97 protein-coding genes, 1 tRNA gene and 1 pseudogene (2 of these 99 cut by a window edge) are annotated in these 115,343 nt (G+C 61.8%); 44 read left to right on the top strand and 55 right to left on the bottom strand.

Going from position 1 to position 115,343, the window contains the following annotated elements:
• Positions 1-517 carry the 5' portion of a YjjG family noncanonical pyrimidine nucleotidase gene (locus tag ACP7EG_RS22895; protein WP_426089423.1) on the bottom strand. The gene continues 197 nt to the left of window position 1, outside the view, so the window shows 517 of its 714 coding nt (coding positions 1-517); the start codon lies at positions 515-517; its stop codon lies beyond the left edge, outside the window.
• Positions 518-641: 124 nt separating this feature from the next.
• Here ACP7EG_RS22895 and ACP7EG_RS22890 point away from each other — a divergent pair, with 124 nt between their 5' ends.
• Positions 642-1,367 carry a pyridoxine 5'-phosphate synthase gene (locus ACP7EG_RS22890; protein ID WP_426089422.1) on the top strand — a complete coding sequence of 242 codons (726 nt, stop codon included), beginning with the start codon at positions 642-644 and terminating at the stop codon, positions 1,365-1,367.
• 120 nt (positions 1,368-1,487) lie between these two features.
• Here ACP7EG_RS22890 and ACP7EG_RS22885 read toward each other — a convergent pair whose 3' ends face one another.
• The 3 genes from ACP7EG_RS22885 to ACP7EG_RS22875 all read right to left on the bottom strand — a co-directional run bounded on the left by ACP7EG_RS22885 (position 1,488) and on the right by ACP7EG_RS22875 (position 2,866).
• Complete coding sequence (locus ACP7EG_RS22885; RefSeq protein ID WP_426089421.1) at positions 1,488-1,889, bottom strand: STY0301 family protein; 402 nt, start codon at positions 1,887-1,889, stop codon at positions 1,488-1,490.
• On the bottom strand, positions 1,886-2,254 hold the full coding sequence (locus ACP7EG_RS22880; RefSeq protein ID WP_426089420.1) for a BPSL0067 family protein: 369 nt from the start codon (positions 2,252-2,254) through the stop codon (positions 1,886-1,888). The genes ACP7EG_RS22885 and ACP7EG_RS22880 overlap by 4 nt, the downstream gene beginning before the upstream one ends.
• Before the next feature lie 120 nt (positions 2,255-2,374).
• Positions 2,375-2,866 (bottom strand): DUF4265 domain-containing protein, encoded by a 492-nt coding sequence (locus ACP7EG_RS22875; protein WP_426089419.1) that lies wholly within the window; start codon positions 2,864-2,866, stop codon positions 2,375-2,377.
• 121 nt (positions 2,867-2,987) lie between these two features.
• Between ACP7EG_RS22875 and ACP7EG_RS22870 the strand changes: the two genes are divergently transcribed.
• Entirely contained in the window at positions 2,988-3,419 is a 432-nt protein-coding gene (locus ACP7EG_RS22870) for a GFA family protein (RefSeq protein ID WP_426089418.1), read from the top strand.
• 48 nt (positions 3,420-3,467) lie between these two features.
• Here ACP7EG_RS22870 and ACP7EG_RS22865 read toward each other — a convergent pair whose 3' ends face one another.
• Positions 3,468-4,187, bottom strand: coding sequence for a Crp/Fnr family transcriptional regulator (locus ACP7EG_RS22865; RefSeq protein WP_035828139.1), 720 nt, complete (start codon positions 4,185-4,187; stop codon positions 3,468-3,470).
• 547 nt (positions 4,188-4,734) lie between these two features.
• Here ACP7EG_RS22865 and ACP7EG_RS22860 point away from each other — a divergent pair.
• Positions 4,735-6,414, top strand: coding sequence for a methyl-accepting chemotaxis protein (locus ACP7EG_RS22860; protein WP_426089417.1), 1,680 nt, complete (start codon positions 4,735-4,737; stop codon positions 6,412-6,414).
• Here ACP7EG_RS22860 and ACP7EG_RS22855 read toward each other — a convergent pair whose 3' ends face one another.
• On the bottom strand, positions 6,415-6,678 hold the full coding sequence (locus ACP7EG_RS22855; protein ID WP_426089416.1) for an oxidoreductase-like domain-containing protein: 264 nt from the start codon (positions 6,676-6,678) through the stop codon (positions 6,415-6,417). It lies immediately after the preceding gene.
• A 318-nt stretch (positions 6,679-6,996) separates the two neighbouring features.
• Between ACP7EG_RS22855 and ACP7EG_RS22850 the strand changes: the two genes are divergently transcribed.
• The gene (locus tag ACP7EG_RS22850; RefSeq protein ID WP_426089415.1) at positions 6,997-8,544 is read left to right on the top strand and encodes a DEAD/DEAH box helicase; all 1,548 of its coding nucleotides are present in this window, start codon (positions 6,997-6,999) and stop codon (positions 8,542-8,544) included.
• 326 nt (positions 8,545-8,870) lie between these two features.
• Here the strand turns inward: ACP7EG_RS22850 and ACP7EG_RS22845 are convergent, their stop codons facing one another.
• Together ACP7EG_RS22845 and ACP7EG_RS22840 are read right to left on the bottom strand one after the other, a co-directional pair.
• On the bottom strand, positions 8,871-10,103 hold the full coding sequence (locus tag ACP7EG_RS22845; protein WP_426089414.1) for a lipopolysaccharide biosynthesis protein: 1,233 nt from the start codon (positions 10,101-10,103) through the stop codon (positions 8,871-8,873).
• A 310-nt stretch (positions 10,104-10,413) separates the two neighbouring features.
• A complete protein-coding gene (locus ACP7EG_RS22840; protein ID WP_426089413.1) occupies positions 10,414-11,520 on the bottom strand; it encodes an MraY family glycosyltransferase in 1,107 nt (368 codons plus the stop codon).
• Between the two features lie 1,062 nt (positions 11,521-12,582).
• Between ACP7EG_RS22840 and rfbB the strand changes: the two genes are divergently transcribed.
• From rfbB to ACP7EG_RS22770, 14 genes are all read left to right on the top strand, one after another.
• The gene (gene rfbB, locus ACP7EG_RS22835; protein WP_426089412.1) at positions 12,583-13,656 is read left to right on the top strand and encodes a dTDP-glucose 4,6-dehydratase; all 1,074 of its coding nucleotides are present in this window, start codon (positions 12,583-12,585) and stop codon (positions 13,654-13,656) included.
• Positions 13,653-14,549: a glucose-1-phosphate thymidylyltransferase RfbA gene (gene rfbA / locus ACP7EG_RS22830; protein WP_426089411.1), complete on the top strand. Its 897-nt coding sequence runs from the start codon at positions 13,653-13,655 to the stop codon at positions 14,547-14,549. The genes rfbB and rfbA overlap by 4 nt, the downstream gene beginning before the upstream one ends.
• A gap of 2 nt (positions 14,550-14,551) precedes the next feature.
• A complete protein-coding gene (gene rfbC / locus ACP7EG_RS22825; protein WP_426089410.1) occupies positions 14,552-15,103 on the top strand; it encodes a dTDP-4-dehydrorhamnose 3,5-epimerase in 552 nt (183 codons plus the stop codon).
• Positions 15,100-15,969, top strand: a complete 870-nt coding sequence (gene rfbD, locus ACP7EG_RS22820; protein ID WP_426089409.1) for a dTDP-4-dehydrorhamnose reductase — start codon at positions 15,100-15,102, stop codon at positions 15,967-15,969. Before rfbC ends, rfbD begins: the two co-directional genes overlap by 4 nt.
• 91 nt (positions 15,970-16,060) lie before the next feature.
• The gene (locus ACP7EG_RS22815) at positions 16,061-17,059 is read left to right on the top strand and encodes a WxcM-like domain-containing protein (protein WP_426089408.1); all 999 of its coding nucleotides are present in this window, start codon (positions 16,061-16,063) and stop codon (positions 17,057-17,059) included.
• A gap of 2 nt (positions 17,060-17,061) precedes the next feature.
• Entirely contained in the window at positions 17,062-18,165 is a 1,104-nt protein-coding gene (locus ACP7EG_RS22810; RefSeq protein WP_426089407.1) for a DegT/DnrJ/EryC1/StrS family aminotransferase, read from the top strand.
• Between the two features lie 7 nt (positions 18,166-18,172).
• Positions 18,173-19,423, top strand: coding sequence for an O-antigen translocase (locus ACP7EG_RS22805; RefSeq protein ID WP_426089406.1), 1,251 nt, complete (start codon positions 18,173-18,175; stop codon positions 19,421-19,423).
• Between the two features lie 112 nt (positions 19,424-19,535).
• A complete protein-coding gene (locus tag ACP7EG_RS22800; RefSeq protein ID WP_096237692.1) occupies positions 19,536-20,636 on the top strand; it encodes a glycosyltransferase family 4 protein in 1,101 nt (366 codons plus the stop codon).
• Positions 20,633-21,643, top strand: coding sequence for an EpsG family protein (locus tag ACP7EG_RS22795; protein ID WP_426089405.1), 1,011 nt, complete (start codon positions 20,633-20,635; stop codon positions 21,641-21,643). Before ACP7EG_RS22800 ends, ACP7EG_RS22795 begins: the two co-directional genes overlap by 4 nt.
• 8 nt (positions 21,644-21,651) lie before the next feature.
• Complete coding sequence (locus ACP7EG_RS22790; protein ID WP_426089404.1) at positions 21,652-22,560, top strand: glycosyltransferase family 2 protein; 909 nt, start codon at positions 21,652-21,654, stop codon at positions 22,558-22,560.
• Between the two features lie 17 nt (positions 22,561-22,577).
• Complete coding sequence (locus ACP7EG_RS22785) at positions 22,578-23,285, top strand: glycosyltransferase family 2 protein (RefSeq protein ID WP_426089403.1); 708 nt, start codon at positions 22,578-22,580, stop codon at positions 23,283-23,285.
• A 40-nt stretch (positions 23,286-23,325) separates the two neighbouring features.
• A complete protein-coding gene (locus tag ACP7EG_RS22780; RefSeq protein ID WP_096237688.1) occupies positions 23,326-24,474 on the top strand; it encodes an NAD-dependent epimerase/dehydratase family protein in 1,149 nt (382 codons plus the stop codon).
• The gene (locus ACP7EG_RS22775) at positions 24,471-25,022 is read left to right on the top strand and encodes a serine O-acetyltransferase (protein ID WP_096237687.1); all 552 of its coding nucleotides are present in this window, start codon (positions 24,471-24,473) and stop codon (positions 25,020-25,022) included. The genes ACP7EG_RS22780 and ACP7EG_RS22775 overlap by 4 nt, the downstream gene beginning before the upstream one ends.
• A complete protein-coding gene (locus tag ACP7EG_RS22770; protein WP_426089402.1) occupies positions 25,019-26,026 on the top strand; it encodes a hypothetical protein in 1,008 nt (335 codons plus the stop codon). Before ACP7EG_RS22775 ends, ACP7EG_RS22770 begins: the two co-directional genes overlap by 4 nt.
• A gap of 42 nt (positions 26,027-26,068) precedes the next feature.
• On the opposite strand, the gene ACP7EG_RS22765 is transcribed toward ACP7EG_RS22770, so the two are convergent.
• Entirely contained in the window at positions 26,069-26,965 is an 897-nt protein-coding gene (locus tag ACP7EG_RS22765) for a sulfurtransferase (protein WP_426089401.1), read from the bottom strand.
• A 138-nt stretch (positions 26,966-27,103) separates the two neighbouring features.
• Here ACP7EG_RS22765 and dnaE point away from each other — a divergent pair, with 138 nt between their 5' ends.
• The gene (gene dnaE, locus ACP7EG_RS22760; RefSeq protein WP_426089400.1) at positions 27,104-30,643 is read left to right on the top strand and encodes a DNA polymerase III subunit alpha; all 3,540 of its coding nucleotides are present in this window, start codon (positions 27,104-27,106) and stop codon (positions 30,641-30,643) included.
• Between the two features lie 63 nt (positions 30,644-30,706).
• Here the strand turns inward: dnaE and ACP7EG_RS22755 are convergent, their stop codons facing one another.
• The 4 genes from ACP7EG_RS22755 to ACP7EG_RS22740 form a co-directional block, all read right to left on the bottom strand.
• A complete protein-coding gene (locus ACP7EG_RS22755; protein WP_071075660.1) occupies positions 30,707-30,937 on the bottom strand; it encodes a DUF6139 family protein in 231 nt (76 codons plus the stop codon).
• 111 nt (positions 30,938-31,048) lie between these two features.
• Positions 31,049-32,041 carry a VirK/YbjX family protein gene (locus tag ACP7EG_RS22750; protein WP_426089399.1) on the bottom strand — a complete coding sequence of 331 codons (993 nt, stop codon included), beginning with the start codon at positions 32,039-32,041 and terminating at the stop codon, positions 31,049-31,051.
• Between the two features lie 44 nt (positions 32,042-32,085).
• Entirely contained in the window at positions 32,086-32,640 is a 555-nt protein-coding gene (locus ACP7EG_RS22745) for a universal stress protein (RefSeq protein WP_426089398.1), read from the bottom strand.
• 88 nt (positions 32,641-32,728) lie between these two features.
• Positions 32,729-33,550 (bottom strand): MipA/OmpV family protein, encoded by an 822-nt coding sequence (locus ACP7EG_RS22740; RefSeq protein ID WP_426089397.1) that lies wholly within the window; start codon positions 33,548-33,550, stop codon positions 32,729-32,731.
• Between the two features lie 157 nt (positions 33,551-33,707).
• On the opposite strand from ACP7EG_RS22740, the gene ACP7EG_RS22735 reads away from it, so the two are divergent.
• From ACP7EG_RS22735 to ACP7EG_RS22720, 4 genes are all read left to right on the top strand, one after another.
• Complete coding sequence (locus tag ACP7EG_RS22735; RefSeq protein ID WP_077409269.1) at positions 33,708-34,394, top strand: response regulator; 687 nt, start codon at positions 33,708-33,710, stop codon at positions 34,392-34,394.
• Positions 34,391-35,779, top strand: coding sequence for an ATP-binding protein (locus tag ACP7EG_RS22730; RefSeq protein WP_426089396.1), 1,389 nt, complete (start codon positions 34,391-34,393; stop codon positions 35,777-35,779). The genes ACP7EG_RS22735 and ACP7EG_RS22730 overlap by 4 nt, the downstream gene beginning before the upstream one ends.
• A 119-nt stretch (positions 35,780-35,898) precedes the next feature.
• The gene (locus tag ACP7EG_RS22725) at positions 35,899-37,500 is read left to right on the top strand and encodes an ATP-binding protein (RefSeq protein ID WP_426089395.1); all 1,602 of its coding nucleotides are present in this window, start codon (positions 35,899-35,901) and stop codon (positions 37,498-37,500) included.
• The gene (locus tag ACP7EG_RS22720; RefSeq protein ID WP_207781041.1) at positions 37,490-38,098 is read left to right on the top strand and encodes a response regulator transcription factor; all 609 of its coding nucleotides are present in this window, start codon (positions 37,490-37,492) and stop codon (positions 38,096-38,098) included. The genes ACP7EG_RS22725 and ACP7EG_RS22720 overlap by 11 nt, the downstream gene beginning before the upstream one ends.
• A gap of 15 nt (positions 38,099-38,113) precedes the next feature.
• On the opposite strand, the gene ACP7EG_RS22715 is transcribed toward ACP7EG_RS22720, so the two are convergent.
• From ACP7EG_RS22715 to ACP7EG_RS22700, 4 genes and pseudogenes are all read right to left on the bottom strand, one after another.
• Positions 38,114-39,214 carry a glycosyltransferase family 9 protein gene (locus tag ACP7EG_RS22715; RefSeq protein ID WP_096237680.1) on the bottom strand — a complete coding sequence of 367 codons (1,101 nt, stop codon included), beginning with the start codon at positions 39,212-39,214 and terminating at the stop codon, positions 38,114-38,116.
• Between the two features lie 35 nt (positions 39,215-39,249).
• Positions 39,250-40,983 (bottom strand): lipid A export permease/ATP-binding protein MsbA, encoded by a 1,734-nt coding sequence (msbA, locus tag ACP7EG_RS22710; RefSeq protein ID WP_071075669.1) that lies wholly within the window; start codon positions 40,981-40,983, stop codon positions 39,250-39,252.
• Between the two features lie 51 nt (positions 40,984-41,034).
• Positions 41,035-42,249 carry an O-antigen ligase family protein gene (locus tag ACP7EG_RS22705; protein ID WP_426089394.1) on the bottom strand — a complete coding sequence of 405 codons (1,215 nt, stop codon included), beginning with the start codon at positions 42,247-42,249 and terminating at the stop codon, positions 41,035-41,037.
• 253 nt (positions 42,250-42,502) lie between these two features.
• Positions 42,503-43,741 (bottom strand): annotated as a pseudogene (locus ACP7EG_RS22700) (malic enzyme-like NAD(P)-binding protein); the annotation flags it as partial.
• Between the two features lie 206 nt (positions 43,742-43,947).
• On the opposite strand from ACP7EG_RS22700, the gene ACP7EG_RS22695 reads away from it, so the two are divergent.
• Positions 43,948-44,973 carry a LacI family DNA-binding transcriptional regulator gene (locus ACP7EG_RS22695; RefSeq protein ID WP_426089393.1) on the top strand — a complete coding sequence of 342 codons (1,026 nt, stop codon included), beginning with the start codon at positions 43,948-43,950 and terminating at the stop codon, positions 44,971-44,973.
• Positions 44,974-45,045: 72 nt separating this feature from the next.
• Positions 45,046-45,585, top strand: coding sequence for a hypothetical protein (locus ACP7EG_RS22690; RefSeq protein ID WP_243136047.1), 540 nt, complete (start codon positions 45,046-45,048; stop codon positions 45,583-45,585).
• Here the strand turns inward: ACP7EG_RS22690 and ACP7EG_RS22685 are convergent.
• The 14 genes from ACP7EG_RS22685 to ACP7EG_RS22620 all read right to left on the bottom strand — a co-directional run bounded on the left by ACP7EG_RS22685 (position 45,561) and on the right by ACP7EG_RS22620 (position 57,772).
• Entirely contained in the window at positions 45,561-46,187 is a 627-nt protein-coding gene (locus ACP7EG_RS22685; protein ID WP_426089392.1) for a LysE family translocator, read from the bottom strand. The two genes, ACP7EG_RS22690 and ACP7EG_RS22685, sit on opposite strands and share 25 nt — an antisense overlap.
• 79 nt (positions 46,188-46,266) lie before the next feature.
• Positions 46,267-47,055 carry an AraC family transcriptional regulator gene (locus ACP7EG_RS22680; protein ID WP_426089391.1) on the bottom strand — a complete coding sequence of 263 codons (789 nt, stop codon included), beginning with the start codon at positions 47,053-47,055 and terminating at the stop codon, positions 46,267-46,269.
• Between the two features lie 2 nt (positions 47,056-47,057).
• The gene (rng, locus tag ACP7EG_RS22675) at positions 47,058-48,521 is read right to left on the bottom strand and encodes a ribonuclease G (protein ID WP_034747098.1); all 1,464 of its coding nucleotides are present in this window, start codon (positions 48,519-48,521) and stop codon (positions 47,058-47,060) included.
• A 43-nt stretch (positions 48,522-48,564) separates the two neighbouring features.
• Positions 48,565-49,185, bottom strand: coding sequence for a Maf family protein (locus ACP7EG_RS22670; protein WP_426089390.1), 621 nt, complete (start codon positions 49,183-49,185; stop codon positions 48,565-48,567).
• An 8-nt stretch (positions 49,186-49,193) separates the two neighbouring features.
• The gene (gene rlmH / locus ACP7EG_RS22665) at positions 49,194-49,664 is read right to left on the bottom strand and encodes a 23S rRNA (pseudouridine(1915)-N(3))-methyltransferase RlmH (protein WP_034747108.1); all 471 of its coding nucleotides are present in this window, start codon (positions 49,662-49,664) and stop codon (positions 49,194-49,196) included.
• A gap of 6 nt (positions 49,665-49,670) precedes the next feature.
• On the bottom strand, positions 49,671-50,357 hold the full coding sequence (rsfS, locus tag ACP7EG_RS22660) for a ribosome silencing factor (protein WP_071075674.1): 687 nt from the start codon (positions 50,355-50,357) through the stop codon (positions 49,671-49,673).
• The gene (gene nadD, locus ACP7EG_RS22655; RefSeq protein ID WP_277922121.1) at positions 50,358-51,029 is read right to left on the bottom strand and encodes a nicotinate (nicotinamide) nucleotide adenylyltransferase; all 672 of its coding nucleotides are present in this window, start codon (positions 51,027-51,029) and stop codon (positions 50,358-50,360) included.
• Positions 51,026-51,940 (bottom strand): oxygen-dependent coproporphyrinogen oxidase, encoded by a 915-nt coding sequence (gene hemF / locus ACP7EG_RS22650; RefSeq protein ID WP_426089389.1) that lies wholly within the window; start codon positions 51,938-51,940, stop codon positions 51,026-51,028. Before hemF ends, nadD begins: the two co-directional genes overlap by 4 nt.
• 101 nt (positions 51,941-52,041) lie before the next feature.
• On the bottom strand, positions 52,042-52,854 hold the full coding sequence (locus ACP7EG_RS22645; protein WP_426089388.1) for a hypothetical protein: 813 nt from the start codon (positions 52,852-52,854) through the stop codon (positions 52,042-52,044).
• Complete coding sequence (locus ACP7EG_RS22640; RefSeq protein ID WP_426089387.1) at positions 52,851-53,498, bottom strand: hypothetical protein; 648 nt, start codon at positions 53,496-53,498, stop codon at positions 52,851-52,853. Before ACP7EG_RS22640 ends, ACP7EG_RS22645 begins: the two co-directional genes overlap by 4 nt.
• A 16-nt stretch (positions 53,499-53,514) precedes the next feature.
• Positions 53,515-54,789: a hypothetical protein gene (locus ACP7EG_RS22635; protein ID WP_426089386.1), complete on the bottom strand. Its 1,275-nt coding sequence runs from the start codon at positions 54,787-54,789 to the stop codon at positions 53,515-53,517.
• Positions 54,790-54,872: 83 nt separating this feature from the next.
• Positions 54,873-55,574: a hypothetical protein gene (locus ACP7EG_RS22630; protein ID WP_426089385.1), complete on the bottom strand. Its 702-nt coding sequence runs from the start codon at positions 55,572-55,574 to the stop codon at positions 54,873-54,875.
• Positions 55,575-55,704: 130 nt separating this feature from the next.
• Entirely contained in the window at positions 55,705-56,973 is a 1,269-nt protein-coding gene (gene purD, locus ACP7EG_RS22625; protein ID WP_099762331.1) for a phosphoribosylamine--glycine ligase, read from the bottom strand.
• A 73-nt stretch (positions 56,974-57,046) separates the two neighbouring features.
• Positions 57,047-57,772, bottom strand: coding sequence for a YebC/PmpR family DNA-binding transcriptional regulator (locus ACP7EG_RS22620; protein WP_010401062.1), 726 nt, complete (start codon positions 57,770-57,772; stop codon positions 57,047-57,049).
• 144 nt (positions 57,773-57,916) lie between these two features.
• On the opposite strand from ACP7EG_RS22620, the gene ACP7EG_RS22615 reads away from it, so the two are divergent.
• The 4 genes from ACP7EG_RS22615 (at position 57,917) to ACP7EG_RS22600 (ending at position 62,929) form a co-directional block, all read left to right on the top strand.
• Positions 57,917-60,400, top strand: a complete 2,484-nt coding sequence (locus ACP7EG_RS22615) for an alkaline phosphatase D family protein (RefSeq protein ID WP_426089384.1) — start codon at positions 57,917-57,919, stop codon at positions 60,398-60,400.
• A 176-nt stretch (positions 60,401-60,576) separates the two neighbouring features.
• Positions 60,577-61,497, top strand: a complete 921-nt coding sequence (locus ACP7EG_RS22610; RefSeq protein ID WP_426089383.1) for a DMT family transporter — start codon at positions 60,577-60,579, stop codon at positions 61,495-61,497.
• 29 nt (positions 61,498-61,526) lie between these two features.
• A complete protein-coding gene (locus ACP7EG_RS22605; protein WP_426053396.1) occupies positions 61,527-61,916 on the top strand; it encodes a methylglyoxal synthase in 390 nt (129 codons plus the stop codon).
• 23 nt (positions 61,917-61,939) lie between these two features.
• On the top strand, positions 61,940-62,929 hold the full coding sequence (locus ACP7EG_RS22600) for a quinone oxidoreductase family protein (RefSeq protein ID WP_426089382.1): 990 nt from the start codon (positions 61,940-61,942) through the stop codon (positions 62,927-62,929).
• A gap of 305 nt (positions 62,930-63,234) precedes the next feature.
• Here ACP7EG_RS22600 and ACP7EG_RS22595 read toward each other — a convergent pair whose 3' ends face one another.
• On the bottom strand, positions 63,235-63,864 hold the full coding sequence (locus tag ACP7EG_RS22595; RefSeq protein WP_096237660.1) for a DUF4136 domain-containing protein: 630 nt from the start codon (positions 63,862-63,864) through the stop codon (positions 63,235-63,237).
• A gap of 197 nt (positions 63,865-64,061) precedes the next feature.
• On the opposite strand from ACP7EG_RS22595, the gene pepN reads away from it, so the two are divergent.
• From pepN to ACP7EG_RS22580, 3 genes are all read left to right on the top strand, one after another.
• The gene (pepN, locus tag ACP7EG_RS22590) at positions 64,062-66,716 is read left to right on the top strand and encodes an aminopeptidase N (RefSeq protein WP_426089381.1); all 2,655 of its coding nucleotides are present in this window, start codon (positions 64,062-64,064) and stop codon (positions 66,714-66,716) included.
• Positions 66,717-66,852: 136 nt separating this feature from the next.
• Positions 66,853-67,854: a class 1 fructose-bisphosphatase gene (locus tag ACP7EG_RS22585; RefSeq protein ID WP_426089380.1), complete on the top strand. Its 1,002-nt coding sequence runs from the start codon at positions 66,853-66,855 to the stop codon at positions 67,852-67,854.
• Positions 67,855-67,970: 116 nt separating this feature from the next.
• A tRNA-Thr gene (locus tag ACP7EG_RS22580) sits at positions 67,971-68,046 on the top strand.
• A 98-nt stretch (positions 68,047-68,144) separates the two neighbouring features.
• Here the strand turns inward: ACP7EG_RS22580 and ACP7EG_RS22575 are convergent.
• Positions 68,145-69,545: a PLP-dependent aminotransferase family protein gene (locus ACP7EG_RS22575; RefSeq protein ID WP_426089379.1), complete on the bottom strand. Its 1,401-nt coding sequence runs from the start codon at positions 69,543-69,545 to the stop codon at positions 68,145-68,147.
• A 332-nt stretch (positions 69,546-69,877) separates the two neighbouring features.
• On the opposite strand from ACP7EG_RS22575, the gene ACP7EG_RS22570 reads away from it, so the two are divergent.
• The 6 genes from ACP7EG_RS22570 (at position 69,878) to ACP7EG_RS22545 (ending at position 78,188) form a co-directional block, all read left to right on the top strand.
• Entirely contained in the window at positions 69,878-70,231 is a 354-nt protein-coding gene (locus ACP7EG_RS22570; RefSeq protein ID WP_426089378.1) for a DUF883 family protein, read from the top strand.
• 238 nt (positions 70,232-70,469) lie between these two features.
• A complete protein-coding gene (locus ACP7EG_RS22565; RefSeq protein WP_426089377.1) occupies positions 70,470-72,881 on the top strand; it encodes a catalase in 2,412 nt (803 codons plus the stop codon).
• Between the two features lie 207 nt (positions 72,882-73,088).
• Complete coding sequence (locus tag ACP7EG_RS22560) at positions 73,089-74,783, top strand: MFS transporter (RefSeq protein ID WP_426089376.1); 1,695 nt, start codon at positions 73,089-73,091, stop codon at positions 74,781-74,783.
• Positions 74,770-75,945: an HlyD family secretion protein gene (locus tag ACP7EG_RS22555; RefSeq protein ID WP_426089375.1), complete on the top strand. Its 1,176-nt coding sequence runs from the start codon at positions 74,770-74,772 to the stop codon at positions 75,943-75,945. Before ACP7EG_RS22560 ends, ACP7EG_RS22555 begins: the two co-directional genes overlap by 14 nt.
• Entirely contained in the window at positions 75,942-77,339 is a 1,398-nt protein-coding gene (locus ACP7EG_RS22550; protein WP_426089374.1) for an efflux transporter outer membrane subunit, read from the top strand. Before ACP7EG_RS22555 ends, ACP7EG_RS22550 begins: the two co-directional genes overlap by 4 nt.
• Positions 77,340-77,447: 108 nt before the next feature.
• Positions 77,448-78,188: a tetratricopeptide repeat protein gene (locus ACP7EG_RS22545; protein WP_426089373.1), complete on the top strand. Its 741-nt coding sequence runs from the start codon at positions 77,448-77,450 to the stop codon at positions 78,186-78,188.
• Between the two features lie 51 nt (positions 78,189-78,239).
• Here ACP7EG_RS22545 and ACP7EG_RS22540 read toward each other — a convergent pair whose 3' ends face one another.
• The 13 genes from ACP7EG_RS22540 to ACP7EG_RS22480 all read right to left on the bottom strand — a co-directional run bounded on the left by ACP7EG_RS22540 (position 78,240) and on the right by ACP7EG_RS22480 (position 95,625).
• Positions 78,240-79,211 carry a hypothetical protein gene (locus ACP7EG_RS22540; protein WP_426089372.1) on the bottom strand — a complete coding sequence of 324 codons (972 nt, stop codon included), beginning with the start codon at positions 79,209-79,211 and terminating at the stop codon, positions 78,240-78,242.
• 131 nt (positions 79,212-79,342) lie between these two features.
• Positions 79,343-82,459 (bottom strand): efflux RND transporter permease subunit, encoded by a 3,117-nt coding sequence (locus ACP7EG_RS22535; RefSeq protein WP_116745397.1) that lies wholly within the window; start codon positions 82,457-82,459, stop codon positions 79,343-79,345.
• A gap of 9 nt (positions 82,460-82,468) precedes the next feature.
• Positions 82,469-83,632: an efflux RND transporter periplasmic adaptor subunit gene (locus tag ACP7EG_RS22530; RefSeq protein ID WP_426089371.1), complete on the bottom strand. Its 1,164-nt coding sequence runs from the start codon at positions 83,630-83,632 to the stop codon at positions 82,469-82,471.
• Between the two features lie 13 nt (positions 83,633-83,645).
• On the bottom strand, positions 83,646-85,061 hold the full coding sequence (locus tag ACP7EG_RS22525) for an efflux transporter outer membrane subunit (protein WP_426089370.1): 1,416 nt from the start codon (positions 85,059-85,061) through the stop codon (positions 83,646-83,648).
• Positions 85,058-85,786, bottom strand: a complete 729-nt coding sequence (locus tag ACP7EG_RS22520) for a CerR family C-terminal domain-containing protein (RefSeq protein WP_426089369.1) — start codon at positions 85,784-85,786, stop codon at positions 85,058-85,060. Before ACP7EG_RS22520 ends, ACP7EG_RS22525 begins: the two co-directional genes overlap by 4 nt.
• A gap of 261 nt (positions 85,787-86,047) precedes the next feature.
• Positions 86,048-87,409 carry a hybrid sensor histidine kinase/response regulator gene (locus tag ACP7EG_RS22515; protein WP_071076027.1) on the bottom strand — a complete coding sequence of 454 codons (1,362 nt, stop codon included), beginning with the start codon at positions 87,407-87,409 and terminating at the stop codon, positions 86,048-86,050.
• 142 nt (positions 87,410-87,551) lie between these two features.
• Positions 87,552-88,286 carry a 2OG-Fe dioxygenase family protein gene (locus tag ACP7EG_RS22510; protein WP_099762349.1) on the bottom strand — a complete coding sequence of 245 codons (735 nt, stop codon included), beginning with the start codon at positions 88,284-88,286 and terminating at the stop codon, positions 87,552-87,554.
• 105 nt (positions 88,287-88,391) lie between these two features.
• Positions 88,392-90,428 (bottom strand): TonB-dependent receptor, encoded by a 2,037-nt coding sequence (locus tag ACP7EG_RS22505; RefSeq protein ID WP_426089368.1) that lies wholly within the window; start codon positions 90,426-90,428, stop codon positions 88,392-88,394.
• 6 nt (positions 90,429-90,434) lie between these two features.
• On the bottom strand, positions 90,435-90,923 hold the full coding sequence (locus ACP7EG_RS22500; RefSeq protein WP_426089367.1) for a DUF6702 family protein: 489 nt from the start codon (positions 90,921-90,923) through the stop codon (positions 90,435-90,437).
• On the bottom strand, positions 90,920-93,295 hold the full coding sequence (locus ACP7EG_RS22495; protein ID WP_426089366.1) for a M1 family metallopeptidase: 2,376 nt from the start codon (positions 93,293-93,295) through the stop codon (positions 90,920-90,922). The genes ACP7EG_RS22500 and ACP7EG_RS22495 overlap by 4 nt, the downstream gene beginning before the upstream one ends.
• A gap of 165 nt (positions 93,296-93,460) precedes the next feature.
• Entirely contained in the window at positions 93,461-93,922 is a 462-nt protein-coding gene (locus ACP7EG_RS22490) for a MarR family winged helix-turn-helix transcriptional regulator (protein WP_426089365.1), read from the bottom strand.
• 45 nt (positions 93,923-93,967) lie between these two features.
• Positions 93,968-94,786 (bottom strand): sugar phosphate isomerase/epimerase family protein, encoded by an 819-nt coding sequence (locus ACP7EG_RS22485; RefSeq protein WP_426089364.1) that lies wholly within the window; start codon positions 94,784-94,786, stop codon positions 93,968-93,970.
• Positions 94,786-95,625 carry a phytanoyl-CoA dioxygenase family protein gene (locus ACP7EG_RS22480; protein ID WP_426089363.1) on the bottom strand — a complete coding sequence of 280 codons (840 nt, stop codon included), beginning with the start codon at positions 95,623-95,625 and terminating at the stop codon, positions 94,786-94,788. The genes ACP7EG_RS22485 and ACP7EG_RS22480 overlap by 1 nt, the downstream gene beginning before the upstream one ends.
• A gap of 109 nt (positions 95,626-95,734) precedes the next feature.
• Between ACP7EG_RS22480 and ACP7EG_RS22475 the strand changes: the two genes are divergently transcribed.
• Complete coding sequence (locus tag ACP7EG_RS22475; RefSeq protein WP_426089362.1) at positions 95,735-96,694, top strand: LysR family transcriptional regulator; 960 nt, start codon at positions 95,735-95,737, stop codon at positions 96,692-96,694.
• On the opposite strand, the gene ACP7EG_RS22470 is transcribed toward ACP7EG_RS22475, so the two are convergent.
• Positions 96,687-97,757, bottom strand: coding sequence for a hypothetical protein (locus ACP7EG_RS22470; protein ID WP_426089361.1), 1,071 nt, complete (start codon positions 97,755-97,757; stop codon positions 96,687-96,689). The genes ACP7EG_RS22475 and ACP7EG_RS22470 overlap by 8 nt on opposite strands.
• A 342-nt stretch (positions 97,758-98,099) precedes the next feature.
• Here ACP7EG_RS22470 and ACP7EG_RS22465 point away from each other — a divergent pair, with 342 nt between their 5' ends.
• A complete protein-coding gene (locus ACP7EG_RS22465) occupies positions 98,100-98,519 on the top strand; it encodes a hypothetical protein (RefSeq protein ID WP_289945647.1) in 420 nt (139 codons plus the stop codon).
• An 86-nt stretch (positions 98,520-98,605) separates the two neighbouring features.
• Here the strand turns inward: ACP7EG_RS22465 and ACP7EG_RS22460 are convergent, their stop codons facing one another.
• Together ACP7EG_RS22460 and ACP7EG_RS22455 are read right to left on the bottom strand one after the other, a co-directional pair.
• Complete coding sequence (locus ACP7EG_RS22460; protein WP_426089360.1) at positions 98,606-100,108, bottom strand: hypothetical protein; 1,503 nt, start codon at positions 100,106-100,108, stop codon at positions 98,606-98,608.
• Positions 100,105-100,992 carry a hypothetical protein gene (locus ACP7EG_RS22455; protein ID WP_426089359.1) on the bottom strand — a complete coding sequence of 296 codons (888 nt, stop codon included), beginning with the start codon at positions 100,990-100,992 and terminating at the stop codon, positions 100,105-100,107. Before ACP7EG_RS22455 ends, ACP7EG_RS22460 begins: the two co-directional genes overlap by 4 nt.
• 168 nt (positions 100,993-101,160) lie before the next feature.
• Here ACP7EG_RS22455 and ACP7EG_RS22450 point away from each other — a divergent pair, with 168 nt between their 5' ends.
• Positions 101,161-102,090, top strand: coding sequence for a hypothetical protein (locus ACP7EG_RS22450; RefSeq protein ID WP_426089358.1), 930 nt, complete (start codon positions 101,161-101,163; stop codon positions 102,088-102,090).
• Between the two features lie 67 nt (positions 102,091-102,157).
• Here the strand turns inward: ACP7EG_RS22450 and acpA are convergent, their stop codons facing one another.
• Positions 102,158-104,278: an acid phosphatase gene (gene acpA / locus ACP7EG_RS22445; protein WP_426089357.1), complete on the bottom strand. Its 2,121-nt coding sequence runs from the start codon at positions 104,276-104,278 to the stop codon at positions 102,158-102,160.
• Between the two features lie 163 nt (positions 104,279-104,441).
• Here acpA and ACP7EG_RS22440 point away from each other — a divergent pair, with 163 nt between their 5' ends.
• Both ACP7EG_RS22440 and ACP7EG_RS22435 read left to right on the top strand, forming a co-directional pair.
• Positions 104,442-105,677 (top strand): cytochrome-c peroxidase, encoded by a 1,236-nt coding sequence (locus ACP7EG_RS22440; RefSeq protein WP_426089356.1) that lies wholly within the window; start codon positions 104,442-104,444, stop codon positions 105,675-105,677.
• Positions 105,678-105,826: 149 nt separating this feature from the next.
• Positions 105,827-106,156 carry a hypothetical protein gene (locus tag ACP7EG_RS22435; RefSeq protein WP_426089355.1) on the top strand — a complete coding sequence of 110 codons (330 nt, stop codon included), beginning with the start codon at positions 105,827-105,829 and terminating at the stop codon, positions 106,154-106,156.
• A gap of 34 nt (positions 106,157-106,190) precedes the next feature.
• Here the strand turns inward: ACP7EG_RS22435 and ACP7EG_RS22430 are convergent, their stop codons facing one another.
• The 5 genes from ACP7EG_RS22430 to ACP7EG_RS22410 form a co-directional block, all read right to left on the bottom strand.
• On the bottom strand, positions 106,191-108,323 hold the full coding sequence (locus ACP7EG_RS22430; RefSeq protein ID WP_426089354.1) for a diguanylate cyclase: 2,133 nt from the start codon (positions 108,321-108,323) through the stop codon (positions 106,191-106,193).
• 111 nt (positions 108,324-108,434) lie between these two features.
• The gene (locus ACP7EG_RS22425) at positions 108,435-110,135 is read right to left on the bottom strand and encodes a methyl-accepting chemotaxis protein (RefSeq protein WP_426089353.1); all 1,701 of its coding nucleotides are present in this window, start codon (positions 110,133-110,135) and stop codon (positions 108,435-108,437) included.
• A gap of 124 nt (positions 110,136-110,259) precedes the next feature.
• Positions 110,260-112,068 carry an ABC transporter ATP-binding protein gene (locus ACP7EG_RS22420; RefSeq protein WP_426089352.1) on the bottom strand — a complete coding sequence of 603 codons (1,809 nt, stop codon included), beginning with the start codon at positions 112,066-112,068 and terminating at the stop codon, positions 110,260-110,262.
• Entirely contained in the window at positions 112,058-113,809 is a 1,752-nt protein-coding gene (locus ACP7EG_RS22415; protein ID WP_426089351.1) for an ABC transporter ATP-binding protein, read from the bottom strand. Before ACP7EG_RS22415 ends, ACP7EG_RS22420 begins: the two co-directional genes overlap by 11 nt.
• Before the next feature lie 165 nt (positions 113,810-113,974).
• Positions 113,975-114,889, bottom strand: coding sequence for a phasin family protein (locus ACP7EG_RS22410; RefSeq protein ID WP_426089350.1), 915 nt, complete (start codon positions 114,887-114,889; stop codon positions 113,975-113,977).
• A 380-nt stretch (positions 114,890-115,269) separates the two neighbouring features.
• On the opposite strand from ACP7EG_RS22410, the gene ACP7EG_RS22405 reads away from it, so the two are divergent.
• A protein-coding gene (locus ACP7EG_RS22405) for an amidohydrolase family protein (protein ID WP_426089349.1) crosses the window boundary here: on the top strand, positions 115,270-115,343 show its 5' portion. 1,201 nt of this gene lie beyond the right edge of the window; the window shows 74 of its 1,275 coding nt (coding positions 1-74); it begins with the start codon at positions 115,270-115,272; its stop codon lies beyond the right edge, outside the window.

Here is a 115,343-nt window from a genome sequence, read left to right as displayed (position 1 = left end):
TGCGGAATGCGCGCGCCATGTTGGCGGCGTATTCGAAGAAGCGCACGTCCGGCTTGGCGTGGCCGCATGCTTCGGAGGTGGCGACGAAGGAAATGTAGTCGCTCAGGCCGGAGGCGGCGATGCGGCGGTTCTGGATGGATTCGACGCCGTTGGTGATGATGCCCACTTCGCCGATGCGCGACAGCGTTTCGCACACTTGTTTGGCGCCATCAATGAGCACGACCGTGTCCGGCAGCGATTCCAGATACAGGCGGCTGGCCAGTTCCGGGTCGATGGCGATGCTGTTCAGCGCAAACGTCTTGCGGAAACGCTCCACCTTCAGGAAATCCTTGCTGACGGTGCCCATTTCGAAACGTTTCCACAGGTCGACGTTGATCGCCTGGTACTGGGTGAACAGCGCGTCGATGCTGTCGCGCAAGCCCAGTTCGTGCATGGTGTGCAGGAACGAGCGTTTTTCGGACGCCCGGAAATCGAGCAGGGTATCGTCCAGGTCAAACAGGAATAGCTGGTAGGTCATGGTATGTATTGAAAGGAACTTGTCTTGCATCGTAGCACGTAGCGCTGAGTTCGGTTGGCGGTGCCCCGAGCGGGCGATCCGCTACAATCGCTGCCAGACTCGTCACTTTCACTCCATTCCTGCCATGACCCAGCTCTCCGTCAACGTCAACAAAATCGCCCTGCTGCGCAATGCGCGCGGCCGTAATTTCCCGGATCTGCTCGCGTTTTCCGCGCGCTTTCTCGATCTGGGCGCCGCCGGCATCACCTTGCACCCGCGCCCGGACCAGCGCCATGCGCGCTACGACGATGTTGCGCCATTGCAGCGCCTGTGCGCGGAGCGCGGACGCGAGCTGAATGTAGAGGGCTATCCGGCGGCGGAATTTCTGCAGGTCGTGAAAGATGCGCGACCCGCGCAATGCACGCTGGTGCCCGACATGCCGGGGCAATTGACGTCCGATCACGGTTGGAGTATTGAACAGCACGCGGCGCTGTTGCGTGCCGCCATTGCGCAATTGAACGACTTGGGCATCCGCGTCAGCCTGTTTGTCGATGCCGATTACCCGGCGCTGGAATGGGCGCGCGAGGTGGGTGCCGCGCGCGTTGAACTGTACACGGAGCGGTTTGCGGAAAGCCATGGCAGCGAGCAAGGCGATGCCGTGTTTGAGACGTATCTGCAGGCGGCGCGGCGGGCACAGGCGCTGGGCTTGGGCGTGAATGCCGGGCACGACCTCGATTTGCACAATCTGGCGCGTTTCCTGGACATTCCCGGCATCCTGGAAGTGTCGATCGGCCATGCGCTGGTGGTCGAATGTCTTGAGCTGGGCATGGACAAGGTGCTGGGCCGCTACCTTGAAATATGTCAATCGTAGGGCCGCCGCACATCGAACGCGCTTGCCGCTTGCTGACCTTGCTTACCAGTCATTTCTGAATGGATTTTTGCCTGTTTGACGCAACTGCGGGGAGTGGCTTGATGAGTGATACTGAGCGCACTATTTGCACTGGAAGCTGACTGTTTTCGTTCGCTGTGTAACGGCTGCGACGCACTGTTTGACGCCTGGCAAAGCCATGCGCAGGTAGCGCTCGGTACCGGCATACAGGCAGTCCACCTGAAACAGATATTGGGGCGCATCAAAATTGATATCCCAGCGTTGATACAAGGTGCTGGCGCGTGTCCATTCTCTAACTGGAGCCAGGATAGGCAAGGCTTCACCGTCTGTCGGCGGCTGATCCGCCGGATAGGACAGCACGCGCACGCTGTCGAGCCTGGCGGCTGGCAGGTTCCAGGTCGATGGAGCTGCTTGCGGGCAAGAAACGGACGCAACGGGGGCTGCGGCAGCTGGCCGCATCGCTGCGGCAGCGATGAGCAATGCCAGCAGTGCGAGCGGCTTCATTCCACCACCGAATAGAGTTCGGGGCGATTCGATGCCCCGGCCGCCGAACGGCCAAAGTGAATCACGCGGGCGCTGGGTTTGTGGTTACGCCATTGGTCGAAAATTTCAATGCCGCCAGGCACCTGGCGGATGAATAGCGCCGCATGGTTACCTTGCCGCAGATTCTGATAGCGGCCGTTGATGAAGGTGGCAATCACCGTGCCTTTCGACATGCCGCCTTTTTCCAGCAGGTCCGGCACTTTGTCTCCTTCGCGCCAAAGCGATGAGGCGCGGGCGCCAGCGAGGTGTCTGACCAGGGTAACGCACTCGCCATTTCCCACGATTTCTTTTTGCTTCGCATAGTCGGCGCGCGCAATGTAGGGCATAGCGTTTCTCTCTGTGGCTGACGATAGAGAGAGCGTACGCAAGGCGCGGGTAAGCAGCTTGATGTGTGCCAGAGCGGAGCATTGACATGTGTCATGGCCCTGCCTGGCACACTGACATGCTTACATATCCACCCACCAGTTGAGCAAGGTTTCATCATCGTCGTCATCGAGGTTGACGTAGATGTTGGCGAAGTACCATTCCACGCCCGTCGCCGTGCGGAAGGCATCGAAGGGGCCGTTGATGCTGTAGATGCCGTGGTGTCCCGGCACGCTGAAGGTGAGATTGCCCTTGTATTGGCCATCCATGGTGCCGCCCAGTTGCTCCTGCACGTCGCGCTCGAGCTGGTCGACTGCTTCTTGCGGCACGTCGTCGGCATAGATCTGGATGCAGAAGTTGCCGCCGCGCTTTAAGACTTCGGCGGGGGCGAGCGGGTCGACGATGCTGACGATGTCGCCGCGCGCCAGGTTCAGGGTCAGGCCGGGCGAGGCCAGCAGTTCGTAGACGTGTTCGTCGATCTGGCGCGCTGGCAGGGTTTCATACACGGGGCCGTCGCTGTTTTCGCCTGCCAGTACGCGGATGTGCGGCAAGCCTTCGCAATTGATGTCTTCCATTTATTCTTTCGTAATGCCGGCGCGCTGCGTTGCGGGTCGCGCCAGCGAGGGGGTTATGGCAATATTGTACCGGGACCGTGCCAGCTGGCGGGGTACGCAACGGTGCAAACGAGGAGACGCAATGGAGAATGCGGTGCAGGCAGGCGGTTGTTTATGTGGCGCCGTGCGCTTCGAAGTAACAGGCGAGGGCAGCAATCCGCACAGCTGCTCGTGCCGCAATTGCCAGCAGCACACGGGCGCGCCGACGGTGGCGTGGGTGGAATTTGCGCGCGATCAAGTGCGCTGGACGAGCACGGCCGGTGCACCGGCCACTTACCGTTCTTCCGCGTATTCCAGCCGGGCCTTTTGCGCCGCTTGCGGCAGTTCCATCGGTGCCATCGACGATGCGCCCACGGTGGCCTTGCTGGTGGGCAGTTTTGATGATCTTGGTCAAGCCGCGTTTGCGCCCGAATACCACTCGTTTGAAGATCGCAAGCCGCACTGGTGGTTGGTCGCCACTGCCGCTGCTGATGAGGGGCATCTGGTTTGCAGCAGAGTTAACGCCCCGGAATGAAAAAAGCACGCCGAAGCGTGTTCGCGCTGATTAAATAGCGCTGATTACTTAGTTGTGTGCGCTGATGCCGCTACGGAATTGTTCGAAACCGGCGCGCGCTGCCTTGTAGCAATTACCGGCGGCCGCTTCCAGGCCTTCGCGGTCGAGCACTTCGACCGTGCCGCGGCGGTACTGGATCAAGCCTTCGTCTTGCAGCTTGCGCGCCGTGACGGTGACGCTTTCGCGGCGCACGCCCAGCATGTTGGCCATGGTGTCTTGCGTCACCTTCAGCTCGTTCGACAGCGAACGGTCGAGGCGGTCCAGCAGCCAGCGGCACAGTTTTTGTTCGATGCTGCAATGACGGCCGCCCACCACATTCTGTGCCATTTGCGCAAACATGGCGCTGGTGTAGCGCATCAGCAATTGCGCCAGCGCGCCGCCTTCGTTGAACACTTCACGCAGGAAGGCGGTTTTCAGGCGGTAGCCGTAGCCAGCCGTTTGCACGATGGCGGTGCAGGTGGCGCGTTCGGCTTCGTACAGCACCACGCCAGCGACGCCTTCGCGGCCGATGACGGCGATCTCGGTGGTGGCGCCGTCTTCCATCACATACAGCAGGGAAACGATGGCGTTGGTAGGGAAATACGTGTATTCAATCTTGCCGCCGCAATCGAACAGGTGCTTGCCGGCAGGCAGAGCCACCAGTTCCAACTGGCAAAACAGGCGCTCCAGATCGGCGCGCGACAAGGCGCGCAGCAATTCGTTCTGTTGCGCGCCCGTGATGCTGATCATGGGCGTTGTTGGCGCGGCTTGCCAGTTGTGCTGGGCGGCGGCGTGGCTATTCGTTGCTGGGGTCAGGTTGCTATAAGCTTTGTACATGGTAGGGCCTCGTCTTCTGATTTTGTTGGATGGCGCTGCTTTTCTGGCTTGCTAGCGTTGTGCTGAATCTTGTATCCACTATAGGACTAGGGGACGCGGGTGGGCATCGGATGAGCCGACGCGCTTATGTAGGCTAGGAACATTGCCTCGTGTCATCCGACTCCTACGCCTGCTTGTGTACTTTCCCTGCGGAAACAACGGTGTCTGGGAAAATGCGACACGCTGCCCGCTACACGCGAACTTTGGCTGCACGCAGCGGTCAAACCACTCTGCGTGGTAGTACAACGGTGATAAAATGTTGCCTTGTGGAAATTGATGCGCGTTTCGATAGGAGCTGCTGCGCTTCCTCTTCAACCCTGCTCACTTCCGCTTCATCCTGCCCTCACTGCCCGCGCCGTGCATGTGCCGGTGCGCGCGCCTGTCTTGTCCCGTTTACCCGTTTAATGAAGGAAAGCAACGCATGAAATGGTTTTTTGATTTGAAAATTGCCACCAAGCTGATCTTGTCGTTTGGCGCCGTGCTGTTGTTGACGGCGGCGCTGGGCGTGTCAGCGATCTTTTCCATGGCGCGTATCAATACCGCGTCGACGGACCTGTCCACCAACTGGATGCCCAGCGTGCTGGCAGCCATGTCCATGCGCAGCGATGTCAGCGATTTCCGCCGCTGGGAACTGGCGCACATGCTGGCCGCGCAGGATGCCGACATGGCGCAGAACGAAACGCGCATGACGGAAACGCAGACCAAGCTGAAGGCCGATGGCGACAACTACCGGCGCCTGATTTCCGAACCGGGCGAGCAAGAAGTCTTCGAGCGCTTCCTGGCGCTCAACGATGAATTCATGCGCCTGCACGCAACCATGCTGAGCCTGTCGCGCGAGATGAAGAAGGAAGAGGCGCGCGCGCTGGCCGTGGGACCGTCGGCCAAGGTCATGGCGGACATGATGGTGGTCCTGGATAAACTGGTGTCGATTAACACGGACGGTGGCGTGCGCTCGAGTGCCAGCGCCGATGCAACGTATGCGGCCTCGCGCGCCAGCCTGATCGGCTTGCTGGTGGGCATCGTCGTCATCGGCATGCTGCTGGCGCTGTGGGTGGCGCGCAGCGTGGCGCGTCCGCTGATCGCGGCCGTTGGCGTGGCGCGCCAGGTGGCGGCCGGCGACTTGACGGCGCATATCGTTGTGCAATCGCAAGACGAAACAGGACAATTGATGCAGGCCCTGAAAGACATGAATGCCAGCCTGCAGAGCCTGGTGGGCCAGGTGCGCAGTGGCACCGATACCATCGCCACGGCGTCGAGCCAGATTGCCGCCGGTAACCAGGATTTGTCGTCGCGCACGGAGGAACAGGCCAGTTCGCTGGAAGAAACGGCTTCCTCGATGGAAGAGCTGACCTCGACCGTCAAACAGAATGCGGACAATGCGCGCCAGGCCAACACCATGGCGCTGACCTCGTCGAGCATCGCCATCGAGGGCGGCAAGGTCGTCAGCGAAGTGGTGGGCACGATGGCGTCGATCAATGCCTCGTCGCGCAAGATTGTCGACATCATTGCCGTCATCGACGGCATTGCTTTCCAGACCAATATCCTGGCCCTGAATGCCGCCGTCGAGGCAGCACGTGCGGGCGAGCAGGGACGCGGCTTTGCCGTCGTGGCCACCGAAGTGCGCAACCTGGCGCAACGCTCGGCCGCGGCGGCCAAGGATATCAAGGTTCTGATCGGCGATTCCGTCGAGAAAGTCGAGGCGGGATCGAAACTGGTGGATCAGGCGGGCCGCACGATGGATGACATCGTTGCCAGCATCACCCGCGTGACGGACATCATGAGCGAGATCACCGCCGCCAGCAGCGAGCAGAGCGCCGGTATCGAGCAAGTCAACCAGGCCATCGCCCAGATGGACCAGGTGACGCAGCAAAATGCGGCCCTGGTGGAAGAGGCCGCCGCGGCGGCTGAATCGATGCAGGAGCAGGCCGCCAGCCTGAGCGAAGTGGTCAGCATCTTCAAGCTCGATGTGGCCAGCGCCGCCGTGAGCCGGCCGCGCGCGCCAGTCAAGGCGCAGGCAGTCGTCGCGCCCGTACCGGTGTCGCGTCAACTGGCCAGCACGGCGCGTCGCACGGCACCAGTGGATGAGTGGGAAAGCTTCTAGTCAAGCGCGCTTGCGCGGTTTCTTGATCCCCTGGGTGGCGGGCGCGGCAGCGGCTTGCTGGCGTTGTTGCCATGCCCTCAGGGCCTCTTCGTAGGCGGCCAGGTCTTCCTGGTACATTTCCAGCACGCAAAAGGTGCAACCGCTGTGGCAGCACTCGTCATTGCCCGGCTTGCTGGGCGCTTGCGGTTGCGGATCGTGGGGTAAGGGCGGGGTGGGCATGGTGAGGGCAGGCGACGGCGGAGCTGGCATCGAAGTTGGCATCATACGGCATCCCGACGTGCCGTTGCTGGAACGCTTTTTGCTCAAAAATCACGGTTTCCGTGTACAGTTGCGGTGAATTAGGGTATCGTTTACAGCACTGATATTGTATCTTCTGCGCGCGATGTTCCGCCGGCGCGATCTCCGCCGCCATCGCAGCACATCTCTTCGACGCTCCCGCATACGCCATACAGCATGTCCCGGAGCACGGAGGTGCCGCAAGAACAATGATCCATGGCTTGCAAGACGGAGCTGCCTGTGCCCCGAAATGTTGTTTATTGAGAAAGCATGGCTTCCGCAGTGCGGAGGCACACCAGAAAATTTATGTCTGAAATCGAATCGACTCCTACGCCCAGCCCGGCGATTGCCCCTGAAGCGGCGCCCGCCGCTGCACCTGCACCTGCAGCATCCGCTGCTCCCACCCTGACTTTCGCCGACTTTGGCCTCGCGCCTGAAATCCAGCGCGCACTGACCGATCAGGGCTACACCTGTCCGACACCGATCCAGGAGCAAGCCATTCCCGTGGTGCTGCAAGGGCGCGATGTGATGGGCGCCGCGCAAACGGGCACAGGCAAGACGGCCGGTTTTTCCTTGCCGATCATCCAACTGCTGCTGGCGCATGCCAGCAGCAGCATGTCGCCGGCGCGCCATCCGGTGCGCGCGCTGATCCTGACGCCGACCCGCGAACTGGCGGTGCAGGTGGCGGAAAACGTCAAGGCCTACGCCAAGCACACGCCGCTGCGTTCGACGGTCGTTTTCGGCGGCATGGACATGAAGCCGCAAACGGTCATCCTGCGCGGCGGCGTGGAAATTGTCATCGCCACGCCGGGCCGCTTGCTCGACCATATCGAGCAAAAGAACATCAGCCTGAGCCAGGTGCAGATGCTGGTCATGGATGAAGCCGACCGCATGCTGGATATGGGCTTCCTACCGGACTTGCAGCGCATCATCAACTTGCTGCCGAAGCAGCGCCAGAACCTGATGTTCTCGGCCACGTTCTCGCCAGAAATCAAGAAGTTGGCCGCAACCTTCCTCAACGATCCGCTGACGATCGAAGTAGCGCGTAGCAACCAGACGGCCGACAAGGTCACGCAGGTGGTCTACAAGGTGACAGAAGACCAGAAACATGCCGTGGTGGCCCATTTGCTGCGCCAGCGCGACCTGAAGCAGGTCATCATCTTTTCGAATACCAAGATCGGTGCTTCGCGCCTGGCCCGCGTGCTGGAGCAGGAGGGCATGAGCGCCACGGCGATCCACGGCGACAAGAGCCAGCAGGAACGCATGGCGGCGCTGGAATCGTTCAAGAAGGGCGAGATCGACGTGCTGGTCGCCACCGACGTGGCGGCGCGCGGCCTCGACATTTCCGACCTGCCCTGCGTGATCAACTTCGACTTGCCGTACAACGCGGAAGACTATGTGCACCGCATCGGCCGTACGGGCCGCGCCGGCGCCTCGGGCGACGCCATTTCGATCTATTCGGATAAAGACGAGCGCTTGCTGGTCGATATCGAGAAACTCATCAAGCAAAGCATCAAGCGTGGCGAATTGACGGGCTTCAATCCGGCTCCTGCCCGCAGCAGCGACAGCGAACGCCGTCCGCCGCGCCGCACCGAAGGTAGCGAGGCGCGTCCCGCGCGCGCACCCGAGAGCCGCCATGCTGGCGACAGCAGCCGCGACAGCCGCTCTGCCGAGCGCAGCAGTACGCGTCCCGCCTTTGGTCCCGGCGCCCGCCGCGAAAAGGCCGATCCCTGGTTCCTGAAGCCGTATGAACCTGCCAAGGCAGCGGCTCCCGCTGCCGCCAGCATGGCGCCTGCCGTGGCCAAGCCGAAGCAGAAGGTGGCAGCGTTGTTGGGTGGGCTAGTCAAACATTAAACGTGGATGGCATGGAGTTAAGTAACCCCCAATAAATTATTGTGATTTCTGACTTCCATACCCGGCGCTCTGCGGTGTTGCCCGCTGCTAGCAGTGCTCGCACTGCGTCGCAGCGGGCGCCTTGCATAGCATTCGGTTCTGTTCGTCATAAATTCACAATAATTTCCTGAGGATTACTTAGACAAGTACCAATGTTTTGCGAAGGAATGATAAACAGCCAGGCTTGTACCTGGCTGTTTTTTTGCTGGCGAGGAAGCGGCACGTACCGGCGGCCTACGCAGTGCCCCGGCATGAGCGTGGCACTGTCTGCATTTGTCGCGAATGTCTTACTTGAGCAGACTGAGGTTGTTTTCGCGCCACCAGTTGCGGCCAATAACAAATATCAGCGATAAGAGCAGGCCGAAAAGTGCTGCCTTGCCGACAACCTGAGAGAGTCGGTCGGCACGATTTTCTGGCAGGCTTGGACCGGCAATGAAACGGCTCTTTTCCAGGTAAATATTCAGCGCATTTTGATTGTCGATCGTGATCGAGTTGTAAACTTGCTTGATAACCTCATCATCCATATTTTTGTTCTTGAATACTTCGATTTTCAGTGGTTCCAGTCCCCGCAGCACTTCTTCTCCCGAGCTGGTACTGTTGATCAGGTCTTTTGCCTTTTTGTAGTATTCGAGGAGCAAGGTATTTTTACTTTGTTCCGTTTTCGCCTGCAGAATGGCTTCGGTGGCCTCTGAGATTTCCACTTCGCTGGTCATCAATTGCGTGACTGGCGAAAGATAGCGGGCATTGTCGTCATTGATCGTGACGATCTGGCGTGATGCCTGACTGGCTGGCTCTGGGTAGCGATTGACGATCTGTTTCAGGTCACTACCCTTGCGCTTGAATTTTTCCAGTCCTTCCTTTTCCTTGATGATGTCGTTATCGAGCTTGGTGATTTTTGTGGTGATTTCAGTTTGTTTGAAGCGCAAATTATCTGAATAAATCAGGTAAATGATCGTATCGATCGCATAGCGTCCCATCAGCGCGACCATGCGCTGGGCTCCCTCAGGAGTATCGTTGACTGCGCTGATCCGCAGGCCGATGACATTGTTATTTCCGTCTTTTACCTCGCCGGCTAATTCTTTGGCATCAAGTTTGGTAAACGGAAAAACAGGTTCGATCATTTGGCTGATGCCTTCTCGTGCAGAGAATGCGCGGCGCATTTTTTCGAAATCTTTCGCATCGAGTGTCTTGTTCTTTTCCGAAAATTCGACAAAGCGTCCGCTCGTATTGAACGCGGCAGCATAGCGTTTATAGTTCGCCAGGCTGATGCCAGGATTCGGTTCAGGATCTTTTATGTTCTTTTGTACGGTAACGGGGATTGGACCGCCGAATTGAAAGAATCCCTCGCTGCGATACTTCGGGAATGCATACACAGTGGCAGCGCCAATGGCCGCGCTTAAAATGGTGACGCCAAGAATGACACGGCGGGAATGCCATAGAGAAGTCAGGAAATCATTGAAATTAATGCTTTCGTCTCCAGGATTATTCCCTTTTTCCCTTAATTGCGAAGATTGGTCCATGAAATTTTCTTTAATAAAAAGCGTTTGAGGTGAGCGGGGTGGCGCAGAGGCCCAATGCTGCTGGAAAATATTTATTCAGAGACATAGCTGACTTGCGGGCCTTCCCCGCCGGAGCCAACAATGGTAGCCAGACGACTGCGCTGTGCGGCCCTGGTATGGCAATGAGGGCGCCGTATGCGCTTGCTATCCACGGATACCGCAAGCGCACATTATAAATGTCGCTGGCAACGACAGGAGGCCAAATTGTGAGGATTTGTCAGGCCGCCGGGTGAGCTCGGCGGCGCAGTGCGCCATGTCCCGCTGATGGGGCCTATTTTTTCTTGCGCAAACGCTGCCTTAGAATCATCCATTGCGGCGATTTAAAACGCACGATTTGAGTATACAGCCACACATAGGTGACGATAAACAGCAGTGAAAAGGCGACGAGTACCCATTGATAGTGCCAGAAAAGCGTAGCAGGGATGACTGCAGTCAGTGACAGTAGCCACAGATATGGAGCGGTCAGCGAGTTGCGGCGCGTCAATGCATGGGCGTCGCGCTTGCCTATCGTCCAGCGCACCAGGCGCTTGAATACTAGCATGTGCAGGTGGATACCATCAGGTAATCCCGGAGAGACGCCGCGAATGAATTTTCGGCGGTAGATGGAAAAGATGGTCTCAAAGACGGGATAAATCATCAGCAGGACCGCATACCAGGCAGAAACATCTTTGTTGCGCACAACCAGCAATACCGCCAGTTCGCCGAGCATGAAGCCGATGAAATACGCTCCCCCATCGCCCAGGAATATCAGCCCGTTCGGATAGTTCCATACAAAGAAGCCGGCAATCGCACCAATCAGTATCAGGCAGGCTGCCATAACATGAAAGTCCCCGACCAGAAATGCCACATAAGCCATGGAAAGTAGCATGAAAATCGACACGACACTTGCCAGGCCATTAAAGCCATCGATGATATTGATGGCATTCGCGATGCCTGACACCGCAAGCACGGTCAACGGCAATGCGATCCAGGCATATTTGAGCCAGGCATCCACCAGGGGAATGTCGATACGGACGATCTTCGCATCCATCACATAATAACCAATGACGACGGAGATCATGGTCAGCAGCAATCGGCGGAATGCACTGACTTGCTTGGTGAAGTCTTCAACAATGCCGCAGCCAAATGCCAGGCTAGCGCACAGGACCAATAGAAACACCCATGCGCCCACCTCTGGTGTTCTCCAGAAAGTGATCGCAGTGCCGGTGAATGTCGCCGCATAAATTGCCAGTCCGCCAATACGGGGCACGGGTCGGGCATGAATTTTTTGCACACTGGCCAGGTCATGATCCAGCATGTTCTTCATGTTTCTGGATAGCTTGATAATAAAGAGTGTTGCAAAGAATGCGGTGATGAAGCTGACTACAACTGAAAGCATAATATCCAATTAAAAAATGACTAAGAACCCCGACTGGGAGCGCCTATTGAAGAAACTTGCTGCGTACCGTGGGTCGCGGTTCGATACTTGCTTTTTGTTTCATTACGCTGTTTTTACCGTAACTTCTTTGCATGTTACGGTTTTGTCAGGCGTTATAAATTTTATGGAGCAGGGTAATCCATCAATGAGTCTGGTTGCCGTACTTGTCACGCGGCGCGGTTTGTGGCTGTGCCGGCGCTGACTCAAGGCCGGCAAGACCTGCGCTGTGCGAGAGCTATCTAACGTAGCATCGGTTTGCCTCGTTCTCCATCGCTTCCAAGGCCTGCATGATCCACCTCGGTCCGAGCGTTGAGCCTGCCTACTGCATGGCGTCGACTGCTTGTCCGGGCGTGTGCGGCAGATTGATCTGTTCCTGGGCGTCGCCGAACGGCAGTCACGCCAGGCTTGCTATCCAAAGTTCGGGATTCGCAAAACACCATTTCCCAGTCATGCCTGATCATAGCCGATTCTGCGGCTGAGCAAAAGAACTGTAAAACAGATAGTGGGTAATTTATTTTATTTCTTCATTTTTGAAAATATTTAATTGGATACATTTGTTACCGGACGTAACTAAGCTTTTATTTTATTTAAAAATGTTGTAAATTTCGTAAAATTTTTTTTGAATTATCAGATGATGGGTTTTTTTTGATGCGAAAAAAGCAACTAATTGAATTAGTTAAATATATATTTTACTCTATGCGAAGTGTCCTGCTGCGGATGATTCCGCAGTACATCGGACTGAACGTGCTTTTGACGGGTAAGTATATTTTCTTTTTGGAATTATTGCTTTGGAAGTAGCGTTTTCTTCGGCCATGTGTGCGCAAGTATTTGCCCCAACTCCATGTGACTGCGTAAAATATGGGGCAGTCCCGAGAGGGCGTGATGAGTATTGAAAATATTGCAGTCGTCAGGGTCTAAGGTGCAGGTAACTCCAGCAGATTTTATGATGCGTCAGTATTTTGCTTGAAAAAGCACTTCCATGTATTAAAATTGTTGTATTTTTTTGACGTATGAGGTATTGAAATGATTGTAGTGACCGGCGGTGCTGGCTTTATAGGATCAAATTTCGTAAATGACTGGCTTGCCTCCAGCGACGAGCCGATTCTTAATCTGGATAAGCTAACTTATGCAGGAAATTTGAATAACTTGAAGGCGGTGAGCGAGGATGCCCGGCACATGTTTGTGCAAGGCGATATTTGTGATCGTGCTCAGCTCGATGCGTTGTTTTTTGACAACAAGCCGCGTGCGATTGTTCATTTCGCTGCCGAAAGCCATGTGGATCGGTCTATTCTCGGCCCTGGTGAGTTTGTCAATACAAATATTAACGGCACATTCAGTTTGCTCGAGGCCGCCCGCACGTATTGGTCTGGCCTGCCTGACGAGGAGCGGGCCGCTTTCCGCTTCCTGCACGTATCAACCGATGAGGTGTACGGTACGCTGGGGCCAGATGATGCGCCTTTCAGCGAAACGACCCCGTATGCGCCCAACAGCCCCTATTCCGCCTCCAAGGCCGCTTCGGATCATCTCGTCCGCGCCTATCATCATACGTATGGCTTGCCGACGCTGACGACAAATTGTTCGAATAATTATGGGCCGTATCACTTCCCCGAGAAGTTGGTTCCGTTGATTATCGCCAACGCGCGGGCTGGCAAACCGCTGCCCATTTATGGCGATGGACAACAGGTTCGCGACTGGCTGTATGTCAGTGACCATTGTGCCGCCATTCGCCGCGTACTTGAGGATGGGCGTTTGGGCGAGACCTACAACATTGGCGGATGGAATGAGAAAGCTAACCTGGATGTCGTGTATACCCTGTGCGACATACTCGACGAGCTGTCGCCGAAGGCGTCTGGCGGATCGTACCGGGAGCAGATCACGTATGTGGCGGATCGTCCAGGTCATGACCGTCGCTATGCCATTGATGCCCGTAAAATCGAGCGGGAGTTGGGCTGGCGGCCTGCGGAAACCTTCGAGAGTGGCATCAAAAAAACGGTGCAGTGGTATCTGGCTAACCAGGAATGGGTGGCCGATGTGCAATCGGGCGCCTATCTGAACTGGATGGAAAAGAATTACGCGGCGCGCAAGGAGGCGCCATGAGCGCGCCAGTGCTGGCGCGCAAAGGCATCATCCTTGCCGGCGGTTCTGGCACCCGCCTGTACCCAGTGACGATGGCCGTGTCCAAGCAGTTATTGCCTGTCTATGACAAGCCGATGATTTATTATCCGCTGACCACTTTGATGTTAGCGGGCATTAAAGAAATATTGATCATTTCGACGCCGCAGGATACGCCGCGCTTCCAAGAGCTGCTGGGAGATGGCAGTCAATGGGGCATCAGCTTGAGCTATGCGGTGCAGCCCACGCCTGATGGCCTGGCGCAGGCATTCATCATCGGCCGCGACTTCATCGGCGATGCGCCTTCGGCACTCATACTGGGCGATAATATTTACTATGGCCATGATTTCGAGGCGCAACTGTGCGCCGCGAGCAACCGTCATGAAGGTGCCACGGTGTTTGCCTACCATGTACATGATCCGGAGCGTTACGGCGTAGTGGAATTTGATGCGCAGCGCCGGGCGATCAGCATCGTGGAAAAGCCCACAGCACCGAAGTCTTCCTATGCGGTAACCGGCTTATATTTTTATGACAAGCAGATTTGTGATATCGCTGCTGAGATCAAGCCGTCGGAGCGGGGCGAACTGGAAATTACCGATGTCAATCGGGTCTATCTGGAACGCGCCCAGCTCAATGTCGAGCGCATGGGACGTGGCATGGCCTGGCTCGATACCGGTACGCATGAATCCCTGCTGGAAGCGGGACAATTCATTGCCACCATCGAAAATCGCCAAGGTTTGAAAGTGGCTTGTCCTGAAGAAATCGCGTATCGCAAAGGGTATATCAATGCGGAGCAGTTGCTTCAGCTTGCCCAGCCCTTGAAGAAAAATGCATATGGGCAGTATCTCTTGCGTTTATTGAATGAAAAGATCTTCTGATTATGCAAATCCATGCGACTGCAATACCCGATGTACTGATTATTGAACCCAAGGTGTTTGGCGACGACCGGGGATTCTTCTTCGAGAGTTACAATGCCGCGCAGTTTGAAAAGCTGGCGGGAACTGCGCCCGACTTTGTGCAAGACAATCATTCCAGGTCCGCAAAAAACGTACTGCGCGGTTTGCATTATCAAATCCGCCAGCCACAAGGTAAACTGGTTCGCGTGACTGCGGGCAGCGTCTACGATGTTGCCGTTGACCTGCGCAAGAACTCGCCCACTTTCGGTCAGTCTGTTGGCGTAGTCTTGTCTGCGGAGAACAAGCGGCAGTTGTGGATACCGACTGGCTTTGCACATGGTTTCATGGTGACCAGCGACAACGCGGAATTTCTCTACAAGACGACAGATTACTGGGCGCCTGAATTTGAGCGCTGTATTTTATGGAACGATCCTGCACTGAACATCGTATGGCCACTCCATGAGGGAGAAGCTCCTCTCTTGTCCGCCAAGGATCAACTTGGCAAGTTGTTGGCTGATGCCGAGGTATTTGAGTGAAGATTTTGCTTACGGGAAATACAGGCCAGTTGGGTTATGAGCTTGAGCGCAGCTTGCAGGGGCTCGGCGAGATCGTGGCCTTGGGGCGCGGCGAACTTGATTTGTCGAATCTTGACCAGATACGCGATGTCATTCGCATGGTAAAACCTGGGTTGATCGTCAATCCTGCCGCATATACGGCAGTCGACAAGGCGGAAACCGAGGTTGAACTGGCCATGCGCATCAATGCGGAAGCTCCCGCCGTCATGGCGCATGAGGCGAAGACGCTTGGGGCTGCAATGATTCATTACTCGACCGATTATGTCTTTGACGGCACTAAAGGCAGCCCGTACGTGGAAGATGACCCGACCTGTCCGATCAATGTGTACGGCCGCAGCAAGCTTGCTGGTGAGCAAGCTATCCAGGCGGCTGGCATCCCCCATCTGATTTTCCGCACGAGTTGGGTCTATGGCATGCGTGGAAAGAATTTTCTGCTGACCGTGCTGCGCCTTGCCCAGGAACGCGATGAATTGCGTATTGTTGGCGACCAGCATGGATCGCCAACATGGTGCCGTTCCATTGCCGATACGACAGCGCATATTCTCGCGCAAACACAGGCGAGTGGCGATCTGCAGTCCTGGTGGCAACGGCATTCCGGCGTTTATCATCTGACGGCACAGGGGCAAACAACGTGGGCCGGTTTCACACAGGCAATCTTGGACAATGCCGCATTGGCCAAGTCGCCGGTTGTCACGGCAATCACGACCGATGCGTACCCATTGCCTGCGCCCCGCCCAGCTTACTCTGTCTTGTCTTGCGAGCGCCTGAAGCAGGCATTTTGTGATTTGCCTGCATGGGACGATGCACTAAGATTGTGCATGCATTGATGCCCACAGAGCCGTCCCTGCGAGTGACGGCTATTGGGGGGGGGTACGAAGTGAAGTGGTATTTTTGATAATCGCGATTGCAAGGCCTTTAATGACTGAAAAAAAACATATCCATTCCCACGCCATTGTCGAACCAGGAGCTTCGATTGGCGCCGCGACCAATGTGTGGGCGTTTGCGCATGTCTTGGGTGGTGCGCGCATTGGTGCCGAGTGCAATATCTGCGATCATGTGTTCATTGAAAATGACGTGGTGCTGGGCGATCGGGTCACCGTCAAATGTGGCGTGCAATTATGGGATGGGATCACCATTGGCGACGATGTCTTCATCGGTCCGAACGCGACCTTTGCCAATGACAAATTCCCCAGGAGCAAACAGTATCTGGCGCAAGTCGCGCGGACAAGCATACGCCGCGGCGCCTCTATCGGCGCCGGCGCTGTCATCCTGCCAGGTATCGTCATTGCCGAAAATGCGATGGTGGGTGCCGGTGCGGTCGTGACCAAGAACGTCCCGGCTCATGCCATCGTCGTCGGCAACCCGGCGCGCGTGGTCGGCTATACGAACGCCAGTCCGAGTACAGAGCATGGGCCACTGCTTGGCACCGCCGCTTCGTCGGAATTTACCAAGGACGGAGCGCTTTCGCATGTCAATGGCGTGCGTCTTTACAAGTTTCCCTTGATTAAGGACATTCGTGGCTCCTTGTCTGTGGGTGAATTCCAGAAGGAAATCCCCTTTGATGCAGCACGCTATTTCCTCGTATTTGACGTTCCCAGCAAGGAGCTGCGCGGCGAACATGCACACCATGCATGCCATCAATTCCTGATCTGCGTTCATGGTTCTTGCGCTGTCGTAGCGGATGATGGCAATGTGCGCCAGGAATATATGCTGGACGCTCCCAACCTGGGTATTTATTTGCCGCCGCTCACCTGGGGTGTGCAATACAAATACTCTCCAGACGCCGTGTTACTGGTTTTTGCATCCCATGTGTATGATGCGGACGACTATATTCGCGATTACAGTGATTTCCTTCGCATTACCGCATCCTTATCCGGTGCGGATCCGGTATCTTCACCGATTGAGCAGAAAAAATAATTATGGCTATCCCTTTCCTTGATTTAAAAGCAATTAATCTTGAGCATGCAGCAGCACTTGAAAGCGCGTTTCACCGTGTGCTGCATTCCGGCTGGTATGTGCTGGGCAAAGAAGTCGAGGCTTTCGAGCAAGAGTTTGCTCGTTATTGCCAAGCGGACCACACGGTTGGCGTGGCCAATGGACTTGATGCCATCTTTCTGATCCTCAAGGCCTATGGCATCGGACCTGGCGACGAGGTGATCGTTCCCAGCAATACCTATGTGGCCACCTGGCTGGCGGCGACACATTGTGGCGCAGTGCCTGTGCCCGTCGAGCCGGACGCACGTACCTACAACATCGATCCGACGAAAATTGAAGCTGCTATCACCGCGAATACCAAGGCCATCATTGCCGTCCACCTGTACGGACAGCCTGCCGACATGGATGCCATCAATGCCATTGCGCAGAAGCATGGCTTGAAAGTGATCGAGGACGCGGCCCAGGCGCATGGCGCTTTGTACAAGGGCCGCCGTGTCGGTAGCCTGGGCGATGCCGCGGCGTTCAGTTTTTATCCCGGGAAAAATCTCGGCGCGCTGGGCGATGCGGGTGCGGTGACGACAAATGATGCCGTCCTCGCGGACAATCTGCGCGTGTACCGTAACTACGGCTCGCGTATCAAATACCACAATGAAGTGGCGGGCTTCAATTCGCGTCTTGACGAGTTGCAGGCGGCATTGTTGCGCGTCAAATTGCCAGATCTTGACTCTTCGAACAGCAGGCGTGGCGAGATTTCCCGCATGTACAATGAAAAATTGAAGGATGTCCCTGGCATCGTCTTGCCCCATGTGCCTGAGTGGTGCGACCCTGTCTGGCATTTGTATGTCATTTGCACGCCAGGACGGGGCGCCCTGCAAGCGGCATTGGGCGATGAGTCCATCGGCACCATGATCCATTACCCGATACCGCCACATCTGCAGCCCGCCTATGTCGAGCTGGGTTACAAGACGGGCGATTTTCCCATCGCGGAACAGGTGCACCAGCAGATTATCAGCTTGCCCATGGGGCCAACCATGTCGGAATCGGACGTTGAGCAAGTCGTCAATGCCGTGCTCAGCAGTCTGATATGATCCGATAGTGAAGAAATTACTGACGGTCACTTTGTTCAGTGGCTTGCTGACGTTGCTGCGCATGGCCAGCGGTTTTGTCATTGCCAAGGTTGTTGCGGTGTACACAGGACCGAGCGGCATCGCCATGCTCGGGCAAGTTCAAAGCCTCATCACCGCTCTCAACGGCGTGGTGGCGGCGCCTGCCGGCAATGGTGTCGTGCGCTATACGGCCCAGCACCATGAAGCTGGCCCGCAGGCATGCGCACCGTGGTGGAAGGCGGCGCTGAACTGGATCTGCTTGTTGATGGCAGTCATGATTCCTGTGATTTGCCTGTGCGCGCAGCCGTTGGCCATCCTGGTATTCGGCGAGGCGCGCTATTTCTGGCTGGTTATCATGGCGGCCCTGGCTTTGCCATTTTCTGCTGCGAATATCTTGATCGCGTCGATTCTCAACGGCCAGCAGCAATATCGTCGTTACGTGGGCTTGGGCATTGTTTCCGTGCTGATTGCCACGGTGATCATGGTTGTGCTCGTGGTGCGCGAGAACCTGAATGGCGCCCTGATCGCGGCAGTGCTATTCTCCGGCATCTCCGGCCTTGTCATGTTGCTTGGTGTCGTACGGCAGCCATGGTGCCGCCTGCGCTTCTGGTGGGGCAGGGCCAGCAAGGCTGAGTTGCGCGGTATTGGCGCCTATGTGGTAATGGCGGTGACAACGGCATTGACCATGCCCATGGCCTTGCTCGTGGTACGTAACATTCTGGTCAGTAAAACGGGATGGGAGCAGGCCGGCCAATGGCAGGCGGTGTGGAAGATCTCCGAAGTGTATCTTGGGGTGATCACAATGGCGCTGAGCACGTATTTCTTGCCTAAACTGGTTTCACTGACCGGGAGTGATGCGATCTTGAAAGAGATCCGCAGCACCGCAAAGATCGTCATGCCGATCGTGGCTCTGCTTGCCGTGGGCGTCTATGTGTTGCGCGATGTCGCGCTCACCTTGTTGTTTACCGAAGCATTCCGTGCCGCGCGTGATCTTTTCGCCATGCAGCTTGTCGGCGACGTGCTAAAAATACTGTCTTTTCTGTATGCCTATCCGATGGTATCCAGAGGCGCCACACGCTGGTTCATGGCTGCCGAAGTGATTTTTGCCCTGCTGTTTATCGTATTGTCCTATTTTTTGATTGGCCAATATGGCGCGCATGGTGCAAACGCGGCCTATGCGGTCAGCTATTTTTGTTACCTGATATTTGCCTGGGCAAACGTCCGGAATTTTTCCCGCTGAGAGGCAGTGCGCCGCTCGCTTGAAAGCGGACAGTTGCGAAGACCGCGCCGCTTGGGCGCAATGCCAGGTAATGCATTTCCATTCGATCGTATATATACCCTGAGAAAGTTACATGAAGATTCTGATTCCCATTTTGATTTTTGCCCGTTCAGGCGGTAGCAGGGTATTGTCCGAGCTGGCGAATGAATGGGTCAAATCAGGAAACGACGTGGCCTTCTTGTGTCCTGACAGTAGCGACGCTCCCTACTTTCCCACTATTGCCCGGATCCTGTGGGTGAATGACAAAGGACAGATTGCGGCCGAGCGCAATCCACTGGCCAAGCCCAGTGGCCGCTATCATTTGCAATCGCTGTATGCGGGCCTGAAGGCCGTGGGGGCCGAGTACGAGCTGATTCTGGCCAATCAGTCGCTGACAGCATGGCCCGTGGCCCTGGCATCGTGCGGCAACGCCAGGAAGGCCTACTACGTGCAGGCGTATGAGGCGGAATACTATGTCAACATGAAGACGGCCAAGGACCTGGTCCTGGCAGCGATTTCCGCCCTGTCATACCAGTTGCCGCTCAAGAGAATCGTGAATGCGCCGGTATATTTCCGTTATAAAAATCTGCGGGCCAGCGATTTTGTTCCACCTGGAATGGATCTTGACATCTTTAAACCATTGGCAGTGCCCCGTGATATCGATAGCAACGAGACCATCATCATTGGCTGCATTGGGCGCCATGAACCTGAAAAAGGCACCATCTACGTGTTGCAGGCGTTTGAGCAACTGGCGAAACTCGATCCGCGTTTCCGCTTGCGCGTAGCGTATGGAAATTTGCCGCAAGGATGGCAGCACGAAAAATGTGAAGTCGTCGTGCCCAAAAGCGATGCCGAACTGGCCGATTATTACCGCAGCGTCGATATTCTTGTTTCTCCTGGTACGGTTCAGCATGGCGCACCGCATTATCCCGTGCTGGAGGCACTGGCAACGGGTGCGGCCGTGGTGACAACCGGCTATATGGGCGCGACGGAAGATACTGCCTGGCTTGTGAAAAACAAGGATGTGCAAACTATTGTCGAGCGCATACAGGAATTGGTCCGGGATGGAGCCGCGCGCCGGGCGAAGATCGCCGCGGGATTGCTGACTGCACAGGCGTTTTCGTGGAAAACCGTATCGGCCAAGATGATGGCGATCTTCGTGCGTACCCTGTTTGGTGACAACGCGAAAAAATGAAGCCGATACGTTTGACGGACACATCGCAAACCCGCCTGCTGTTGGGACTTGCTTTTTTGCTGGTATGCATCGCCGGTTTTCGGCAAGTGGGATTTGACCGTGACTCCCTGCAATATCTGGAGAGCTATCAGCAATTTTCAGGGCTGTTGGGCGCCGACTTCAAAACGCGGGAGCCGACGTTCTGGCTGATCACGGCGATAGCCAAGATGTTGCCCGGCGATGGATTCCGCTGGGTCCTGTTGGCGTATGCTGCTTTGGGAATGGCGATCAACGTCAAGGCCATCCAGAAAATCTCGCCATATCCCATCATGGCGCTGATTTGCTTTGTCTTTTTGTACTTCCCATTGCACACCATGACACAAATTCGGGCCAGCATCGCTTGTGGCCTGTTGTTGCTGGCAATCCCCGATATTGCGGATCGCCGCCTCAAGGATTTTCTCATCAAGGTGGGGATGGCAACCTTGTTCCATTACTCGGCGATTATTCTGGTTCCCCTTTACCTGATCCGCTTGAACAGGCTCGACTTCAAGCTGTATGCGATTCTGCCGCTGGCAACGCTCGCATTTTCACTGGTGAATGGCTTGCTGTTGCAGGCAATGGCTTTTCTCGCGCTGGCGTTGCCGGAAGTGCTGGGTTACAAGATTTCGATCTATCTGACATTGTTGGAGAGCGAGGAAAAGGCGCCCATTAACCTTTTCAGCCTGTACTATCTGAGCGTGCTTTTTGTTTATTATTTATGCATATTTAACATACATAAATTCAGTTCGAAATATGAAGTGCTTTGCATAAAAATCCTCGGCTGGTCGCTGGGGATTTATTATGCGATGTCTTTCCTGCCGGTGGTCGCCGTGCGTATCTCTGAAATGCTGGGAGTGGTGATTGTCATTGTCATCCCGGCGCTGGTGCACAAGATCAGGGGACGCAACGAAGTGTTGTTGATCGCGTATGCATGGCTTTTTGTCATATTTTTCAATAATGTCATCTTGCATGAATTATTCAATTTTTAGGAAAATCGATGGTTTATGATATTGATGCCGTTTTCGTAACGTACAGGCCGGATTTTTCTGTTTTTGAACAGGCATTGAATAGTATAAAAAACCAGGTCCGCACGATTTATATTGTCGATAATTCAGCCAGTGCTGAAGTGGCCAATAAATTGCGGGCGCTGGAAGCGAACGTGCCGAACACGCGGCTGTTGCTGTTGGAGAGTAATGTCGGCATTGCCAAGGCGCAGAACATGGGCATGGTCAAGGCCATGGCGCAGGGCGCCCACCTGTCCTTGCTGAGCGACCAGGACACCATCTATCCGCATGACTATGTGACAAACATGCTCGAGAACTACCGCAGTCTTGGCGATGCTGGCCGCTTGGCGGCGATTGCCCCAGATTTTCAGGAGGAAAACAAGGCCAGCGGCGAGGGAGAAGGTTTTTTCGAACTTCAGGGGGTCAACTCGGTCAAGGTGGCGTCCAGCCAATCCCTGGTCGAGGTTGCACAAGTGATTGCCTCGGGGATGATCATCAATAATGCGGCCCTGGCCCACGTGGGCATGATGGACGAGGCGCTGTTTATCGATTGGGTCGATTTCGAGTGGTGCTGGCGCGCGCGCGCCCATGGCTATCGTATCGTCGGCTGCCGCAACGTGGTTATCCGCCATACCCTGGGTGATGGCGCCGTGAAGGTGGGCGCGAAAACGTATTCGCTGCACACGCCGCAGCGCAATTATTATATTGTCAGGAATGGCATTGCCATTGCATTGGGCAAGAAATATCTGGGAGCGGGTGTGCGCCTGGGTATTTTCCTCAAATCGTTACGCTATATGGTGGCGTTCAGTCTGTTTGGCGATCAGCATCTGAAAAACATTGTGTATTGTTGCCGCGGCTTTGTGCATGGTGTCATTGGCCGCCTGGGACCGCTTGAAAACTAGAATAAGATGATAGCCGTATGCCTAAAATAAGCGTTTGCATGGCCGTATATAACGGCGAAAAATATATTCTGGAGCAAATTGAATCGATACTCGGACAACTGTCCGTTGACGACGAGTTGATCGTGTCGGATGACGGGTCGACGGACCGGACGCTGGAGAAGATCCGGACATGTGGCGATGCACGCATCCGTATCATCGCCAATGAGCTCGACAACGGGTATAGCGGCAATTTTGAAAATGCCATCCGGCACGCGACAGGCGAGGTGATTTTCCTGTCCGACCAGGATGATGTCTGGCTCGCCGGCCGGGTGCAGAAAATGTTGGCCGCCCTGGAGCGTTGCGACATGGTGGTGTGCAATGCGCAGTTCACGGACCATGTCCTGACGCCACTGGACACGACCTTGTTTTCCCTGCGTGGCGGCGGCCAGGGGTTCTGGAAAAACCTGCTTAAATCACGCTATCTGGGCGCTTGCATGGCCTTCAAGCGCAGCATTCTGCGCAAGGCGCTGCCCTTTCCCGGCAATCGCAAGCTGTGCCCGCACGACTTGTGGCTGACCTTGGTCGCCGAGCTTTATTATCGGGTAGAACTTATCGCGGAGCCGCTGATCCTGTATCGCCGTCACGGTGCCAACGTTTCGAGTGGCGGTAGTGCCAGCACTAATAGTTTTCTTAAAAAAATGCAGTTCCGGGCCTATTGCCTGTTGAAAGTGCTCGGCAGGGCATAACACCAACCATCAGATTCATTACGTAAGAAAGAAGAATGGCATGAACCAAACAGTACTCATTACCGGCGGCGCGGGTTTTATCGGACAACGCTTGTGTCGCGCCTTCCTTGGCCAGGGCATGCAGGTGCGCGTGCTGGACAATTTCAGCCCGCAGATTCATGCAAGCGATGTCCTGCCTGACGATCTGGCCGGGAAGGTTGAACTGATCAAGGCCGATGTGCGTGACCGGGATGCGATGAAGCAGGCACTGACAGGTGTGCATGCCATCGTGCACTTGGCTGCGGAAACGGGCACCGGTCAGTCCATGTATGAAATCGACCGCTATTTCAGCGTCAACGTGCAGGGGACCGCCACGATGCTCGATTTGCTGCAGAACGAAGATTGCGCCAAGGACTTGCGCTCCATCGTCGTGGCCTCGAGCCGCGCCGTATATGGTGAAGGTGCTTACCAGTGCGCATCGCATGGCACCGTGTTCCCGCATCAGCGTACGCGCGAACACCTGTCCGCCGGTATGTTTGAACCCGTCTGTCCTGTCTGCATCAAGCCGGTGGCGCTGTTGCCGACGGCGGAGACGGCGCCTTTCCTGCCGATGTCGATGTATGGCCTGACCAAACAGGTGCAGGAACAGGCCGTGCTGTTGTTTGCGCGTACCCGCGGCATCAACGGTTTTGGCCTGCGCTATCAGAATGTGTATGGTCCGGGCCAGTCGCTGAAGAACCCGTATACCGGAATCCTGGCAGTGTTTTCGAATCTGGCGCGGCAGAATCAACTGATCGAAATCTATGAAGATGGCGAAGAGTCGCGCGACTTTGTGTATATCGACGATGTTGTTGAAGCAACGGTGCGCAGTGTCAACCACGCCGGCCCTTTCGTCGGTGCGCTCAATGTCGGTTCCGGCCAAGCCACCAGCGTGATGACCGTCGCGCAAGAGATCAAGCAATTCTTTAACAGCGATAGCGAGATTACCGTCACCGGCGCATTCCGCGTCGGCGACATTCGCCATAATATCGCCGATGTTTCGGTTGCCGCTGACGTCCTGGGCTTTACGCCAGGCGTACAGTTCAAGGACGGCTTGAAGCATTTCCTGACCTGGGCTTCGCAGCAGCCGGCAGAAGACAAGGCCGCCTATGCGCGCTCGGTCAGTGAACTTGCCGACAAGGGGCTGATGGGCTCCAGCCGTCAACCATGACGTTAAAAAAAACCTTGCTGGCCGATTTGGCGCGGCAATATGCGGCCAATGGCCAGCCTGGCCGCATGCCGGGCATCATGGGCGTGATACTGGGAACCCTGTCGCCCCGCTTCGCGCCGGTGGTAATTTTTCGGCTGTCCCATTGGTTTTACCGGCACAAGCTGTCACCGCTGGCCAAGTTGTTTTCATTGCTCAATTTTGTCGTGTTCGGTCTCGAAATCGCCATCCGCTGTGATATAGGCAAAGGCTTGTATCTTCCGCACACTCAGGGCACGGTGATTGGCGTAAACAGCATTGGTGAAAACGCCACGATTTACCATAATGTCACCTTTGGCGCGCGTGAAATCGATGTGAATTTCTCCGAGCAGTCGCGTCCCACTGTGGGCGATAACGTGATCGTCGGTTCCGGCGCCAAGATCCTTGGTGGCGTCATGATCGGCAATGGTGCCCGCGTGGGCGCCAATGCCGTGGTGCTTGCCGATGTCCCCGCAGGCGCTACCGTCGGCGGTATTCCAGCAAAAATTCTCAAGCAAGGCGAAGTCACATGATTCAAAAGGGAGCGCGCGTTTTATTTATTTCTCCGCGGACGTTCGATTACGAGAAAGAAATCAAGGCGGAATTGGAACTGGCGGGCTGTCAAGTCGACTGGCATGATGACCGCCCGGCGTCGACGCCGCTGGTAAAGGCATTGATACGTTTTCGGCCCGAGCTGGTGGCCACCATGTGCGACCGTTATTTCGACCGCATCATTCATGACGCGCGTGCCATTGCCTACGATGCCGTGTTTGTCATCAAGGGCGAAGCCATTTCGGCGGAGCGGCTCAGGATGCTGCGCGAAAGCCAGCCAACGGCACGTTTCCTTTACTATTCGTGGGATTCCTTAAAAAATTTCAAGAATGGCGAAGTCAAGCTATCGTACTTTGACAAGGCATACAGTTTCGACCGGCTAGACACCGTCAATATCCCGCACGTGCGGCACCTGCCGCTGTTTTATATCAGTGTGTATGAAGCGATGGCGGCCAGGCAGGCGGAAAAAAACACCAACGATATTGGCATGCTGTTTCTCGGCACAGTGCATTCTGACCGCTACGCAGTAGTCCGGCGCATTGTGGCGGCAGCGCGGCGCGCGGGCATGACGCTGCCCGTCTACACGCATTTTTATTATCAAAGCAAATGGGTGATGGCAGTTCGAAAATTGTTTGATCGTGATTTTCGCGCCATACCGTGGAAGGATGTCCAATGGCACTCGCTGAACAAGCAACAGATTCTCGACTTGTTTTCGCGTAGCGAGATCGTGCTCGACATTCATCACCCTGGGCAGACGGGCTTGACGATGCGTACCATCGAGTGCCTGGGGGCCGGTAAAAAAATGATCACGACGAATGCCGATGTCATCAGCTATGATTTTTACCGTCCCGAGAATATCCTGGTGGTGGACCGCCAGACGACTGACTTGCCCGCGGATTTCTTGCGCACCGCCTACGTCAGTTTGCCTGAGGATATGTACTGCCGCTATAGCTTGAGAAGTTGGTTAGCTGAAATTTTTGCCTAGTCAGGCTGAGGGCACTACGGCCAACTGGTGGCCGTAGTGCTCTCAGCTCGTCTTTTTCCCGTGGCAATGCGGACAAGACACCTCATACACATATTCCGGCGCCAGTTGCAGGCGCGGGGTGACGACGGCGCGGCAGACGAAACATTGCACGGTTTCCGTCGGTTCCAGTTTCGGGTTCAGGGCCGTGCGGTAATCGAACACGAAACAGTCGCCCGTATAGTGCTCGCCGCCCACTTCCTCGAAATATTTCAGGATGCCGCCGTCGAGCTGGTACACGCTGTCGTAGCCGATTTCCTTCATGTGGATGGCGGCCTTTTCGCAGCGGATGCCGCCCGTGCAGAAGGTGACGACGGTCTTGCCTTCCAGTTCTTCCTTGTGCGCGGCGGCAACGGCAGGGAATTCCGTAAACTTGTCGATACGGTAATCGAGCGTGTTGTTGAACGTGCCCACGTCCACTTCGAAGGCGTTGCGCGTTTCCATCATGACCACGGGTTTGCCCGCGTCGTCCACGCCGGCGTCGAGCCAGCGCTTGAGCGTGTGCGCATCGACGGACGGGGCGCGACCCAGTTCCGGCTTGATCAGCGGCATGCGCATGGTGATGATTTCTTTTTTTAGCTTGACCAGCATGCGCTTGTGTGATTGCTCATTCGACAAGCTTTCCTTCCATTCCAGATCGGCCAGACGCTCGTCGCTGCGGACCCACGCGAGGAAGCTGTCGATATGCTCGCGCGTGCCCGACAGGAACATATTGATGCCTTCCGGCGTCAGCAGGATCGTTCCCTTCAGTTCCAGTGCCAGGCATTGCTCCTGATACAAGGGACGCATGGCTTCCGTATCGTCGAGCGTGATGAATTTATACGCGGCGATATTGACAAACGTGGCGGCCAGCGGGCTGACGGCGGCGGAAACGGCGGGTGTTGCTGGGGTGATGGCTTGCATGATGGCGATCGGCTTAGACTGAACAGCCGATATTATAAGCCCGACGGGCCAGCCAGGATACCCGGTCCGTAGCCGCGACGCGGTAGAATAGACCCCATTGAATTTTGCACGAAACGGTACACACAGATGGAAATGGTAATGCAAGAGGCCGGCGCTCCGGCAGGTTCACAGCAAGCGGTGCAGCCCGGTCCCGCCTTCGTCCACTTGCGCGTGCACTCGGAGTACTCGATCGTCGATGGCCTGGTGCGCATCGACGACGTGGTCAAGGCGGCGGCGAAGGACAAGCAGGTGGCGCTGGCCGTCACCGACTTGTCGAACCTGTTTGGCATGGTCAAGTTCTACAAGGAAGCGCGCGGCAAGGGCATCAAGCCCATCGTCGGTGTCGACGTGTGGATCACGAATGACGACAACCGCGAGAAGCCGTCGCGTTTGCTGTTGCTGGCGAAGAATCGCATGGGCTATTTGCAACTGTGCGAACTGCTGTCGATGGCCTGGCTGACGAACCAGTACAAGGGCCGTGCGGAACTGCGCGTCGAGTGGCTGCAGGCGCTGGCGACGAATACCTACGACCTGTACCCGGGCGAAAGCGCGGCGAATGGCTTGATCGCCCTGTCCGGCGCGCATTTCGGCGATGTTGGCATTGCTATCGAGAATGGCAACCTGGCCCTGGCCGAACGCAATGCCCAGCGTTGGGCCGAGATCTTTCCTGGCCACTTCTATGTCGAGATTCAGCGCGGCGGCCAGGCCAACCAGGAAGCGCAGGTGCGCCATGCGGTGGCGCTGGCGGCCAAGCTCGGTTTACCCGTGGTGGCCACGCATCCCGTGCAATTTATTTCCCCAGAGGAATTTATTGCCCACGAAGCCCGCACCTGTATCGCCGAAGGCGAAATGCTGGCCAACGCCAAGCGCGTGAAGCGCTTCAACGACAGCCAGCGCTTCCTGTCGCAGGCCGACATGGCGGAATTGTTCGCCGACTTGCCGGCCGCGCTGGCCAATTCCGTGGAAATCGCCAAGCGCTGCAATTTGACCTTGACCCTGGGCAAGCCGCAACTGCCGAACTTCCCCACGCCGCCCGGCATGACGATCGACGAGTTCCTCGTCGCCGAATCGCAGGCGGGCCTGGAAAAGCGACTATTGCAGCTGTATCCCGATCCCGAGCGCCGTGAAAAGGAACGTCCGCGCTACGAGTCGCGCTTGAAATTCGAGACGGACACGATTTGCAACATGAAATTCCCCGGCTACTTCCTCATCGTGGCCGAGTTTATCCAGTGGGCCAAGGAAAACGGCGTGCCAGTCGGCCCGGGCCGCGGTTCGGGTGCCGGTTCGCTGGTGGCGTATTCGCTGCTCATTACCGATCTGGACCCACTGCAATACAACCTGCTGTTCGAGCGTTTTCTGAATCCCGAACGCGTCTCGATGCCCGACTTCGATATCGACTTTTGCCAGGAAGGGCGTGACCGCGTCATCCAGCACGTCAAGGATTTGTATGGCAAGGAGGCCGTCTCGCAGATCGCCACCTTCGGTACCATGGCGGCCAAGGGTGCGATCCGCGACGTGGGCCGCGTGATGGACTTCGGCTACAACTTCTGCGATGGTATTTCCAAGCTGATCCCGTTCAAGCCGGGTAAACCCGTGTCGATTGCCGACGCCATTGAGGAAGAGCCGTTGCTCAAGGAGCGCCTGGAAAACGAGGAAGAGGTCAAGCAGTTGCTGGAGCTGGCGCAGCAAGTCGAAGGCATCACGCGCAATATCGGCATGCACGCGGGGGGCGTGCTGATCGCCCCCGGCAAGCTGACGGATTTCTGCCCGCTGTACACGCAGGGTGGCGACTCGGGCGTCGTGTCGCAGTACGACAAGGATGACGTGGAGGCCGTTGGCCTGGTGAAGTTCGACTTTTTGGGTCTGACCACGCTCACCATCCTTGACCGCGCCGTCCGCTACATCAAGCAGCTCGATCCCGCGCAAGCCGATTTCGACCTGGCCACCTTGCCGCTGAACGACAAGCCGTCCTACGACCTGCTGACCAAGGCCAAGACCGTGGCCGTGTTCCAGCTTGAGTCGCGCGGCATGCAGGGCATGCTGAAAGACGCGCGTCCCGACCGTTTCGAAGACATTATCGCGCTCGTGGCCCTGTACCGTCCGGGCCCGATGGACCTGATTCCCGATTTTTGCAAGCGCAAGCACGGCGAGCGTTTTGATTACCCCGATCCGCGCACGGAAGCGATTCTGTCCGAAACCTACGGCATCATGGTGTATCAGGAGCAGGTGATGCAGATGGCGCAGATCGTCGGCGGCTACTCGCTGGGCGGCGCCGACATGCTGCGCCGCGCCATGGGCAAGAAGAAGGCCGAAGAGATGGCCGAGCACCGCGAGATCTTCCGTGCCGGTGCGGCCAAGGATGGCTTGACGGCCGCTAAGGCCGACGAGATCTTCGACTTGATGGAAAAGTTTGCCGGTTACGGTTTCAACAAATCGCACGCCGCCGCCTACGCCCTGCTGTCCTACCACACGGCGTATTTGAAGGCGCACCACACGGCCGCCTTCATGGCCGCCAACTTGTCGCTGGCCATGGACGACACGGACAAGATCAAGATCCTGGTGGAAGACTCGCTGGAAATCTGCAAGCTGACCTTGTTGCCGCCGGATATCAACGAATCGGACTACCGCTTCACGCCGAGCGGCGCGGCGCCGTCCGTGAGCGGCAAGAAAGTCACGCAGATCCGCTATGGCCTGGGCGCCGTGAAAGGCTCGGGCCAGAACGCCATCGAAGCCATCATCGCCGCGCGCGAGGCGGGCGGACCCTTCACCAGCCTGTTCGATTTCTGCAAGCGCGTGGATAAAAAGCAAATTAACCGCCGCACCATCGAGTCCCTGATACGCAGCGGTGCCTTCGACTGCCTGAAGGTCGACCGCGCCATCCTGCTCGCATCCGTGGCGTTCGCCATGGAATGCGCCGACCAGGCCGCCAAGGCGGCGAATCAGGTGAGCCTGTTCGGCGGCGACGACAGCGACATGGTGGCGCCGCCCGAGTACGTCAAAGTGCCCGTGTGGAGTGACAAGCAGCGCCTGACGGAAGAAAAGATCGCCCTGGGTTTCTATCTTTCCGGCCATCTGTTCGACTCGTATGCGCCCGAGGCGCGCCGTTTTGCGCGCACGAAACTGTCTGAATTGTCGCCGTCGCGCGAACCGCGCATGATGGCCGGCGTCATCACGGGCTTGCGCACGCAGATGACGCAGCGCGGCAAGATTCTCATCGTCACCCTGGATGACAAGAGCGGCACGGTGGAAGTGACCGTGTATGGCGAATTGTTCGATGCCAACCGGAAAATCTTCAAGGAAGATGAATTTCTGGCCGTGGTGGGCAAGGTGTCGGAAGACCGTTTCTCGGGCGGCTTGCGTATCACGGCCGAGAGCGCCTTCGACATCATCGCCGCGCGCGTGCAGTATGGCCGCCAGCTGGGCCTGACTTTGCCGGCCACGCTGGACGCCAAGCGTATCCGTGACGTGATCATGCCGCACCGGGCCGAGACGGGCTTGCCGATCGCTGCGCGGGTCAGCCCGCAAGGCGTCAGCTGCGTGCTGCAGTTCGGGGACGAGTGGAAAGTGGCGCCATCGGATGAATTGCAGATGGCACTCGAGCAGATGCTGGGCGCGCAAGAGGTGGCCGTCGAATACTGACCGGCACCGCCCCGCGCATACAACAAAGCCAAACCGCAGGCATGCTGGTTTGGCTTTTTTTGTTTACATGTCCTTCAGGCCCGTGATCGCGTAACCCTTGGCGGCGATCTGCTGGTGCGGCTGTTCGATATGATAGTCGGGCAAGATCTCGGCATCGTCGGCCACTTCGCTGGCACGCACTTCGAGTTGCCAGTCGGTATTGGTCACCTCTTCAGGAATGATCTTTCCTTCCGGCACGGCGAGGTAGGAAAAAATGCCGTCGTGCTCGGCCCGGCGGTAGATGTCTACGCGCATGAATGCCTCCTAGTAAACGTTGGGGGAACCGGTGCACCGCAGTGCGTGCCGATAGTGCTAGCGTAACAGGATTGGGCCGCGCATGGGTTGAAGCGTGTGCCGCAGGGGGGCTCAGGCGGCAGCGTAATCGTTGTCTTCCAGGTCGGTCGCTTGCCGTGCCTCGTTGGCGGCTGCCACAGCGCCTGCCGTGGCGACCTGCACCGGGCTGCGATGGGCGTCGAGGCCGCTACGCAGGCTGCCGATCATGGCCAGCGTCAGTTCGTGGCGTTTGCGTGCTTCCGAGCGTTTTTTTGACGGAATGTCTTCCAGGGCAGGCAGGGGCAGGTTTTCGCATGGCAGCTCAAAATCACCATCCTTGCGTGCCTGGGCGCCAAGTTCTTGCCAAAGGGAATTGTAGTCGGCGAACAGCCGGCCCTTTTTGGCGGAATGGTGGACGGCCCGGTTGGCGTTGCCTACAAGCACCATGTTGCGGCAGCCATGTTCATGTCCCAGCTGACGCACCAGGCGCACCATCAGGGCCTTGGGGCGCATGCCATGCAGGTCGCGCGTGGCTTCGCGCACCCGGCGCAAGCCTTCCGCGCCGCGCGGACCCTGGAGGCAGCCGATGCCCACGCCCATGCTGGCGCGTGCGCGGGAACCGAAAAAGGAAAACGCGACCGAGTAGATCACATCATCGCCATGCGCCAGTTGCAGCACCATTTCGCCTTCGCGGTCCATCGGTTGTAGCGAACACAGCTGCAGGTGGTAGGGCGCACCCGATTTTCCCGGTACGGTACCCAGGCGCACGGGCGCGCGTGCCGCCTGCGTCATCAACTTGCCCCAGCCTTGTTGCAGGATGAAATGATAGTGCTCGACCAGCAAGGCGACGCGCTGGCGGCACGACAGGTTCGTGCTCAGGTAAGGGCGGTACACCTTGTGCATCAGGCGCGGATAGGCTTGCAGCAAGTCCTGGAACACGGGGTGAGAATTGAGCAACTGCAGCCAGATGCGCGTCTGCCTATGCTGTAAATGTGCCCGCAATTGCAGCTTGAGCATCTCGCGCACGCGGGACATGCCTGGTGGCATATTGCTCAGGCCCGCATGCAGGGTAATAGTTTGTGTCATCAAGGAGTTTCCATGTGTGTGTATGGCGGGCAGCCGGCTGCGCTTCAGGCAGGCGGCGGCCCGCTCATGCCGTCCGTATCGGCCAGCAAGACCGTGGCGCTGCGCGTGGCGCGCGCCAGCTTGCGTGCCAGCGCGCCGGCAAAGCGGCGCTGCCAGGGACCGTGCCGCAGGGCCGGCAGGACGATTTCGTGGCAACCGAGCAATTCAGCCGTATCGAGGATCGTAAACAGCAGCTCGCCGGCGACAATATGCGTGCTGAAGGCGAGCTGAGAACGGCTCAGATACAGTCCCGCCTCGTGCATCATCTGCTGCGTGGCCAGGTCCAGCGCATGGCATGCGCCAGCGCTGTGCCGGGGCATGCCATCGGCCTGGTGCGGTGGCGCCGCTGTCACGTGCAGCAGGCTGACGCTGACCGGGATGCCCCATTCCTGCAAGCGCCTGGCGTAGCGCGCGCCGTAGATGATGTCGCTGGCGCGCTTGACGGGCAAGAGCAGCAGCAAGGTATCCTGGCCCGTCTTGCCGCCCGCGCCCGCGGCGCTGTCTGGGGCGCGGTGACGTTGCGGGGCAAGGCGCGATGCATGCATGGAAGGGATGGCCATAGTCGGAAAACCATGTCATCTTATCCATGCCATTCCCTTCTGTAAATTAGCGAAACAGCGTACGGGTTCCCCTTATGTCGCCCCGTTTTTAATAGCGGTAGGTGACATATACGGCGCCGATCGGGGATGTTTTGCGCTGCACGATGGGGCTCTTGGCCGCGTCGCCCATGCGGTGTTCGACGCCGACCAGGGTATTGATGCCCCAGCGCGCATCGAAGCGGTGCTCCCAGTTGACCGTGGCCTGTGCTTCATAGAAACCGCCCTTGGGCGTGTATTGCTTGAACGAAGTATTTGCGGCCTGGGTGGCCGTTACGCCATACATGGTCTGCACGTACTTGCGTTCGCCCCAGCCCAGCTGGCCGCCGATGCTGACGCTGTCCTGCTGCACGCCTTTGGCATCGTTGCGGCCGTAGATCTGGCCTGTTGCGCCGAAATGCACGTTCGCGCCATTTTCGCGATTCGACAGGGGAATGTCGCTCGACACGCTCAGCGACAGGCCCGGCAATGGCGAATAGCCTGCGCTGAGCAAGGCGCTGGCGTTGCCCTTGACTTCACCCATGCCTTTCAGGTAATCGCTGCCGCCGAAACCGTTGATGCCCGTGCGCTTGTGGTCTTCGCGCTTGCCGCGGTAGCCCAGCGCGGCGCTATAACTGAAGGACCCAGCCTGGCCGCCATAGCCGATGCCGCGCGAGGTGCTGATGAACAGGCCATTGGCCATGGCATAGTCGAGGATGATCAGCGGCGAAGCCGACAGTTTGTCGGAGCCGGAATAGCTGGACACGGCAGCGACGCCGCCGCCGATGGTGAAAACATTTTCCGCGGCCGGTTCGGCCGCCGCAGCGGCCAGGGGGTTCAGGCTCAGGCCGCAGGCCAGTGCCAGCGAGGTCAACAGGGTTGTAGGTGCGTGCATGGAGTTATCCGTCAGGTGGAGAACCGAGTCCGGAGTGGCTCGATTGACTGCGGCTAGTATCGGCCTGTGCCATGAAGGAAAAATGAGCCTTTTATTAAGATTGCATGAAGAGCGCTTCTTTACCCATTCTTCAGCTTGCGGTGGTTTAATACGCCACATGAAGATATTGCTGATAGAAGACGACATGGACCTGGGCAATGGCGTGCGGATTGCCTTGCGCGACCAGGGCATGCAAGTGGTGTGGGTGCGCAGCCTGGAGGATGCGGCGCGCAGCATCGAGCACGACAGTTGCGAGCTGGTGCTGCTGGACCTGGGCTTGCCGGACGGCGATGGCCTCGATTTGCTGGCCCGGCTGCGCGCAGCCCGCCTGCCGGTGCTGATCCTCAGCGCCCGCGATACGCTGGAACAGCGCTTGCGCGGCCTCGATGGCGGCGCCGATGATTACCTGGTCAAGCCTTTCGTGCTGGCCGAACTGCTGTCGCGCGTGCGCGCCCTGGCACGCCGCAGCTATGGCTTCGATGGCGACACCATCGAACTGCGCGGCTTGCTGCTGCAGGTGCCCACGCGCCGTGTCAGCGTGCATGGGCGGCCGGTGGAACTGACCGCCAGTGAATATGCCTTGCTGAAGACCTTGCTGATGCGCGCCAACCGCGTCATCACGCGCCGCGTGCTGGAGGAGCATATCCTGCCCGGTGGCCTGGCCAACGCCAGCAATACCCTCGATGTGCATATGGGCAACCTGCGCCGCAAGATAGGCGAGGGCTATATCCGCACCGTGCGCGGCGTCGGCTATGTCATCGACCAGCAAGGAGAGACATCTGCCCCGCCGGGTGCCGGCGCATGATGGGGCGTGTCTGGGCCATGCTGCGCCGGCCTACGCTGCTGCGTCGTTTGATGCTGGCGCAAATGCTGATGCTGACCGTGCTGTGGAGTCTGGCGGTCGCGTATGTGCTGATCGATGGTACGGGCGAAGCGAGCAATGTGGGCCGTGGCGTCTTGCACGCCATTATCAGCGTGGCCGATAACCTGGCCGAGCAGCCGCAGCGACAGGAGCAAAGCTTGCGCGCCATCGACGAAGCCTTGCGCGAAGAGTTTGAAATGGGGAAAGTGCCGGAACTGGCGCCGCGTATCCTGGTCTGGCGCGGCGGCGAGCTGGTCTACAAGTCCCCCGCAGCGCCCAGCGGTATTCGCAGCGCCGGTCCTGATCAGATGGAAGTGATCTACATCAAGGGACAGGCCTGGCGCAGCCGTAGCCTGACTGAGGGGGCCACGCGCGTGACGGTGCTGGAGGTGGGCGGCCCCTGGCAGTTTTTTATCACGATCAATTCACACGGTTATTACCTGCTGCCGCTGCTGATCAGCCTGCCGTTCTTGCTGGTGCCGGCCTGGCTGTCGATCCGCCTTGCCATGCGCCCGTGGCGCAAGGTGGCGCAAGAGGTAGCGGCGCGCGGGCCGCAGGATTTGCGTCCGCTGGCGTTCAAGCCGCCGCATGGCGAACTGGCGGCATTGGTCGACAATATCAACGCCCTGCTGCAACGGGTCGATGCCAGTGCCGCGCGTGAACGCAGCTTCATCGCCGACGCTACGCATGAGCTGCGCACGCCGCTGGCGGCCATGCGCGTGAATGTCGAGGCCTTGCAGGGCCAGGCACATGACGCACGCCAGCAAGAGTTGCTGGACGGCATCTTGAACAGTGGCAACCGTGCCGCGCGCCTGGTGGGGCAGTTGCTGCAGCTGACGCGCAGCGAAGTGCAGGCTGGTGCTGGCGAGCTGCCGCGGCGGCAGGCGCTCGATACCTTGCTGCAAGATCGGCTGGCGGCCCTGTCCGGCCTGGCCCAGGCGGGGGATATCGAGCTCGAGTTGCAGGCCAGCGTTTCGCTCAGCGTGCCCGGGCAGCGCGAGAGCCTGGTCTCGCTGATCGATAATCTGGTGGAAAACGCCATCAAGTACAGCCCGCGCGGCAGCAGCGTGACGGTGTCGCTGCATGCGGAGCGGGGCCAGGCCGTGTTGCATGTGGCCGATCAGGGGCCTGGCATCGCGCCGGCGCTGTATGAACGCGTGTTCGACCGTTTTTTCCGTGCGCCGCAGCAGGTGCAGCCGGGCAGCGGCCTGGGCTTGTCCATCGTCGCCTCCGTCGTGCGCCAGCACGGCGGCACGATTCAGTTGCACAGAGGTAATGGCGGCCTGGGCTTGCTGGTGGAGGTGCGCTTGCCGCTGGCCGAGGCCTGACTGCGCTGGCGCGCCTTGCGACATTGCATGAAGATTATTGCATGTGCTTATAACGCAAGATGACATGGCGCGGCGCACGCTTGCGATGCATAATGCGGGACAGTTAAAAAAACACCGTTATGCGCCCATTCCTGTCCCGCTACCTGCCGTATCCCGCCTTTGTCGGCCTGTATCTGCTGTTTGACTGGGCCACCTACATCGACCCGATGTACGGGCTGAACATCACCCCCTGGAATCCCGATCCCGCGCTGGGCCTGGTGTTTTGGCTGATCCACGGCCGCAAGGCGGCACTGCCGTGGTTTATTGCCTTGCTGGCTGGCGAGGTGCTGGTGCGCGGCATGCCGGCAGGTCTGCCCCTGACCTTGCTCTGTTCGGCGTGGCTGGTGCTCGGCTATGGCGGTATCGGCGCCGCTTTGCGGCGCAGTTTCAGCAGCGGCGATATCTTCGACAACCGACGCCGCCTGGGTACCTGGGTCGCCATCGTGCTGTTGGGCACCGTGCTCAATGCGCTCGGCTATATTTCATTGCTGTCGCTCACGGGACGCATACCGGCCGGCGAGTGGGGCACGGCCGTATGGCGTTTCGGCATCGGCGACACGGTCGGGATGCTGGTGTCGATGCCGCTGATCTGGGTACTGTTCAGCGAGCGCGGGCGGGAGCGCCTGCATGCCGCCGTCTGGCGCTGGGAAACCCTGGCGTATCTGGCCCTGGCCAGCTTCGTGCTGTGGAGTGTCTTCGGTTCCATCGTGCGTTCCGAATACAAGCATTTCTATTTCCTGTTTCTTCCCGTGATCTGGGCCGCCTCGCGCCAGGGCCTGCATGGCGCCGTGCTGGCCGTGTTTGTATTGCAACTATGCATCATCACCCTGGTGAAATGGACGCATGCGGTCGATATTCAGTTTTATGAATTGCAACTGCTCGATGCTGTGCTGGCGCTGGTGGGATTTTTTATCGGCATCGTCGTCGATGAAATGCGCCAGGTGGCTGACGAACTGAAACACACGATGCGCCTGGCGGCCGCCGGCGAAATGGCAGCCGCCCTGGCGCACGAGCTGAACCAGCCGCTGACGGCCCTGTCGACCTATGGCAAGGCGTGTGAATACTTGCTGGAGCGGGGCGAGACCGGGGCCTTGCTGCAGGGCGCAGTGGGGCATATGATCGTGGAATCGGGACGCGCCGCAGACGTGGTGCGCCGCCTGCGCGACTTTTTCCGTACCGGCGCGATGCAGCTCGAGGCGGTGGAGGCAAGCGCCTTGATCGAAGGCTTGGCGCGCCAGTTCACGCCGCTGTTCCATGAACATGGCATCGAGCTGCTGCTGGTGCCGCCGTCGCCGTCGCCGCTGGCCGTCAATGCGGACCGCCTGCAAATCGAGCTGGTACTGCGTAACTTGCTGGCCAATGCACAGGATGCGGTGATGGGCCAGCCGCGCGGCCAGCGCCGCATCACGGTCTCGGCCGAGCCGCTCGAGGGCGGCCGGCTGCGCCTGTCCGTGGAAGATAGCGGGCCCGGCATTTCCAACAGTCTGGCCGCACGTCTGTTCGAACCGTTTGTCTCGACCAAGGCCAGCGGCCTGGGGCTGGGGCTGGTGCTCAGCCGCAGCATCGTCGAAGCGCATGGCGGCCAGTTATGGGCCGAAGTGGGCAAGCATGGGATTTTTCGTTTTATCCTGCCCCTGGCGCACGCCAGGGCAGCCGTGACGGGAGAGTGTGGTGACAAGTAATTTGACGGTGTTTATCGTGGACGACGATCCCGCCGTGCGCGATGCGCTGGGTTTGCTGTTGGGCATACGCGGCTACCGCACGGCCCTGTTTTCCTGTGGCGAGGATTTCCTGCACAGCTGGCGGCCCGAGTGGGCCGGTTGCCTGCTGATCGATATCCGCATGTCGGGCATGGATGGCCTGAGTCTGCAGCGCCGCCTGCTGGAGCTCAACTGCATGCTGCCCGTCATTATCATCACGGGGCATGGCGACGTGGCGCTGGCACGCCAGGCATTCAAGGCGCAGGCCAGCGATTTCCTGGAAAAACCATTTGACCACGACAAGCTGCTGGCCGCCATCGATGAAGCGTTTTCGCGGGAGGCGCACGCACGCGGCCAGTTGCAGCGTCAGGTGGAGGGGCAAGCCTTGCTGCGCGCCTTGACGCCGCGCGAGCGGGAGGTGATGCAGTTGGTGGTGACGGGCCAGCACAACCGCGATATCGCCCCGGCACTGGGCATTTCCGTGCGCACGGTGGAAGTGCACAAGGCGCGCCTGATGGACAAGCTCGGTGTCGATAATGTGGCCGACCTGGTGCGCATCAGCATGCTGGGCACCGGTTAGCCGCTGCAGCGTTGTCTAGGCGATGGTCTGCAATACCTGATCGACCGAGATCGCCTTGACCCAGTCGCTGCGTCGCGCCACCGTGATGACGGTGCTGTTGGCGCTGTCGAATGGCGCCCATTCCGGATTTTTCTTGCGCATCAGCGCTACTACGGGCACATGCACGGCGTTCGCCAGATGCATGATCGACGTTTCCACCGAAATAATCAGGTCGCATTGCGCCAGCATGGCTGGCAGCTGGAAAAAGTTGTCGACGGCACTGAATGCCTGCGTGCGCGGCAAGCCATGCGCTTGTACCACGGCAGTTACCTTGGCCAGTTCCTGCGGCATGGCATTAATCAGGAAGCAGGCATTTGCCCACTTCGGCATGGCCTGCATGCGCGCGATCAGCTCGACGATGCGCTCCAGCGGCCAGCCGCGCTTGTGCGACTTGGCAAACGGGTTCAGGAGTACGAGCGGACCCTGGCGCGGGGCGAAGCCCCAGGCGTTCAACTGTTCCTGTGCCTGTTGCAACGCGAGTTCGGGAATGTGCACGAAGGGATAGCGTTCTGCCACGGGAATGTCGAGTCCCGTCAATTGATGGAACCAGTCCGCATACACGCTGCTGATATGGTGCTCGCCGGCATCCTGGCCCGCATACGAGGCCAGTACGGCATCGATCTTGCGGTAGGCCAGGTAATGCCAGGGGCGTAGCGGGCTGAACGGTTTGCGCGTGCCGATCACCAGCCCACGCGGGCTGATCGCGCGGGCAAGATCCGCGTACTGCTGCGGCCGTACGTGGGCCAGCGACACGACGACGGGATAGTGCTCCGCCTGCGCTTCGCGCAGTGACTCTTCGTAGAGCGCGGGGCTGTAGGTCTTGCGGTACACCTTGGAGAACAGGCCCGACTGCTCTACCCAGTCATACAGCGAATAGGTGCGCAAGCCTTCCCATTGTCTGGCGTCGGACGTGCGGCGCACTTCGTCGACCCACAGGTGGATCTGCATATGGGGATAGGCCGCGGCGAAGGCGCGGAAACCATTTTGCAGGTAGGTAAAGTCTCCCAGCGCCAGATGGGCGATGAAAAGAATTTTGTCCGACTTTTGTAGAAGTTCGGCGGGAATCAAAGGCGTCATGTATCAGTACGATTTCAGGTATTCATTCGATGGTGTCAAACTACTTGCTGGGAAAATTGCAGGCGATGCAGATTGGCATACGCGCCGTTGGCATCCAATAATTGCTGGTGACTGCCGGTTTCCATTATTTTCCCATGTGACAATACCACGATACGGTCCGCACGTTCAATTGTTGATAGCCTATGAGCAATAACTAAGGTGGTTTTACCTTGCATCAGGTGCTCCAGTGCCGCTTGCACGGCCCGTTCCGCCTCCGTATCCAGTGCCGAGGTGGCTTCATCGAGGATCAGGATGGGCGCATCCTTGTAGATGGCGCGGGCGATGGCCACGCGCTGGCGCTGGCCGCCGGACAGGCGCGAGCCGTTGTCGCCCAAGCGTGTTTCCAGGCCATCGGGCAAGCCGTCGATGACGTCCGACAGGAAGGCGGCCGCGGCGGCCGCTTCGATGCGCTGCCGGTCCGGCGCCGCATCGCCATACGCGATATTCGCGGCCAGGGTATCGTCGAACAGCACCACTTGCTGGCTGACCATGGCGATCTGGCTGCGCAGGCTGGTCAGGGCGATGGCATCGATATTCTGTCCATCGAGCAAGATCTCGCCACTGCTGGCCGAGTAAAAGCCGGGCAGCAGGCTGACCAGGGTCGATTTACCACCGCCTGACATGCCGACAAAGGCGACCGTTTGTCCTGGCGCGATGCTCAGGTCGATATGTCGCAGGGCCGGCTCCTGATGTCCAGGGTAGGCAAAGCTCACGTCCTTGAATTCGATGCGGCCTTTGCTGCGGCCAGCGAGCGGCTTGCCACCCGTGCGTTCCGGCGTCTTGTCGATCAGCTGGAAGACTTCCTCGGCGGCGGCCATGCCACGCTGCAGGGGGCCATTGACTTCGGCCAGCTGTTTTAACGGTGTCAGCAGCATCAGCATGGCCGTGATGAAGGAGACGAAGCCGCCGACCGTGATTTGCCCCTGCTCCGACTGGAACAGGGCCATCACGATGACCAGGGCCACGGCGGCAGCAGTGATCACCTGAGTGATGGGCACGGTGGCGGAAAAGGTCGTCGTCATGCGCATGCTGTAGCGGCGCAATTGCTCGGCACGCTCTTCGAAGCGCGATTTTTCGTATTCCTGGCCGCCAAAGATCTTGATCACTTGCTGGGCGCGCGTGGTTTCCTCGATGACCTGGGTCAGCTCGGCATTGACGGCCAGCGAGTCGCGGTTGAGTTTTTTCAGGCGCTTGCCCGTGGTGCGCACGACGATGGTCAGCAGGGGCAGCAGCACCAGGGTGACCAGGGTCAGCACCCAGTTCAGGTACAGCAGCCACGCCAGCAGGCCCAGCACGGTCAGCGAGGAGCGCACGATCGAAGTAAACACCTTGGTCACCATTTCGATGATCTGCTGCACTTCAAACATGATGGAGTTGATGACTTTGCCCACCGTGTGCGTGTTGTAGAAGTCGATGGGCAAGTTCAGCATGCTGGCAAACATTCTGCGCCGCAGTTCGTTGAGGATGCGTGTGGAGACATAGCTCATCAGGTAACTGCTGGCAAACGTCGATGCGCCGCGCATGGCAAAGATACCGATGACGATCAGCGGCACCAGCCAGAAGGAAAAATTGACCTTGCCACCAAAGCCATTGTCGAGCAGTAACTTGAGCGCATACGGCAACAGCGGCTCCGTGGCCGCCGTGACGACCATCGCCAGCAAGGCCAGGGCCAGGTGTTTCTTATAGGGCGCATGCAGCGCGGTGAGGCGCTTCAGGTCGGGCGTGAGCATCGGTATGGTTCCTTGCAGGGGACAGCAAAAACGGTCAGGCGGAAAACGAACTCAGGAAGTGCGTTCTTGCTGGCGCAGCATGGACCACAATATCACCATCGGGAAAACCAGCATGATGATGCCGATATTTAAGGTGAGCGAGCTCGTTGTCAGGCCAAAAATCATGTAGCAAGTGCATAGCACCACGCCGGCCAGCGCATAGGGCTGGGCCGCGGCGCTGCCGCGCCGCAAGGCGCGCGCGAAGAGAGCCAGCGGTACAAGGAACAGGGCCAGCAGGGCCATTACGCCGGTGATGCCGCGTTTAACCAAGGTGTCGAGATAGTCGTTATGCGCATTCGTGTAGTCGCTGATGACATTGCTCATCTTACCTTCCGCCACCAGCACGCGCTTCGCTTCCAGGTAACCGGTACGGCCCATGCCCACCACCAAATGGTCACGCGATATCAGCAAGGCCGTGCGCCACATTTCCAGGCGCTGTCCGACAGACGACCATTTGAGATCGGCGCCATGTTCAAAATTCTGCGTCTCCTCCACAGCGGCATGCATGCGCTTGCGTATCTGGGAATTAGGCATGGAGTAAGTGACCGCACCCAGCGCGACGATCGCGATGGCCGCGCTGGCGATATAGCGTTTGCCATCCTTTTTCGCGTAATGCAGGGCAATGATGCCAGCGCAAACGGGCAAGGCCAGCCAGCCGCTGCGGCTGCCGCTGACGACAGAGCCGAGTATCCCGGCCAGGCCGCCGACCAGCAAGAGTGCAGACCATGCCGCACGGTGGCGTTGTTCGCGGGCCCAGACCAGGCCACTCAGCGATAGCATGCCTAGCAACATGCTCACATTGCCGTAATGGATAGCGTTGCTTGTTGCCGCCTGGGGGCGTTCCACGTTCAGTATGATGAGTTGCCAAAAAGCCAGTGCGGCTCCGCCGATGGCTCCGATGGGGACACCGCTCCACCAAGCCTCTGGCCGCGGCGGATAGGCTAGCAGCAGCAGCAGCACCGGCACGGCCAGCAGCGCCCGTAGGGGCATGTCGAGTTCGCGCGCCGGATCGCCGTGATAGAGCATGTTGGCCGTAAAAATGAAGAAGTACAGCAACAGCGTACCGAGCATCAGATAATCGCGGCGTTGCAGATGCAGGCGGGGGCGTTTCCATAGCAGCCAGCTGCTGGCCAGCAGGAGCGCCAGTGCACCAAGGGAATATCCGCTGGTGACAGCCAGCGCCAATGCCGAAAAGAGAAAAACACAAACAGAAGTCAGGCCGAACATGAATATCCTTGGTAACGCACGACGTCGCCATTATGGCAACTGTAGCAACATAAAGTAGGCGTCATTGTAATCGAAGGTGGCAGCAAAAACGCTTAGCGGGAATTTGCTCTTCGATAACTATATGGGTGGTCTCAAGGGCGAAATGAAAAAAAACCATGGTTTTTAGCCATGGTTTTTTTGTAAGCAATGGTAACTTGCTGTTATTTTGACAAGGCCGCGAGGCCTGTCATGCGTATCAGACGCTGGCCGGCACGCGCGTGGCCACGCCGGTGGCGATGGCCGCTTGCGATACGGCAGGCGCGACCCAGCTGCGCAGGCGCTCGTCGAACGGCGACGGTATCAGTTGCAGCGGCGTCAGCGCGCTGGTGGTGTGGCCCGGCAATGGTTCTTTTGCCAGCGCGGCGATGGCGCGCACGCAGGCCAGCTTCATTTCTTCATTGATGGTGGTGGCGCCCACGTCGAGTGCACCGCGGAAGATGTACGGGAAGCACAGCACGTTGTTGATCTGGTTCGGGTAATCGGAGCGGCCCGTGGCCACGATGGCGTCGTCGCGCACGGCATGCACCTTTTCCGGGGCGATTTCCGGATGCGGATTGGCCAGGGCGAAGATCAACGGCTTGGCGGCCATCGATTCGACCATCTGTGCGCTCACCACGCCGCCCTTCGAGACGCCGATGAAGATGTCGGCGCCGACCATGGCGTCGGCCAGGTCGCGGTCGCTCGTGTCGTTCGCGTAGCGCGCCTTGTTCTCTTCCATGCTGGCATCGCGGCCCGGGTAGATCACGCCCTGGCTGTCGCACACTTTCAGCAGCGACTTGTTCAGGCCCAGCGAGACGAGCAGGTCGAGGCAGGCGATCGAGGCCGCGCCGGCGCCTGAGACGGCCACTTTCACCTTGCCGATATCCTTGCCTACCAGTTCCAGGCCATTCAGGATGCCGGCTGCGACGATGATGGCCGTGCCGTGCTGGTCGTCGTGGAAGACGGGAATGTTCATGCGCTTGCGCAATTGCTGCTCGATATAGAAGCAATCGGGCGCCTTGATGTCTTCCAGGTTGATGCCGCCGAAGGTCGGCTCCATGCGCACCACGGTGTCGATGAACAGGTCGGGATCGTTCTCGGCCAGTTCGATGTCGAACACATCGACGTCGGCAAATTGCTTGAACAGGCAAGCCTTGCCTTCCATCACCGGTTTGCTGGCCAGCGGGCCGATATCGCCCAGGCCCAGCACCGCCGTGCCGTTCGTGATCACGGCCACCAGGTTGCTGCGCGAGGTGTAGATGCCGGCCGTGCGCGGATCTTCCACGATGGCTTCGCAGGCAAAGGCGACGCCTGGCGAGTACGCCAGGGTCAGGGCGCGGGCGTCGCCCAGCGGTTTGGTTGGCGTCACGGAAATCTTGCCTGCGCGGGGTTCCGCGTGATAGGCGAGGGCGGCTTCTTTCAGGTTGAAGGTTTCGCCGTTCTGTTCGGCGTGCTTGCTGTGGGAAGTAGACATAAGAATTCTGGGAAGGGCAACCAGGCCCGAGTGGTCAATCCGGGCCATGTTATGCAAGCGTTTGCACGCTGTCAAGGCTGGATTGTACTTAAAAGTCTCAAAACTGCTTTGGGCAACGGCATTATTTCAATGCAAGCGTTTGCTCGGTTTTTGACGGTATGGGCATTTTTTGCGATAAAATCAGCGTATTGCGATCCGGGAAGCCCATGACAAACAAGAACCCCACCTTAAGCGACGTCGCGCGGGCCAGCGGCGTGCACTTTTCCACCGTCTCGCGCGTGATGAACCCGGCAACGCGGCAAATGGTCAGCGCCGAGGTGGCCACGCGTGTGCTGGCCGAAGCGGGCCGGCTCGGCTACCGGCCCAATCGCGCCGCCTCCACCCTGGTCACGCGCAAGTCGCGCATCATCGGCGTGGTCTTGCCCGACATTACCAATGCGGTATTTCCACCGATTCTGCTGGGCATCGAGGAAGGCTTGCGCAAGCATGGCTACCTGGCCATCGTCGCCAACGTGGGTGCCGACGAGCAAGAGCAGCTGTTTGTCATCAACCGCCTGCTGGGGCAGCAGGTCGACGGCTTGATTTTGGCTACCGCACGGCGCCACGATCCCGTCATCAAGATGTGCATCGACCAGAATGTGCCGGTGGTCACCGTCAACCGCAGCGACGAGACGGGCGTCGCTTCCTGCGTCGTCAGCGACGACGTGGTCGGCATGCGCCTGGCCGTCGAGCACTTGCTGGCGCTGGGCCACCGCCATATCGCGCACATTGCCGGCCCGGAAAACCTGTCCACGGGGCATGTGCGCCGCCTCGGTTTCCTGGCCGCCATCCAGGCCAGCGAACTCGATCCCTCGCAAGCGTTCGTGTTTGAAAGCAGCGGCTACTCGCGCGAATGCGGCAAGGCGGCCCTGTTGGAACTGCTGCGCCAGTCGCCGCAGACGACGGCCGTGGTGACGGGCAGCGACCTGGTGGCCATCGGCTGCTACGATGCCATCCGCGAACTGGGCTTGAGCTGCCCGGAAGATATTTCCGTGGTGGGCCACAACGACATGCCGTACATGGACATGATCCGTCCGCCGCTCACCACCATCCGCATCCGCCACCACGGCATCGGCACGGAAGCGGCGCGGCTGATCCTGCAAACCATCGCCTCGCCCGATTCCGCGGTGCTCGACGTGCGCCTGAAACCCGAACTGGTGGTGCGCGAATCGACGGCCGCTCCCAGGGGCTGATGCAACACCAGTGGCCGCGCCGCTGCAAGGTGGTACACTGGCGCCCCTCAACGTATTTTGCCCTCCACCGCCATGACCAAAACCACCACGCCTTCCCCGAAACGCCGCGAAGAGGGCGTCGCCAAGCTGACCGTCAATCCTTTCCTCGATGCCGAGTTTTACGCACGCATGCGCGACTACACGGAGCGCGATGCCGCCATCATCAAGGAATTGAAGGCGATCGCCGAAATTCGCGCCGGTAACAAGCAGCCCGATCCACGCCTGGCGCCGTCGTTGCAAGCCTTGCGCGATACCGTCAAGAAAGGCTTGAGCTTTGGCGAAATGCTGGACCGCATGGCCGCCGGCAAGGAAAAAGGCTTGTGGGAACCGTGGATGACGACCTTCGGCATCGAGATCCGCGCCGTCAACTATGGCGCCGGCCCGCGCAACGCCTGCCTGGTGCTGGACCTGGCCGCGAATGCCCCCGCGCACGCGATGTTCGCCAAGGCGGGCATCCAGAACTGGCGCAGCCTGGCCGCCGACGACTGCTCCGTCGTGCGCTCGGAAAAAGCCACTGAAACGTCGCCACTGAAAGTGTACGCCGTGTTTTACCTGGATCCATTGCCAGCCTGATCCGCCAACAGCACCACCGCCAGCACGATCAGCATCACGCCCGACAGCCGCTCCAGCAGCGGCAGCGCGCGCGCAAAGCGCTGCCGCAGGGCGCTGCTGCCGATGGCCAGCGCCACCGCCATATCCCACGCCAGCACGGCAAAAATCATCCACGCGCCATACGCCACCATCGCCACGGGACGCGTCTGCCTGGCGGCCAGCACGGTGGCCAGGCTGACGTAGAACAGCGCATTCTTCGGGTTCAGGATGGCGGAGACAAATCCCATCGCGACACCGCCGTGCCAGCGCGCCTTGCCGGTGGCGGGCTTGGCATCCAGGCTGCTCTTGCCCGCATGGCGCAGGAACAGCCAGCCCAGGTACAGCAGATAGGCGCATCCGGCCAGCCGCACCAGCATGAATGGCGTACTGCCCGCCTTGAGCACCGATAGTCCCGCAAACGCCGCCACGATAAACACCGCATTGGCCAGCGTAATGCCCACGCACGTGCCGGCGGCGCCGCGCCAGCCGTGGGCCAGCGAGGTGCGTGCGATCAGGAAAAAATCGGGACCGGGCGACAGCAGGGAAAGAAAGTGGGCGGCGGCGATGAAGAGGAAATCCTGCATGGAGTTTGGCTCCGGCAATGGCGATGCGCGAGTATGCCGGGGCTGACGACAGCCTGTATTGAAGAAAATTGCGGGCGCCTCAGCTGCCTTGGCTGCGATAGCGCCCCGGCGTGATGCCCGCATGCGCCTTGAAGACGCGTTGCAGATGGCTCTGGTCGGCAAAACCCAGCTCATGCGCCAGTTGCGCCAGCCCCGTCCCTGCCTGCAAGCGGCTGCGCGCGCGGTTGACGTGCATATTTAGCTGGTAGGCATGCGGCGTCATGCCCGTGGCGGCGCGAAAAGCGCGGATCAATTGATAAGGGCTCAGGCCCGCCGCTTGCGCCAGCTGCCGCAGGCTGGCCGAAGGCCGCGCCTGCAGCGTTTCGAGCACGGGCGCCAGTTGCAGCGGCAGCGGCTTGCGCTCCGAGGGCAGCAGGTCTGCACGGGTATCGGCGCAAGCGCCCAGGAACGCCAGCAGCGCCGCATTTTTTTCACCTGCGCTCGCTGTTGAGAACAGCAGCGCATGCATGGCGCAAAACTGTGTGTACAGCCGCGGGCAGTGCAACACCGTCGCCGTGTCGCCATCGAGCGCCGGCGCGTGTGCTTGCAGCCACCGCGCATCGAGATGCAGCATCTGGTAGCTCCAGAAGGCGTCAGGCAGGGGATTGCAGGCGTGCACGCAGCCGGCCGGTACCAGCACCAGGCTGCCATTGCCGAGGCCGACCTTGCCGTTTTTGCTGCCCGTAAAGATGCTGCCGCCAGCGTCGACGGCGCCGATCGAAAACGTGGGATGGCTGTGCGGCTTGTAGCACGCCCGGCTGTGACAGGCGCGCCGGCTTTCCACGTGGGGCAGCGCCGGGTCGCGCCAGAAGGCGGTGGTGCCGGGCATGGCTACATCAGAATGACGTCGTACTGCTCCTGGTGGTAGGCATTTTCCACCTGCAGCGAGATTTTCTTGCCGATGAAATCACCGAGCATGGCCAGGTGCTGCGATTCTTCTTCGAGGAACAGATCCACGACTTCCTGCGAGGCGAGGATGCGGAACTCGCGCGGGTTGAACTGTTTCGCTTCGCGCAGCAGTTCGCGCAGGATTTCATAGCAGATGGTGCGCGAGGTCTTGACTTGTCCCTTGCCGGCGCAGGCGGGGCACGGTTCGCACAGGATGTGGGCGAGCGATTCGCGCGTGCGCTTGCGCGTCATTTCCACCAGGCCCAGCGGCGAGAAATTGCTCACCGACACCTTGGTGCGGTCGCGCGACAAGGTGCGTTTCAGTTCGGCCAGCACGGCGTTGCGGTGCTCGGCATTGTCCATGTCGATGAAGTCGAGGATGATGATGCCGCCCAGGTTGCGCAAGCGCAGCTGGCGCGCGATGGCGTGCGCCGCTTCCAGGTTGGTCTTGAAAATCGTGTCGGCGAAATTGCGCCCACCCACAAAACCGCCCGTGTTGACGTCGATGGTGGTCATCGCTTCCGTCTGGTCGACGATCAGGTAGCCGCCCGATTTCAGGTCGACCCGGCGGCCCAGTGCGCGCAGGATTTCTTCTTCCACGCCGTACAGGTCGAACAGGGGGCGCTCGCCCGTGTAGTGCTGCAGGCGCGTCAGTTCGCTGGGCGTGTAGATTTCCGCGAATTCGCGCAATTTCACATAATTTTCGCGCGAGTCGACCTGGATGGTGGCAGTTTCATCGCCGACGAAGTCGCGCAGCACGCGCTGCGCCAGGCTCAAGTCCTGGTGCAGCAGGCTGGTGGCGGGACGCGTGCGCGCGCCGTGCGTGATGGTGCTCCAGGTCTTGCGCAGGTAGTCGACGTCCGCCTTCAGGTCCGCGTCGGAAGCGTCCTCGGCCATGGTGCGCACGATGTAGCCGCCCTTTTCATCGGGCGGCAGCAGGCTTTGCAGGCGCACGCGCAATTGCTCGCGTTCCGCTTCCTTTTCGATTTTCTGCGAGATACCGATGTGCTTGTCTTGCGGCAGGTACACCAGCATGCGCCCGGCGATGGAAATCTGCGTCGACAGGCGCGCACCCTTGGTGCCGATCGGATCCTTGATCACCTGCACCGTCAGCACCTGGCCGTCAAAGAGGATTTTTTCGATGGGAGCGGGCGTGGCGTTCTGGCCATCGTGGCCGCGCGCTTCCCAGATGTCGGCCACGTGCAAAAACGCGGCGCGCTCCAGGCCGATGTCGATGAAGGCCGATTGCATGCCCGGCAACACCCGCACCACTTTGCCGGAATACACATTGCCGGCCAGGCCGCGCGTGAGCGTGCGCTCGATGTGCAATTCCTGCACGGCGCCCTGGAGTATGAGGGCGACGCGCGTTTCTTGCGGCGTGATATTGATCAGGATGTCTTCGTTCATGGAGGCGGGGAAGTGGAGGCAACGAATGACATCATACCCGGGATCAGGGCAGGGGCAAACCAGCTAGCCTTAGCAACTGTGCAGTTTCGTACAGGGGCAGGCCCATGATGCCGGAATGGCTGCCTTCGATATGCTCGACGAACAGCGCGGCGCTGCCCTGGATGCCGTAGCCGCCGGCCTTGTCGTACGGCTCCGGCGTGGCGCAATACGCGGCGATGGACGCGGGCGAGAGCACGCCGAAGCGCACTTGCGACACCTGCGTGTGCTGCTCGGCGAAGTCCTTGTAGTGCACGGCGATCGAGGTGAGTACCTGATGCGTGCGGCCCGACAGCTGCTGCAGCATCGCCACAGCTTCCGCCCGGTCGGCCGGCTTGCCGAGGATGACGCCGTCGATGGTGACGGTGGTGTCGGCCGCCAGCACGGGGCGCGCTGTCAGGTGGCGGCGGCGTACCAGGTCCCAGGCGAAGGCGGCTTTTTCATTCGCCACGCGGGCGACATAGTCGAGCGCCGATTCGCCGGGAAGGACTTCCTCGGTGACGTCGGCGCCGCGCGGGCCATCGCTGCGCAGCAGCAGCAATTCGAAATCGATGCCGATCTGGCGCAGCAGTTCGCGCCGGCGCGGGCTTTTGGAAGCGAGGTAGATCTTGTGATCAGCCGTTTTCATGGGGGAGTTCAGACGCGGTGGTAGGGGTGGTTTTGCGTGATCGACCAGGCACGATACAGCTGCTCGGCGAGGATCACGCGCACCACGCCGTGCGGCAGTGTCATGCTGGAAATACGCAGCATGCCTTCGGCACGCGCCTTGAGCTGCGGATCTAGGCCGTCGGCGCCGCCGATCAAAAAGGCGGTGTCGCGGCCATCCTGCTGCCACGCCATCAACTGCTGCGACAGGCCGACGCTGGTCAGATCCTTGCCGCGTTCGTCGAGGGCGATGATGCGCACGCCCTTGGGCAGGACGGCTTCGATGCGTTCGCGTTCCAGCGCCATCGCCGTAGCGGCGGTCTTGCTGCCGGAACGCTCCACCGGCTTGATTTCTTTCAGCACGATGCGCAATTCCGGCGGCATGCGCTTCGCGTATTCCGCGAAGCCCGTCTCTATCCAGGCCGGCATTTTATGGCCGACCGCAGCGATGATGAGCTGCATCGAGGCTTACGCTTCGACTTTTTTGATACGCTTGATCACGGTTTTTGCCGGTGCAGCATCGGCTGCCGGTTTGGCCGCGCGCGGGGTGCGCACTTTTTTCTCTGGCAGCGCTTTCAAGGCTTTCACGGCAGCCGCTTCGGTCTTGGTCGGCGCGATTTTCACGGTCTTGCCGACAGCTTTCGAGGCGGCTTTTTTCGCCGGGGCTTTCTTGGCGGCGGTGGCTGCCGTGGCTTTCTTCGCTGGTGTTTTCTTTTCGATCACGGGCGAAACTTCGACCTTGGCTTTGCTCGCTGCCAGATGGCCGCTGATTTTCTTCGGCTCGTCGTCGCCGGCTTTTTTCGGCGCACGCTTGGCGGCACCGAGCTTGATCGGGGTATCGCCCCAGATTTCTTCCAGGCGGTAGTAGGCGCGGATAGGCGCTTGCATGATGTGGACGATCATGTCGCCCAGATCGACCAGCACCCATTCACCCGTTTCCTCGCCTTCCATGCCGATGATTTGGCCGCCGGCGTCCTTGACCTTGTCGCGCACTGAGGCGGCCAGCGCCTTGGTTTGACGGTTCGAGGTACCGGAGACGATCGCGATGCGGTCGAACAGGCTGGTCAGATGACTCGTTTCGAAGACGGCGATGTCTTGGCCTTTGACGTCTTCAAGGGCGTCAACGACGAGGGTTTGCAGTTTTTTGATGTCCATTTAGCTTTTGTATAAATTATGTTGTTCAATATAGTCTAGCACTAGCGGGGAAACAAGCGAGTTTGCCCGATTCCCCCGTTGTAATGCCGCACGTATTTCGGTGGCGGAGATATCCACCGCGAAGTCCTGTGCCAGATAAGTCAGACCGTGCGGCGTGTTGCGGATGCTGTCCAGCGACCCCAGGCGGCGCGAAAATTCGTCGGCGACCACTTGCGGTACTGCTGTGTCATTCAGCGCGAAGCCGGGGCGGGCCGCGACGCAGATATGCGCGTATTCAAATAATTGCTGCCATTCGCGCCATGTCGCGAGCCGCTGCAGCTGGTCGGCGCCCATCAGAAAAACGATGGAAGCGCGCGCTCCCAACTCGGCGCGTACCTGGCGCAAGGTATCGATGGTGTAGCTGGCCTGGCCATGTTCGCTGCGCTCGATTTCCTGGCGGTCGATCACCACGGGCAGGGGCAGGCCGGCAAAAGCCAGGCCGGCCATCTCGGCGCGCTGCTGACCGGTGGCGCCCAGCTTGCTCTTTTGCCAGGGCGCGCCCGCCGGAATCACGCGCAGCTCATCGGCGTGCAGCAGGCTGGAAAAATGCGTGCCCAGCGCGACATGGCCCATGTGCACCGGATCGTAGCTGCCGCCCAGCAGCGTCACGCATGCCGTACTACCTTCGGTCACGCCTGCAGCCAGTCGCGATGCACGAGGAAGTCAGTATACAACGCCGCTTCGGGACTGCCCGCTTCCGGGTGCCAGTCGTAGCGCCACTTGACCACGGGCGGCATCGACATCAGGATCGCCTCGGTGCGTCCGCCCGATTGCAACCCGAACAGGGTGCCGCGGTCAAACACCAGGTTGAACTCGACATAGCGTCCGCGCCGGTAGCACTGGAAATCGCGTTCGCGTTCGCCGTAGGGCGTGTCCTTGCGCCGCGCCAGGATCGGCACATACGCGTCGATGAAGGCGTCGCCGGCGCTGCGCATCATCGCGAAACTGTCGTCAAAGCCCAGGGCATTGAAGTCGTCGAAGAAGATGCCACCGGCGCCGCGCGCTTCGCGCCGGTGCTTCAGGTAGAAATAATCATCGCACCACTGCTTGAACTTCGGATGCAGCTGCGCGCCAAACGGCGCCAGCGCAGCATGGCACACCTGGTGAAAGTGCTTCACGTCGCCCGCGTCGCCGTAGTACGGCGTCAAATCCATGCCGCCGCCGAACCACCATACGGGAGCGCCATCGGCATTCACGGTGCTGAAAAAACGCACGTTCATGTGCACCGTCGGCGCGTAGGGATTGCGCGGATGCAGCACCAGCGACACGCCCATCGCTTCCCACGCCTTGCCACCCAGTTCAGGGCGCGCGGCTGCGGCCGATGGCGGCAGTGCGGCGCCGGTGACGTGCGAAAAATTCACGCCGCCACGCTCGAACACATTGCCTTCCTCGATCAGCCGCGAAATGCCGCCACCGCCCTCGGGGCGCTGCCAGGCATCGGTCAGGAACGGCTTGCCGTCCTGCGCTTCGAGCGCCTGCACGATACGGCTTTGCAAATCGAGCAAATAGGCTTTGACGGCCGAAGGAGAGGGAGTTGACGACATCGCGTGGGCCGACGAGGCCGAAATAAAAAAGTAAGGACGGATTGTACCCTGTAACGGATTTTTGTGATAGCAAAACCGGCGATGCTGTTGCCGTCCCTGCTTTACTGAGGCGGCTTGTCCTGTATTACCTGCACCTCGAATTGGGGCGCATCGGCGCCTGGCTGGCGGGCGCCCTCCACCATGCTTGCCGCGCGCTGTTGCAGGTCCGTGCGTTCGATCGTGTCGGCCGGCTGCGCCAGCGGTGCCACAGGCACTGCTTGCTCGCGCTTGAACCATGCGCGTCCTGCATACGTCAGCATCGTCAGTATCGTCAGTATCGCCAGCAGCAGTGCCGCAGCCATGATGGTGGAAGGGCGCGGGCGGGGCCGGCCATATTGAGTCGGCGGTTTGCCGGCGGCGTCGACGATCAAGCGCTCCAGTTGCGAGCCGTTCGCGCGCGTGCGCGCTTGCAGCTCCTTGTATTGCAGCGGCGATAGCGTGCCCTGTTTCAGCATGTGGCGCAAGGCCGTGACGGGCGTGGCGGCAAGGTGATCGGCCGGCAGGCTGTCGTGGGCGGCGTCGCGCTGCCAGGCGTTGATCAGGTTCTGCTGGTACAGCGCATCGACCGCTTGCCGGTTCACCTGCCGCAGCGCGGCGCTGGCCAGTTGCCGGCGTGGTTCATCGGCGGGCAGCTTGCGCAGCATCCTGAAAAAACGCTCCTCGGGCACCAGTTCGGCGCTCAGCAGCCAGGCCAGCGTCTTGATCTGGTCGGCATTCATCGCCAGTTCGGGCACATCGATGTCTTCGGCGGCGTTGTGCGCGCGCTGGATCTCAATGATCTGCAGCTCGGCCAGCGTATCGTCGTATTCGTCGCTGGTGATCAGGTCCAGTTGCCGCAGTTCGCCGAGCGGTTTGAGGCGCGGATCGGTGCTCATGGCCGCAGGCCTCCGGTCACAACACCGTAAAGCACGGACATCACCAGGATCATGCCCAGCACGATCAAGGCGCTTTTCCAGGCCGGTGGCCGCTTGTACGGGATGCGGTCGTGACCATGACGCAGCCTGGACGCTTCCATGATTTCGCGCGCCAGTGCGCTGCCATGTTCACGCACGCGCACTGCCAGCGCTTCGAACTGCTGCGTCGATAGTACGCCGTTGACCACCAGCCAGCGCATGGCGATCCAGGGCGTGTAGAACATGCGGTCGGCAGGCACCGCCGCGTGTGCGGCATCGCGCTGGAACTGGTTCAGCAAATCGAGCTCGTACAAGGCGTCGACCTCGCGGCGGTTGTAGTACCGCACCCCCTCTGCTGCCAGCGCCTGTTGCCGGGGTGGCAGTGTGGCCGCGCGCTTGTCGAAGTCGTTCTTGGGCAGCAGATCGGTCAGCAGCAGCCAGCCCAGGGTGGTGACCAGGTCGGCATCCTGCGCCAGTTCCGGCATGTCGACCGGCTCCTCGGGCGGGTGCAGGCGCTCATGGGCGGCGACATCGCGTTCCGAGTTGGCCTCGTCGAGTTCCTGCGCGGTGATCAGGCCCAGCTGGTGCAGCTGGTCCAGCGATGCGTGGGGTGGTTCGGTATGCATGAATTTACTCTTTTATTTACTCTTTTATTTTGGCCTGGCGCAGCTCCAGGGCAAATTGTGGCGTTACCGACCAGCCATTGCCGGCAGCGTCGCGTTGGAAGGTAAACTCGCCTTCCTGCATCACTGCCGTGCCGCCGTTGAGCATGCCCAGCAAGGCGTCATTGCGTTCGATCAGCAGGCGGCAGGAATAGATGCCCGGCGAGATTTCCTTGCATGGCGCCAGCGGTTCGATTTCGGCGATTTCGCGCGTGCGCTCCATCGATTGCGTCAGCGAAAACGCTTGCCGTGGCCGGGGCATGATGCGCGCACCATCCATGCCGTCGCGGAAAGCCTTTTCCAGCGCCTCGCGCCCCAGGGGCTTGGCTTGCTGGGCAAAGTCGCCATCGCGGATGGTGCCAAAGCGCGCTTGGACCAGCAACGGTTGCGCACCCGTATAGCTGATGCGGCTCTTGCTGCCGCTGTCGTCGCGCGCGACGGTATAGGCATAGCCCATCTTCTTGCCATCGAGTGCTATCGTGGCCAGGCAGCCACGGATATGTTGTGACGAGGCGTAACCGGCTTCTTTCACGTCGTGCAGGCTTGCTTTGCCCGTGCCTTCCGGCGCCGCCTTGTTGAGCATGCGTGTCATGGTGGTGAGCGTGTCGGTGGAGTCGCACTCGGGCACGGAATTGCCGCTCATCACATACCAGACCATGCCGGCCAGCGCCAGCGGCGCGCCGATCAGCCAGGCCAGGCGCGAGCCGGGAAACAAACCGTCGAGGACCACGCCGCGTACCGCCTTTTTATGTTCATCCTGGCGCGCTTGCGCATGCCGGACCACGCGCTTTGCATCGTCGCTGCCGCCGGCCTCGATGCGCTGCACCGTGGTCTTGAACTGCGCGCGCGGCAGCAGCCCCACATGGAGCATCCAGTTCAGCGCTTCGCCCGGCGTGGGCAGCAGAACGTCGCCGGGCAGGTGCGGCAGCGCCTGTTGATAAAGCTCTGGCGTAATGATTGCTTCGTCGCGCAGATGATCGAGCGATTCGTGATTGAGCACCTCCACCACCTGCTGCAAGATCGACAAGCGCAGTGCCAGCTCGTCGCCGCTGAAGTGGCGCGCCACGCTCGACGACAGGCTCGTCACATCCTCGGACGTAACGATCTGGCGCCGGTACAACCACAGCAAGGTGTCGGGTAGCGGCGTACCGATGGCAAGCTGCGGCAAGTCGGGATGCGCCAGCGCCTGCTCACGCTGGCGGCGCGTGAGCAGCTTCAGCACATGCAGCGCCTCGACGGAAGTATGCGTGGACACGGGGAGATTGCTTGTCATCGGGAATGGGTTTATCAAAATTTAAGATGATAAATTTTACAATGCAATCTCGTTTCCCTAGCGTACTATTGAAGTGGCGCCTGATCCAGTTCTGTCCTGAACTGCGGTGTTACTGACCAGTTCTTGCCATCTTTGCTGCGCTGGAAAGTAAAGTCGCCTTGCTGCAGCACCGAGACTGCCAGCACCTTTGTCGCGGCAGCGGGCGCAAGGTCGTTGCGGATCAGCAGCAGGCGGCAGGAAACCACGCCGGGCAATACTTCCTTGCATGGTGCCAGCGCTTCAATATCGCCAATTTCACGGTAGTGCTGCGGCGACACCACTGCGTTGAGGTTGACATGGTAGAGCGGCTTGCCGCGCAGTGCATCCATGCCGGCCAGTACTGCATTCTTCAGCCCATCGCGCCCGATGGGCTGGCCCTGCTGCGCAAAGCCGCCATGCCAGGCGATGTCGGCAAAGCGCGTTTGCACGATGCCCGGATGCGCGTGGTCATACTCCAGGCGGCTTTTGCGGCGGCCTTCCACACGCGAAATGGTCCAGGCGTATTGCAGCGGCTTGCCGTCCTGCATGATGGTGGCCAGGCAGCCACGGGTTTTTTGCGACCAGGCATAGCCGGCCTGCTTGACATCGTGCAGGCTGAATTTGCCATCCGTGACCGCGGCCACGGTTTGTCTGGTGTCACAGCGCGGTACGGCATAGCTGCTGAACCAGTACCAAGCCAGGCCGGCAACGAGCAGCGAGGCAAGCGTCAGCCAGGTCAGGGGGCTCACCGGGGCATCGTTGTCTGATGCGGCAAGGCCGGTTGGTATGGTCATGGCGAGGAATGGGGGGCAATCAAAATGAAAACGGGCCGGGCGGATGAATTCCGCGCCGGCCCGTCGTGTGATCGCTATGGAGCGATCAATGCTTCAAACCGCGCCAGCCGATGTCGCGGCGGTACTGCGCGCCGTCGAAATGGATTTTTTCCACCGTTTCATACGCCTGCTTCTGCGCCATCTTGATGCTGTCGCCCAGACCGACCACGCACAGCACGCGCCCGCCGTTGGTGACCAGGCGCTCGCCCTCGATGCGGGTGCCCGCATGGAAGGTGACGGAGTCGACGGTTTCGGCCGGGATGTCGCCAATCGGCGTACCCTTGACGGGATCGTCCGGGTAGCCGGCGGCGGCCATGACGACGCCGACAGCCGTGCGGCGGTCCCATTCCAGTTCCACCGCGTCGAGCGTGCCGTTGACGGCGTGCTCCATGACGGTGACCAGGTCGGTCTTCAGGCGCGCCATGATCGGTTGCGTTTCCGGGTCGCCCATGCGGCAGTTGAATTCCAGCGTCTTCGGCGTGCCCTTGTCGTCGATCATCAGGCCGGCATACAGGAAGCCCGTAAACGTGATGCCATCCTTGGCCATGCCCTGGATGGTTGGCACGATGATCTCGCGCATGACGCGCGCATGCATGGCCGGCGTGACGATGGGTGCCGGCGAGTACGCGCCCATGCCGCCCGTGTTCGGGCCCTGGTCGTGATCCTTCAGGCGTTTATGGTCCTGGCTGGTGGCCAGCGGCAGGATGTTCTTGCCATCGCACATGACGATGAAGCTCGCTTCTTCGCCGGCGAGGAATTCCTCGATGACGATGCGCGCGCCGGCGTCGCCGAACTGGTTATCGGACAGCATCATGTCGACCGCCTGATGCGCTTCTTCCAGGGTCATGGCAACGACCACGCCCTTGCCGGCGGCCAGGCCGTCGGCCTTGATGACGATCGGCGCGCCCATGGCATCGATGTAGGCATGCGCGGGGGCGACGTCGGAGAACGTCTGGTAAGCGGCCGTCGGGATGCCGTGGCGCTGCATGAAGGCCTTGGCGAAGTCTTTCGACGATTCCAGCTGCGCCGCTTCTTTCGTCGGGCCGAAGATTTTCAGGCCGCGCGAGCGGAACAGGTTGACGATGCCCGCCGCCAATGGCACTTCCGGGCCGACGACCGTGAGGCTGATGTGTTCCTGCTGAACGAAGTCGGCCAGCAATTGCGGGTCGCTGATGTCGAGATTGACCAGGCGCGCATCGCGCGCGGTGCCGCCGTTGCCCGGCGCGACATACACCATCTGTATGCGTTCGGACTGTGCCAGTTTCCAGGCCAGGGCGTGTTCGCGGCCGCCAGAGCCGACTACCAGAATTTTCATAGGGACCGTTCGTTCAAGGTGGGTTGCAGGGCGGCGGTGCCGCCCTTGTGTGCAGAGTGATTAATTCTCTAGATTAATTCTCTATTAATGCGTTGGTGAAGACTTCCTGGACATCGTCCAGCAGCTCCAGCGCATCGATCAGCTTTTGCATCTTGATGGCGTCGTCGCCCGCGTACACGGTTTCCGTCGCCGGCTTCATGATGACTTCGGCCACTTCGGCCTTGAAGCCGGCCGCTTCCAGCGCTTCCTTGACGGTGGCGAAATCGTGCACGGGGGTCAGCACTTCGAAGCCGCCTTCTTCATCGGCGATGACGTCGTCGGCGCCCGCTTCCAGGGCCGCTTCCATCAGCTTGTCTTCGTCGGTGCCCGGCGCGAACAGCAATTGGCCGCAGTGCTGGAACATGAAGGCGACGGAGCCTTCATTGCCCATGTTGCCGCCATTCTTGTTGAAGGCGTTACGCACTTCGGCTACCGTGCGCACCTTGTTGTCGGTCATGCATTCGACGATGACGGCCGCGCCGCCCACGCCGTAGCCTTCGTAGCGCACTTCTTCATAGTTGGCGCCATCGACGCCGCCGCTGCCGCGGTTGATCGCGCGCTGGACGTTGTCTTTCGGCATATTGGCGTCAGCCGCCTTGTCGACCGCCAGGCGCAGGCGCGGATTGGTGATCGCGTCGGCGCCGCCCATGCGGGCTGCGACCGTGATTTCCTTGATCAGGCGCGTCCAGATTTTGCCGCGCTTGGCATCGGTGGCAGCCTTTTTATGCTTGATATTGGCCCATTTGCTATGTCCTGCCATGTCGAATCTTCCTTAGACTAGGTGTTCAATTGTGGCCGACATTTTAGCATATCGGCCCCCGGCCAAGCGGCATGGCCCCGTCATCAGGATGACACAATCTGTTGCTAAAGTGACGCGCTTTCACCATATCGAGGGCGCTACATCATGGCAAGTCAAATGGACAGGCGGCAATTTCTGAAATTGGGTGGCTTTATCACGGTTTCCGTGGCCACTGTCGGCCTCGCCGCCTGCGGCAGCACCGATTACAGCGATCCTGGCGTGCCGCTGGCCTCGGGCAGCGACTGGAAATTCCCGCAAAGCGTGGCCTCGGGCGATCCGCGCGCCGACAGCGCCATGCTGTGGACGCGCGTCGTGCCCGCCAGTTTTGACGCCGTCGCGCCCGCCGTGGCCGGCAAGTCCGACGTGGCCGTGCGGTTGATCGTCAGCGCCAGCGACAATACGGCTGCCCTGGGCAGCAACACGGCCCTGGCCGGCACGCCCATCGTCGATGCCAAGTTGCCATTGAAGGCCGATTTCGACAACACTTTGCGCCACAAGGTCACGGGCTTGCAGCCTGGCCAGGTGTATTTTTACCAGTTCATCGCCGGCGACGTGCGCTCGAACGTGGGCCGCTTCAAGACGGCGCCCGCCGCGACTAGCGACGTAGCGCAGTTGCAGTTCGCCTACCTGACGTGCCAGGACTGGAGCATCAACCACTGGGGCGCGCTGTCGCACATCGCCGCCAACGAAGCGCTCGACTTCATCGTTCACCTGGGCGATTACATCTATGAAACGGTGGGCGAGGCCTTCCAGAGCGGCGCCGTGGAAAGCCGCCACGACCAGCTGAAATTGCCCGATGGCACGTTCAAGAGCGGCAGCGCGGGCGCCAAGTACGCGACCACGGTGGCCGATTACCGCTACCTGTACAAGAAATACCGCACCGATACGCGCCTGCAAGCCGTGCACGAGCGCTTCGCCTTCATCGCCATCTGGGACGACCATGAGTTCACGGACGACGCCTGGCAGGACGCGTCCACCTATGAAGGCATCGTGGCCGCCGACGGCAGCGATTTGCACCAGCCGGCGCGCCGGCGCAGCGCCAACCAGGCCTGGTTCGAATACATGCCGGCCGACGTCACCTTCGATGCCGCCGCGACAACGTTCCAGAATATCCAGATTTACCGCGATTTCCAGTTCGGCAAACTGATGCAGCTGGTGATGACGGACGAGCGCCTGTACCGCGCCGACCACGCGATCGCCGAATCGACCATCAATCCGGCCACGGGCAAGCCGCTGGGCAGCATCGGCAGCCGCTACCTGGTGCCGCAAGCGCTGTTCGACAGCGTGGAAGGGCAGAAAATGGCGGCCGCCACGAAAGCCGGCACGGACCCGCTGGCCGCCGTCGGCATGCTGGGCACGACCCAGCGTGACTGGTGGAAAAGCAAGATGAAGGCGGCCACGTCCACCTGGAAGCTGTGGGGCAATGAAGTGTCCTTGCTGCGTATGGGCCTGAATGGCACGGATGCGATTGCCACCTTGCTGGCCTTGAGCGCCATGGCTAACGTGGGCAAGGCCATCGCCAGCACCTTGCCACTGGTGGGCGGCAGCGTGCCGCTGGCGTCCGCCATCGTGGCTGCCTCGACGGCGGGCGCCTCGACGACCGTGGCGCAAGCGGCGGCCATGGCGATTGCCGGCGCCGCAGCCAATGCCGGTGCGCAAGGCGCCGCCGCCGTGAGCGCCGGTTTGAGCGCGGCCCAGGCCGGCATCACGGTGGCCGCCTACAACAGCGGCTCGCCGGCCGCCGCGGCGCAAGTGATCGCCTTCGGCTGGATCAAGCCCGACGTGCAGGCCAAGGGCGCCGCCTCAAGCTTTGTCGCCGCTTCCGGCCAGCAAGCGGCGCTGGCGCCGTTCTTTACGCGTTTCTTGCTCAATTGCGACCAGTGGGATGGCTACAACAGCGAGCGCAAGAACCTGATGGCGCACCTGAAAAACAATGTCATCGGCAACGTGGTGGCGCTGACCGGCGATATCCACTCGTTTTTTGCCGGCACCGTCAGCGATGATTTCGACGCCGCTGGCGGCGGCACGCCCGTGATGGTCGACCTGGTGTCGGCCGGCGTCAGCTCGGATTCCTTCTTCAGCTATCTGAAGTCGGCCGCCGGCGCCATGGGTGATATCGGCACCCTCGTCAGCTACCCGCTGGCCATTCCCGTCACGGGCCTGGGTACGGTCAATCTCGACGTCAACCTGCTCGACTACACCATGGGCAAGGCGGCGCCCACCGTCGACAGCCTGCTGGAGCAATTGCGCGTGCAGCTGCGCGGCGCGCTGGCCGCCAAGGGCGTGCCGGAAGCGCAACTCGACGCGACGGTCGTTGCCGTGCAGGCGGGCTTGAAAGCAAGCACTGACTTCAGCACGACCCTGCTGGGCCTGGCGCAGCAATTGTCCGGCCTGGGCAACAATCCGTGGATCAAGCACCTGAATACGGATGCGCAGGGTTACACGGTGGTGACCTTGACGCCGGGCAAGCTGGTGGCGCAGTTCAAGCAGGTGAATAAACTGATCGGCACGGCGGCGCCGTCGAACGTGATTGCGCGGGTGACGACGGCGACGGTCAATGCTGGGACGGTGGCGGTGGTGGTGGCGTAAAGGGTAGGTCGGATTAGCGCGGCCATGCCGCGCGTAATCCGACAACATGGTTGGCGGGGATGGGGGGCGTTGGTGGTGTCGGGTTACGTTGCGGTGGTGTCGGGTTACGCCCTTTGGGCTAACCCGACCTACGCCCCACCTACGCCGCCTTTCGCTTTTGCCATTACAATCTGGGCATGAGCTCCAGTTCCCCGCAAGCATCCCCATCTTCGCTTCCCCGTTCCGTCTACCTGGGTGGCCTGGCCATCGCCGTGGGCGGGGCGGTGCTGTTTTCCACCAAGGCCATCGTCGCCAAGCTGCTGTACCGCTACCAGATCGACGCCGTCACCCTGATCGCCTTCAGGATGATTTTCTCTCTGCCCGTGTTCGCCGTCATCGCCTGGTGGAAGATGCGCACGGAGCCGCCACTGTCGACCAGCGACCGCTGGCGCCTGGTCGGGCTGGGTCTCGTCGGCTACTACCTGTCCAGCTATCTGGACTTCCTGGGCCTGCAATATATTTCCGTGGGGCTGGAGCGGCTGATCCTGTTTCTTACGCCCACCTTCGTACTCCTGATTACCACCGTGTACTTCAAGCAGCGCATCAGCCGCCTGCAATGGATGGCCTTGCTCACCTCGTATTGCGGCATCGTGCTGGTGTTCGTGCACGACTTGCAGGGCGGCGCCAGCAATGTGGCGCTGGGGTCTACCCTGGTGCTGGGCTCGGCCTGTTCGTATGCCGTGTATCTGCTCGGTTCCGGTGAGCTGGTGAAACGCATCGGCTCCATGCGCCTGGTCAGCTACGCGATGTGCGTGGCCAGCTTTGCCTGCATCGCCCAATTTTTCATCCTGCGCCCCGTCGAACTGCTGATCCAGCCCATGCCCGTGTATGGCCTGTCTTTGCTGAACGGCATCTTTTGCACGGTCATGCCCGTCTTCATGACGATGATCGCCGTCGAACGCATCGGCGCGCCCGTCGCCTCGCAAGCGGGCATGATCGGCCCCGTGTCGACCCTGTTCCTGGGCGCCATGATTCTCGATGAACCGATCACCAACTGGCAACTGGCTGGCACCAGCCTGGTATTGGCCGGTATTTACTTGCTGTCGAAAAAGAAATAATTCCCCCACTCACTGAAAATGCTCCCAACATGAAAACACGCATCGCCCTGATTGCCCACGACAAGAAAAAAGATGACATGATTACCCTGGCGGGCGAATACCTGGACTTTTTGAAGGGTTGCGACCTGTCGGCCACGGGCACCACGGGCGGCCGCTTGATCAACGAGCTGGGCTTGCAAGTGGAGCGCAAGCATTCCGGCCCGTTCGGCGGCGACTTGCAGATCGGCTCGCTGCTGGTGGAAGGCATGATCGATTGTGTGATCTTCCTGCGCGACCCGATGACGCCGCAGCCGCACGAGCCGGACATCAATGCCCTGGTGCGCGCCTGCGACGTGCACAACGTGGCGTGCGCGACGAATCTGTCGTCGGCGCACCTGGTGCTGTCGCAGCTGCAGGCGCGGGCCGTTGCTGCCGCCTGATTCACCCAGACAAGGAGATGAGCATGAGCGCAACAATTACCACCAAGGCCATCCGCGTACAGCGCGTGGGCGGCCCGGAAGTCATGGAGTACGTGGACGTGGAACTGCCGCCGCCCGGTCCCGGCGAAGCGCGCGTGAAACACGAGGCGATCGGCCTCAATTTCATCGACGTGTATTTCCGCACGGGCCTGTATCCGCAGCCGCTGCCCAATGGCCTGGGCGTGGAGGGCGCGGGTATCGTCGAGGCGGTGGGCGAGGGCGTCACGGAAGTCAAGGTGGGCGACCGGGTGGCGTATGCGGCGCGCATCAATGGCGCGTATGCGCAGCAGCGCAACTTGCCGGCGGCCCTGCTGCTGGCGCTGCCCGAGCGCATCGGCTTCGATACGGCCGCCGCCATGATGCTGCAAGGCTTGACGGTGCAATACCTGTTCCACCGCACGGTGGCCCTGAAGGCGGGCGATACCATCCTGTTTCACGCGGCGGCGGGCGGCGTGGGCCTGATCGCCTGCCAGTGGGCCAAGGTGCTGGGCGTGAACCTGATCGGCACGGCCGGTTCCGATGAAAAGGCGGCGCTGGCCAAGGCGCATGGCGCGGCCCACGTCATCAACTACAACACGGAAAACTTCGTCGAGCGCGTGCGCGAGATCACGGGTGGCAAAGGCGTCTCCGTGGTCTACGATTCCATCGGCAAGGATACGTTTACGGGCTCGCTCGACTGCCTGGCGCCGCTGGGCATGATGGTCAGCTTCGGCAACGCCTCCGGCCCCGTGCCGGCGTTCACCCTCAGTGAACTGGCGTCGCGCGGTTCGCTCTTCATCACGCGCCCCGCCTTGTTCAGTTATGCGTCGAACCGCGCGAACCTGGAGGAGATGGCTGCCTCGCTGTTCGGCGTCGTCAGCAGCGGCGAAGTCAAAATCGAGATCAACCAGCGTTACAATCTGGCCCATATCGCCCAGGCGCACACGGACCTGGAAGGGCGCAAGACGACCGGCTCGACCATCATCGTGCCATGAGCGGCGGCAGCGGAAACGACGGCACGCCGAAATTCGGCCGCCTGCTGATCGTGCTGGTGTTGGCCGTGGCCCTGATCGGCGTGCTCACCTTTGCCGCCGAAGCGTATTATTCGTAGGTGAAAAAAAACCGGCTGGCGCATTGCTGCACCAGCCGGTTTTTTTAAAGTACTCCAGACTTCTCGCGCCTGACAAAACCGTAGCGAGCGGCAGTGATTTGTGGCCGAGAAGCGCAACCGTACTTTAGTACGGTGAGCATCGCCGGCCGCAAAGCGCGACGCGCAGTAGGTTTTGGCTGGCGCTCTCAGTTACTCTATTTTGACTTCCACCTTGCGCGGCACGCCGCTCTGGCCCGGGAAGTCGGCAAAGGCGCTCGCTACCATGGCCGGCATCACTTGCGACGTTGCGCGCTTGTTGCTGGTCGATTGCACGGTCACGTCATACAGTTTCTTGCCGCTGCGGTCATTGATCGTTACGCGCAGTTCGCGTTCGTATTTATGGCGCACACTTTCTTCGACATCCATCGGACCATACCAGTAGGGGTTATAGCCAAAGCGGCCATAGCCTGGCCATGCGCCGTAGCGATAGCCGTAGCGGCCAGGCCAGTAGCCGGGGCCATACCAGAATGGATCGGTGGCTTGCAGCACGCGCTCAGGATAGTCGACGGTGGAAAACTGCATCGCCACGCGCAAATTGGCTGCCGCAGGGCCGGAAGCTTCGCCGAAGCCGTGTTTGGCCAGTTCTGCGCGCACCAGATTCTGGTAGCTGCGGTATTCCAGCGTATCGTTTTCCGCCGCTGGCGCTTCAAACGCATACGATTTGTCTTGCAATTGCGCAGGCCACTCATGGAAGACGGTCACATCGCTGCGTATGGTGGTGGCGCATCCGGTCAGCAACACGGTCAATGCGGCCATCATGATGGTGAGATATCGTTTCATTGCATGATCTCCTGTTAGTAGACGCAATTCATCGCTTAGTATTATAAGAATAGTTTTATTTGTTTCCATGCATTATTACAGAATGTTACCTGGTATGTCGGCGTGTAAGGGAATCCAACATTCCTGAGCCGAATCGCGACTATCGGGGGGCTGGTGTTGGTAAAATAGGCTTTTGCCTCCGCTCCCACCCATTCCCTATGCGCACAGACAGCCCTCAGACGATTTACCGCAAAGATTACACGCCGCCCAGCTTCCTGGTTGACAGCGTCGAACTTGGTTTCGATCTTGATCCCGCCCGCACAGTGGTGGCGAGCCGGATCCACATGTGCCACAACCCCGCCAGTACCAGTCGCAGCATCGAATTGCACGGCGAACACATCGAACTGGTGCTGGTGCGCCTGAATGGCAAAGTGCTGAAGCCGTCGCAGTACAAGCTGACGGCCAGCATGCTGACCATTCCCAAGGCGCCGGACGAGGTGCTGCTCGAGATCGAGACCGTACTGGCGCCGCAAGACAACACCTCGCTGTCCGGCCTGTATGTGTCGAACCATAATTTCTTCACGCAGTGCGAAGCGGAAGGTTTCCGCCGCATCACCTTCTTCCCGGACCGCCCGGACGTGATGGCCAGGTACACCGTCATGCTGCGCGCCGACAAGGACAAGTATCCGGTGCTGTTATCGAACGGCAACCTGATCGAGGAGGGCGACCTCGGTGATGGCCGCCATTACGCCAAGTGGGAAGACCCGTTCAAGAAGCCGTCGTACCTGTTCGCCCTGGTGGCTGCGCGCCTGGTGTGTCAGGAAGAGCATTACAGGCTCAAGTCCGGCCGCGAAGTGCTGCTGCAGGTATGGGTGGAAGAGGGTAACCTCGATAAAACCGACTACGCCATGAAGTCGCTGAAAAACTCGATCCGCTGGGACGAGGAGCGCTTCGGCCTGGAGCTGGACCTGGACCGCTTCATGATCGTCGCCGTGGGCGATTTCAACATGGGCGCCATGGAAAACAAGGGTTTGAATATTTTCAATACCAAGTATGTGCTGGCCAATTCGCGCGTGGCGACCGACGTCGATTACGCGGGCATCGAGGCGGTGGTGGGCCACGAGTACTTCCATAACTGGACGGGCAACCGCGTGACCTGCCGCGACTGGTTCCAGCTGTCGCTGAAGGAAGGCTTGACGGTATTTCGCGACCAGGAATTCTCGGCCGACATGATCGGCACCGACACGGGCCGCGCCGTCACGCGCATCGACCAGGTGCGCACCCTGCGCCAGGCGCAGTTCCCCGAAGACGCGGGCCCGATGGCGCATCCTGTGCGTCCCGATTCCTTCGTCGAGATCAATAACTTTTACACGGTCACCATCTACGAAAAAGGCGCCGAAGTGGTGCGCATGTATCAGACCCTGGTGGGCCGCGACGGTTTCCGCAAGGGCATGGACCTGTACTTTGAACGTCACGATGGCCAGGCGGTGCAGTGCGACGACTTCCGCGCCGCCATGGCGGACGCGAATGGCCGCGATTTTACCCAGTTCGAGCGCTGGTACAGCCAGGCCGGCACCCCCATCGTGAAAGCATCCACGCGCTACGACGCTGCCAGCCAGACGTTTGAACTGACGCTGGCGCAAAGCTGCCCCGCCACGCCGGGCCAGCCGAAAAAACTGCCATTCCACATTCCCGTCACCGTCGGCTTGCTGGCTGCCGATGGCAGCGACCTGCCGCTGCACGTGGACGGCGTGGCATCGCATGGCGCCACCAGCGTCGTGCTGGAATTGACCGAGGCGTCGCAAACCTTCCGCTTCACCCAGGTGGCAGAGGCGCCCGTGCCATCGCTGCTGCGCGACTTTTCCGCGCCCGTGGTGCTGGAGTACGACTATACCGATGCACAACTGCTGCACCTGTTCCGTCACGACAGCGATCCCGTCAACCGCTGGGAAGCGGGCCAGCGCCTGGCCATGGAACGTCTGCTGAAACTCACGGGCGCCGTCGCCGCCGGCGAGCCCCTGGTGCTGGACGAGACCTTCATCGCCGCGCAGCGCGCCTTGCTGGCTGACGCAACGCTCGATCCTGCCTTCCGCGAGCTGGCCCTGATCCTGCCGTCGGAAACCATCATCGCCGAGCGCATGGCGCAAGTCGATCCGCAAGCGATCCACGCGGCGCGCCAGTTCATGCGCACGACCATCGCGGCAGCCTTGAAGCCCGAATTGCTGGCGCAATACCACGCCAACCAGACGCCGGGCGAGTACAGCCCTGACGCCCTGTCGGCCGGCAAGCGGGCGCTGAAAAACCTGGCCCTGTCGTATCTGTTGATCGCGCCCGGGGCGGCGGAGCTGGACCTGGCGCGGCTGCAGTTCGACAATGCCGGCAACATGACCGACCGCGCTGCGGCGCTGGCGGCGCTGATTCATTCCGGCTCGCAGTCGCATGCGCAGGCGGCGCTGACCAGCTTCTATACCGATTTCGAGAACGAAGCGCTGGTGGTCGACAAGTGGTTCGCCATGCAGGCGGCCGCGCCAACGACCGATGTGCAAGCCGTGCGCCAGTTGATGTCGCACCCGGCCTTCACCTTGAAAAATCCGAACCGCGCACGCAGCCTGATCTTCAATTTCACCAACGGCAATCCATCGCAGTTCCATGCGGCGGATGGCAGCGGCTACGCTTTCTGGGCCGAGCAAGTCATCGCGCTCGACGCCCTGAACCCGCAGGTGGCCGCCCGCCTGGCGCGCTCGATGGACCGCTGGCGCCGTTACGTTCCCGCACTGCAAAGCCACATGCGCGACGCGCTGGAACAAGTCGCCGGCCAGGCCAGCCTGTCGAACGATGTGATGGAAGTGGTCAGTAAGGCATTGGCCAATTGACGGTGTGTCGGATTACGCCCTGCGGGCTAATCCGACCTACACGGCGTCATGATTTCGTAGGTCGGCTTGGCGCCAACGGCGCGTAAGCCGACAATCACCGCACGAGACGTATTTAAAACACTAACTAAGGGGTTTCATGAAACGCATCAGTCTTACGCAATACCTGGTTGAAGAGCAGCGCTCGAACAACAGCATCCCGGCCGAACTGCGCCTGCTGATCGAAGTCGTCGCACGCGCTTGTAAAACCATCAGCCACGCTGTCGGCAAGGGCGCGCTCGGTGAAGTGCTGGGCACGGCCGAGACGGAAAACGTGCAGGGCGAAGTACAGAAAAAGCTCGACATCATCTCCAACGAGATCCTGCTCGAAGCGAACGAATGGGGCGGCCATCTGGCGGCCATGGCGTCGGAAGAGATGGAATCGATCCACCCGATCCCGAATCGCTATCCGAAGGGCGAATACATGCTGCTGTTCGACCCACTCGATGGCTCGTCGAACATCGACGTCAACGTCTCGATCGGTACCATTTTCTCGGTACTTAAGGCGCCGGAGGGCATGGGGCAGCCGAGCGAGCAGGACTTTATGCAGGCGGGCACCAAGCAGGTCGCCGCCGGCTACGCTGTGTACGGTCCGCAAACCATGCTGGTGCTGACCTTCGGCAATGGCGTGAACTGCTTTACCCTGGACCGGGAAATGGGTTCGTGGGTCCTCACGCAAAGCAATATGCAGATTCCGCCAACGACGAAGGAGTTCGCCATCAACATGTCGAACGCGCGCCACTGGCATCCGCCCGTGAAACGCTATGTCGACGAACTGCTGGCCGGCGACACGGGCCCGCGCGGCACCAACTTCAACATGCGCTGGATCGCTTCGATGGTGGCCGACGTGCACCGCATCCTGAACCGCGGCGGCATCTTCATGTACCCGGCCGACCTGCGCGACACGTCGATGCCGGGCAAGTTGCGCCTGATGTACGAAGCGAACCCGATGGCCTTCATCGTCGAGCAAGCCGGCGGCGCGGCCACCGACGGCCAGCAGCGCATCATGGACATCGCCCCGCACAAGCTGCACCAGCGCGTGCCCGTGTTCCTTGGCTCGAAAGATGAAGTGGCCCGCGTCACGGCCTACCACGCGGAATAAAAAGCCGCACTTTTCCGCGATTTTCAGCGGCCCGCAGCCGGGCCGCTAAAAAAATGCAAAAAAGTTCGCGTTGACACTAGCAAATTTTGTGCATTGTTTGTAGAATGTGGGTCTTCGCCGTTGTAGCTCAGTTGGTAGAGCAGCACATTCGTAATGTGAAGGTCGCCAGTTCGATTCCGGCCAACGGCACCAAGTATTCGCAGTAGAAAAAAACCACCGCTCAAACGGTGGTTTTTTTTCGTCTGAAGCTTTGTTCCCCACCAGCCTGCGCCGAGGCGCTCATCTACCGCCTAAATGACGAACTCCTGGTGCACCACCGGCTTGTGCGCCAGCAGCAGCGACAGCTTTTTCAAGGCGCTGGCCAGGCGCGCGCGGTCGCGGATGCTGCCCAGGGAGATGCGGATGGCGTTTGGTGGTTTGCTGGCGTGGAAGGCGTCCGAGGCCGTGACGGCCACGCCCTGGGCGCGGGCGGTGGCGGCCAGTTCGCGCGAGGTCCAGTAGCTGGGCAGTGAAAACCAGACATGGATGCCGTCGCTGCGCGGGTGGCTGGTGCCCGTCAGAATCGTGCGGATGACGTCCTGGCGCGCGTCCGCTTCGCTGCGCACGCCGGCCAGCAGTGCGTGCGCGGAGCCGTCGTGTATCCATTGCGTCGCCAGTGCCGTCGTCAGCGGCGTGGCCATCAGTGAAAACGAGCGCAGGGCTTGCACGAAGCGTTCGCGCAGCTGCGCGTCGGGAACCAGCGCGTAGGCCATGCGCAAGCCCGGCGCCAGGCATTTCGACAGTGTGGCGATATACGACACGTTGCCCGGTGCGTAATGGGCCAGCGGCGGCGGCGCATCGGAGGCCAGCAGCCAGTACGGGTCGTCCTCGATGATGTGCATGCCGCAGCGTATGGCCACCTGCGTGATGGCCAGGCGCCGCGCGGCCGGCATGGTGTGTGCGGTGGGGTTTTGCAGCGTGGGATTCAGGTAGACCAGGCGCGCACAGTGCTTGCGGCTGGCTTTTTCCAGCGCATCGGGCAGCATGCCGTCCGCGTCCGTTTCCACGACGATGGTCTTGCGATTGAGTTGTCCCGCTGCCGAGCGCAAGCCCGGATACACGGCTGGCTCCGTCAATATGCTGTCGCCGGGCCGGCTCAGGGTCAATATCAGCGCTGCCAGCGCCGCCTGTGCGCCGGGGCAGGCCACCACCTGCTCCGCCTCGACGTGGCCGAACATGGGCGCGAGCCAGACGGCGCCCGCCGCACGGTCGGCCTTGCCGCCGCCGCCCAGGTGATAACTCATCAACAGATCGCTATCCGTGCGCATCAGCACCTGTGCCACGCCCTGTTTCAGTAGGTCGTCGAAATCCACGCCTGCGGGCGGCGGCGGGATGTTCATGCTCAGGTCCATCATCTGCGTCAATTCCACCTTCGGCGCGGCCACGTAGGTGCCGCGCGCGCCGTGCCCCTCCAGCAGATTGCGGCGCTTGGCCTCGTCGTAGGCGCGCGTCACCGTCGTCAGGTCGATCTGGAACAGGGCGGCCAGGCGGCGCTGTGGCGGCAGGCGGTCACCAGGGCGCAGGCTGCCGTCCGACAGCGCGCGCTCGAGCATGTCGGCGATCTGCAGGTAGCGCGGGCCGCCGTGCTGCACGAATGGCGTGATCCACGCACTGGCCCGGCTATCTTCTTGTATGGCTTTTGATATGGACATTTTATCTATATGTATGGATATTGCTTCTGGCAATTATGCGGAAAATCCCGTTAAAAATCCATACATATTTAGCTTTCCCGCTCGCCCCGCCAGGCCGGCGGAGATTGTTATTTCCATCAGGCATTTAAGTCTGGGCCACAAGGTGTGGCAGCGCACGGTAGCGCACGGCGGGCGCGGTTAAGGTAGTGCCAACAGCTTGCTGCTGATCCCGTATTTGATATGGCTCAGCCCGGCAGCTTTTAGCCGCTTCTTTTTCCCCGAAGCGAGGAGAATCATGATTCGGTCACGGCATCGAGCATGGTTGAAATTATTCACTGTTAAAGGAAACCACCATGAACGCGATTGAAAAAACCAGCTCCGATATGAACGGCACCGTGCAGGATACCCGCCAGGACCTGCACCGCACCATCGACAAGGTGGCTAGCCAGGCCCAGCCCTTGGCCGACAAGGTCGCCACGCGCGCCCATGACGGCGTGGACCAGGTGGGCGACCGCATCGGCCAGGTCAGCGATACCGTCAGCAAGGCTTCCGAAACCCTGATGGCGCGCGGCAAGCAATTGAGCGCCGCCTGCCAGCGCGCCGGCGAGACGGGGCGCGGCTATGTGCGCGAACGCCCGGCCATGTCGCTGCTGATTGCGGCGGCGGCCGGTTATGGCCTGTCGAAATTGCTGGGTTCGCGTAAATAAGTTTTACGCAGACCGGCCAGGTAGTTTGTCGTGGGCGCTGTTCCCTTCGCCATCATGGCGGGGTGGGCCAGCGCCCACGCGCACAGTAGCAAGCAGTAAAGGAGAGTGATGATGCGCTCCGTTTTGTTGTGGTTGATCGGCATACCTATTCCCATCATTATTTTGATTGCCCTGTTCGTGCGCTGAATGAGGGAGTTGTAGCGTTACTTCCCGGGGCAAACTACTCACAGGAGATGTAATGGCTACCACCAAGAAAACGCCGTCCACGGACGGTGCGGGTTCCATCTTGAGCAGCATGTGCGGCCCATCCGACAGCAATGCGCCGCACAGCCTGGGCGCGGACAATGACGTGACTCGTGCGCTGCTGCAAAAAACGGCCGCCAGCCAGCAGCTGGCCGCCGCCATGGCCGTCAATCCCAAGGAGGACGGCCAGTACGGCGAGGCGGCGCGCACGCCGGCCGAAGGCGTGCATGTGGCAGCGGGCGAACCGCTGGCCACGGCCAGCACTGCGGGCGAAACGATACCTTCTGCGAAGACGGGCGATGGCCAGCCCGTGCTGGGCGAGAACGCGCGTAACGCTTCCCTCGATGGCGCCCGCAGCGACGACAGCGGCTGCGTACTGACGACCAACCAGGGCGTGCCCGTGGGCGACAACCAGAATTCGCTGAAGGCGGGCTTGCGCGGTCCCACCCTGATGGAAGATTTTATTTTGCGTGAAAAGCTCACGCATTTCGACCATGAGCGCATCCCCGAGCGCGTCGTGCATGCGCGCGGTTCGGCCGCCCACGGTTACTTCGAATGCTACAAGGAGCAAAGCAAGCATACGCGCGCGGCGCTGTTCGCCAAGGCGGGCAAGCGCACGCCCGTCTTCGTCCGCTTTTCCACCGTGGCCGGTGAACGCGGTTCCACCGACACGGCGCGCGACGTGCGCGGCTTTGCCGTGAAGTTTTATACGGACGAGGGCAACTGGGATTTGGTGGGCAATAACATCCCCGTCTTCTTCATCCAGGATGCGATGAAATTCCCCGACCTGATCCACGCCGTCAAGCCCGAGCCGCACAATGGCATGCCGCAGGCGGCCAGTGCGCACGACACCTTCTGGGATTTCGCTTCGCTGTCGCCGGAAATCACGCACATGCTGATGTGGGCCATGTCCGACCGTGCCATCCCGCGCAGTTATAGGATGATGCAGGGCTTCGGCGTGCACACCTTCCGTCTGGTGAATGCCAAGGGCCAATCCGTGTTCTGCAAATTCCACTGGTCGCCCATGGCCGGCACGCATTCGCTCGTATGGGACGAAGCCGTCAAGATCAGCGGCGCCGATTCCGATTTCCACCGGCGCGACCTGTGGGAAGCCATCGAGTGCGGCGAGTATCCCGAATACGAACTGGCCTTCCAGGTCTTCACGGAAGCGCAGGCCGAAGCGTTCCCCTTCGACGTGCTCGATCCCACCAAACTGATCCCCGAAGAGCTGGTGCCTTTGGTTCCCGTCGGCAAGATGGTCTTGAACCGTAACCCGGACAATTTTTTTGCCGAGACGGAGCAGGTGGCCTTTTGCACGGCGCACATCGTGCCCGGTATCGATTTCAGTAACGACCCGCTGCTGCAGGGGCGCATCCACTCGTATGTGGACACGCAGATCACGCGCCTGGGCGGCGCCAATTTTCATGAAATTCCCATCAATGCGCCGCTGGCGCCCCTGCACAACAACCAGCGCGACGGCATCCACCGCCAGGCCATCAACCGTGGCCGGGTGGCGTACGAGCCCAATTCGCTGGCGGGAGGCTGCCCGTTTCAGGCAGGCGCGAAGGGTTTCAACAGTTTTCCCGCCTCCGCCGAAGGCGACAAGGTTCGCGGCAAGCCCGAGAAATTCGCCGAGCATTATGGCCAGGCGCGCCTGTTCTGGATCAGCCAGACGCCTATCGAACAAGAGCACATTGTGCACGCGTTCCGCTTTGAACTGAGCAAGGTGCAGACGGTGGTGATCCGCCAGCGCATCGTCGCCATGCTGTGCAATGTCGACGAAACCCTGGCGCAGGACCTGGCCGATGCCTTGGGCCTGGCGCTGCCGCCGGCCATGCCGCGCGCCTCCCTGCAGCCGCTGCCCGCGTATGCGCCGTCGCCAGCGCTGTCGCTCTTTTTCCGGCCCGGCAAGACGGGCATCCATACCCTGCGCGTGGCCATCCTGGTGGGGCCGGGCAGTGATGGCGCACAGGTGCGCAATATCTATGCCGCGTTGCTGGCCGATGGCGCCGTGCCGCGTCTGGTGGGCAGCCAGCTTGGCCGGGTCGACACCAGCGGCGGTGCGCCGCTCGACGTGGAAATCTCGCTCGAAGCGGGACCGTCCGTGCTGTTCGACGCCGTCGTGCTTGCCGACGGCCAGGGCGCCGTGCAGCAACTGGGCGAAGACGCCAACGCGCTCGACTTCCTGCGCCTGCAGTACCGCCACTGCAAGCCGCTGCTGGCCATCGGCGCGGGCAAGGGCTTGCTGGACAAGGCTGGCGTGCCGGCGACCCTGCCCGATGGCAAGCCGGATCCCGCCGTCATCGTCGCACCGTCCAGCGACGTGGTGAAAGCGGTGGCGGCCTTTAAAAAGGCGCTGGCGGCGCACCGGGCATTCGCGCGCGAAACGGACCCGCCCCGGGTGTAAGTGGCTGCATCAGGGCAGGGGCGGGATCGGCCGGCCCCTGCCGGTCCCGTTGCTTACCCTGTTTGCGCAGCATGCGCAACGCCATGCAACAATGTAAACAATAAAAACGTCCTGCGGTGATATGCTGCTGACTAGAACTGTTCATTTGCAACTATTTCTATAACACCAGCAAAGAACGGCTTCAGCAAACCGGATCGCGATTACCGCATGGACAAGTACACACCTCGCACCTGGGGGCCGGGCGAACGCCCGACCTTGCCCGGGTCGCCATCGATGCCCGAACATTCGACGCCCAAGCGTGTCGCGTATTTCATCGTCGGCCTGATCGTCGCGCTGACGGGGGGGCTGGGCAACGGCCTGGTGACGGCCAATTTGCTGAACCTGCAAGGTTCGCTGGCCGCCTATGCCTACCAGATGCAATGGCTGCCGGCCGCCTACGTGATGACCATCGTCTCCATGAATCTGCTGCTGGTGAAGTTCCGCCAGCAGTTCGGCCTGCGCCTGTTTACGGAAGCATTCCTGGTGCTGTATGCGCTGGTGACGTTCGCCCACTTGTATGCGAATACCTTGCCGTCGGCGATCGCCGTGCGCGCCGCGCATGGCATGGTGGGCGGCGCGCTGGGCGTGCTTGGCCTTTACTACACCTTGCAGGCGTTTCCCGCGCGGCACCGCCTGAAGGGCGTGGTTCTGGGCCTGGGCTTTGCCCAGCTGGCCTTGCCGCTGGCGCGCATCTTCACTTCCGAACTGCTGCAGATAGGCGAATGGCATGGCCTGTACCTGTTCGAACTGGGACTGGCCCTGCTGGCGCTGGGCTGCGTGCTGGCCCTGAAACTGCCACCCGGCGACCGCGTGCAGACGTTCGAGCCGCTCGACTTCCTCACCTTTATTTTGTTCGCGCCCGGCGTGGCCCTGCTGTGCGCCGTGCTGGCGCAGGGGCGCACGGCGTGGTGGATGGAGTCCGAGTGGGTGGGTGTGTGCCTGGCGTGTTCCATCGTGCTGATCGCCGCCTCGCTGGCCATCGAGCATAATCGCGCGCGCCCGCTGCTCAATACGCGCTGGCTCACCACGGGCAAGATCGCCAAGCTGTTTTTATCGGTGCTGCTGTTTCGCATCGTGCTGTCCGAGTCGACGGGGGCCGTCGGCTTCCTGCAGGCGCTGGGCTTGAACACGGACCAGATGCAGCACCTGTTCATCGTGGTCCTGCTGGGTAGCGTGGCAGGCCTGGTGGTCAGCGCGCTGACGATCCATCCGGCGACCCTGAATCGTTCGCTGATGTTCGCGCTGCTGCTGATCGCTGCCGGCGCCCTGATCGACGCGCACGCCACCAGCCAGACGCGCCCCGTCAACATGTATGTCAGCCAGTTCCTGCTGGCCTTTGGCGGCACGTATTTTCTCGGCCCCACCATGGTGGCCGGCATGGGTGCCGTGATCGCCGAACCGCGCAACCTGGTGAGTTTTTCCGTGATGTTCACCATGACGCAGAACCTGGGTGGCCTTCTTGGTTCGGCCATCGTCGGCACCATCCAGACGGCGCGCGAAAAATACCATTCCAGTTACCTGGTCGAGCACCTGACCATGCTCGATCCGCAGGTGGCCGCGCGCGTGCAGTCGGGCGCCGCAAGCTACGGCGATGTCTTGATGGACCCGGCCCTGCGCAGCGCCCAGGGCGTGGCGCGCCTGGGCGCCATCGCCACGCGCGAAGCCAATGTGCTCGCTTACAACGACGTCTTTCTGATGATCGCCGGCGTCGCCATCGCCACCCTGATCTGGATGCTGGTCAGCCAGTCCTGGACCCGCATCACCACCGGCGCACGTCGCCTGGTCGGCCCCGTGCGCGATGCGCAGACGGCCATGGCCATCGTCCCCATTACCAATTCGGAACCGAGCAATGACAGAAAATAACACTACACCGCCAGCACCTCCCACCGCACTCGCACCCGCACCCGCCGCCCCTTCCATGGCGCAGCCGGACCGGCGCCACCAGTGGCTGTCCGCGCTGGCCTTTGCCGCCGTGGCCCTGGTGGGCGTGCTGATCGTGCTGTATGCGTGGCGTTTGCCGCCGTTCACCAGCCCCATCGTGACGACGGAAAACGCCACCGTGCGCGGGCAGGTGACCATCATCGGCACGCAGCTGTCCGGCTATGTGGTGGAAGTGACGGTGCAGGATTTCATGGATGTGAAGGAAGGGCAACTGCTGGTGCGCATCGATGACCGTATCTACCAGCAGCGCTACGAGCAGGCACAGGCCCAGCTGGCGGCGCAGCAGGCGGCGCTGTCGAACTGGGCACAGCAGAAGGCCAGCGCGCAGGCGGGTATTTCCGTCAGCGAGGCGGCACTGGCCAACGCGGAAGCGCAGGCGCGCAAGGCCAGCGCCGATTTGAATCGCGTGGAGCAGCTGGTGGCTGACGGTTCGCTGTCGCAGCGCGAACACGACCAGTCGCGCGCCACGCAGGCGCAGATGGCGGCGGCGCTAGCGCAGGCGCGCGCCAATCTCGACATCGCCCAGCAAAGCGTGCATAGCGTGGTGGTCAACAGGCAGGCCTTGGAAGCGGCCGTGGCGAACGCGCAGGCGGCCGTCAAGGCGGCGAAGATCGACCTCGATAACACGCGCATCGTGGCGCCATCCGATGGACAATTGGGCCAGGTGACGGTGCGTCAGGGCGCGTACGTGAATTCGGGCGCGCAATTGATGGCGCTGGTGCCGCGCCAGATGTGGGTGATCGCCAATTTCAAGGAAACGCAGATGAACGGCGTGCAGGAAGGGCAGAGCGCCACCTTCCACGTCGACGCGCTTGACGGTGCCGTGCTGACGGGCCAGGTGGAGCGCATCTCGCCGGCCACCGGTTCCGAATTTTCCGTGCTGCCGGCCGATAACGCGACGGGCAACTACCTCAAAATTGCCCAGCGCATTCCCGTGCGTATCCGCATCGATGCGGGGCAGGCGAATGCGCGCCGGCTCGTGCCGGGCATGTCGGTGGTGGTCAGCGTCGACACGTCCGCCGTGCTGAATGACTCGGCGGACAATCCCGCGCCTCCGCCTGCGCCAAAGAAAGCCAAGCCATGAAGCGCCGCGTATGGCTGATGGCCGGCGCGCTGGCGCTGGCGGGCTGCGCCGCCAACGCGCCACCGCAGCCCGCATCGGCCCTGCAACTGCCGGCCGGCTGGCGCGCGCCAGGCGAGGGCGGCGCAGTGTCCGCGCCTGGTACACAGGTGGAACAGCTGTGGTGGCAAGCCTTCGGCGATCCCGTTTTAAGTGATCTGGTGGGCGAAGCGCTGGCGCGCAATGGCGACTTGCGCGTGGCGCGCGCCCGCGTGCAGGAATACCGCGCCCGCCTGGCGCAGGCCGATGCGAACCGCGCGCCCAACCTGGCGTTCGACGGTTCGCCCACGCGTACGCGCACCCTGGCGTCGAGCGGCGTGCCGTATGTGACGAATGTCTTCCAGGCCGAACTGCAGGCCAGCTATGAAATCGACGTGTGGGGCCGGCTGGGCAATCTGAGCGACGCAGCCGGCGAGAGTTACCGCGCCGAACAGGCCAGTCTCGATGCGGCGGCCCTGTCGATCGCCGCCAGCGTGGCGACGAGTTACCTGAATCTGCGGGGACTCGACGCGCAGCTGGCGCTGACGCAATCGACCCTGCAGCTGCGCGAACAATCGCGCGAGCTGGCGCGCAAGCAGTTCGAGGTGGGCTACAGCTCCCGCCTGGAATGGCTGCAGGCGCAATCGGAATACCATGCGGCGGCCGAGCAGGTGCCGCAGCTGCAGCGGCAGATCTTTGAACAGGAAAACGCGCTGGCGATCCTCGTCGGCGGCAATCCTGGCGCCATCGCGCGCGGCTTGCCGCTGGCCGAGCTGGCGGCGCCGGGCGTGCCTGCCGGCCTGCCGTCCGAACTGTTGCGCCGGCGGCCCGACATCGCGCGCGCGGAACACAATCTGGCGGCCGCCAACGCCAGCCTGGCGGCCACGCGCGACCAGCTGCTGCCCTCGTTCAAGCTGACGGCGGCGGGCGGCGGGCAAGCAACAACGCTCACCGATTTCCTGCATGCGCCGACGGCCCTGTGGCGCCTGACGGCGCTGGCGGCCGGCCCCCTGTTCGACGGCGGGCGCGTGCAGGCGCAGACGGATGCGGCCGGCGCACAGCGCGACCAGCTCGTGTACACGTATGAAAACGTGGTGCGCAATGCTTTCGCCGAAACGGAGAACAGCCTGGGCGCCATCTACCGGCTGCAGCAGCAAGCCGTGGAAAACGACGCGCGCCGCGCCACGGCGGCGGACACCCTGCGCATCGCGCACAACCGCTACCGCAATGGCTACGCCTCGTACCTGGAAGAACTCGATGCCCAGCGCACCCTGTACAGCGCCGACGTGGGGCTGCTGCAGCTGAAGACGCGCATCCTCGTCGCTTCGGTAGACCTGTACCGGGCCATGGGTGGCGGCTGGTCGGCCAAGGTGCAATAGGCCAGCGTGCCTGGCGCGGCCGTTTGACGCGGCCAGTGTAATATTCTGACCAGGGAAAGCGGCGGCATGGTGCCAGCGGCTCCCATCACGAACGAACGAGGTCGCAGCATGACGATTTTTGGCATAGGCATCCATATCCTGATCGCGGTATTTTTTGCGATTCACGTGGTGCGCAACGGGCAGCAGCTGTACTGGCTGCTCATTTTATTCATGTTCCCGCTGCTGGGCAGCGTGGTGTATTTCTTCGCCATTTACCTGCCCAATTCGCGCCTGCCGCAAGGTGCGCGCAAGGTCGCTTCGGTAGCCGTGCAGGTGCTCGATCCGAATCGGGAATTGCGTGAGGCGAAGGCCGCCTTCGAGTACACGCCGACGGCGCAAAACCAGATGCGCCTGGCCAGCGCGCTGCTCGAAGCGGGCGATGCGCAGGAAGCGGCATCGACGTATGAAGCCTGCCTGCGGGGAGCGTTTTCATCTGACCTGGAAATTCGCCTGGGCGCGGCACGCGCCTACCTGGAATGCGCGCGTGGCGCCGAGGCCTTGACGCACCTGGAATTCATTCGCCGCACGGATATGCATTTCCGTCCCGAGATGGTGTCGCTGCTGACGGCGCGTGCGCTGGCGCAAAGCGGGCGCCAGGTGGAAGCGAAGGCGGAATTCGACGACGCGCTGACGCGCTACAACAGCTTCGACTGCCGCGCCGAGTACGCGATCTGGGCGCTGCAGCAGGGCGACAAGGTGTTGTCGGAACGCCTGCTGCTCGATATCGACAGCGCCATGGCCCGCTGGAGCAGCCATACGCGCTCGATGTATGCGCCGCTGCTGGCGCGCCTGGAAGCGGCACGCAAATAGCTGGCTTGCGTGGGGTCAGACCCGGCGGGTCTGACCCCGGTGCTGGCCCCATTACACGCCAGGCACCGTATTTTTCCCTTCAATTAATTTATATCCCTTGCCATCGAAGGCATAACGCGCATGGCCATTCAAGGGCGTGGCGATGCGCGGCGGGTCCTGGTCCGGTTTGACCGTAACGCCGGGCTTGATCTTTTCGGATGCGCCCGTGAAGTCGATCAGCAAGTCGTCGTAGGCGCCACCGTTGCGCGCCGTGGCGAAGCGCCACTTGCCATCGACCATCCAGCACTCGTCCATGTCCGGCGTGCAGGCGCCCATATTGTCCGAGTACAGGTCGATGCCGCCATCGAGCGCGGTCACCTTGCCGTCGCCGATTTCAAACAGGGCCAGTTGCGTGATGGTGTAACCCTGGCCCGTATAGCCGTGGCGGATCGCCAGTCCCGGCTTGTTCGCACCCAGCATGACCCAGTGCACTTCACCGAGTTGTCCCGACGAGCCCAGGGCGGCGATGTTTTCCAGCCGTTTCACGACTTGCCACTGGCCGTCTTCCGGCTGGCCCTTGGGGGCCAGGAAAAAGACGTTCAACAGTCCCGACGAGGCGTGCGCCGATTCTGCCGTGCCTTCCGTGTTGGCCGTTTCCGCATTCGCCACCAGGATGGCGCGGCCATCGGGCAGCAGCCTGTGGCTGACGGCACTGACGACATAACTGAGTTTGTCGACATGGTTGTCCGGATCGGACAGGTCGGCCAGCGCATCGTCGCTGTCGCCGCGGTAGTCCTTGCCAAAGACGGCACGCATCATGCCCGCCTCGCGCTTGCGCGCCTGCGGCGTGTTCATCTCTTCCGTCTTGGGCGCGGTGGCGGCCGGTGGCGGCACGTGTTCGGCCGATGCCGTATCGGCAGCGGCGGCGGGGACATCGGCTACCATGTCAGCTGCCAGGTCGGCGCTGGCGGGGGTGGTCTTGTCCGAACAGGCGCCGAGCAGTGCGGATACCATTAGCAGGACGAGCGGAGTGCGGTAATTCATAGGCAGGGCAGATTGCGTTCATGGAGAATGGGCGCAGTATGCCAGATAGATGGAAGCGAGGGAGCGCGGCCTGGCGGCCGGTCCCTCGCTTCCTTGCCCGCAGGGGGCGATTTTGCAAACAATGGCGGTGCTTATTTTTCCAGCGCCGCCCTGTCATCGCGCCGCAGCGGGGCCTTCTGGCGGCGCAGTTTCGCCATGCCGCGCTTGAGCAGGTGCTCGAGGTCGTCGATATAGGTGAAGACGGCCGGCACCACCAGCAGGCTCAATAAAGTCGAGGTGATCAGGCCGCCGATGACGGTGATGGCCATCGGCGAACGGAAGCTCGGATCGGCACCCCAGCCCAGCGCCAGCGGCATCATGCCGGCGCCCATGGCAATCGTCGTCATCAGGATGGGCCGGCTGCGCTTGTGGCAGGCGTCGACCAGTGCATCGAAGCGGTTCATGCCGGCCTGACGCGCCAGGATCGCATAGTCGACCAGCAGGATGGAGTTCTTGGTGACGATCCCCATCAGCATGATCAGGCCGATCATCGACGGCATCGACAGCGCGCTGCCGGTGATCAGCAGCGCCACGAAGGCGCCGCCGATCGACAGCGGCAGCGCCGCCAGGATGGTCACCGGCTGCATGAAGTCCTTGAACAGCAGCACCAGCACGCAGTAGATGCACAGCACGCCGATCAGCATGGCCAGGCCGAAGCTGGCAAACAGCGAAGCCATTTCCTGCGCGTCGCCCAGTTCGGCGATCTTCACGGAAGGCGGCAAATTCTTCATCGATGGCAGCGCGCGCGCTTCTTCATTCAATTCGCCGAGGGTGCGCGAACCGAGTTCCACGTCGAGTGTCACGTTGCGGCTGCGGTTCAAACGGTCGATCTGTGCCGGGCCGCTTTCCATCGTCACGCTGGCCACGTTCGCCAGGCGCACGGGACCATTCTTGCCGGGTACGCTCAGGCGCTCAATGGCGGCCAGGTCGGCGCGCACGCTGTTGGGCAGCTTGACGCGGATCGGCACTTGCCGTTCGGGCAGGTTCATTTTCGTCAGGTCCGTATCGTAGTCGCCGGCCGTGGCCACGCGCACCGTCTCGCCGATGGCTGCCGCCGTCACGCCCAGGTCTGCCGCCTTGGCAAAATCGGGACGCACGATGATTTCAGGGCGCACCAGCGAGGCGCTGGAATTGACGTTGCCGATGCCTTTCAGGCCGCGCAGCTCGCGCTCGACCTTTTGCGCCGCCGCCATCAGCGCCACGGGGTCTTCCGAACGCAGCACCAGCTGCATCTTGACGCCAGTGTCGGGCGGCCCCACCGTGAAGCGGGCGCCAGGTATCGTATCGAGCTTGTGGCGCAGCTGCGTTTCCAGGCCCGCCATCGATTCCTTGCGTTCGGTGCGGTGCACGGTGGTCAGGGTCAGCACGGCGCGGCGCGCCTCGGCCGCCGCGCCGGGGGCGAAGGCATCGCCGCTGGAGCCGCCGCCTATCGAACTGAAGACGCCCTTGATGCCAGGCGTCTGCATGGCCGCGTCGCGCGCCATGGCTGCCACGGCCTGCGTTTCGGCCAGGGTGGAACCGGGCGGCAGTTCCAGATTGATCTGCGTTTGCGCGCGGTCGGCGGCCGGCACGAAGCCCGTCGGCAGCAGCGGCACCAGCAGGATGGCGCCGACAAAGAACAGGGCCGCAGCGATGGCCGTGACGCCGCGGTGGTTCAGGCACCAGCGCATCACGTGCAGGTAGCGCGTCATCAGCCAGCCATCCTGTTCTTCCTTGTGCGGCAGCGGTTTCAATATGTAGGCGGCCATCATCGGCGTGAGCAGGCGCGCCACCACCAGGGAAGCCAGCACGGCCAGCACGGCCGTCCAGCCGAACTGCTTGAAGAACAGACCGGGAATACCGCTCATGAAGGCCGTCGGCAGGAACACGGCCACCAGCGCGAAGGTGGTGGCGATCACCGCCATGCCGATTTCGTCGGCCGCTTCCATGGCCGCTTGCATGGGCGACTTGCCCATGCGCAGATGGCGCTCGATGTTTTCGATTTCCACGATGGCGTCGTCGACCAGCACGCCGACGACCAGCGCCAGCGACAGCAGGGTGACGGTATTGAGCGTGTAGCCGAACCAGTAGATGCCGAGGAAAGCCGGCATCACCGACAGGGGCAGGGCGGCTGCGGCCACCAGGGTGGCGCGCCAGTCGCGCAGGAACCACCACACCACCAGCACCGCCAGCAGCGCGCCTTCGTACAGCAGCTCCATCGAGCCTTCGAAGTTTTCCTCGACGGGGAAGGCATTGTCGATCGACTGCTGCAGCACCACGTTGGGGTTTTCCTTCTGCAGGTCGGCGATGGCGTCGCGTGCGCCCTTGGCGACGGCCACTTCGCTGGCGCCCTTGGTGCGGAACACCTCGAAAGCGACGACCGTCTTGCCATCCTGCTCGGCCAGCGCGCGCGGTTCGGCGACCGTGTCGCGCACGGTGGCCACCTGGTCCAGGCGCACATGGCGTCCATCCGGCAGCGGCACTTCCACGCGCGACAGTTCATCGGCCGTCTTGACGGTGGCGATGGTGCGCACCGACTGCTCGGCGCCGCTGATGTCGCCCCGGCCACCAGGCGCTTCGCGCTGCACCAGACGCAGCTGGCGCGAGACGTCGAGGGCCGACACTTTCAATGCGGCCATGCGTGCCTCGTCGAGCTCCACCTGGATCTCGCGGTAGACGCCGCCCACGCGGGTAACGGCGCCTACGCCGGGCACTGTCAAGAGGCGCTTGGCCACCGTGTTGTCGACGAACCAGGACAGGTCGGGCGAGTCGAGCGGATTATCGACACCGGGTTTTGCCGTGGCGATAAAGGTCAGTACCACGCGCCCGGCGGTGGACGCCTTGGTGACGGTGGGGTCGCGCAGCTCGGCCGGCATGTCCGCCTTGACGCGGGCGACGGCGTCGCGCACATCGTTGACGGCTTCGGCGATCTGCTTTTCCAGGATGAATTCAACGGTCACCGTGACGACGCCATCGAGCACCTTGGTGTAGATGTTCTTCACGCCTTGCAAGGTGGCGACGGAGTCTTCGATCTTGCGCGCCACTTCCGTTTCCAGCTGGGCCGGCGCGGCGCCCGGCAACACCGCGCTGACGGTGACGATAGGCAGTTCGATGTCAGGGAAATCCTGCACCGGATTGGCCTTGTAGGCCAGCAGGCCGGCCAGGGTCAGCAGCGCGAACAGCATGATGGCCGGGATCGGATTCTTGATCGAGAGGGAGGAAAAGTTCATGGCCTCTCCTTACTTTTTCGCTGCCGGTGCAGCCACCGGCGTCTGAACCGGGGTTTTCACATTACGGACCAAATCTCCGTCATTGAGGAAGCCGGCGCCGCTGACGACAATCGTCGTGTCGGCCGTGATGCCGCTTACAATCTCGATGCGGTCGCTCAGGCGCCGTCCGGCCTGCACCTTGATCTGGCTGACCCGCTGGTCGGCATTCAGGCGGAAGACATAGCTGAAGCCATCGCGCACGGCAATGGCCTGCTGCGGCACCGTCAGCGCGCCCGAGGTGCCCAGTTCAAATTCGCCGCTGGCGTACATGCCGGCCTTGAACGGCGCATTGTTGCCGCTGCTTGCCGGCAGGTCCACATACACGAGGGCGGAACGCGTCTGCGGATCGACGGTAGGGGCGATCATGCGCACCTTGCCCGTCAAAACGCTGCCATTGGCCGCCTTGACTTGCGCCAGGGTGCCCGGTTTCAGGTTCAGCAACTCGGTGGCCGTCACTTCGGCGCGCCATTCGAGGCGGCCCTGGCGGATCATGCGGAACAGCTCCGTGCCGGCACCCACGACGGAACCGACGGTGGCCGAGCGCGAGGAGATGATGCCGCTGTCGGGCGCCACCACCTGCGTGTATTTCAGGCGCAGCTGCTGCGACGCCAGCTGCGCCTTGGCGGACGCGATGCGTGCATTGGCCGTCTGTTCGGCCGTCAGGTACTGGCTGATCTGCTGCGCGCTGATGGCGCCCGTGCTTTGCAGCGAGCGGGCGCGCTGCGCGTTGGCGGCCGCTTCGGCGGCATTCGCTTCCGCCTCCAGCACCGCCGCTTTCGCCTGCGCCACGTCGGCGTTCACCGTGTCGTTCGAGAACACGGCCAGCACCTGGCCGGCGCGCACCACGTCGCCCACGTTGACGCGTACGTCGGTGAGGCGCAAGCCGTTCGATTCGCTGCCGATGACGGCTTCCTGCCAGGCGGCCACGTTGCCGTTGGCCTTCAGCTTGATGGGCAGGCTGGCCGTTTGCGGCTTGGCCGTGGTGACGGTGAGCGCAGGCTTTGGTGCCGCGTTCTTGTCCTTGGCATCGTCGGCCGCCGTGGAGGAAGGGGAGTACAGGGCCACGCCAGCGCCCAGCACCACGCAAAGGGCGGCCAGCGCGAGCGCCATCGGTTTCAAGGTCATTTTTTTCATGTTGTCGTATCCGTCAGGGGGCATTGTTGGCGATGGCGTTGCTGCTGTTCCAGCCGCCACCGGCGGCGCGGTACAGCGCTACCCAGGCGGCGCTGCGTTCGCGCTCCAGGTTGACCACGGTGTTTTCGGCGGCCAGGCGCGTGCGGCGCGCGTCTTCCAGTTCGATCAGGCTGGCCAGGCCATTCTTGTAACGGTCTTCGGTGGCGACGAACGACACGCGGTAGCCTTCCAGGGCCGTTTTCGCGTGGCCGCTGCGCTCGTCCGTGCTGGCCAGGTTGACCAAGGCTTCTTCCACTTCGCGCACGGCCTGGCGCACGCCGGCGCGGTACTTCACCACCGCTTCGTCGTAGCGCGCCGTGGCTGCATCGACCTGGGCGCGGCGGGTGCCACCGTCGAAGATGGGCAGGCTGACGGCCAGCGGACCGATGCTCCAGGTGCTGGCCGTGATGCTGGTGCCGCCAGCGCGGATATTGCCTTTGCCGATGGCGCCGGCCAGGCTCAGACGCGGGTAGCGCTGCGCCTGGGCGCCGCGCACTTCGAAGCTGGCCGCTGCTACTTCGCGTTCGGCGCTGTAAATGTCGGGACGCTGGCCCAGGGTTTGCGCCGGCAGTTGCGCAATCGCAACGGGCGAGGGCGCAACAAAGGGGCTGGTCGCCAGCTTCTGGCGCAGCGTCTCTTCCGGCAGGGCCGACAGGGCCACCAGCGCCTTGACATTCACATCGCAGGCGGCGCGCTGTTCGATGGCGCGGCTGGCGCCTTCGGCGGCGCTGGCGCGGGCCAGGGCGACGTTGGCGGGCGGCTGGAAGCCGGCGCCGGCGCTCAGTTCCGTCAGGCGTGCCGAGTCGCGACGCGAGACGGCATCCTGTTCGGCCACGGCCTGCAGTTGCTGGCAGGTGCGCAAGGCGTAGTACTGGTTCGCCACTTCGGCGGCGACCGAGACGCGGGCCTCATGCCAACCCGCCCGGGCGCTGTCGTAGCGCTCCTGCGCTGCATCGCGCGTGGCACGGTTGGCGCCAAATACATCGATTTCCCATGACGCTTGCAAGGCGGCCTGCGAGGTGGTGCCGCTGGGCTGGGCCGATTGCTGGCTGGTGCGCACCACGCTACCGGTCGCATCGAGCTTGGGCGCCAGCGCGGCGCCGCTGGCGATGCTGTCCGCGCGCGCCTGCACGATGCGCGTGCCGGCGGCGGCGATGGTGGGGCTGACCTGCTGCGCATCGGTGATCAATTCCACCAGCAGGCTATCGCCCTGGCCCTGCCACCAGCTGGCCAGGTCCGTCAGCTTGCCGTTATGCGGCAGCGGCGCCTGCCACTGGGCGGGTGCGCTGGCTGCCACCGCTGCGGGCGGCCCTTGCAGGGCGCAGCCGCCCAGCGCCAGCACGATGCTGGCGGCCAGGGCGCGTTGAACGGTGCATCGAATAGTCGTCATGCTGGTCCTTCTGCTTGTCGTTGAGTGGTGAGGGGAGAGGAAGGAAGGGCCAGGCGCCGGCGCTCCACGTCAGCCATGGCCAGCGCGTAGTCGGTCATGCGCGCCAGCCAGGTGTCGATGGCGTGCGGCGATTCCAGCAGTTGCGGACGCAAGGTTTGCAGCACCTCGGCGCCCACCATGTGCTGCAGGGCCAGCGAGGCGATGGAAAACGCCAGGCGGTGGATGTCGTCGCTGTTGTCGGGCGCGCCCAGGTGGCGTGCCAGCACGCGCGCGAGCGCCTCGTGTTCGGCACGGATGTTCTGGTCGACCTCGCGTGCCCACAGGCCCGTCGGTTCGAGCATCTCGCGGCACCACAGGCGCATGCAGTCGCGCGCGATTTCTCCCTGCTGCATGGGCGCGAGCAATTGCGCATAAAAGCCTTCCAGGCTTTGGCGCAGGGTGAAATGGGGCTGCTCGTACAGGGCGATATTGTCTTGTGGATCAGATAATTGATGGGAGAAGGCGGCGCGGTACAGGCCCGCCTTGTCGCCAAAATAGTAGCTGATGGCGGCTGCGTTGGTGCCGGCCGCCTGCGCCAGTTCGCGCGTGGACGTTTTGGCGTAGCCTTGCTCGGCAAACAGGCGGATGGCACTGTGCAGCAGCCGCTCGCGCGACTGCTCGCCGTCGGAACGGGGCTTGCGTCCGTCGTCGGCATGCGATGTATGGGGAATGTATTTTTCAATCATGCCGGAGATTTAATTACATATCTTAAACGATTGATATAACTAAATCGATTGATTTAGTTAAGGAAAGATGAAGATGCGTGAAAAACGCAGGCAAAAAAAAGCCCGCGTACTAGCGCGGGCTGAATCCAATGTTCGGAGAACGAATTGGAGGAGACAGTTCCACTATAGCGCTGAAAATGGTGCAGTGCAATACCGTAGAACTACGGTATCGATCTACGTTAGATGGCAAGAAATCCAGATTTATGCTGCGGCGCACCCGAATCAGGGCTTGCTGCGCAGGGCCAAGGTAAACGTGCTGCCGGAGCCGTAGTCGCTATTGAAGAACAGGGCGCCGCCGATGGCGTTGGCCAGGTTCTGGCACAGGTACAGGCCCAGTCCCGCGCCTTCCACGTGGCGCGTGGAGGTGGAATCGAGCTGCGAGAAGGCCTGGAACAGCTTGGCCTGGTCTTCTTCCTTGATGCCGGCGCCGCTGTCGGCGATGCTCATTTCCGTCACCAGCACGCCGTCTTCTTCGCGCTGGGACAGGCTGATGCGCACCGTGCCCTGTTCCGTGAACTTGATGGCGTTATTGAGCAGGTTGATGAGGATTTGTGTCAGCGCGCGGCGGTCCGTGTCGATGATGGCGGGCGGCTGGCCCGCTTCGCCCAGTGCCATTTCCAGCGCCAGGCCTTTTTGCTGGGCCAGGGGGCGCAAGGTGTCGGCCACTTCGGCCATCAGCTCCTGGCAGTGCACGGGCTCGATCGACAGGGTCAGCTTGCCCGCCTCGATCTTGGCCACGTCGAGAATGTCGTTGATCAAGGAGAGCAGATGGCGCGCGCTGGCGCGGATGGTATTGAGTTGCTTGTCCTGGTCGGACGTCAGGGGGCCGGGCAGTTTCATCAGCAGTGCGCCGGTAAACCCGATGATGGCGTTCAGCGGCGTGCGCAGTTCATGCGACATATTTGCGATGAAGGCGGACTTCATGCGGCTCGCCTCAGCCAGTTCCAGGTTTTTCAGGGCGATTTCGCGGTTGATGGTTTCCAGTTCGGCCGCATGGTGCGCCAGGCGCATGTTCAATTCGATCACCTGGCGTTCACGCGCCTGCAGTTCGCCGTTGACCTGCACCGCCTGTTCATACGTGGAAATGAGCAAATCGAGGATTTGCTGGCGCTCCGCATTGATGAAGTGCTTCTGGTCGCCCAGGTACAGGGCGATGCCGATTTCCACATTCTGGTTCTTGCGCAGCTTCTGGTTCATCAGCATGTGGCTGATGCGGTTGAGCAGGTAGTCTTCCGCATACGGCTTGCGGATGAAATTGTCGGCGCCGCATTCGATGCCGCGGATGATGTCCTTCGGGTCGTTGAGCGAGGTGACGAGGATCACGGGAATATCGCGCAGGGTCGGATCGGACTTGATGGCGCGGCACAGGTCGTAGCCATTCATTTCAGGCATGACGATATCGGACAGCACCAGGTGCGGTTTGCGCTCGCGGATGGCGGCCAGGGCCAGCTGGCCATTCGCCGCCACGCGCGCGTTGTAGTGCAGCGACTGGATCAGGCGGCGCAATCGCTCCGCCTGGGTCGGGCTGTCCTCGACGATCAGGATCTCGATTTCGTCAGGCTTGATTTGGTTGTTGGAGTCCACAGACCTCTCCTAGAATTTCAGTGTGGTGATGCTGGGCGCGGTGAGCGCGCAATATCGACATCCTGTGACTATATCGGATTTAGGTCTGCAAAAGTAACTTACAAGTAACTATTTTGGCCACAGGGAATGCTGTGGCCAACGGTTAATTCTCGCCCTGGAACTGGCCCGCGCGATACGTCAGCACGAGCGTATCGCGGTGGCCATGTTCGCCGATGGGCTGGATCGGCGTCGATTCGTGGATCACCGCTGCATCGTCGAGCAGCAGCAGCGACCATGGCTCGGTCAGGGTAAAGCGCTTGCCGTTGGGGCCATTGGCTTCGAAGATGCGCGTCTCGCCGCCCTTGACCTGTTCGCGTCCTATCAGCAGCACGGCGACGAAATCGACGCCGTCGCGGTGCGCGCCTTCCGGCGTGGGGCGGCCGATGCCATCGGTCGTATCGATGCGAAACTGGTGCGCCTCGATGAACCACGGCTGGCTGCCCTTCACCTGCGAGCAGGCGTCGCCCAGCGCGCGGATCAGCTGTTGCCAGGCTGGCTGCGCGACGATGGCCGGCTCGACCGGCTCGAACAGGCGGTGCATGCCGCCGTGCAGGGCGTTGTATTCGACCGGTTGCCAGTGCGGGCGGTGCGCCGTCTGCGTCAGGCGCGCGCCATCCTGCACGAAGCACGAGTGGCGCCGGCGGCGATAGCGGCCGCCATCTTTCAGGTAATTGTCCAGCGCCAGGGTATTCCAGCTCGGTTCGAGCGCGCGCAGCGCGGCCAGCGGGCAGCCGGCCAGCGCGGCCACGTCCTGCGGGCGCAGGACGGCATAGCCGTCATCGCGCAAGGCGTCCTTGACGTGGGACGGGTCGGTAAAGATCGGTGCGGAAGTGCTCATGGCGGTGCGGGCCGGAACGCGGCCTGTCTCAGTTTATCCAGCCTGGCATTCTACGACTTCGCGGCGACTCTTGTGTTACGTCCGCCAGGAATTATGCTTGCCGAGTTAAAAATTCTTTACCAGGGTCAGGCGCAGCGAGCGCGATTCCACCGGATGGAAGTGGATATCGTCGACCGGCTGCGCCTCGCCGGGCAGGCGCGAGGCATAGTAGTAATCGATGGCCGAGTCGCGCCGGTTGGCCAGGTTGTAGCCTTCGAGCTCCACGCGCAAGGTCTTGTCGATCTGGTAGGCGAGGCGCCCGTTCAAGCCCACGCTGGCCGACGAGCGCACGCTGTTGTCTTCCATCAGGGGGCGCGGGCCGAAGTAGCGCAGGCGCAAAGAGCCTGACCATGGCCCGCGCGGCGTCAGCGTCATGGCCAGCTGGGCCACGCCTTCGATGGCGCCGGGAATGAAGTCGCCCGCCGGATCGCTGCCGCGCGAGCGCGCCCGCGCATAGGCCAGGTCCAGGTCCAGCGACAGCCAGCTGGCCGCCTTGTAGTAGCTGGAAAACTCGATGCCGTAGCGGCGGCTGGGGCGGCCCGCTTCGGTGGCGCCGGCGTCGCCGATGAACAGCAGCTCGGAATCGAAGTCCAGGCGGTACAGCGACAGCGAGGTTTGCAGGCCGGCGATGGCGGCGCTGCGCAAACCCAGTTCCAGGGCGCGCGAGCGCACCAGGGGCGTGACCTTGTCGGCCGCCTCGCCCGTCTTCGGGTCGACCGTGATCGTCGCGCCGCGCGCGTCGTTGCTGTGGAAGCCATTGCCAATGTTGAAGTACGCTTCCGTGTCGCGCCATGGGCCGGCGATCACGCTCAGGCTGGGGCTGAACAAATGGTCGCTGGCCTGGCCCGAATTGGTGGCGCGGTCGCTGCGCACATCGAAGCGGTAGGCGTCCGCGCGCAGGCCGGCCACTGTGCGCAGCGACCGCGACCAGCGCGTGCTGTTTTCGGCATATACGCCGATGCTGGTTTCTACGATATGGTCTTGCCGCGTGGTCGACACGATCTGGCGCTGGCGCGTGTGGTACAGGCCATTGTGGATATTGTCGTTCTGTAGCTGCACGCCGATGGTGGTGTCGCTGCTGCCCCTGTCCGTGTGGCGGTGCCAGGTGTGGCTGGCATCGAGGCCGGCCGTCACGCGCCGGTCGGGCTGGGCGAACTGGTCGCCGTTGACCGGGTCGTCCATCGCATACGTGAAATTCGAGAACAGGGCCAGGCGGTTGGCGATCACATACGCGCTGACCCTGGACGACACGTCGTCCGTGGTCTGGCGCCAGGCGCCCGACAGGCTGTAGCGCTGCGCCTTGCCGCCGTCACTGGCATCGATGGCGTCGAAGCGGCCCAAGGTGCCGTCCTGCACGGCGCGCAGCGGAATCTGGTCGGTGGCATGCCAACTGGCGTCGTACGCCATGGCCGTGACGTTGAAACCGTTGTTGGCATAGCCTTGACTGTAGCGCAGCACGCCATTGAGCTTGCGGTAGCGGTCCGGCTGCGTGAACGGACCATCGTTATGCTGCGCTTCGAGCGCGTACAGCAGGCTGCCGTCACCCGCATCGAGTGTATCGGCCAGCAGGGCGCGGCGAAAGCCGTTTTGTCCGATGCCCGCGCTGGCGATGCCCTGCGTCAGGCGGTTCGCGTAGACGATGGAGGCCGCTCCCGCCGAGGAAAAATCGCCTTGCGCCGCCGCATACGGGCCCTTTTTGTAATCGAGGCGCATGGCCAGTTCGGGGATCAGGAAGTTCAGGTCCGTCCAGCCCTGGCCGTGGCCATGGCTGCGCTGGTTGACGGGCATCTCGTCGACGCTGGTGCGCAAGTCCGTGCCGTGGTCGAGGTTGAAGCCGCGCAGGTAGAACTGGTTGGCCTTGCCCTCGCCGCTATGCTGGCTGACGATCAGCCCCGGCACGGCTTCGAGCAATTCGCCGGGCCGGTAGCTGGTGCGCGCGTCGAGCTGCTGTTGCGTGACGCTGCCCGCGTTGGCCGAATCGGCCACGCCCAGCTGGTTCAGGCGCGAACCGTCGACCAGCACGCGCTGGAAGATGTCGTCGGCGTGGGCGGCGGTGGCGGAAAACAGGGCGGCGAGGAGCAGGGGATGATAGCGTGGCTTCATGGTGGCCTACCGGATCGGCAGTTCCGTGTTCTGGTGGTCGAAAATCAGCGTCTGGATGCTGCCGCTGTCCTGCACGTTGAGGGTATTGCGCTGGCTGGGCAGGAAGTCGATCAGCAGCTGGTTGTGGATGCGCGTGGCGGGCGCCAGGCGCGTGCGTTCGATCTCCTGGAAGATCACCACATTGTCGGCATTGACCTTCATGCCGACCCAGTTCAGGCGCAATCGCTTGCCGTCCGGCGCCACGAGATAAAACTGTTTTTCCACATAGCGGCGCAGGGCCGCTTCGCTGTCTTCCTGGCCCAGGTCGAAGCGACGCTGGTACAGATTTGTCAGCAGCGCCTCGACGTCATGGCCCGTGTAGGTGTGCACTACTTCGGTGCTGCCGCTGGCCGCGTTATAGCTGATGTCGGCGATCCCCATGTGGAAGTTATGGGCGCCAGCGGCCATGCTGGCGCAGGCCAGCAGGCTTGCCGCGAGGAGGCGCCAGCGCTTCACGCCTCGTCGCCTTTGTCCGAACCGCTGTTCTTGCTTTTCAACGGAGTATGAAAGTCGCGCATCAGGTTATCTTTGGGCGATTTTTCGCTCTTGAACAGTTCCAGGCGCGATGGCGTGATCTTTCTCGGCCAGCTATTGTTGCTGGTGTCGATGTCGGCCGTTTCCCAGTACGGGTCCTGCACCAGGCCCACCATCGGTTCATCGGTGATGACGACCTTGGTGATTTTCTTCGGCGAGTAGCGCCACACTTCGGCCGGCACGCGCTCGACGTACTTCTTGCCGCTTTTCAGTTCGATCTCGAGGATCAGGGGCATGACCATGCCGCCCAGGTTCGACAGGTCGACCAGGTACAGGTGTTTGCCCTGTTTCAGCAAGTCCTTTTCCCACGGTTCCAGGGCGGCCAGCGCTTCGGCATAGGCGTTGCGGTCCTTGTTGGTCACTGTGAAATCGTCGTGCTGGTTGTAGAAATCCTTCAGTTCCGGATGCGCATCGACGCGGCGCGGCATGCCCTTGTTGGCGCGGCTCGTGACCGATTCCGGCTGGGCGTCCTTCTGCGCCTTTTTCCAGGCTTTTTCCGTTGCCGGATCTTTTGAGCTCACGCCATATTCGCTGATGCCGTCGATGCTGATGTCGACCGGGTCGGTGGTATAAAACCAGCCGCGCCAGAACCAGTCCAGGTCCGTGCCGGAGGCGTCTTCCATGGTGCGGAAAAAGTCGGCGGGCGTGGGGCGCTTGAACTTCCAGCGCTGCGCATATTCCTTGAACGCGTAGTCGAACAGTTCGCGTCCGAGGATGGTTTCGCGCAGGATGTTCAGGCCCGCCGCCGGCTTGGCGTAGGCGTTGTTACCGAACTGCAGCAGCGATTCTGAGTTCGTCATGATGGGCACCTGGTCGCGGCTACGCATGTAGTCGACGATCTCGCGAGGCTCGCCGCGCGAGGCCGGGTAGTTCTCTTCCCATGCCTGCTGCGCCAGGTATTGCACGAAGGTGTTGAGGCCTTCGTCCATCCAGGTCCACTGGCGCTCGTCCGAGTTGATGATCATCGGGTAGTAGTTGTGGCCCACCTCGTGGATGATCACGCCGATCAAGCCATACTTGGTGCGCTTCGAATACGTCAGCTCGCCTGTCTTCTTGTCTTTCACCGGACGGGGGCCGTTGAACGAGATCATCGGATACTCCATGCCGCCCACGGGGCCGTTGACGGAAATGGCCGTCGGGTACGGGTAGGCTATGCTGTACTTGTTGTACTGTTCAATCGTGTGCACGATGGCTTGCGTGCTGTACTTTTCCCACAGCGGATTGCCCTCTTTCGGATAGTAGGACATTGCCATCACATCGCTGCCGCCCTTCTTGTAGCCCTGCGCATCCCAGATGAACTTGCGGCTCGAGGCCCAGGCAAAGTCGCGCACGTTGGCCGCCTTGAAGTGCCACGTCTTTTGCGCGCGGCTGACGGATTTTTCGGCCGCCTCCGCCTCTTTTTGCGTGACGATGACGACGGGCATGTCGCTGCTGCGGGCCTTTTCCAGGCGCTCGCGCTGTACGGCGGAGAGCACCTCCTGCGGGTTTTGCAGCGCACCCGTGGCGGCGACGATATGGTCGGCCGGAACCGTCAGCTGCACGTCGTAGTCGCCAAATTCCAGCGTGAATTCGCCCGAGCCGAGGAACTGCTTGTGCTGCCAGCCGGCCGCGTCGTAATAGGCCGCCATGCGCGGGAACCACTGCGCCACCTCGAACAGGGCGTTCTTGTCGTCGAAGACTTCATAGCCGGCGCGACCACCCAGTACCTTCTGTTCATTGATGCGGTAATCCCAGTCGATCTGGAAGACGAAGTCCTGGCCCGGTTTCAGGGGCTGCGGCAGGTCGATGCGCATCATGGTGCGGTTCACAACATATTTCAAAGGCTGGCCGTCCGCGCCTTTTAACGCGCGGATATGGAAGCCGCCCTGGAAGTCGCCGCGCGCGAGCATGCCGCGCAAGCCTTCGAACTTCATCGTTTCGTCGCCCGCCGTTTTGGCCCACGCCTGGCGCGACGGTGCCGTGGCCATGCGGCGCGCGTCGGAATCGGGCTTGTAGATGTTCTGGTCCAGCTGCAGCCACAGGTAGCCGAGAGTGTCGGGCGACTGGTTATGGTAGGTGATGCTGCCGCTGCCGGCGATTTCGCGTTTGGCTTCGTCCAGGGTGGCGCGGATGGTGTAGTCGGCGCGTTGCTGCCAGTAGGCGTGGCCCGGCGCGCCGGAGGCGGTGCGGTAGGTGTTCGGGGTGGGCAGCACTTCTTCGAGCTGGCGGAACTTGTCGTCGAATGGTTCGGCAGCGAAAGCCGACACGGTAAAACACAGAGCCAACGAGGCTACGGAGCCGAAAGGTATGCGCATGGTCACCCTGATGTTGTTGTAAGGAAATAGTGGCAACTATTCTATACGCAGGGTGGGGGCGTCCTTGTATCGATTTGTAATAAAGAAAGGCAGATTTTGCGCCAGCTTTTGCCTGGCGCTGTCAGGGCGATGCTTTACCTTATTTTGCTCGGAAAAGCAGCGTTTTTACTCACTTTTCATCAGGCTGTCGCGCAACTGGTTCAGTTGTTGTTTCATGTCCACAACTTGCTCCACGCTGCAGTGGCTGGCCGTCAGGATGGCTTCGGGCAGCAGGGCCGCTTCATGGCGCAACTGGTCGCCTTGCTGCGTGAGGGAAATGATGACCTGGCGCTCGTCGCTGGCGGCACGCGCACGCGTCAACAGGCCCGCTTGCTCCATGCGCTTGAGCAGGGGCGTCAGGGTGGCCGAGTCGAGGAACAGGCGCTCGCCCACTTCCGACACCGTCAAGCCGTCGCGTTCCCACAGCACCATCATCACCAGGTATTGCGAATAGGTGAGACCGAGCTTGCGCAGCAGCTTGCGGTACAGCTTGTTCATGGCAAGCGAGGTCGAGTACAGCGCAAAGCACAGCTGGCTGTCCAGGCGCGGCACCTGGTGCAGGGGATTGGGGGCGGTGGTGGTATCCATGGGCACAGTATATATAGCGCGCTATTTAATTGCAATGCGCGGCGCCTACCCGGCGTAGCGCGCGCGCAGCAGGGCGAGCATGGCCACATTCTGTTCCCAGGTATCGCTTACGGGCTGCTGCGTGTACGGCAGCGTTTGCAGGTAGGGCGCAGGGCCGAATTCCGGCGTGAACGTCATGCGCTCGGCACCGGCCGCGCGGCGCAGGGCGACGATGGCATCCCACCACGCCAGGTGGGCGTCCAGCGCTGCCTTGGCTTCCGGCGCGCGGAAGTCGGCCACCTGCGGCCCCTGCGCATGGCCCACGCGCGCGTGCACATGGCGCACCAGCGGCAGTACCTGCGCCAGGGTCTGCGGCTGGTCTTCCAGCAGCGATTCGCAGGCGCAGCACCAGTGCGACAGGTCGGCCGTCAAGGGCAAATCCGGGTACTGCTGCAGATACGGCAACAGCAGCATCGGGTGGCCGCTGAAACGGCTGCGGTGAATTTCATGCACGATGGGCACGCCGTGCTTTTCCGAGATGGCGGCGGCCAGGTCGAGCAACTGCGCGTTTTGCGCCTGGCTGTAGTAATCCTTGCCCGTGTGCGTGTTGACCAGCACGGGGCGCGCCAGGCAGGCATTCTCCAGCAGCTCGGCCAGGGCGGCGCGGTGCAGATCGAAGTTGCTGTGGAACACGGTTTCCCACTGTGCGGCGATCAGTTGCAGTCCCGCCTTGGCGATGCGGTCCGTCCATTCCTCGCGCAGGGCCGCGTCCAGCGGCAGCGACATCTCGATGCCGTCGAAGCCGGCCGCCAGAACCTTGTCGATGAAGACCTCGGGCGCCAGCACGTTATTGCCCCAGTGGGCGGCGAAGACGTCGATGCGCATCAGACGAAGCCCCGCACGGGGAACGCCGCGTCGCGCTGGATCCAGTTGTGGGCCGCGTATTCCGTCTGGCCATCGGTGGCGTGCAGGGTGTAGGCATGGCGCGAGACGGGCGAGCGGTTTGGCGCGCTGTAATGGGGCAGCAAGCCGTGGAAGCAGACCAGGGCGCCCGCCTTGACTTCCAGCGGCACGGCCGTGCTGTCGTCGGGCCAGGGCATGGCGTCGAGTTTTTCCACGCGCACGGCGTCGCCGTTGCGGATGAAGCGTTCGCGCAGGGGGCCGCGGTGGCCGCCCGGTTCCGCCCACAGGCAGCCGTTGTCCAGGGTCGCGTCTTCCAGCGCGAACCAGAAGGTGGTCACGCTGATCGGCGTGGTTTCGAAGTAGGTGGCGTCCTGGTGCCAGCGCACTTCGCCGCCGATGCCGGGCTGTTTAAAGATGTACATCGATTGCCAGACTTGCGCGTCCGCCAGGCCCAGGTCGCGCGCCACCTCGGCCAGTTTCGGGTCGGCCGAAAAAGCGCGGAAGACGGGGTCCAGGTCATGCATGGCGTGGCCGATCTTGTTGATCGACAGCGATTTTGCCTGCTTCAGCTGGCCGTCCGCGCCGAACGCCTCTTCCTCGAAGAAGCAGCGGATGGTGTTGTCGGAGGCGAGAAAATAATCGTTGGTGTTCTTCGCCTGATCGCGCGTGGTGAAGATGGACTGGCTGACGCTGGGGTCGAATTCGTTGACAATCTGCTCGGCGCGCGCGCGCAAGGCGGCGATTTCGTCCACACCCTTGAAATCGGGCAGGATGATGTAGCCGTCGCGTTGGTATTGTTCTTGTTGCGGGATTGTCAGCATGGCGGCGGCTCCAGAGGTCAAGGGAAAGCGCCATTGTAGGATGGGCGAGGGCGGCAAACAATCGCCCAGCGGTTGACAGATTGTCGCCAAAGCGCAGACAATCTTTGACATGGATCAACTAAAAGCGATGGAAATCTTTGTCGAAGTGGCGCGCCAGCGCAGCTTCACCGTGGCCGGGCAGCGCCTGGGCCTGACGCGCGCCATGGTCAGCAAGACCATCATGCAGCTGGAAGCACGCCTGCATGCGCGCCTGCTGCACCGTTCCACGCGCGAAGTGAGCTTGACGGATGCGGGCCGCGCCTACCTGGCGCCGTGCATGGCCACCGTCAGTCAGGCGCAGGAAGCGGCGCGCATGGTGGCGCACGTGGCGCAGACGGGAGCGGGGGCGGAGCTGGCCGGGCCGCTGCGCATCCAGGCGCCATCGAGTTTCGGCAGCGCGTGGCTGGCCGATGCCGTCGCCCGTTTCAGCCTGCTGCACCCGCAGGTGCGGGCCGAGTTGTTTGTCGACGATGCCCTGCTCGACCCGATACGCCACGGCTTTGACTTGACCATCCGCGTGGGCGGCATCCCGGACAGCAGCGCGCTGGCCATGCGCCCGCTGGCGCCCTGCCGCGCCGTGCTGTGCGCCAGTCCCGCCTATCTGGCGCAATGGGGCGTGCCGCAGACGCCACAAGATTTATTGAAGCACCAGTGCCTGCATTTCAGTCACCTGACCGATGGCACGCACTGGCATTTCCAGCGGGGAGAGGGGGAACAGCGAGAGGAAGTGGGCGTGCGCGTGCAGGCGGGCTTCACTGCGAACAATGGCCTGGTGCTGCACCAGGCGGCGCTGCGGGGACTTGGCATCGTCTACAGCACCACCTTCCTCGCCTGGCGCAATCTGCTCGATGGCAGCCTGCTGCCCGTGCTGCCCGGCTGGGAGCTGCCGCTGAATCATTTGAGCGCGCTGTATCCGGCCAGCCGGCAGATGTCGCCGAAGGTGCGCGCGCTGATCGATTTCCTGGTGGCCGAATACCAGCCCGTGCCGCCGTGGGACCGCGAGCTGGCAGCGGCCGGATTTTTTAGTTGAAGGCGACGGGTTCCAGCGTCCATGCGCCGTCCGCGTACACACGCTCGTCGTCCAGGTAAACGGCCTCGGTGACGGCGAAGATGTCGACGTGGTAGCGCGCATCCTTGCGCTTGAATTGCGGTTTGGCGTAGACGCCGTGCTTGGCGCCCAGCGACAGGTGGATGCCGCACATGCGTTCATACGTGCCGATGTCGTTGACCAGCTGCTCGCGCGAAAAGGCGCGGTTCATGCCGAAGCCCAGTTCGCGCACCCACACCTCGCCCTCATGCGCGCGGATGATCTCCAGCATGGCGGTAAATTCCGGCGTGGCGTGCTCGGTGCCCGTGACTCTGCCCTTGTCGATGATCAGGGTGATCGGCGTGTCGGGGCGGTTGACCATGAACTGCGTGTCGCCAAAGACGAAGATGCGCACGCGCCCGTTCACCGCTTCCAGGTCCTGCGCTTCCGTAAACACTTCGCCCAGGGGGAACTGGCCGCCGATATTGTTCATCCCCGCATAATCGCCGATATTGAGTTTGGCCGATTCGAAGGGCGAGGCGAAGACCAGCTGCTCGCCGCCGCTGTCGACCATGCCGTGGCGCGCACGGTCGATGCGCGCTTTCAGTGCATGGCCTACGCCGCGATAATAGGCGGGGTCGTAGGCCAGTGAAGCGATGTAGTGCAGTCCCTGCACGCCGGGCATGCGCGACAGATGCACGTGTTCGATCACTTTCAGGCCCCGCTTGAACAGCTCGATGCGGATGCGGAACGCTTCCAGGCGGAAGCTGGTCGACTGGATCAGCACGACGAGGCTGCCGGTGGGCAGTTCGGCAAACGCGGCCAGCACGGCGTCGGGCGTGACGTCGTCGAAATCGATGAAGCTCGCGTCCGGCAAGGCCTGGCGATACGCTTCCGTCAGTACCACGTTGAGCCAGCTGCGCTTGTCGCAGACGATCAGGGCCGGTTCGTCCGGGCGGTGACAGATGGCCATGGCCAGCAGGTCGGCCACGTTTTGCGCGGCCACTTCGGTGGCGGCGGCGCTGATGGCGTCGAGCCGGCTGGTGTCATTCTCTGGAAGCGTCATGGTGCGAAGGTGTCTGGCGTGAAGGAATCGCAGCATTATAAGGTGATTGCTGCTTAAGTTGATTGCGGCAGGGTACACCATTCCCCATCCGGCGGAGGACCTGTGGCTGCCGCGCCCCTGATTATCTTGTGTAGTGCTTTATGGCAATGTATTATTTGATAAATGGTATGAATGGGTATGAATGGGTATGGCAGGGCATGGCAGCGAGCCTGGAAGTGGACCGGCACAGCGGCAAAGCCGCGCATGCGCACGGTGACACGCTTTCAGTGATGCAGGGACAACAAGCCAACAGGCGATGACTAAGAGTGTGATGTGATGAGCATAATCGGACAAGATATTCCCATGGAGCGGCCAGATACGGATGGGCGCGCTGCCGTATTCGTTCCCGTCACGGGCGTCAAGGAAGATGTCTTGCTGACCATACGCAAGGGTGCGGCGATCGTCGGCTTTGCCAATCACGACCGCACGATCACCGTGTATTTTGAAAGCAACCGCTTTGACGACCCCGTGCTGGCCAAGTGGGAGCACAAGGCGCGCAAGGCCTACGACCGCCTGGTCGACAATGCGCCCACCGTGTCGAAGCTGACCACCAGCCCCGTCAATTTCGAGCAGATCGGCTATATCAATGGCAAGGGCATCACCATCCGCCGCATGGAAAGCTTGCAGCGCTGGCTCGCGTATTCGGACGCGATGGAGACTTGCCCGGCAACGGATATCATTCCGCGCACGGTGATCGCCAAGATTGACGCCGTCAAGGTGTAAGAGCGGCGGTCAACAATGTGTCGGATTACGCGTGGCTTTGCCTCGCTAATCCGACCTACGCGACCTACGTCTGACCTAGCTTATCACTACACCACGACGATATTCGCCTGCGCCTTGAGCGGGCAGGGCAGGGTGTCGTCGAAGGTGATTTCGATGGCGCTGGCGACGAACATGCCGCCGATGTGCTGGGCGGCGATTTCCGGCGGCGTGCCCGGCTTGGTCAGGTTGACGTCTTGCGCGAAGACGAAGACTCTCCAGGTGCCGTAGACCTTTTGATCATATTGTAGCAAGGTGCGGTAAGCCCGTTTCAAGTCCAGGCTGCCTGCGTACACGCCGTCGTTGGCGCCCGGGTCGAAGCCCAGGCCATCGTCGGTCAGCGATGCGACGAAATACAGGCCCTGCGGCGCCTGGAACAGCACGAAGGCATACAGCTCCGTGCCGCGGAATACATTGCCATTGTCGCGCTGGAAGCTGGCGCGTATCCACAGCGGTTCATACGCTTGCACGACGGCGGGCGTATCCGTTTCCACCGGCCCCGCCACATGGATGTTGACTTGCGTTTCGGTCACCGCATGCTGGTAGGTGGCGCCCGTGGTGAAACGTTGATACTCCCAGCTGATGTCGGCGGTGTAGGGCAGGCCCGCGTTCGGCGCTTCCGGTAACACCCATTGCGCCACGACGCGCTCGGCCAGGGTCAGTTCGCCGGCGGCCGGTGGTGTTGCTTCCTGGCCACGCCAGAATGGGTCCGCGATATCGGAGCAGGCGACGGCGACGGCGCCCGAGGCGATGGCCGAGGCCACGCCCGCCACCGTGAATTCGGGCTGGCCCGAGCCTGCCCCTTCCAGCGAACAGCAATCGACGCTGGGATCGGTTTCCTCGAAGCTGCCGCCCACGCTGAAACTGGCCTTGCCGGAGCCGAGCGCGGCGGCAATGATGGCGACCAGCGCGGCGATGATGGCGATGATGATGGCGAGTATCTTCCACCATGGGTCGGAAAACGGCAGCTCGCCATGCGTGCCCGCATAGGCGGGGTTCGGCGTCCAGACGAGGGTCATGCCGGTCGGCACGATGGGGCCCAGGCCGGGCGGGCAGCGGCACTCTTTTCCATCATTGCCCGTGCTGCCCCAGCGCTTGCCGGGCAGGTGGCCTTGCGGCTTGGACAGTTCCAGCGTGCCTTCCTCGACCGTGCAGGTATAGGTATTGGTGGCGCTGTCAAAGCGCGTCTGCGAGACAAAGATTTGCTGGATCGAGCGGCGCGGCGTGTAGCCGTCCGCCTTGGCGACAAAGCTGACGAGTCTCTTGCCGGGCGCCGCATGCTGGAAGTCGGCGTCCCACATCACCAGCATGGCCGCGCCGGCGGGAATGCTGGCAAAGAAAAAGGTGCGCGCCACGGGCACGATGCCGGGGTCGCCCACGCTTTCCAGGTACACCGTGACATTCGTCAGCGCGCTGCTGGACATGTTGCTGACGTGGGCGGCGATGCGCAAGCCATAGATGGCATTGTCGAAGATGCCATCGGGCAGCATGATATTGGTGACGGGCTCGATCGCGAACGGCCGCGTCAGCACCTGCATGGGGGTGTCGCTCATGATGCTTGCTCCTCGGGGCTGTGCTGTTCTTGCGCCGGCTCTTGCGCTCGCTCTTTCTCCAGAGCGGTGACGAGATAGGTGACGCCGCCCAGTACCTTGCCGTCCTGACTCTCCAGCACGCGCAGCAGCGCATACTGGCGTGGCGGCAAGGCTTCGGCACGCAGGCTCAGGTACGCGGCCTGCGCCTGGCCGCGCGGCACTTCCAGCGCCAGTTTTTGCTCGCCGGGCACATCGCCATTGCAGTGGGGCGTGCGTGCCAGGCCCGCTATCAGGCGCGCTTCCCTGGCCGGCTGCCATTTTTCCAGGCCCAGGGTGGCCAGCAGGCGCGCCGGCAATTCTCCACCCTGTTCAATGTGCAATTCCACTTTCCTGGCTGCACGGGGCAGGGCCGCCACCGTAATGGCCAGCAGCTGCGCGCGCCTGGCCGCCAGCACCACGGTAACGTTGCGCTGGGCGATCTGCTCGTGCAAGGTGGGCTGGAAGGGAAAACCGCTGGGCAGCGGATCGGGCAGCGGGTTGATGTCGCCCGCGCCGTGGGCCACGGCCAGCAAGCATTCGTGGCCGGCATTGACGATGACGGGCACCCAAGGCACGAGGCACAGCACTTCCTGCGTGGCGCCGGGCGGCAAGTCGGCAAACGCGGAACCGATCTGCGTGGCGGCGCCGACGGCGATCTGGCCGGACGGGTCGGCCCAGTAAAAGTCCACGCGCACGCCGTTCGAGGCGCTGTTGCCCGTGTTGTGCACGCGGCCCCACAGGTAATTGCTGGTGCCGGCAATGGGCGCGCCGGGCGTGCCATTCGGATCATTGCCCGGCACGACCCAGATATCGGCGCTGTCCCACCACCAGGGCTGGCCGTCTTCGATGATCAGGTGGGCTGGCATGGCGTTCTCCTTTTCCTTGGCCGGTGTTTCCAGCTTAGGCCGCGGCGGAGTTGGCTTTTTGATCGGTATCAAGGCCATGGAACACGCTGCCGGTGCGCCGTTGCCGTGCTTGCGTAAGGTAATATTGCGGCAGAATGCAGCTGAGTAAATCCAGGAAAAGGTTGGAACGTGTCTGAAAAAGTGAATGAAGTTTGCATCAACGCCGCTTGCGGCCGGACCTTGCTGCTGCGCCTGGCGCATTGCCCGTTTTGCGGCGCGCGCCAGGTGGCTGCAGCGCATGTAGTCGAGAAAGTACCAGCGCCGACCCCGCCCCCGCTGCCGCGCATGCCACCGCCGGTGCCCGTCGTCCCGTCCGTTCCTGCACCGCAAGCCGCGCCTCAGCCCGCTCCCCAGCCCGTCCTGCCACCGGCTGCCGCACCCGCAGCTGCGCCGGCCAAGGCGCCGCCCGCCAAGCCTGCCATCAAGGGTTCGGTGCCGCCGCCGCGCCCACCCGTGCGCTTGCGCACCTGGATCGCAGCGGCCGTGGTGCTGACCGGTATCTGGTTCTTCAACAAGCCCGCCGACAAGCCGGTCAGCGTGGCGGAACAGGTCGAAACCGCCACTACGCTGGCGGCGCAGTGCGACCTGGACGGGGCGCGCAGCGCGCTGGCCGTGCTGAAAAGCGCCAGGGCGCCCGCCGCGCAGATCAAACGCTTGCAGGCGAACATCACCAAATCCGCCGCCGCGTGCGAGCGGCAACAGCAGCGGGCACAGGCGTGGACGGCGCTGCAGGACAGTGTCAACCAGGCGCTCGATGCGGGCAAGCCGGACGTGGCCGCCACGCGCCTGGCCATCTACGTGAAGCGCTGGGGCGATGATCCCGATACGCTGGAACTCGATGCCAAAGTCAAAGTGGCGCAAGCCAGCGCCCAGCTCGACCTGGCCGACGCTTGCCTGGCGAAAAGCGACCGCGTCTGCCTGGAAAACAGCCTGATCGCCGCCGAGCACTACAAGCGGCCGGAACTGGCGGCGCGCACGCAGGCGCTGCGCACGGCATTGTCGCAACTGCTCGAGCGTTCGCTGCTGGACGCGGTCCCAACCCCGGCCCCGGGCCAGTAGTGCCCACATGTAAAACGCCCGCCGCGGCCAGGCCGGGCGGGCGTCGCGTTGCCGTTTGAAACGGCGCTTACTCTTGCGGCACCAGCGCCAGCGCCGCGCTGAAGTCGCCCATCGGCTTGCCGCCGTTGGCCACCAGCGCCTTGTCGCGCGTGCTCAAGCCGTCGAGCACGGGCAGGGCAAAGCGGTGCGTGATGGCGCGCAGGATCGAGGCCGAATCGTATTGCGTATGGTCAACCAATCCCTTTTTCACGTACGGCGAGACGAGGATGGCCGGCACGCGCGTGCCCGGACCCCAGCGGTCGCCCTTCGGCGGCGCGGCGTGGTCGTAGAAGCCGCCGTTTTCATCGTAAGTGACGATGACCAGCATGTTTTTCCACTGCGGACTTTTCTTCAGCTGGGCGATGACGCTGGCGATATGCGCATCGCCATCGGCCACGCTGGCGTAGCCCGCATGCTGGTTCAAATTGCCCTGCGGTTTGTAGAAGGCCACGGGCGGCAGCTTGCCGGCGCTGGCATCGCTGAGGAACTGGCTGTCGAAGTCGCGCAGGTGGGCGGCGCGGTAGGCGGGCGCCTTCACCGGGTCCATGTTGGCAAAGTAATTGAACGGCTGGTGGTGGAACTGGAAGTTCGGCGGATTCGGGAAGCTGCCGGCGCGCGCGCTGGCCGTGGCCAGGGCCGTCGTATCCTTCCAGGCGCCCGCATACCAGGCCCAGTCGATGTTCTTGCCAGAGAGCAAGTCTCCGATATTCGTCTGCGTTTGCGGCGGCAGGGTGTTGGCCTTGCCCGTGTCCGCATACAGCTTGCTGCTGTCGCCCGAGGCGGGCGCATTGCTGCTGGGCTGGAACGGCGGCTGCATGGTGTTGACGGCATAAAACATGCCCGTGCTGTCGGCCGGCGTCAGCGCGCCGTCGTTGGCATAGGCGGGTGCGCCGTTCAGGACCGTGCTTGGGGCCGTGGCGGACGGCGTCAGGCGCACGAAGTTACCGTTGGCGTCGACGTCGATCTTGGCAATCGATCCCTTGGCCACCGAGGTGTCCGCGTTCGGATAGGTGGGCGCGCAGGCGCAGATCAGGTACTGGTGCGTGAGGAAGGAGCCGCCAAAGGCGCCGATGAACAGATTGTCGGCCAGCGCATATTGTTTGGCGATGTCCCACAGCTGCATCTTGCTGCCGTCGTAATAGCCCATGGACAGGCCGCCCGCATCGGAATACGCGGCGAACTTGTCGTTGGCGCCGCCGTTGATCTGCATCTGGTTGTTGTAGAAGCGGTGCACCAGGTCGCGCGTGATGACCGATTGCGGCAGGTACAGGGGGCTGCCGGCATCGTCGATCTGGAACGGTTTGTTGGGCAAATTGGCCGATTGCGCCTGGGTGATGACGGTGCTCTGGCCGGCCGCCGTCATGCCGCCCCAGGTGGGCGGCAGCACGGGCAGGGTGCTGCCGTCATAGTCTTTCTGCGGCACATAAGCGGTGCTGGAGGTGGGGTTGACGCCCGGCACGCCATTCGCGCCCGGGAACAGGCCGTACAGATTGTCGAAGCCGCGGTTTTCCGCGTAGATGACGACGATGGTCTGGATATTGTTCAGCGCCAGGGCGCCGTTCAGGGCGGCCAGCGCGTCGGCGGGCGCCGCCTGTGCGCTGGCGCTGGCGATCAAGGCCGTCACACTGGCGTTTTCCGCCTTGAGTTTGCTCAACTCGTCGCCGCTGGCCTTGTTGAAGTCCGATGCCAGGCCCGCTTCCGACACGCCCAGGCGCGCGGCCAGCTTGCTGCTGGCGGCCGTAAAGTCGCCGCCGTTGCCGTCCATGATTTGCGCCAGTTCCGTCGACAGGGCGCTGACGAAGGCGCTGTGTCCGGCGGGGGCGCGCAGCAGCAGCTTTTGCGTGACCTTGCTGCCCGCGTCGCCGATGGCTTCGTGGCGGATGGCGTCCGTGCCGATGCTCGCCAGCACAGCGCCCTGACCGTCGAGCGTGTAGCTGCCGTCGGCGGCCGTGCGCACGGCGGCCGAGCCGCTGTCGCAGGTCAGCTTGGTCGTGCTGCTTTCCAGGCACACCTGGGCGTTTTCATAGTAGCTGCCGATGACCTGGCCCGTGATGTGGGGCGTGACGGCGTAGTCGCTGCCGCAGGCGGCCAGGCCCAGCGACAGTAGCAACGGCAGGGGCCGTAAAGAAGTTTTTGCGTGCAAGTTCATGTTCATGCCTTCTGGGTGGAAAACGTCGCATGCTAGGCAGGCAATATGTCAGCTGCGTGACATGTCAGCGTCTGTTACATGACGTAATGTACGAACTTGATACATGACGTTTTGCAGGGGCTTGTCACGCAGTTGTCACATGCCGTTGCTACGCTGCCAGCCCATGATGAAAACGATACCTGCCCTGCTGCTCGCCATGTGCGTGCTGTCCGCCTGCCAGCCCGCGCCGCAACAAGACGCGGGCGCGTATGCGCCCACCCTGAAACGCCAGCCTTCGGTGGCGGCAATGACGGCCATGGGCCGCGCCATGTTTTTTGAGCCCAGCCTGTCCGTGTCGGGCAAGCTGGCCTGCGCCAGCTGCCACAGCCCCGAACACGCGTACGGTCCGCCGAATGCGCTGGCGGTGCAGCTGGGCGGGCCGGAATTGAAGGATGCGGGCACGCGCGCTGCGCCCTCGCTGCGCTATATCCAGAACGCGCCGCCGTTCACCGAGCACTACCACGACGACGATGGCGACGACAGCGTCGACGCCGGGCCCACGGGCGGGCGCAACTGGGACGGCCGCGCCCAGTCCGGTCACGAACAGGCACTCGCGCCCTTGTTGTCGCCGCGCGAGATGGGCAACCGCGATGCGGCGGCCGTGGTCGCCAAATTACGCGCCGGCCCCCTGGCGGCGCAGTTCCGCCAGACGTATGGCGCCGATATTTTCGAACAGCCGGGCCAGGCGCTGCGCTGGGCGCTGATGTCGCTGGAAGTGTTCCAGGAAAGCCCGTTGGACTTCTATCCCTATACCAGCAAGTACGATGCCGTGCTGCGCAAGCAGGCCAGCTTGACGCCGCAGGAAGCGCGCGGCCTGGCCCTGTTCAACGATGAACGCAAGGGCAATTGCGCCTCCTGCCACATCAGCCAGGTGAGTTCCGGCGGCGCCTTCCCCCAATTTACCGATTACGGCTTGATCAATATCGGCGTGCCGCGCAATGCGAGACTGCCGGCGAATGGGGACCCGGCCTTCTTTGACCTGGGATTGTGCGGCCCGGACCGCACCGACTTGACGCAGCACAAGGAGTATTGCGGCAGCTTCAAGACGCCGTCCTTGCGCAATGTCGCCCTGCGCAAGGTGTTTTTCCACAATGGCAGCTTTGACAGCCTGGAGCAGGTGTTGCGTTTTTACGTGCAGCGCGACACGGCGCCGCAAAAATGGTATCCGAAAGATAAAAACGGCAAGGTGCGCAAGTACGACGATCTGCCGCCCGGCCTGGCAGCGAATGTGAATGTGGAAGCGCCGTTCGAGCGCCAGCCGGGCCAGGCGCCGGCCCTGAACGAGCGGGAGATCGCCGACGTGATCGTTTTCCTGCACACCTTGACGGATGGCTATCAAGCGGCCCCTGCCACGCACTGAACGGGATGCTAAAAAATATCAAGATACCATTGCTTACAACTACGCCACAAAAGCCTGTTTTTATGTGCGTTAGCGCACGCTAGAAAATTTTAGGCAGGTGTATATTGCGAACTGATCTGTGTCTTTTGATAATAATGAAAGGGAATATCATGAAAGTAAGCAAAAATTGGATGACCGTGTGCGCCGCCGGGATGATGGTTGTGGCACTGGCTGCCTGCCAGAAGAAGGATGATGTCGCTGCCGGTCCTGCGGAACAAGCTGGTCAGAAGATCGATGCGGCCGCTGCCAAGGCTGAAGCCGACATCAAGGCCGCCGCTACCAAAGCCGATGCCGCCGTGAGCCAGGCCGCTTCCGATACGGGCGCCAAGATGGACCAGGTCGCCGCTGACGCCGACAAGAAAATGAGCGAAGCGGCCGATGCCGTCGGCAAGAAAGTGGAAAAAGCCGGCGAAAAGATGCAGGACGCCGCGCACAAGTAATCATCGTAACAAGCGCGCCAGCCCGCAGCTGCCGTCAGGTGATGGCAGCTGCGGCGACGCCGTCGCTGGCCTGGCCGCCTGGCCCGGCCGTCTTCGTTCCCGCCGTACCCGTCTTGTCCATGCCGTCCGTTCCCCCCAGCACCACGCTCAAATCGACAAAGCCGTCGCGCCACGCGCGTTCCAGGTCTTGCTCCACCGCTTCCAGGGTCGTTCTTTCCACTTGCTGAAAACCGCGCAAGCCATACGCCCGGTTGCGCCCGTGCGCCTTGGCCAGGTACAGTGCCATGTCGATCAGGTTGACGCTGCGTTCCCACGTGAGCGGCCGTCCCAGCGGCGCCAGCGGATAGGGGGCAAAGCCCACGGACACGTGTACCTCGATGGTTTGCCCCTGGTAATGGATGACTTGCGCCGCCATGCCGTTGAGGATGCGCCGCGCGATATCGTCGAGGCCGTCCCGCGCGACGGCGGGCAGGAAGGCGAGGAATTCCTCGCCGCCCCAGCGCACGATCATGTCCGTTTCGCGCAGCACGTCGTGCAAGGTTTCGGCGATCGTCGTCAGTACCAGGTCACCCGCCGCATGGCCGTAACGGTCGTTGATGTGCTTGAAATGGTCGACATCGAGCAGGAACAGTGCCCCTACGACATCGGCGTCGGCGCCGGCCGGCAGCGGCTTGACCGCATGGCTGCGCATGAATTCCTGGAAGTGGCGGCGGTTGTACAGGGCCGTCAGCGGGTCGCGCGAGCTCTGGCGCTTGAGTTCCTGGTTCTTCACCTTCAGCTGCACGTTCGCGTGGCGCACCTTGCGGTACAGCAAGCCGACGATGACGGACGCCATGGCCAGCACCAGCGCCAGCAGCCACCATACGCGCTGCTGCAGGCGGCGGTTGTCGATTTCCGTGCTTTTGAGCTGATTTTCGCGGCTGAGCAGCTCGATCTGGCGCTGCTTCTTTTCCGTCTCATACTTTTCTTGCAATTCATACACGGCCTTTTGCCGCTGCTTTTCGAACAGCTGGTTGGAAATGTCCCGCTCGCGGTGGTAGGCCGTGACGGCGCCGCGCATGTCGCCCGCCTTTTCCAGCGCCATGCCGTACTCCAGCAGCACGGCCTGCATGTCCGGCTGGTTGGCTGTGCGCTCGTAGTAGGCCAGGCCCATTTCCACGCTTTGCTTGCCTTCCTGCAAGCGTCCCTGGCCGATCAGCGCCTGGCCGATGTTCAGGCGTGCCGTCGCCTCCACCTGTTCATTGTTGACCAGGCGAGCTGCCGTGATGGCTTCATGCGCATGGCGCAGGGCGCGCGCGTAGTCGTTTTCCTTCAGATAGCTGTCCGACAGATTGACGAGGGTAATAGCCACCATGCCGCCGGCGTCCAGTTGGCGTTCCAGCGCCAGGGCCGCCAGCAGGGCGCGCTGGCCCCGTTGCGGCTGTTGCGCGTCGAGTGCCAGCCCGTACTCCGTATTCTTCGCCTGCGCCATGCGACCCGGCGATGCCAGGCTGGCGCAGACGGCGAGCAGCTCGTCGAGCACTTCGAAGCCCTTGTCGTATTCGCGCATTTGCGTGTACAGCAGGGTGAGGGCATTCAGGGCAGCGGCCAGGCTGGAGGGGGAATTGCTCTGGCGCGCCAGGTCGACTGCCGCTTGCAGCTTGGCCAGCGCAAACGGGAAATTGCCTTCCTCGGCCCACGACTGGCCCGCGCTGATGGTGGCCTGCACGCGCACGGGCAGGTCATCCGTGCGGTTGGCGATCTTTTCCGCTTCGAAGGCCAGCAGGTGCGAGGCGCGGCCTTCGTTCCTGGCAAACGTGATGTAGGCCTTGCTGAGTATGCCTTTCGCCAGCGCCACGTCGCTCTTGTTCATGCGGGCGTAGGCGATCAGTTCTTCGGCCAGCTGCATGGCGATATCGTTCTGCCCCAGGCGCATGCGGGCGTTGCTCAGCTGGGCAAGGAATTCCGCGCGCACGGGCAGGGGCGCGCTGCGCGCCTGCGTTTCTACCTCTTGCAGGCGCTGCAGCGCGCGCGCGGGCACGAAACGGCCATCTTCGCGCACGGCGGCGATATGCTGCTCAAGGTTGCCGACCTGGGCCTGGGCCTGGACGGCAGGCGGCAGCAGGCAGGCCAGTACCAGCAGCCAATGCGCCCTTCGCCACGATGCCCGTGTGTGTCTGCCTGCCAACGTCCCGCCCCCGCAATGACCATGCCTGTTTGCAACGATTATATGATGTTGCAATCAAGAAATATCATGCTGTGTGCAGATTTTTGCGAAAGTGCACACTTTGGCTGCACGTCAGCGCAGGGCCAGGGCGGCCGTGGCCGGCGGGCTGCCTTTCAGGCGGAAGATGGCGACGGCCTCGATCAGGGCTTGCGCCTGTTCCTGCAGGCTTTCGGCCGCGGCCGCCGCCTGCTCGACCAGGGCGGCGTTCTGTTGCGTGATGTTGTCCATCTGCGTGACCGCCTGGTTGACCTCGCTGATCCCCGCGCTTTGCTCGTGGCTGGCGCTGGTGATCTCGCTCATGATGGCGGCCACCTTCTGGATCGATTCCACCACCAGCGCCATGGTGCGCCCCGCCTCGTCGACCAGCTTGCTGCCGGCGTCGACCCGTTCCACGGAGGCGCCGATCAGGGTCTTGATTTCCTGGGCGGCCGCAGCGCTGCGGTGGGCCAGGCTGCGCACCTCGCCGGCGACGACGGCGAAGCCGCGTCCCTGTTCGCCTGCCCGCGCCGCCTCGACGGCGGCGTTCAAGGCCAGGATGTTGGTCTGGAAGGCGATGCCGTCGATGACGCCGATGATGTCGGCGATCTGGCTCGAACTTTCCTTGATGGCGCCCATCGTGCTGACCACCTGGGCGACGACGGCGCCGCCCTGTACTGCGACGGCCGAGGCGGTGGCGGCCAGCTGGTTTGCCTCGCCGGCGTTGCTGGCGTTTTGCCGCACCGTCGCCGTCAGCGTTTCCATCGAACTGGCCGTTTCTTCGAGGGAACTGGCTTGCGCTTCAGTACGCGCCGACAGGTCGGCATTGCCCAGCGCGATTTCGTGCGTGGCGACCGACATTTCCCCGGTGCTGTTGCGGATGTCGCCGATCAGCCCCGTCAGGTTGGCGTTGATGGTGTTCATCGCGTGGAGCAGCACGCCGATTTCGTCGGCCCGTTCGATGACGGCATCGATGCTCAGGTCGCCGCCGGCGATCAATTGCGCCGTGGCGATCGCCTGGTCCAGGTTGCGCTTGATGTGGCGGTACACGAGGAACAGGCACAGCAGCGAAACCATGACCGATACCAGCAGCACGCCTACGGTGACGGAATAGGCCGCCATGGTGCCGCCCGTCGCCGTCTGCACGGCCGCGCTCGTGCGCTGGTCGAGCAGGGTGAGAAATTCATTCACCGGCTGCATGATCTTGCCCTTGTTGCGGTGGTATTGGGCATCATGCATGATGGTGCGGGCCATTTCCAGGTCGGGCGGACCCTTCTTGGTAAAGTTGCCGCTGCCGTCGTCGAACAAGCCCTTGACGGCGTTCATGGCGATCACCTCGGTCTTCACAAGGCCGTCGGAATTGGTCTGGGCCTCTTGCAGTTTGGCGAATTCCTGCTCGCTGAAGCCGGCTTTGCGCATCAGCTCGGCCAGTGGCACGCTGGGGCCCGTCGACGCCGGCACCGGCATGCCCGCCGCCACGAAGTCCCAGTAGATGCGCTCGTAGTGGGCGGGGCGCGGCTTCTTGCCGTTGCGGATGTCGAGGATGTCCATGTATTGCTGCTCGTAGCTGGCGTCGCCCGTGACGACGTAGGTGCGGGCCAGCCGGGTCAGGTCGTCCGAGCTTTGCCGCAATTCATCGGCCAACAGATAGGATTGGAAGCGCGTTTCAGTGACCTGGTTCGCTTCGGCCTGTTTGGTGGCGACGCGGAACAGGGCCAGCAGGCTGACGATGGAGAGCGCCAGGCTAAGCAGGAAGATGGCGGCAAAGATATTCCTGATCGACAGTTTGCTGCGCATGGCGCCCCCGGAAGTGTGGTTGGGGCCGTCGGCACTGCCCGCCAGATGAATATACTCCCGTCCGTACGGCATTTTTAATGCCGTACAGAAAAAAAGTGGCACCGCGCAACGGCGCCCGTGCCTATCAAACTGCCAGTTGCTGCAGCAGGTACAGGCGCTGGTACAAACCGCCCTCGATCTGCATCAGTTCCTCGTGCGGTCCCGCTTCCGTGATGCGGCCGTGATTGAGCACGATGATCCGGTCGGCCTCGCGAATGGTCGACAGGCGGTGCGCGATGGCGATGATGGTCACCTTGCCGCGCAATTCATTCAGGGCCAGTTGCACGATCTGCTCGGTCTGACTATCGATGCGCGAGGTTGCCTCGTCCAGCAGCAAAATGCGCGGCTGGCCGGCCAGCGCGCGGGCAATCGCGATCAGCTGCTTCTGCCCCGACGACAGGCGCGAACCGCCTTCGCCCAGCGGCGTATCGTAGCCGTGTTCCAGCGCGGCGATGAAGTCGTGCGCATGCGCGGCGCGCGCCGCCGTCTCGATCTGCGCCTGCGTGTAGCCGCGGCCCATGTCGATGTTTTCGCGCGCCGAGGCGGCCAGCAGGAAGGGGTCTTGCGGCACCAGGCCCACGTCGGCGCGGAAGTGCTCGTTGTCGATGCTGTCGAGGGCGACGCCATTGATGGCGATGCTGCCCTGCGTGACGGGATAAAAGCGCAGCAGCAGCGAGAGCAAAGTCGACTTGCCGCTGCCCGTGTGGCCGACGATGCCAAAAAACGCGCCTTGCGGAATGCTCAGCGACAGGTCGTGCAGCACCGGCTGGTTTTCCACGTAGGCGAAGGTCAGGTTCTGGATGTCCACGGCGGGTGTGTTGCTGTCCGCTGTCGCCTGCCGCAGGGCCGGTGTTTCCCTTCCCTGCGCGTGTTCCAGCGCCTGCGCTTCGTCCAGCAGGGCCGAGACGCGTGCCGTCGCCACCACCGACTGCTGCAGCTGGCTGAACTGCATGGTGATCTGGATCAGCGGCTCGATTACGCGCGCGATATAGCTGATGAACGCATACAGCACGCCCACTTCCAGGGCGCCCATCTCGCGCTGGCCGAAGCTGAAGATGACGACGGCCAGCAGCACGATGTTGAGCATGTCGAGCGCGGGGCGCAGCAGCCAGGCGTTGGCGCGCAATTCCTGCATGCGCGCCGTATAGTGGTCCTGGTTGATGCCCGTGAAGCGTGCGCCGAAGCGTTTTTCCGCGTTATTCGCCTGCAGCACGCTCATGCCGCCGATCGATTCGGCGATCTGCCCGTTGATCTCGCTGCGCAGCGCGCGCGCGCGCGTGACGGCCGGCGCACTCCAGCGCTGGTACAGGAAGACGATGAGCAGCACGGCCGGCAGCAGGGCCAGCACGATCAGCATCAAACGCCAGTCGAGGAAGGCCATGGCGGCCATGGTGCCGACCAGCACGATGGAGCTGTCGAGGATGACGAACAGCACCTGCACGTACAGCGATTTCACCGCTTCCGTGTCGTTGGTGACGCGGCTGACCAATTGCCCCGTGATGGCGCGGTCGAAAAACGCCATCGGCAGGCGCAGCACGTGTTGATACACGGTTTCGCGCAGGCGCTGCACCGAGCGCATGGCCAGGCCGGACAAACGCACCAGCTGCAAATAGCGCAGGCCGGAAGCGACCCAGCCCGTGAGCAGGCAGCCGCCCAGCAGCAGCGACATGCGCGTCCAGTCCAGGTGGCGTGGCAGCAGGTGCTGGTCGATCAGGGCCTTGCCCAGAATCGGTCCCGTCACTTCCAGCGCGGCGGCGAGGATCAGCCAGAAGGTGGCCCAATATAAATGGCGCAGGTCGGGTGCGGCGGCGCGGCGCAGCAGGCCGATGGCTTGCGCGGCCTGGCGGCGCACGGATGGCGTGGCGGCGTTGGCTTGGTCGTTCTTAGATGGCATTGAGGCTGGCCTCCAGTTGTTGATAGCGCCACTGGCTGGCGTACCAGCCGTCGCGCTGCATCAGCGCGTCGTGGCTACCCGTTTCCGTCACGTGGCCATCGCGCAGCACCAAAATCAGGTCGGCGTTGACGACGGCGCTCAGGCGGTGGCTGGCGATGATGGCGCTGCGCTCGGGGCGCTTGCGGCGCAGTTCTTCCAGGTGCTGCAGGATGCGCGTCTCCGTGCCCGTATCGACGGCGGATAAAGCATCGTCGAGCAGCAGCAAGCCGTTGTCGGCCAGGAGGGCGCGGGCGATCGCCACGCGCTGGCGCTGGCCGCCGGACAGGGTGATGCCCTTTTCGCCCACGTGGGTGGCATAGCCTTCGGGAAACTGCAAAATATCGGCGTGGATGTCGGCCAGCTGCGCCGCCCGTTCCACTTCCTCACGCGTGGCACCGGGACGGGCCAGGGCGATATTGTCGGCGATGCTGGCGGAGAACAGGAACGACTCCTGCGGCACCCAGCTGATGGCCGCGCGCAGCGCATGCAGGGTATACGCATCGAGCGGCTGGCCGCTCCAGGTGGCCGTACCCGACTGCGGCGTGACCTGGCGCAGCAGCACGCGCAGCAGGGTCGACTTGCCGCTGCCGGTGGGGCCGACCAGGCCCAGGGTCTGGCCCGGTTGCAATAGCAGCGAAATGGCGGACAGCGCCGGCGCCGTCTGGCCCGCGTAGGCGAAGCCGATGTCCGTCAGTTGCAGGGGGCCGGGCGTGAGCGTATCAATCGTTCCGTGGTCGTCGATGGCCAGCGGCGCATCTAACATGGGTTGCAATCGCTGCCAGGCGGCGCGGCCCCGTTCGATCAATGAGAGCACCCAGCCGGCGGCGAACATGGGCCAGATCAGCTGTCCCAGGTACATGGAAAAGCTCGTCAGCGCGCCGATGGTCAGCTGGTCTTGCCATACCAGGTAGCCGCCCAGGCCCAGGGTCAGCGCGGTGGCGGTCGTCAGGGTCAGGCCGACGGCCGGTTCATACGCCGCTTCCCAGCGCTGTGCCGTCAGGCTGGCGTTGGCTGCATGGCCGGCCAGGGTGGAAAACTGCTTGCTGCTGCGCTCTTCCAGGCCCAGCGCGCGCAGGGTGCGCACGCCCGACAGCGATTCCTGCACATGGTCGTTCAGCGCGGCAAAGCGTTGCAGCGAATCCGTCGACGCCGTGTGGATATGGCTGGAAATGCGCCAGAAGGCCAGTCCCATCAGCGGGAAGGGCAGCAAGGCGATGCAGGCCAGGCGCCAGTCCACGCCCAGCAGCATGATGCCCAGCACCATCAGCAGGGTCAAAGTGCCGTCGAAACCGGCCAGCATGGCTTCGCCGGCGGCCATTTCGATGGCGTCGATGTCGTTCGTCGCGAGCGCCATCAGGTCGCCCGTGCGCTGGTTCTGGTAAAAGGACGCGCCCTGCTGCGACATGCGCGTGTAGAAGCGCGTGCGCAGCATCACGCCCAGCTGGTAGGCGGCCTTGAACAGGGTGATGCGCCAGCCCACGCGCAGGAAGTAGATGACGACGCCGACGGCGAGCAGGGTCAGCAGCTCCAGCCACAGTTCGGCAGCCGTCATGCGGTGCGCGGCCAGCGCGTCAATGATGGCGCCCACGCGGCGCGGGATCCAGACGGTCAGTGTCGCCACGCCGGTCAGCATGACGGCGGCGGCGGCATACGCCGGCCAATGCTGACGCACGAAGCCGGCGATGAGCCTCGATAAACTCATGGTTACCTTTTGTTTTGAGTAATGGGGTGTCGCGGGGCGGAAGGACGGGCACGCGGACGGAAAGTACGCGTAGGATACAACAAGGCGGAAAAGCGCGCTGTGGGCGGGCACGCAAAAAACGGGCCGTAGCCCGTTGTTTTGCTGCGTCAGTGGCGTGCGCGCGGCTTATTTTCGGCCGCTGCCTTTGCCGTTGCCCAGCATGTCGAGCTGTTTCGATGGCGCGCCCTTGGGGGCTGCCTTGGCCACCGGCTTGGCGGCGGGTGCTGGCGCATGCTTCACGGCAACCTTGGCCACGGTCTTGCCGGCGGCGCTGGCCGGTTTGGCGACTGGTTTGCTGGAAGGAAATGGTTTCGCGGCAGGCTTGGCTGGCGCTGGTGCGGCGGCTTTCGCTGGCGCGGCGGCGGCGGGTACAGGTGCGGGTGCGGGCTTGGCCGCTTCCGGCTTGGCCACTGGCTTGGCGTCGACCGCTTTCACGGCGGGCTTGTCGGCGACCTTCTCGGCAACCTTGGCCGGTGCTGCCGCTGGCTTGGCTGCCGGCGCTGCAACGGGGGCGGGTGCTGCCTTGGCGACAGGCTTGGCCACTTCGACCGGCTTGGCTGGCGCAGGCTTGGCGGCGGGCGCAGGTGCTGCTGCCACTGGCGACGGTGCTGATGCGGCGGCCGGCTTGGGCGCAGGCGCCGCAGTAGCAGGTACAGCGGCCAGCGCCGGCTTGGCCGCTGCCGGGGCGGGGACGGCAGCAGGTGCGGCGGCATCGAGGCGGGCCTTGGCCGAGGCCAGCAATTCAGCCTGGGTGCTCGAGGCGATGCCGAACAGCTGGCGGCTGTAGGCCAGCACGCTTTCGATATTCGGTTGCGCCTGGCTGGTGCTGTAGCTGAAGAAGTCGCGCGGGTCCTGCGTTGCCAGCAGGTGCTGCGCCGTTTCTGCCGTATGCGAGATGGCGGCCTTGCCTGCGTTCAGGTTCAGGGCGATGATTTTCTCGGCGCTTTCGAAGACTTTGTTGGTCAGGGTGCTGAAGATTTGCAGCTGGCTTTCCAGTTGCGACTTGGCGGCGCTGGAAAATTGTTCTGGAAGCGGAAACATATTTACTCCTTTGTACGGATTAAAATGCTGGCAAAACGCTCTGCAAAATCCCGAAAACCAGAGTTGGCCGCGTTTTGTAAAGTGGGTAGCGTGCTGAACAGCTAATCATGGACTTTTTATGATGCAACGCAATATGAATATTCTAGCGGTGATTCGAGTTAGTTGAAAGTTATTTTATTCAGGCCGTGTCGCGTGTCTTTGCCCTAATTCACGCGCCTGGCAGCATTTGTGGGAAGTTTGCGCACGCGCAAGGTGTTGTCAGCGAATCTATGGCCAGGTTTTTGCCAGCGAGTATATTCGTGCACTGCAACATCCTTGAGCGAGAAGATGGCAATGCACTGGAAGCAACAGATACCGTAGTCAACCGAAGGAGTGTCCGCATGGACCTAGTCATCCGCAATGCCAGCCTGCCCGACGGGCGCCGCGCCATCGATATCGCCATCGAGGGCGGCCG

The organism is Janthinobacterium sp. PSPC1-1 (assembly GCF_049897625.1).
In the GTDB taxonomy this organism is placed as follows: domain Bacteria; phylum Pseudomonadota; class Gammaproteobacteria; order Burkholderiales; family Burkholderiaceae_D; genus Janthinobacterium; species Janthinobacterium tructae.
The sequence above is the reverse complement of the archived record's forward strand: the minus strand, read 5'-3'. Positions and strand labels throughout refer to the sequence as shown.

Bases quoted from the DNA above. Each gene is read 5' to 3' on its own strand.
- ACP7EG_RS22890 (WP_426089422.1), top strand. From the start codon at position 642: ATGACCCAGCTCTCCGTCAACGTCAACAAAATCGCCCTGCTGCGCAAT.
- ACP7EG_RS22885 (WP_426089421.1), bottom strand. From the start codon at position 1,889: ATGAAGCCGCTCGCACTGCTGGCATTGCTCATCGCTGCCGCAGCGATG.
- ACP7EG_RS22880 (WP_426089420.1), bottom strand. From the start codon at position 2,254: ATGCCCTACATTGCGCGCGCCGACTATGCGAAGCAAAAAGAAATCGTG.
- ACP7EG_RS22875 (WP_426089419.1), bottom strand. From the start codon at position 2,866: ATGGAAGACATCAATTGCGAAGGCTTGCCGCACATCCGCGTACTGGCA.
- ACP7EG_RS22870 (WP_426089418.1), top strand. From the start codon at position 2,988: ATGGAGAATGCGGTGCAGGCAGGCGGTTGTTTATGTGGCGCCGTGCGC.
- ACP7EG_RS22865 (WP_035828139.1), bottom strand. From the start codon at position 4,187: ATGATCAGCATCACGGGCGCGCAACAGAACGAATTGCTGCGCGCCTTG.
- ACP7EG_RS22860 (WP_426089417.1), top strand. From the start codon at position 4,735: ATGAAATGGTTTTTTGATTTGAAAATTGCCACCAAGCTGATCTTGTCG.
- ACP7EG_RS22855 (WP_426089416.1), bottom strand. From the start codon at position 6,678: ATGATGCCAACTTCGATGCCAGCTCCGCCGTCGCCTGCCCTCACCATG.
- ACP7EG_RS22850 (WP_426089415.1), top strand. From the start codon at position 6,997: ATGTCTGAAATCGAATCGACTCCTACGCCCAGCCCGGCGATTGCCCCT.
- ACP7EG_RS22845 (WP_426089414.1), bottom strand. From the start codon at position 10,103: ATGGACCAATCTTCGCAATTAAGGGAAAAAGGGAATAATCCTGGAGAC.
- ACP7EG_RS22840 (WP_426089413.1), bottom strand. From the start codon at position 11,520: ATGCTTTCAGTTGTAGTCAGCTTCATCACCGCATTCTTTGCAACACTC.
- rfbB (WP_426089412.1), top strand. From the start codon at position 12,583: ATGATTGTAGTGACCGGCGGTGCTGGCTTTATAGGATCAAATTTCGTA.
- rfbA (WP_426089411.1), top strand. From the start codon at position 13,653: ATGAGCGCGCCAGTGCTGGCGCGCAAAGGCATCATCCTTGCCGGCGGT.
- rfbC (WP_426089410.1), top strand. From the start codon at position 14,552: ATGCAAATCCATGCGACTGCAATACCCGATGTACTGATTATTGAACCC.
- ACP7EG_RS22815 (WP_426089408.1), top strand. From the start codon at position 16,061: ATGACTGAAAAAAAACATATCCATTCCCACGCCATTGTCGAACCAGGA.
- ACP7EG_RS22810 (WP_426089407.1), top strand. From the start codon at position 17,062: ATGGCTATCCCTTTCCTTGATTTAAAAGCAATTAATCTTGAGCATGCA.
- ACP7EG_RS22800 (WP_096237692.1), top strand. From the start codon at position 19,536: ATGAAGATTCTGATTCCCATTTTGATTTTTGCCCGTTCAGGCGGTAGC.
- ACP7EG_RS22795 (WP_426089405.1), top strand. From the start codon at position 20,633: ATGAAGCCGATACGTTTGACGGACACATCGCAAACCCGCCTGCTGTTG.
- ACP7EG_RS22790 (WP_426089404.1), top strand. From the start codon at position 21,652: ATGGTTTATGATATTGATGCCGTTTTCGTAACGTACAGGCCGGATTTT.
- ACP7EG_RS22785 (WP_426089403.1), top strand. From the start codon at position 22,578: ATGCCTAAAATAAGCGTTTGCATGGCCGTATATAACGGCGAAAAATAT.
- ACP7EG_RS22780 (WP_096237688.1), top strand. From the start codon at position 23,326: ATGAACCAAACAGTACTCATTACCGGCGGCGCGGGTTTTATCGGACAA.
- ACP7EG_RS22775 (WP_096237687.1), top strand. From the start codon at position 24,471: ATGACGTTAAAAAAAACCTTGCTGGCCGATTTGGCGCGGCAATATGCG.
- ACP7EG_RS22770 (WP_426089402.1), top strand. From the start codon at position 25,019: ATGATTCAAAAGGGAGCGCGCGTTTTATTTATTTCTCCGCGGACGTTC.
- ACP7EG_RS22765 (WP_426089401.1), bottom strand. From the start codon at position 26,965: ATGCAAGCCATCACCCCAGCAACACCCGCCGTTTCCGCCGCCGTCAGC.
- dnaE (WP_426089400.1), top strand. From the start codon at position 27,104: ATGCAAGAGGCCGGCGCTCCGGCAGGTTCACAGCAAGCGGTGCAGCCC.
- ACP7EG_RS22755 (WP_071075660.1), bottom strand. From the start codon at position 30,937: ATGCGCGTAGACATCTACCGCCGGGCCGAGCACGACGGCATTTTTTCC.
- ACP7EG_RS22750 (WP_426089399.1), bottom strand. From the start codon at position 32,041: ATGACACAAACTATTACCCTGCATGCGGGCCTGAGCAATATGCCACCA.
- ACP7EG_RS22745 (WP_426089398.1), bottom strand. From the start codon at position 32,640: ATGGCCATCCCTTCCATGCATGCATCGCGCCTTGCCCCGCAACGTCAC.
- ACP7EG_RS22740 (WP_426089397.1), bottom strand. From the start codon at position 33,550: ATGCACGCACCTACAACCCTGTTGACCTCGCTGGCACTGGCCTGCGGC.
- ACP7EG_RS22735 (WP_077409269.1), top strand. From the start codon at position 33,708: ATGAAGATATTGCTGATAGAAGACGACATGGACCTGGGCAATGGCGTG.
- ACP7EG_RS22730 (WP_426089396.1), top strand. From the start codon at position 34,391: ATGATGGGGCGTGTCTGGGCCATGCTGCGCCGGCCTACGCTGCTGCGT.
- ACP7EG_RS22725 (WP_426089395.1), top strand. From the start codon at position 35,899: ATGCGCCCATTCCTGTCCCGCTACCTGCCGTATCCCGCCTTTGTCGGC.
- ACP7EG_RS22715 (WP_096237680.1), bottom strand. From the start codon at position 39,214: ATGACGCCTTTGATTCCCGCCGAACTTCTACAAAAGTCGGACAAAATT.
- msbA (WP_071075669.1), bottom strand. From the start codon at position 40,983: ATGCTCACGCCCGACCTGAAGCGCCTCACCGCGCTGCATGCGCCCTAT.
- ACP7EG_RS22705 (WP_426089394.1), bottom strand. From the start codon at position 42,249: ATGTTCGGCCTGACTTCTGTTTGTGTTTTTCTCTTTTCGGCATTGGCG.
- ACP7EG_RS22695 (WP_426089393.1), top strand. From the start codon at position 43,948: ATGACAAACAAGAACCCCACCTTAAGCGACGTCGCGCGGGCCAGCGGC.
- ACP7EG_RS22690 (WP_243136047.1), top strand. From the start codon at position 45,046: ATGACCAAAACCACCACGCCTTCCCCGAAACGCCGCGAAGAGGGCGTC.
- ACP7EG_RS22685 (WP_426089392.1), bottom strand. From the start codon at position 46,187: ATGCAGGATTTCCTCTTCATCGCCGCCGCCCACTTTCTTTCCCTGCTG.
- ACP7EG_RS22680 (WP_426089391.1), bottom strand. From the start codon at position 47,055: ATGCCCGGCACCACCGCCTTCTGGCGCGACCCGGCGCTGCCCCACGTG.
- rng (WP_034747098.1), bottom strand. From the start codon at position 48,521: ATGAACGAAGACATCCTGATCAATATCACGCCGCAAGAAACGCGCGTC.
- ACP7EG_RS22670 (WP_426089390.1), bottom strand. From the start codon at position 49,185: ATGAAAACGGCTGATCACAAGATCTACCTCGCTTCCAAAAGCCCGCGC.
- rlmH (WP_034747108.1), bottom strand. From the start codon at position 49,664: ATGCAGCTCATCATCGCTGCGGTCGGCCATAAAATGCCGGCCTGGATA.
- rsfS (WP_071075674.1), bottom strand. From the start codon at position 50,357: ATGGACATCAAAAAACTGCAAACCCTCGTCGTTGACGCCCTTGAAGAC.
- hemF (WP_426089389.1), bottom strand. From the start codon at position 51,940: ATGTCGTCAACTCCCTCTCCTTCGGCCGTCAAAGCCTATTTGCTCGAT.
- ACP7EG_RS22645 (WP_426089388.1), bottom strand. From the start codon at position 52,854: ATGAGCACCGATCCGCGCCTCAAACCGCTCGGCGAACTGCGGCAACTG.
- ACP7EG_RS22640 (WP_426089387.1), bottom strand. From the start codon at position 53,498: ATGCATACCGAACCACCCCACGCATCGCTGGACCAGCTGCACCAGCTG.
- purD (WP_099762331.1), bottom strand. From the start codon at position 56,973: ATGAAAATTCTGGTAGTCGGCTCTGGCGGCCGCGAACACGCCCTGGCC.
- ACP7EG_RS22620 (WP_010401062.1), bottom strand. From the start codon at position 57,772: ATGGCAGGACATAGCAAATGGGCCAATATCAAGCATAAAAAGGCTGCC.
- ACP7EG_RS22615 (WP_426089384.1), top strand. From the start codon at position 57,917: ATGGCAAGTCAAATGGACAGGCGGCAATTTCTGAAATTGGGTGGCTTT.
- ACP7EG_RS22610 (WP_426089383.1), top strand. From the start codon at position 60,577: ATGAGCTCCAGTTCCCCGCAAGCATCCCCATCTTCGCTTCCCCGTTCC.
- ACP7EG_RS22605 (WP_426053396.1), top strand. From the start codon at position 61,527: ATGAAAACACGCATCGCCCTGATTGCCCACGACAAGAAAAAAGATGAC.
- ACP7EG_RS22600 (WP_426089382.1), top strand. From the start codon at position 61,940: ATGAGCGCAACAATTACCACCAAGGCCATCCGCGTACAGCGCGTGGGC.
- ACP7EG_RS22595 (WP_096237660.1), bottom strand. From the start codon at position 63,864: ATGAAACGATATCTCACCATCATGATGGCCGCATTGACCGTGTTGCTG.
- pepN (WP_426089381.1), top strand. From the start codon at position 64,062: ATGCGCACAGACAGCCCTCAGACGATTTACCGCAAAGATTACACGCCG.
- ACP7EG_RS22585 (WP_426089380.1), top strand. From the start codon at position 66,853: ATGAAACGCATCAGTCTTACGCAATACCTGGTTGAAGAGCAGCGCTCG.
- ACP7EG_RS22575 (WP_426089379.1), bottom strand. From the start codon at position 69,545: ATGTCCATATCAAAAGCCATACAAGAAGATAGCCGGGCCAGTGCGTGG.
- ACP7EG_RS22570 (WP_426089378.1), top strand. From the start codon at position 69,878: ATGAACGCGATTGAAAAAACCAGCTCCGATATGAACGGCACCGTGCAG.
- ACP7EG_RS22565 (WP_426089377.1), top strand. From the start codon at position 70,470: ATGGCTACCACCAAGAAAACGCCGTCCACGGACGGTGCGGGTTCCATC.
- ACP7EG_RS22560 (WP_426089376.1), top strand. From the start codon at position 73,089: ATGGACAAGTACACACCTCGCACCTGGGGGCCGGGCGAACGCCCGACC.
- ACP7EG_RS22555 (WP_426089375.1), top strand. From the start codon at position 74,770: ATGACAGAAAATAACACTACACCGCCAGCACCTCCCACCGCACTCGCA.
- ACP7EG_RS22550 (WP_426089374.1), top strand. From the start codon at position 75,942: ATGAAGCGCCGCGTATGGCTGATGGCCGGCGCGCTGGCGCTGGCGGGC.
- ACP7EG_RS22545 (WP_426089373.1), top strand. From the start codon at position 77,448: ATGACGATTTTTGGCATAGGCATCCATATCCTGATCGCGGTATTTTTT.
- ACP7EG_RS22540 (WP_426089372.1), bottom strand. From the start codon at position 79,211: ATGAATTACCGCACTCCGCTCGTCCTGCTAATGGTATCCGCACTGCTC.
- ACP7EG_RS22535 (WP_116745397.1), bottom strand. From the start codon at position 82,459: ATGAACTTTTCCTCCCTCTCGATCAAGAATCCGATCCCGGCCATCATG.
- ACP7EG_RS22530 (WP_426089371.1), bottom strand. From the start codon at position 83,632: ATGAAAAAAATGACCTTGAAACCGATGGCGCTCGCGCTGGCCGCCCTT.
- ACP7EG_RS22525 (WP_426089370.1), bottom strand. From the start codon at position 85,061: ATGACGACTATTCGATGCACCGTTCAACGCGCCCTGGCCGCCAGCATC.
- ACP7EG_RS22520 (WP_426089369.1), bottom strand. From the start codon at position 85,786: ATGATTGAAAAATACATTCCCCATACATCGCATGCCGACGACGGACGC.
- ACP7EG_RS22510 (WP_099762349.1), bottom strand. From the start codon at position 88,286: ATGAGCACTTCCGCACCGATCTTTACCGACCCGTCCCACGTCAAGGAC.
- ACP7EG_RS22505 (WP_426089368.1), bottom strand. From the start codon at position 90,428: ATGAAGCCACGCTATCATCCCCTGCTCCTCGCCGCCCTGTTTTCCGCC.
- ACP7EG_RS22495 (WP_426089366.1), bottom strand. From the start codon at position 93,295: ATGCGCATACCTTTCGGCTCCGTAGCCTCGTTGGCTCTGTGTTTTACC.
- ACP7EG_RS22490 (WP_426089365.1), bottom strand. From the start codon at position 93,922: ATGGATACCACCACCGCCCCCAATCCCCTGCACCAGGTGCCGCGCCTG.
- ACP7EG_RS22485 (WP_426089364.1), bottom strand. From the start codon at position 94,786: ATGCGCATCGACGTCTTCGCCGCCCACTGGGGCAATAACGTGCTGGCG.
- ACP7EG_RS22480 (WP_426089363.1), bottom strand. From the start codon at position 95,625: ATGCTGACAATCCCGCAACAAGAACAATACCAACGCGACGGCTACATC.
- ACP7EG_RS22475 (WP_426089362.1), top strand. From the start codon at position 95,735: ATGGATCAACTAAAAGCGATGGAAATCTTTGTCGAAGTGGCGCGCCAG.
- ACP7EG_RS22470 (WP_426089361.1), bottom strand. From the start codon at position 97,757: ATGACGCTTCCAGAGAATGACACCAGCCGGCTCGACGCCATCAGCGCC.
- ACP7EG_RS22465 (WP_289945647.1), top strand. From the start codon at position 98,100: ATGGAGCGGCCAGATACGGATGGGCGCGCTGCCGTATTCGTTCCCGTC.
- ACP7EG_RS22460 (WP_426089360.1), bottom strand. From the start codon at position 100,108: ATGAGCGACACCCCCATGCAGGTGCTGACGCGGCCGTTCGCGATCGAG.
- ACP7EG_RS22455 (WP_426089359.1), bottom strand. From the start codon at position 100,992: ATGCCAGCCCACCTGATCATCGAAGACGGCCAGCCCTGGTGGTGGGAC.
- acpA (WP_426089357.1), bottom strand. From the start codon at position 104,278: ATGAACTTGCACGCAAAAACTTCTTTACGGCCCCTGCCGTTGCTACTG.
- ACP7EG_RS22440 (WP_426089356.1), top strand. From the start codon at position 104,442: ATGATGAAAACGATACCTGCCCTGCTGCTCGCCATGTGCGTGCTGTCC.
- ACP7EG_RS22435 (WP_426089355.1), top strand. From the start codon at position 105,827: ATGAAAGTAAGCAAAAATTGGATGACCGTGTGCGCCGCCGGGATGATG.
- ACP7EG_RS22425 (WP_426089353.1), bottom strand. From the start codon at position 110,135: ATGCGCAGCAAACTGTCGATCAGGAATATCTTTGCCGCCATCTTCCTG.
- ACP7EG_RS22420 (WP_426089352.1), bottom strand. From the start codon at position 112,068: ATGCCATCTAAGAACGACCAAGCCAACGCCGCCACGCCATCCGTGCGC.
- ACP7EG_RS22415 (WP_426089351.1), bottom strand. From the start codon at position 113,809: ATGAGTTTATCGAGGCTCATCGCCGGCTTCGTGCGTCAGCATTGGCCG.
- ACP7EG_RS22410 (WP_426089350.1), bottom strand. From the start codon at position 114,889: ATGTTTCCGCTTCCAGAACAATTTTCCAGCGCCGCCAAGTCGCAACTG.